This is a genomic window from Halomonas sp. H10-59, from assembly GCF_040070555.1.
GTDB lineage: Bacteria > Pseudomonadota > Gammaproteobacteria > Pseudomonadales > Halomonadaceae > Halomonas > Halomonas litopenaei.
On the sequence record NZ_CP098828.1, the window covers coordinates 2,398,153 to 2,513,495 of the forward strand.

General features: G+C 64.5%; 92 protein-coding genes and 4 tRNA genes (1 of these 96 running past the window's edge). 52 read left to right on the top strand and 44 right to left on the bottom strand.

What is annotated here, in order from left to right; translation table 11 throughout:
- Positions 1–154 precede the first annotated feature (154 nt).
- Both csiR and NFG57_RS10400 read left to right on the top strand, forming a co-directional pair.
- Entirely contained in the window at positions 155–841 is a 687-nt protein-coding gene (gene csiR, locus NFG57_RS10395) for a DNA-binding transcriptional regulator CsiR (protein ID WP_045993733.1), read from the top strand.
- A 287-nt stretch (positions 842–1,128) separates the two neighbouring features.
- Positions 1,129–1,341, top strand: a complete 213-nt coding sequence (locus NFG57_RS10400) for a ribbon-helix-helix protein, CopG family (protein ID WP_045993734.1) — start codon at positions 1,129–1,131, stop codon at positions 1,339–1,341.
- Positions 1,342–1,468: 127 nt separating this feature from the next.
- Here the strand turns inward: NFG57_RS10400 and NFG57_RS10405 are convergent, their stop codons facing one another.
- The 8 genes from NFG57_RS10405 to NFG57_RS10440 all read right to left on the bottom strand — a co-directional run bounded on the left by NFG57_RS10405 (position 1,469) and on the right by NFG57_RS10440 (position 11,416).
- Complete coding sequence (locus NFG57_RS10405; protein WP_348814263.1) at positions 1,469–3,373, bottom strand: protein kinase; 1,905 nt, start codon at positions 3,371–3,373, stop codon at positions 1,469–1,471.
- 64 nt (positions 3,374–3,437) lie between these two features.
- A complete protein-coding gene (locus tag NFG57_RS10410) occupies positions 3,438–5,117 on the bottom strand; it encodes a dihydrolipoyllysine-residue acetyltransferase (protein ID WP_348814264.1) in 1,680 nt (559 codons plus the stop codon).
- A 21-nt stretch (positions 5,118–5,138) separates the two neighbouring features.
- Positions 5,139–6,116 (bottom strand): transketolase C-terminal domain-containing protein, encoded by a 978-nt coding sequence (locus NFG57_RS10415; protein ID WP_045993737.1) that lies wholly within the window; start codon positions 6,114–6,116, stop codon positions 5,139–5,141.
- A gap of 1 nt (position 6,117) precedes the next feature.
- A complete protein-coding gene (locus NFG57_RS10420) occupies positions 6,118–7,326 on the bottom strand; it encodes a thiamine pyrophosphate-dependent dehydrogenase E1 component subunit alpha (RefSeq protein ID WP_045993738.1) in 1,209 nt (402 codons plus the stop codon).
- 343 nt (positions 7,327–7,669) lie between these two features.
- Entirely contained in the window at positions 7,670–8,404 is a 735-nt protein-coding gene (locus NFG57_RS10425) for an ABC transporter permease (protein WP_045993739.1), read from the bottom strand.
- Positions 8,397–9,341: an ABC transporter ATP-binding protein gene (locus NFG57_RS10430; protein ID WP_045993740.1), complete on the bottom strand. Its 945-nt coding sequence runs from the start codon at positions 9,339–9,341 to the stop codon at positions 8,397–8,399. The genes NFG57_RS10425 and NFG57_RS10430 overlap by 8 nt, the downstream gene beginning before the upstream one ends.
- Positions 9,338–10,492 (bottom strand): ABC transporter permease, encoded by a 1,155-nt coding sequence (locus NFG57_RS10435; protein WP_348816174.1) that lies wholly within the window; start codon positions 10,490–10,492, stop codon positions 9,338–9,340. The genes NFG57_RS10430 and NFG57_RS10435 overlap by 4 nt, the downstream gene beginning before the upstream one ends.
- A gap of 21 nt (positions 10,493–10,513) precedes the next feature.
- Complete coding sequence (locus NFG57_RS10440; protein WP_045993742.1) at positions 10,514–11,416, bottom strand: ABC transporter substrate-binding protein; 903 nt, start codon at positions 11,414–11,416, stop codon at positions 10,514–10,516.
- A gap of 87 nt (positions 11,417–11,503) precedes the next feature.
- On the opposite strand from NFG57_RS10440, the gene NFG57_RS10445 reads away from it, so the two are divergent.
- A complete protein-coding gene (locus tag NFG57_RS10445; RefSeq protein WP_348814265.1) occupies positions 11,504–12,643 on the top strand; it encodes a DUF1853 family protein in 1,140 nt (379 codons plus the stop codon).
- A 2-nt stretch (positions 12,644–12,645) separates the two neighbouring features.
- Here the strand turns inward: NFG57_RS10445 and cysS are convergent, their stop codons facing one another.
- Positions 12,646–14,031: a cysteine--tRNA ligase gene (cysS, locus tag NFG57_RS10450; RefSeq protein ID WP_108133375.1), complete on the bottom strand. Its 1,386-nt coding sequence runs from the start codon at positions 14,029–14,031 to the stop codon at positions 12,646–12,648.
- 1 nt (position 14,032) lies between these two features.
- A complete protein-coding gene (locus tag NFG57_RS10455) occupies positions 14,033–15,712 on the bottom strand; it encodes a glutamine--tRNA ligase/YqeY domain fusion protein (protein ID WP_045993745.1) in 1,680 nt (559 codons plus the stop codon).
- A gap of 172 nt (positions 15,713–15,884) precedes the next feature.
- Here NFG57_RS10455 and NFG57_RS10460 point away from each other — a divergent pair, with 172 nt between their 5' ends.
- Complete coding sequence (locus NFG57_RS10460; RefSeq protein WP_045993746.1) at positions 15,885–16,385, top strand: peptidylprolyl isomerase; 501 nt, start codon at positions 15,885–15,887, stop codon at positions 16,383–16,385.
- Between the two features lie 58 nt (positions 16,386–16,443).
- A complete protein-coding gene (locus NFG57_RS10465; RefSeq protein ID WP_311767537.1) occupies positions 16,444–17,226 on the top strand; it encodes a UDP-2,3-diacylglucosamine diphosphatase in 783 nt (260 codons plus the stop codon).
- 62 nt (positions 17,227–17,288) lie between these two features.
- Here NFG57_RS10465 and NFG57_RS10470 read toward each other — a convergent pair whose 3' ends face one another.
- The 11 genes from NFG57_RS10470 to NFG57_RS10520 form a co-directional block, all read right to left on the bottom strand.
- Complete coding sequence (locus NFG57_RS10470) at positions 17,289–18,350, bottom strand: GTP-binding protein (protein ID WP_348814266.1); 1,062 nt, start codon at positions 18,348–18,350, stop codon at positions 17,289–17,291.
- A gap of 320 nt (positions 18,351–18,670) precedes the next feature.
- Complete coding sequence (locus NFG57_RS10475) at positions 18,671–20,491, bottom strand: SurA N-terminal domain-containing protein (protein WP_348814267.1); 1,821 nt, start codon at positions 20,489–20,491, stop codon at positions 18,671–18,673.
- A gap of 193 nt (positions 20,492–20,684) precedes the next feature.
- Positions 20,685–20,957 (bottom strand): nucleoid-associated protein HU-beta, encoded by a 273-nt coding sequence (gene hupB, locus NFG57_RS10480; RefSeq protein ID WP_045993749.1) that lies wholly within the window; start codon positions 20,955–20,957, stop codon positions 20,685–20,687.
- A gap of 177 nt (positions 20,958–21,134) precedes the next feature.
- Positions 21,135–23,543 (bottom strand): endopeptidase La, encoded by a 2,409-nt coding sequence (lon, locus tag NFG57_RS10485; RefSeq protein ID WP_045993750.1) that lies wholly within the window; start codon positions 23,541–23,543, stop codon positions 21,135–21,137.
- A 163-nt stretch (positions 23,544–23,706) separates the two neighbouring features.
- Positions 23,707–24,996: an ATP-dependent Clp protease ATP-binding subunit ClpX gene (gene clpX / locus NFG57_RS10490; protein WP_045993751.1), complete on the bottom strand. Its 1,290-nt coding sequence runs from the start codon at positions 24,994–24,996 to the stop codon at positions 23,707–23,709.
- A gap of 75 nt (positions 24,997–25,071) precedes the next feature.
- Positions 25,072–25,692 (bottom strand): ATP-dependent Clp endopeptidase proteolytic subunit ClpP, encoded by a 621-nt coding sequence (gene clpP, locus NFG57_RS10495; protein WP_045993752.1) that lies wholly within the window; start codon positions 25,690–25,692, stop codon positions 25,072–25,074.
- 73 nt (positions 25,693–25,765) lie between these two features.
- Positions 25,766–27,106 (bottom strand): trigger factor, encoded by a 1,341-nt coding sequence (tig, locus tag NFG57_RS10500; protein ID WP_045993753.1) that lies wholly within the window; start codon positions 27,104–27,106, stop codon positions 25,766–25,768.
- 286 nt (positions 27,107–27,392) lie between these two features.
- Positions 27,393–27,467, bottom strand: a tRNA-His gene (locus NFG57_RS10505).
- 58 nt (positions 27,468–27,525) lie between these two features.
- Positions 27,526–27,600: transfer RNA gene (locus NFG57_RS10510), tRNA-His, on the bottom strand.
- Between the two features lie 67 nt (positions 27,601–27,667).
- Positions 27,668–27,744: transfer RNA gene (locus tag NFG57_RS10515), tRNA-Arg, on the bottom strand.
- 69 nt (positions 27,745–27,813) lie between these two features.
- Positions 27,814–27,890 (bottom strand) — tRNA-Pro (locus NFG57_RS10520).
- Positions 27,891–28,093: 203 nt separating this feature from the next.
- Between NFG57_RS10520 and folD the strand changes: the two genes are divergently transcribed.
- The 3 genes from folD to mtnN all read left to right on the top strand — a co-directional run bounded on the left by folD (position 28,094) and on the right by mtnN (position 30,289).
- Entirely contained in the window at positions 28,094–28,972 is an 879-nt protein-coding gene (gene folD / locus NFG57_RS10525; RefSeq protein ID WP_045993754.1) for a bifunctional methylenetetrahydrofolate dehydrogenase/methenyltetrahydrofolate cyclohydrolase FolD, read from the top strand.
- Positions 28,973–29,055: 83 nt separating this feature from the next.
- A complete protein-coding gene (locus NFG57_RS10530; RefSeq protein WP_108133369.1) occupies positions 29,056–29,523 on the top strand; it encodes an S-ribosylhomocysteine lyase in 468 nt (155 codons plus the stop codon).
- 28 nt (positions 29,524–29,551) lie between these two features.
- The gene (gene mtnN, locus NFG57_RS10535) at positions 29,552–30,289 is read left to right on the top strand and encodes a 5'-methylthioadenosine/S-adenosylhomocysteine nucleosidase (protein WP_045993756.1); all 738 of its coding nucleotides are present in this window, start codon (positions 29,552–29,554) and stop codon (positions 30,287–30,289) included.
- Positions 30,290–30,365: 76 nt separating this feature from the next.
- On the opposite strand, the gene NFG57_RS10540 is transcribed toward mtnN, so the two are convergent.
- From NFG57_RS10540 to NFG57_RS10565, 6 genes are all read right to left on the bottom strand, one after another.
- The gene (locus tag NFG57_RS10540) at positions 30,366–31,373 is read right to left on the bottom strand and encodes a DUF5801 repeats-in-toxin domain-containing protein (RefSeq protein WP_348814268.1); all 1,008 of its coding nucleotides are present in this window, start codon (positions 31,371–31,373) and stop codon (positions 30,366–30,368) included.
- 301 nt (positions 31,374–31,674) lie between these two features.
- Entirely contained in the window at positions 31,675–36,888 is a 5,214-nt protein-coding gene (locus NFG57_RS10545) for a retention module-containing protein (RefSeq protein WP_348814269.1), read from the bottom strand.
- A gap of 349 nt (positions 36,889–37,237) precedes the next feature.
- The gene (locus NFG57_RS10550) at positions 37,238–37,837 is read right to left on the bottom strand and encodes a response regulator transcription factor (protein ID WP_045993759.1); all 600 of its coding nucleotides are present in this window, start codon (positions 37,835–37,837) and stop codon (positions 37,238–37,240) included.
- A complete protein-coding gene (locus tag NFG57_RS10555; RefSeq protein ID WP_045993760.1) occupies positions 37,837–39,255 on the bottom strand; it encodes an HlyD family type I secretion periplasmic adaptor subunit in 1,419 nt (472 codons plus the stop codon). The genes NFG57_RS10550 and NFG57_RS10555 overlap by 1 nt, the downstream gene beginning before the upstream one ends.
- Positions 39,255–41,360, bottom strand: coding sequence for a type I secretion system permease/ATPase (locus NFG57_RS10560; RefSeq protein ID WP_108133366.1), 2,106 nt, complete (start codon positions 41,358–41,360; stop codon positions 39,255–39,257). Before NFG57_RS10560 ends, NFG57_RS10555 begins: the two co-directional genes overlap by 1 nt.
- A 271-nt stretch (positions 41,361–41,631) precedes the next feature.
- Positions 41,632–43,575, bottom strand: a complete 1,944-nt coding sequence (locus NFG57_RS10565; RefSeq protein ID WP_231498687.1) for a TolC family outer membrane protein — start codon at positions 43,573–43,575, stop codon at positions 41,632–41,634.
- 398 nt (positions 43,576–43,973) lie between these two features.
- Between NFG57_RS10565 and NFG57_RS10570 the strand changes: the two genes are divergently transcribed.
- The 11 genes from NFG57_RS10570 (at position 43,974) to NFG57_RS10620 (ending at position 54,615) form a co-directional block, all read left to right on the top strand.
- On the top strand, positions 43,974–44,255 hold the full coding sequence (locus NFG57_RS10570) for a hypothetical protein (protein WP_045994775.1): 282 nt from the start codon (positions 43,974–43,976) through the stop codon (positions 44,253–44,255).
- Positions 44,256–44,387: 132 nt separating this feature from the next.
- Complete coding sequence (gene thiI, locus NFG57_RS10575) at positions 44,388–45,875, top strand: tRNA uracil 4-sulfurtransferase ThiI (protein WP_348814270.1); 1,488 nt, start codon at positions 44,388–44,390, stop codon at positions 45,873–45,875.
- A 120-nt stretch (positions 45,876–45,995) separates the two neighbouring features.
- The gene (gene metG / locus NFG57_RS10580) at positions 45,996–48,038 is read left to right on the top strand and encodes a methionine--tRNA ligase (protein WP_045994777.1); all 2,043 of its coding nucleotides are present in this window, start codon (positions 45,996–45,998) and stop codon (positions 48,036–48,038) included.
- Between the two features lie 63 nt (positions 48,039–48,101).
- Positions 48,102–48,692 carry an electron transport complex subunit RsxA gene (gene rsxA / locus NFG57_RS10585; RefSeq protein ID WP_045994778.1) on the top strand — a complete coding sequence of 197 codons (591 nt, stop codon included), beginning with the start codon at positions 48,102–48,104 and terminating at the stop codon, positions 48,690–48,692.
- The gene (gene rsxB, locus NFG57_RS10590) at positions 48,689–49,255 is read left to right on the top strand and encodes an electron transport complex subunit RsxB (RefSeq protein WP_213227946.1); all 567 of its coding nucleotides are present in this window, start codon (positions 48,689–48,691) and stop codon (positions 49,253–49,255) included. The genes rsxA and rsxB overlap by 4 nt, the downstream gene beginning before the upstream one ends.
- Positions 49,242–50,996: an electron transport complex subunit RsxC gene (rsxC, locus tag NFG57_RS10595; RefSeq protein WP_348814271.1), complete on the top strand. Its 1,755-nt coding sequence runs from the start codon at positions 49,242–49,244 to the stop codon at positions 50,994–50,996. The genes rsxB and rsxC overlap by 14 nt, the downstream gene beginning before the upstream one ends.
- Entirely contained in the window at positions 50,993–52,027 is a 1,035-nt protein-coding gene (locus NFG57_RS10600) for an RnfABCDGE type electron transport complex subunit D (RefSeq protein WP_348814272.1), read from the top strand. The genes rsxC and NFG57_RS10600 overlap by 4 nt, the downstream gene beginning before the upstream one ends.
- A 118-nt stretch (positions 52,028–52,145) precedes the next feature.
- Positions 52,146–52,688, top strand: a complete 543-nt coding sequence (locus tag NFG57_RS10605) for an RnfABCDGE type electron transport complex subunit G (RefSeq protein ID WP_348814273.1) — start codon at positions 52,146–52,148, stop codon at positions 52,686–52,688.
- Complete coding sequence (locus NFG57_RS10610) at positions 52,685–53,392, top strand: electron transport complex subunit E (protein WP_348814274.1); 708 nt, start codon at positions 52,685–52,687, stop codon at positions 53,390–53,392. Before NFG57_RS10605 ends, NFG57_RS10610 begins: the two co-directional genes overlap by 4 nt.
- A 62-nt stretch (positions 53,393–53,454) precedes the next feature.
- The gene (nth, locus tag NFG57_RS10615; protein ID WP_124804801.1) at positions 53,455–54,090 is read left to right on the top strand and encodes an endonuclease III; all 636 of its coding nucleotides are present in this window, start codon (positions 53,455–53,457) and stop codon (positions 54,088–54,090) included.
- 231 nt (positions 54,091–54,321) lie between these two features.
- On the top strand, positions 54,322–54,615 hold the full coding sequence (locus NFG57_RS10620) for a hypothetical protein (RefSeq protein WP_045994784.1): 294 nt from the start codon (positions 54,322–54,324) through the stop codon (positions 54,613–54,615).
- Between the two features lie 177 nt (positions 54,616–54,792).
- Here NFG57_RS10620 and NFG57_RS10625 read toward each other — a convergent pair whose 3' ends face one another.
- The 6 genes from NFG57_RS10625 to NFG57_RS10650 all read right to left on the bottom strand — a co-directional run bounded on the left by NFG57_RS10625 (position 54,793) and on the right by NFG57_RS10650 (position 60,162).
- Entirely contained in the window at positions 54,793–54,987 is a 195-nt protein-coding gene (locus NFG57_RS10625; RefSeq protein WP_045994785.1) for a hypothetical protein, read from the bottom strand.
- Between the two features lie 38 nt (positions 54,988–55,025).
- Positions 55,026–56,234: a YeeE/YedE family protein gene (locus tag NFG57_RS10630; protein ID WP_222516755.1), complete on the bottom strand. Its 1,209-nt coding sequence runs from the start codon at positions 56,232–56,234 to the stop codon at positions 55,026–55,028.
- A gap of 210 nt (positions 56,235–56,444) precedes the next feature.
- On the bottom strand, positions 56,445–57,410 hold the full coding sequence (locus tag NFG57_RS10635; protein WP_348814275.1) for a sulfurtransferase: 966 nt from the start codon (positions 57,408–57,410) through the stop codon (positions 56,445–56,447).
- 327 nt (positions 57,411–57,737) lie between these two features.
- Positions 57,738–58,412, bottom strand: a complete 675-nt coding sequence (locus NFG57_RS10640; RefSeq protein ID WP_348814276.1) for a glutathione S-transferase — start codon at positions 58,410–58,412, stop codon at positions 57,738–57,740.
- Between the two features lie 194 nt (positions 58,413–58,606).
- A complete protein-coding gene (locus NFG57_RS10645; RefSeq protein ID WP_045994789.1) occupies positions 58,607–58,909 on the bottom strand; it encodes an HlyU family transcriptional regulator in 303 nt (100 codons plus the stop codon).
- 35 nt (positions 58,910–58,944) lie between these two features.
- The gene (locus tag NFG57_RS10650) at positions 58,945–60,162 is read right to left on the bottom strand and encodes an argininosuccinate synthase (protein WP_045994790.1); all 1,218 of its coding nucleotides are present in this window, start codon (positions 60,160–60,162) and stop codon (positions 58,945–58,947) included.
- Between the two features lie 207 nt (positions 60,163–60,369).
- On the opposite strand from NFG57_RS10650, the gene rnt reads away from it, so the two are divergent.
- Complete coding sequence (rnt, locus tag NFG57_RS10655; RefSeq protein WP_045994791.1) at positions 60,370–61,035, top strand: ribonuclease T; 666 nt, start codon at positions 60,370–60,372, stop codon at positions 61,033–61,035.
- A 172-nt stretch (positions 61,036–61,207) separates the two neighbouring features.
- Here rnt and grxD read toward each other — a convergent pair whose 3' ends face one another.
- The gene (gene grxD, locus NFG57_RS10660; RefSeq protein ID WP_045994792.1) at positions 61,208–61,558 is read right to left on the bottom strand and encodes a Grx4 family monothiol glutaredoxin; all 351 of its coding nucleotides are present in this window, start codon (positions 61,556–61,558) and stop codon (positions 61,208–61,210) included.
- A 237-nt stretch (positions 61,559–61,795) separates the two neighbouring features.
- Here grxD and argF point away from each other — a divergent pair, with 237 nt between their 5' ends.
- Positions 61,796–62,716 (top strand): ornithine carbamoyltransferase, encoded by a 921-nt coding sequence (gene argF, locus NFG57_RS10665; RefSeq protein WP_045994793.1) that lies wholly within the window; start codon positions 61,796–61,798, stop codon positions 62,714–62,716.
- Between the two features lie 84 nt (positions 62,717–62,800).
- Entirely contained in the window at positions 62,801–63,103 is a 303-nt protein-coding gene (locus NFG57_RS10670) for a hypothetical protein (RefSeq protein ID WP_348814277.1), read from the top strand.
- A gap of 325 nt (positions 63,104–63,428) precedes the next feature.
- Here NFG57_RS10670 and NFG57_RS10675 read toward each other — a convergent pair whose 3' ends face one another.
- Complete coding sequence (locus NFG57_RS10675) at positions 63,429–64,004, bottom strand: carboxymuconolactone decarboxylase family protein (protein WP_348814278.1); 576 nt, start codon at positions 64,002–64,004, stop codon at positions 63,429–63,431.
- 234 nt (positions 64,005–64,238) lie between these two features.
- On the opposite strand from NFG57_RS10675, the gene NFG57_RS10680 reads away from it, so the two are divergent.
- The 5 genes from NFG57_RS10680 to NFG57_RS10700 all read left to right on the top strand — a co-directional run bounded on the left by NFG57_RS10680 (position 64,239) and on the right by NFG57_RS10700 (position 68,942).
- Positions 64,239–65,159 carry a 3-keto-5-aminohexanoate cleavage protein gene (locus NFG57_RS10680; RefSeq protein WP_108133355.1) on the top strand — a complete coding sequence of 307 codons (921 nt, stop codon included), beginning with the start codon at positions 64,239–64,241 and terminating at the stop codon, positions 65,157–65,159.
- Entirely contained in the window at positions 65,156–66,109 is a 954-nt protein-coding gene (locus tag NFG57_RS10685; protein WP_213227967.1) for an L-carnitine dehydrogenase, read from the top strand. Before NFG57_RS10680 ends, NFG57_RS10685 begins: the two co-directional genes overlap by 4 nt.
- Entirely contained in the window at positions 66,109–66,561 is a 453-nt protein-coding gene (locus tag NFG57_RS10690) for a thioesterase family protein (protein WP_348814279.1), read from the top strand. Before NFG57_RS10685 ends, NFG57_RS10690 begins: the two co-directional genes overlap by 1 nt.
- Positions 66,562–66,601: 40 nt before the next feature.
- On the top strand, positions 66,602–67,420 hold the full coding sequence (locus NFG57_RS10695) for an alpha/beta hydrolase fold domain-containing protein (protein WP_348814280.1): 819 nt from the start codon (positions 66,602–66,604) through the stop codon (positions 67,418–67,420).
- A 130-nt stretch (positions 67,421–67,550) separates the two neighbouring features.
- Positions 67,551–68,942, top strand: coding sequence for a BCCT family transporter (locus tag NFG57_RS10700; RefSeq protein ID WP_348814281.1), 1,392 nt, complete (start codon positions 67,551–67,553; stop codon positions 68,940–68,942).
- A gap of 168 nt (positions 68,943–69,110) precedes the next feature.
- Here NFG57_RS10700 and NFG57_RS10705 read toward each other — a convergent pair whose 3' ends face one another.
- Positions 69,111–70,493, bottom strand: a complete 1,383-nt coding sequence (locus NFG57_RS10705) for a hypothetical protein (protein ID WP_348814282.1) — start codon at positions 70,491–70,493, stop codon at positions 69,111–69,113.
- Between the two features lie 218 nt (positions 70,494–70,711).
- Here NFG57_RS10705 and NFG57_RS10710 point away from each other — a divergent pair, with 218 nt between their 5' ends.
- On the top strand, positions 70,712–71,386 hold the full coding sequence (locus NFG57_RS10710) for a Fe2+-dependent dioxygenase (RefSeq protein ID WP_124804812.1): 675 nt from the start codon (positions 70,712–70,714) through the stop codon (positions 71,384–71,386).
- 12 nt (positions 71,387–71,398) lie between these two features.
- Here NFG57_RS10710 and NFG57_RS10715 read toward each other — a convergent pair whose 3' ends face one another.
- Complete coding sequence (locus NFG57_RS10715) at positions 71,399–72,394, bottom strand: GlxA family transcriptional regulator (RefSeq protein ID WP_045994548.1); 996 nt, start codon at positions 72,392–72,394, stop codon at positions 71,399–71,401.
- Between the two features lie 275 nt (positions 72,395–72,669).
- Between NFG57_RS10715 and NFG57_RS10720 the strand changes: the two genes are divergently transcribed.
- Together NFG57_RS10720 and NFG57_RS10725 are read left to right on the top strand one after the other, a co-directional pair.
- Positions 72,670–73,629, top strand: coding sequence for a GlxA family transcriptional regulator (locus tag NFG57_RS10720; RefSeq protein ID WP_348814283.1), 960 nt, complete (start codon positions 72,670–72,672; stop codon positions 73,627–73,629).
- Positions 73,630–73,959: 330 nt separating this feature from the next.
- Positions 73,960–75,228 carry a TauD/TfdA family dioxygenase gene (locus NFG57_RS10725; protein WP_348814284.1) on the top strand — a complete coding sequence of 423 codons (1,269 nt, stop codon included), beginning with the start codon at positions 73,960–73,962 and terminating at the stop codon, positions 75,226–75,228.
- Positions 75,229–75,248: 20 nt separating this feature from the next.
- On the opposite strand, the gene NFG57_RS10730 is transcribed toward NFG57_RS10725, so the two are convergent.
- A complete protein-coding gene (locus tag NFG57_RS10730) occupies positions 75,249–76,430 on the bottom strand; it encodes a GlxA family transcriptional regulator (RefSeq protein WP_348814285.1) in 1,182 nt (393 codons plus the stop codon).
- Between the two features lie 163 nt (positions 76,431–76,593).
- Here NFG57_RS10730 and NFG57_RS10735 point away from each other — a divergent pair, with 163 nt between their 5' ends.
- From NFG57_RS10735 to NFG57_RS10820, 18 genes are all read left to right on the top strand, one after another.
- Positions 76,594–77,775 (top strand): TauD/TfdA family dioxygenase, encoded by a 1,182-nt coding sequence (locus tag NFG57_RS10735; RefSeq protein ID WP_348814286.1) that lies wholly within the window; start codon positions 76,594–76,596, stop codon positions 77,773–77,775.
- 17 nt (positions 77,776–77,792) lie between these two features.
- Positions 77,793–78,416 carry an HD domain-containing protein gene (locus tag NFG57_RS10740; protein WP_181248663.1) on the top strand — a complete coding sequence of 208 codons (624 nt, stop codon included), beginning with the start codon at positions 77,793–77,795 and terminating at the stop codon, positions 78,414–78,416.
- On the top strand, positions 78,413–80,119 hold the full coding sequence (locus NFG57_RS10745; protein ID WP_348814287.1) for a 5-guanidino-2-oxopentanoate decarboxylase: 1,707 nt from the start codon (positions 78,413–78,415) through the stop codon (positions 80,117–80,119). Before NFG57_RS10740 ends, NFG57_RS10745 begins: the two co-directional genes overlap by 4 nt.
- A gap of 133 nt (positions 80,120–80,252) precedes the next feature.
- Positions 80,253–81,164 (top strand): ABC transporter substrate-binding protein, encoded by a 912-nt coding sequence (locus NFG57_RS10750; RefSeq protein WP_231498688.1) that lies wholly within the window; start codon positions 80,253–80,255, stop codon positions 81,162–81,164.
- Positions 81,161–81,916, top strand: a complete 756-nt coding sequence (locus tag NFG57_RS10755; protein WP_348814288.1) for a class II aldolase/adducin family protein — start codon at positions 81,161–81,163, stop codon at positions 81,914–81,916. Before NFG57_RS10750 ends, NFG57_RS10755 begins: the two co-directional genes overlap by 4 nt.
- Positions 81,913–83,097: a pyridoxal phosphate-dependent aminotransferase gene (locus NFG57_RS10760; protein ID WP_348814289.1), complete on the top strand. Its 1,185-nt coding sequence runs from the start codon at positions 81,913–81,915 to the stop codon at positions 83,095–83,097. The genes NFG57_RS10755 and NFG57_RS10760 overlap by 4 nt, the downstream gene beginning before the upstream one ends.
- Positions 83,098–83,104: 7 nt before the next feature.
- Positions 83,105–83,917 (top strand): amino acid ABC transporter ATP-binding protein, encoded by an 813-nt coding sequence (locus tag NFG57_RS10765; RefSeq protein ID WP_108133341.1) that lies wholly within the window; start codon positions 83,105–83,107, stop codon positions 83,915–83,917.
- 30 nt (positions 83,918–83,947) lie between these two features.
- On the top strand, positions 83,948–84,790 hold the full coding sequence (locus tag NFG57_RS10770) for a transporter substrate-binding domain-containing protein (protein WP_348814290.1): 843 nt from the start codon (positions 83,948–83,950) through the stop codon (positions 84,788–84,790).
- A gap of 139 nt (positions 84,791–84,929) precedes the next feature.
- Complete coding sequence (locus NFG57_RS10775; RefSeq protein ID WP_213227994.1) at positions 84,930–85,643, top strand: ABC transporter permease subunit; 714 nt, start codon at positions 84,930–84,932, stop codon at positions 85,641–85,643.
- A gap of 283 nt (positions 85,644–85,926) precedes the next feature.
- Positions 85,927–86,667 (top strand): ABC transporter permease subunit, encoded by a 741-nt coding sequence (locus NFG57_RS10780; protein WP_222516739.1) that lies wholly within the window; start codon positions 85,927–85,929, stop codon positions 86,665–86,667.
- 461 nt (positions 86,668–87,128) lie between these two features.
- Positions 87,129–93,821, top strand: a complete 6,693-nt coding sequence (locus tag NFG57_RS10785; protein ID WP_348814291.1) for a VCBS domain-containing protein — start codon at positions 87,129–87,131, stop codon at positions 93,819–93,821.
- Positions 93,822–93,980: 159 nt separating this feature from the next.
- A complete protein-coding gene (locus NFG57_RS10790; protein ID WP_348814292.1) occupies positions 93,981–94,595 on the top strand; it encodes a hypothetical protein in 615 nt (204 codons plus the stop codon).
- A 23-nt stretch (positions 94,596–94,618) separates the two neighbouring features.
- A complete protein-coding gene (locus tag NFG57_RS10795; RefSeq protein ID WP_108133337.1) occupies positions 94,619–96,214 on the top strand; it encodes a TolC family protein in 1,596 nt (531 codons plus the stop codon).
- Entirely contained in the window at positions 96,204–97,028 is an 825-nt protein-coding gene (locus NFG57_RS10800; protein ID WP_348814293.1) for an efflux RND transporter periplasmic adaptor subunit, read from the top strand. The genes NFG57_RS10795 and NFG57_RS10800 overlap by 11 nt, the downstream gene beginning before the upstream one ends.
- Positions 97,025–98,455 (top strand): HlyD family efflux transporter periplasmic adaptor subunit, encoded by a 1,431-nt coding sequence (locus NFG57_RS10805; protein WP_348814294.1) that lies wholly within the window; start codon positions 97,025–97,027, stop codon positions 98,453–98,455. Before NFG57_RS10800 ends, NFG57_RS10805 begins: the two co-directional genes overlap by 4 nt.
- Before the next feature lie 2 nt (positions 98,456–98,457).
- A complete protein-coding gene (locus NFG57_RS10810) occupies positions 98,458–100,683 on the top strand; it encodes an HlyD family efflux transporter periplasmic adaptor subunit (RefSeq protein ID WP_348814295.1) in 2,226 nt (741 codons plus the stop codon).
- 181 nt (positions 100,684–100,864) lie between these two features.
- Positions 100,865–101,629 carry an FCD domain-containing protein gene (locus NFG57_RS10815; protein WP_045994538.1) on the top strand — a complete coding sequence of 255 codons (765 nt, stop codon included), beginning with the start codon at positions 100,865–100,867 and terminating at the stop codon, positions 101,627–101,629.
- Positions 101,630–101,734: 105 nt separating this feature from the next.
- Complete coding sequence (locus NFG57_RS10820) at positions 101,735–102,364, top strand: CDP-alcohol phosphatidyltransferase family protein (RefSeq protein WP_348814296.1); 630 nt, start codon at positions 101,735–101,737, stop codon at positions 102,362–102,364.
- 103 nt (positions 102,365–102,467) lie between these two features.
- Here the strand turns inward: NFG57_RS10820 and NFG57_RS10825 are convergent, their stop codons facing one another.
- Entirely contained in the window at positions 102,468–103,892 is a 1,425-nt protein-coding gene (locus tag NFG57_RS10825) for a sugar porter family MFS transporter (RefSeq protein ID WP_045994536.1), read from the bottom strand.
- Between the two features lie 45 nt (positions 103,893–103,937).
- Positions 103,938–104,711 (bottom strand): SDR family oxidoreductase, encoded by a 774-nt coding sequence (locus NFG57_RS10830; protein ID WP_045994535.1) that lies wholly within the window; start codon positions 104,709–104,711, stop codon positions 103,938–103,940.
- A 710-nt stretch (positions 104,712–105,421) separates the two neighbouring features.
- Between NFG57_RS10830 and NFG57_RS10835 the strand changes: the two genes are divergently transcribed.
- Positions 105,422–106,648, top strand: a complete 1,227-nt coding sequence (locus tag NFG57_RS10835) for an ROK family transcriptional regulator (RefSeq protein ID WP_348814297.1) — start codon at positions 105,422–105,424, stop codon at positions 106,646–106,648.
- Between the two features lie 83 nt (positions 106,649–106,731).
- Here the strand turns inward: NFG57_RS10835 and NFG57_RS10840 are convergent, their stop codons facing one another.
- The 4 genes from NFG57_RS10840 to NFG57_RS10855 form a co-directional block, all read right to left on the bottom strand.
- Complete coding sequence (locus NFG57_RS10840; protein WP_348814298.1) at positions 106,732–107,679, bottom strand: Gfo/Idh/MocA family oxidoreductase; 948 nt, start codon at positions 107,677–107,679, stop codon at positions 106,732–106,734.
- 261 nt (positions 107,680–107,940) lie between these two features.
- On the bottom strand, positions 107,941–108,870 hold the full coding sequence (locus NFG57_RS10845) for a LysR substrate-binding domain-containing protein (protein ID WP_287165580.1): 930 nt from the start codon (positions 108,868–108,870) through the stop codon (positions 107,941–107,943).
- Positions 108,871–109,380: 510 nt separating this feature from the next.
- A complete protein-coding gene (locus NFG57_RS10850; RefSeq protein WP_348814299.1) occupies positions 109,381–111,183 on the bottom strand; it encodes an IlvD/Edd family dehydratase in 1,803 nt (600 codons plus the stop codon).
- Between the two features lie 72 nt (positions 111,184–111,255).
- Entirely contained in the window at positions 111,256–113,067 is a 1,812-nt protein-coding gene (locus NFG57_RS10855; protein WP_253029530.1) for an IlvD/Edd family dehydratase, read from the bottom strand.
- 241 nt (positions 113,068–113,308) lie between these two features.
- Here NFG57_RS10855 and NFG57_RS10860 point away from each other — a divergent pair, with 241 nt between their 5' ends.
- The 3 genes from NFG57_RS10860 to NFG57_RS10870 form a co-directional block, all read left to right on the top strand.
- The gene (locus NFG57_RS10860) at positions 113,309–114,343 is read left to right on the top strand and encodes a TRAP transporter substrate-binding protein (protein ID WP_108133327.1); all 1,035 of its coding nucleotides are present in this window, start codon (positions 113,309–113,311) and stop codon (positions 114,341–114,343) included.
- Positions 114,344–114,493: 150 nt separating this feature from the next.
- Positions 114,494–115,165, top strand: a complete 672-nt coding sequence (locus tag NFG57_RS10865; protein ID WP_348814300.1) for a TRAP transporter small permease subunit — start codon at positions 114,494–114,496, stop codon at positions 115,163–115,165.
- A protein-coding gene (locus tag NFG57_RS10870) for a TRAP transporter large permease subunit (RefSeq protein ID WP_124804832.1) crosses the window boundary here: on the top strand, positions 115,165–115,343 show its beginning. Its footprint extends 1,126 nt past the window's final position; the window shows 179 of its 1,305 coding nt (coding positions 1–179); the start codon lies at positions 115,165–115,167; its stop codon lies beyond the right edge, outside the window. The genes NFG57_RS10865 and NFG57_RS10870 overlap by 1 nt, the downstream gene beginning before the upstream one ends.

Sequence of the window (115,343 nt, forward strand, 5' to 3'; positions counted from 1 at the left end):
GTCGAAGGGTCGGCCTCGAGCCATCGGTGCCGTAGATAGGAAAGCCGCACCTGCTGCCATCGACACAACTGGGTGCCGACCGATGCCTTAGGAGAATATCGACATTGTCGGCATTGCGGTAAGATGGCCCGGTGATACATGGACGGGCCACGAGATGGAAGACTCACCCAAGCAGAACCTCGCCATCAGCGCTTACCGCTGGCTCAAGCAGGACATCATTCGTGGCGTCTTCGCCCCGGGCGAAAAGCTGTTGATGGCAAGGCTGAAAGAACGCTACGACCTGGGCGTGGGGCCGCTGCGCGAAGCCCTGTCCCAGCTGGTTGCCGATCGCCTGGTGGTTGCCATCAGTCAACGTGGTTATCGGGTGGCCCCCATGTCGCTGGCGGAGCTCGAGGATCTGTACGATGCCCGCGCCCAGCTCGAGGGGCTGATGCTGGAGTTGGCCATCCAACGCGGTGACGATCGCTGGGAAGCCGATATCATCGCTACCGCGCACACCCTGGCCAAGGTCGAAAGCGTCAGCTCCTCCGAGGAGCTGCTCGATATCTGGGACAGTCGCCACAAGGCCTACCACAGTGCCATCGTGGCCGGTTGCAACTCGCCTCACCTGATGCAGGTGCGCGAGACCCTGTTCGACCAGGTCGAGCGCTACCGCCACCTGTGGCTTCGCGAGACGGTGTTTTCCAGCGAGGCCCTGGCGGTCAAGCGTGACGAACATGCGGCACTGACCGAGGCGGTATTGAGTCGGGACGCCGGCAAGGCCCGGCGCATGATGCGTGACCATCTGATGACGCCGGTACCGATCATCACCGAAGTGATGGCCCGGCGCGGCCTGGATTGAGTCACCATGACGGCGCGTACGCTTGAGCAAGGCAGTGGGCCTGCGCTCACCTGCGCTCAAAGAAGGGCCACACTCCCGCCTCGGCGCGCAGTGAGCTACTCCCCAAGGGAGAGCGACAGCGCCAGACGGATAGCTGCACACTTGGAAGAGCACCGTGCCTGGTCCTGAACCTCGATGGGCGCGGGCACCGTCTGGACAGGGCCCGGGATTGTCACCGGACTGTCACCCGTAACACCTAGACTTTTCATAAATCTGATAGCCGTACGCGTTGCCACCGGAGGAATACCATGCCCCATCTACTCAGATTCTCGCGGGACCTGGAGGCACGCCTGGATTTCCTGGCCGAAAAGACCGGCCTGTCGAAGGCTGCACTGATCGAACGTCTGGTCAGCGAAGGCGCCGAGGTCCTCGAAGCCGAGCTGGCCCACGAGGGCGCCGGCAGCCAGCGTGCGGAGCGCTCCATCGATCAACTGCTGCGCGAAAGCGGGCTCGGCGCCTGACGACTCGCCTGAAAAGTGCCTGCGCTCGGTAATACGGCGTTAAATGCTCATTTACACCCCGTAAACTGCGCTTTCTCACCGATTTTTGCCTTGTCTAACCTTCGCTCGTCGACTTTTCGGACAAAGCCTAGCGCTGCGCCTGGTGCAGACCTTCTCGCAGCGCTTCTGGCTCCCCCCCGGCCGGCTGCTCGGACATCGCTCTTGCCAGCGCCGCTCTGGGGTCGCGAGGATAGTAGCGTTCCGGCTGACGTGCCACGTGGGGAAAGAACCGCGTGTCCTTGTAGGGCATCTTCATGAAGCCTGAGATACCCAGACCCTCGATCAGCTTCACCGCATCGACGATGTCCTCGAGACAGTCATGGAATTCCTGCTCCCTTGAAGGGTCGAGCAGCCGATAGTGGTGGTGAATCTTGAGATGCGACGGCAGCACCTCGAAGATGATCATGCCGGTGTGGTGGATATCATTGAGCGCCTGCAACGAGGTGATGATCGCCTCCGGCAGTACCAGCAATTCCTCAGGGTCGGGACCGTCCTCGAAATAGCTGTGCAGACGTGAGCGATCCTCCAGTTCCGGTACCGCGCTGACCTCATAGGACAGTTTCAGCGACGGATCGACCACGAAGGGGTGATCCGGACTGGTCCGTTCCAAGTGCAGGGTATCGCGGGCATTGAACAGGCAGCTCTTGAAGATGCCCCGCCGATGGATCGCCCGCGCCAGGGTCACCATGTTGTTGACCGCCGCCACGAAGGCTCGCTTGAGCCCTGCGTCGTGCAGATTCAATGACGAGTCGATATAGACGCCATCGGCCTCCCAGCGCACCGCCAGTCCTCCGACCACCGGGTACTTGCCCAGCCGGCTGACGGCGGCCAGAAAGGCCTTTTCGGTCTCCCCCATGCCCTGCATGAAGTTGCGATAGTAGCGGTCCAGCTGAACATCGTTGACGTCATTGAGCGTCTCCTCCACGCCCTCTTCCCTCAGAAAAGCCTTGCGCGAGCTGTACACCACGGTATCGATCTCGCGACTCAGCGCACGGCTCCACACCGGCACCTGCGCCACTTCCTGGGGCCGCGGCAGATCGAGCATCACCAACCGTCCCAGGCGCGGCATTTCGGTAATGAAGTGGTCGCCGGCCCTCAACCGCACCTCGGGGTCGGGATCGAGCATCCCGTCCAGGGTCCTGGCAAACTCCATCGGCAAACCCAGCGAGGTGGCGGGAATGGCGCGATGTCCAAAACGGCAGGACTGCGCCGAGGCCAGCGCGTAGAGGGTCCCGGCGACACCCTGCTCGTCGAAGCGCGGTGATGACAGCGCGCCCCCAAGCTGGTCCTCGCCGATGAAATAGACGTCCCCGAGCCTGGCATTGGTCTGCTGCAGATTGTCGGACATCAGCTCCATCACGTTGGCGCTGACGAACTGCAGCCGTGCGTCAAGCTGTGCAAATACCGACGACCCCCAGTCGATCAGCGCCACCGTTTCGTCGCGGGCGTCAAACACCAGATTCGACGGTTTGATGTCACCATGGACCACCGGCTTTCTCGGGGCGCCGGCGGGGGTGGTTTCACGCCTCAGCTCACGCAGGATATCGGCCAGTTGGGTGGCGATACGCACCACCAGCCGTGGTGACAGCCGACCCTGACGCAGCGATACCTCTTCCAGATTGAGCCCCGGAGCCCGCTCCATCACCAGAATCGCCTGGTGGCGCACCCGCTGATAGGCGACCAGCGCCGGCACACGGGGATGCACCACCTGCTCGAGCATGAAGGCCTCTTCCTCGAGGCGATCCTGCAGGTGCTGCGGCAACGTGACCCGGCTGAACTTGAAGACGTGATGGCGCTGGTCGGGACTGACCCCGGCAAACACGAAACCGTAGGCGCCCTTGCCGACCAGCTCGATGCGCCGATAGCCCAGCTGCTCGAGCTGGGTACGACACAGCGCGACCCACTCCTTGAGCTTGCGCGCGTCGTCCTGGCTGAGCAGGTAGATCGACTGATCTTCCGGGATGTAGAACTGCTGCAACGGGGCCTGGGGCATGGCGGTATCCTCCACCGATACACGATGCCACGGCGGCGCCTCGGGCGCACGCCGTCACAACCGTTCAGGACAGGTGAAGCAGCATGCTTTCAGGGTCCTCGAGATAGCCTTTCCAGGCATTGCAGAAACGCGCGATGGTGCCGCCATCCAGCAAGCGATGATCACCGGCCCAGGTCACCGTCATGATGCCCCGACGCACGACCTGCCCTGCCTCGTCGAAGCGTGGCAGCCACTGGGTCTTGCCGATGGCCACGATCGCCGACTCGGGGATATTGATGATGGGGGCGGCATAGGTCCCGCCGAGGGCACCGATGTTGGAGATACTGATCGTGCCTCCCTTGAGGTCGCTGGCAGCCACCCGCCCCTCGCGCGCGGCCTCGGTCAGGCGCTGCACCTCGGCGGCGATCTCAAGCAGGCTCAGGCGCTCACAGCCCTTGATATTGGGCACCATCAGGCCGGCCTTGCCGTCCACCGCCATGCCCACGTTGCAGTGGGGCGGATAGTGGATTTCGGTGGCCTCGTCATTGAGACGCGCATTGACCAGGGGATGTTCGTCGATCGCCAGCGCCAGCGCCTTGATGAAAAACGGCATCAGGGTGAGCTTGACGTCCCTGGCTTCGGCCTGGGGCTTGAGCCGGCCGCGCAGGGCCAGCAGGTCGGTGACGTCGATCTCTTCACCGTACTGGAAGTGCGGCACGCTGCTGGCCGCCGCCACCATCTGGCGCGCCATGGCCGCCCGGACCCCGCGCAGCGGTTCCACTCGCACCTCTCCCTCGTCGCGGGCTGTTCCATCGGTGCCGGCGAGAGAGCCCGTCCCTGCTGACTCGGCCCCGGAATCGGCCGCGGAGACGGCACCGCTGTGTCGAGCGCCATCGAGAAAGCTCAGCACGTCTTCCTTCAACACGCGGCCCTGGCGACCGCTGCCGGGAATGTCCTCGAGTCGCAGCTGGTGTTCTCGGATCAGTCGGCGTACCGCCGGGCTCGCCGGGATGCGCCCGTAGGGGCCCTTGCCCCCCTCGGACGCAGCCTTGTGCACGGGAGAGTCACTCTTTGGGGTCGGGGTCGGGGTAGGGGGCGACGCCTCCTCGACCGCCAGCGTTTCACCAGCGGCGGCGGCACCCGCCACCTGATAGGCAAACAGCGGCGCATGGACCTTGGCCATCTCGCCCTTGGCCACATACAGCTCGGCGACGACCCCATCTTCCGGCGCAGTGATCTCGACCATGGCCTTGTCGGTCATGACATCGACCAGCCGCTGGTCTTCGCTGATCTCGTCACCCTGGGCCACGTGCCATTCGACGATCTCGCACTCGACGATGCCCTCACCGATATCGGGCAGAATAAAGTCCACCCGTCGCCCCGCACCGCCCTTTTCGCTGGAGCTCGACGGCGGTTCTACTGGCTCTGCCGGCTCCTGGACAGGCGCCTCTGCGGCGCTCTCCGCCTGCACCGGTGTGTTGTCTTCGCTTTCTGCCTGGGCCTCTCCGCCCTGCCCATCGCCGCCCTGATGCTCGCCACGATAGGCAAACAAGGGCGCATGGACTCGCGCCATTTCACCCTTCGCCACGTGCAGCCTGGTAACGACGCCGGCTTCCGGGGCGGTGATTTCCACCAGCGCCTTGTCCGTCATCACCTCGACCACAGGCTGGTCTTCGGCGATGGTATCACCCTCGGCAATCTTCCATTCCATCACCTCACACTCGACGATGCCCTCGCCGATGTCAGGCAGCTTGAACTCTGTCATGTCTTGGCTCCCGGCGCCGTCTCAGTAGTGGAGTGAGGTCTTGATGGCCTCGTAGATCTTCAGATGGTCGGGCAGATACTCCTTCTCCAGCGTCAGCGGAAAAGGTGTATCGATGCCGGTCACCCGTTGGATCGGCGACTCCAGGTAAAGAAAGCAGCGCTCCTGAATGGCAGCGGCGATTTCTCCGGCGAAGCCCCCTGTGCGGGGCGCCTCGTGGGTGATGACCAGGCGGCCTGTCTTCAGCACCGACTCGGCGACGGTATCCTCGTCCCAGGGCAGGATGCTGCGCAGATCGATCACTTCGCAGGACACCCCGTCCTTTTCTGCCATCTCCACCGCCCGATCGATCACCTCCATCTGAGCCCCCCAGCCCAGCAGCGTGATATCGGCTCCTTCCTTGGTCACCTCGGCTTCTCCCAGCGGCAGCTGGTAATCCTCTTCCGGGACCTCGCCGGTGGAGGCGCGATAGAGGCGCTTCGGCTCGAAGAACAGCACGGGATCTGGGTCACGAATGGCGGCCAGCAACAGGCCCTTGGCCTCGTAGGGATTGCGCGGCACCACGATCTTGAGACCCGGGGTGTGGGCGAAATAGGCCTCGGGCGACTGGGAGTGATAGAGGCCACCGGAGATACCACCGCCGTAGGGCGCGCGGATGGTCAACCCGCCGACGTTGAACAGATCGCCGGAGCGGTAGCGAAACTTGGCGGTCTCGTTGACGATCTGGTCGAAGGCCGGAAAGATGTAGTCGGCGAACTGGATCTCCGCCACCGGCACCGATCCTTGTGCCGCCAGCCCATTGGCGAAGCCGATGATGCCCTGCTCCACCAATGGCGTGTTGAAGCAGCGCGCCTTGCCGTACTTTTCCTGAAGGTGACTGGTCGCACGGAAGACGCCACCGAAGCCCCCGACGTCCTCACCGAAGCACAGCACCTTGTCGTCTTCGGCCATGGCGATGTCCAGCGCCTGGTTGATGGCCTGCAGCATATTGATGGTCGGCATCTCAGTCCCCTCCCTGGTCGGCATCGCGATGGCTCAACGCCGGGTCCAGCGACCTGGCCCCACGCGGATAGGCCTCCGGGTAGCGACGAACATGCTGCTTGAGAGCATCGAGCTGATGCTGCAGCGCAGGCGTCACGTCGGCATAGACGTCGGTGACCATGGTATCGATCGCCGGAGGTGGGCGCTTTTCGGCCCGTTTCATGGTTTCCAGCACCTCGCGACGCAGTTCGTCCTGCAACGCCTTTTCCTCGTCTTCGCTCCACCAGCCCTGGGCCTCGAGCCACAGCTGCATGCGCCGGATCGGGTCCTTGGCCCGCCAGGCGTCCTCTTCCTTGCGCGAACGATAGCCCGAGGGGTCATCGGAAGAGCTGTGGGCCGCCAGACGGTAGGTCATGGCCTCGATCAGTACGGGCTTGTTCTCCTCCACCGCCAGACGCCGCGCCTTTTCGGTGGCCCGGTAGACCGCCAGCACGTCGTTGCCGTCCACGCGGATCACGTGCATGCGATATCCCAGCGCCCTGGGCGCCACGCCATCCGCGGCGAACTGCTCCACCGACGGCGTGGAAATGGCATAGCCATTGTTGCGACAGAAGAAGATCACCGGCGCTTCGTGTACCGCCGCCATGTTGAGCGCCGCATGGAAGTCACCCTCGGAGGCAGCGCCCTCGCCAAAGTAGACGATGGTGCAGAGGCCCTCTCCCGCCAGCTTCTGGCCATAGGCATAGCCCGTGGCCTGGGGAATCTGTGTCGCCAGCGGCGATGAAATGGTCATGTAGTGCAGCTTGCGCGACCCGTAGTGGATCGGCATCTGCCGGCCCTTGCCGTAATCCAGTTCATTGCCAAACAGCTGGTTCATGAACTCGTCGAAGCTGAAGCCGCGATAGGCCAAGGCGCCCTGCTCTCGGTACTGAGCCATGATCATGTCGGCGTCATCCAGGGCGGCGGCGCTGCCGATGACCGCCGCTTCCTCGCCGGTGCACTGCATGTAGAAGCTCAGGCGTCCCTGACGCTGCGCCGCCATCATGCGCTCGTCCAGCACCCGGGTGGCCACCATGGCGTGGTAGATTCTCAGCGCCTTGTCGCGCTCGAGATCCGGCCCTTCGGCGCCGTCATGGAGGGTGCCGTCCTGGGATAGCACCGCATAGGTGGGAATGCTGTATTCGTCGCCGGACAGAAAGTCCGGGCGGTGGGTCTGTGCGGTCGTCGTCATCGTGCTGTTCCTTTGCCCCTTTTGAGGGCAGTGTTGTCTTTATTCCCGCCCCTTGCCAGGGGATTGCCCGTGGCGGGACCAACGCACTGACTTGACGTTAACGTAAACTGAGACGCCTGCCTAGCCGCGACTTTGGTCGAAAATTCGTCTCGAATTGCCTCGATGGACCGCTTTGCGGCGAGCACCATGGGACGCCCGAACCGGGCCACCGTGACGGGGAGACTGGCTGGTGAGAGACGCAGGCCACCACGAAGCCCCCCTCTCTGCACGGGGGCTTCGCGGATACGGAGATCAGGAAAGGGAAAGCGGACCAGGTCTCGGTGTTCGGACCCGGACGACGCCATCAGGCCCGGCGAGCAGGAGCCAGGCGCGCGAACACGCTGTCCACCGTCAGCGCCAGCAGTGCAATCAGCACTGCGCCCTGGACGATGTAGGCGGTGTTGCCATTGACGATACCGGAGATGATCGGGTCCCCAAGGTTGCTTGAACCAACGGTAGCACCCAGGGCGGCGGTGGCGATGTTGATCGTCACCGAGGTGCGAATACCGGCCAGGATCACCGGTGCCGCCAGCGGCAATTCCACCTGGCGCAGGATCTGGCCACTGGTCATGCCCATGCCACGGGCGGCCTCCCGCACCGAGGGATCGATACCCTCGATCCCGGCGAGAGTGTTACGCACGATGGGCAGCAGACCATAGAGCAGCAATGCCACCACGATGGGCAGGGTGCCGAAACCCAGCACCGGCACCGCCAGCGCCAGTACCGCCACCGGAGGAAACGTCTGTCCCAGCGATGCCACCTGGGCGACCAGCGGCAAAAAATCGCGTCCTCCCGGACGGGTGACGGCGATGGCGCCGCCCACCCCGATCAAGGTAGCCAGCACGGCGGCAACGCTGACCACCAGCAGATGGCGTCCCAACAACACCAGAAAGTCCACCCGCGAGAAGATCACGTCACGGCTATCGGGCTCGACCCAGCGAAACAGCGCTTCCAGCTGCCCCATCAACAGACAGCCCGCCAGCAGCAACAGCCCCCAGATGACAGGAACCCGCCAGCGGCTGGCCCAGTGCTCAGTCATGGCCCCGGGCTCCCACCAGCCGACGAAAGCTCAGTTCGCCGATCGGAATATCATCGTCATCGACCACCGCCAGGCGCTCGACCCGGCGCCATAGCATCACCGATAGCGCCTCCCTGAGCGAGGCGCCCTGGTCGATCCGCTCGCGCGCCACGCCACCGGTGCCCAGAGGCATCATGCGCTCGCTGACCGGCAGCAGCGCTGCCTCCTTGAGGCCGCGATCCTCGCCCCCCAGCAACGAGGCGACGAAATCGTTGGCGGGGTCTCTCAGCACGCTCAATGGATGCCCCTGCTGCATGATCTGCCCTTCGTGCATCACCACCAGCCGGTCAGCCAGGGTCAGGGCCTCGTCCATGTCGTGGGTCACGAATACGATGGTCTTGCCCAGCCGCGCCTGAAGATCACGCAGCTCCAGTTGCAGGCTCTCGCGGGTGATCGGGTCCAGGGCGCCAAACGGCTCGTCCATCAGGAGGATATCCGGGTCCGCCGCCAGGGCGCGGGCGACCCCGACCCGCTGCGCCTGCCCCCCGGACAACTGGTCGGGGTACTTGCCGGCAAATTCGTCCATCGACAGCCCCAGCAAGGCCATCAACTCCTCGACCCGTGCGTCGATCCTGGCCTTTGGCCACTTGAGCAGTCGCGGCACCAGGCCGATGTTGCGCGCCACGGTCCAGTGGGGGAACAGACCGGTGCTCTGGATGGCGTAGCCGATCCGGCGCCTCAGCGTCTCTTCCCTGAAGCTGCGAATGGGCTGCTGGTCGATATGGATCTCGCCATCGCTGTGTTCGATCAGCCGGTTGATCATCCTCAGGGTGGTGGACTTGCCGCAGCCGGAGGTCCCCACCAGGCAGCAGAACTCCCCGCTCTCCACCTTCAGCGAAATGCTGTCCACCGCAGTGGTCGACCCGAAACGCTTGCTGATATTGATCAATTCGATCATGCGGCCTCTCCTCTCCCCAGTCGCCTCGACAGGTTGCCGAGTACCGCATCGGCGAGTATTGCCATCACCAGAATGGGCAAGGCCCCCAACAGCACCAGATCCATGGCGGCCTGACCCAGCCCTTGAAAGATGAAACGCCCGAGCCCACCGGCGCCGATCAGGGCCGCCACCGCGGTCAGGCCAATGGCCTGCACCGTGGTGATGCGCACCCCTTCCAGCAGTACCGGCACCGCCAGTGGCAGGCGCACCTGAAAGAAGATTTGCAACCGACTCATGCCCATGCCGCGCGCCGCCTCGATCACACCGGGGGAAACGCCCTCCAGGGCAACAAAGGTGTTTCTGACCATCGGCAACAGGCTGTAGGCCACCAGGGCCAGTAGCGCCGGCGCCCAACCGATGCCGCTGATGCCGAGCGAATCGACCCAGGGGTAGCGATTGGCAAGCCAGGCCAGCGGTCCGAGCAACAAGCCGAACAAGGCCAGACTGGGGATCGTCTGCAGGAAATTGAGTACCGCGAAGGCGCCCCGTTGCGCTTCGGGATAGCGCCGCATCAGCAGCGCGATGCCGGCGCCGAGGACCAGACTGACGCCGACGGTGGTAGTGACCAGCAGCAGGTGCTCGCCGATGGCCAGCCAGAAGTCATCGGCACGGCCCTGGTACTCCTGCCACAACGCCAGACGATTCAGCCCCAGCGGCAGGCAGACGGCGAGCAGCGCCAGCGGAGTCAGCATCAAGAGCCAGGACACCCCGGTCGACAGCCGCTGTCGAGTCCGCAGGTCCAAAAGCGCCAACATCAGCACAAACAGCGCACACCAGATGCCTGAACCGATCCCGAGCCGCGCCTGGGGCAGCTCAGGATCGATAAGCTGGTGCACCGCCAACACCAGCCACAGCGGCAGGCCTGCCAGCGCCAGCAGCACCAGCCCAAGCGAGCGCCAGCCGGGGCCAGCGCTACGCGCCGACAATGCCGCAAGGCCCATGGGCAGGCTGGCCAGCAGCGCCATGGCGGGCCCGGCCACCTCCCAGGCGTAGAGAGCCTCGCCGGGCACAATACGATTCGGTGCGACGCTGACCACAGGCAAGGCCCACCAGGCACCGAGCCCCACCAGCATCAGAGTCAGCAATACCGTATTGCCGCGCTCACCGTTCACTGCACTCAAGAGACCGATGGCTCAGTCCTCGAGAGTCGACAGGTAGTCGGCGGCCACCTTCGCCGGGTCCAGACCGTTCACCGCCACGTCACCGTTGAGACGCTGCAGGGTCTCCAGATCCAGCGACTGGAACACCGGCGCCAGAGCCTCTTCGATCTCGGGGTGAGCCTCGAGCACCTCCTTGCGCACGACGGGAGCCGGCTGATAGACCGGCTGAACACCCTTGGTGTCGGTCATCACGGTGAGGTCCAGCGCCTGCAGGCCACCATCGGTGCCGTAGGTCATCGCAGAATTCACGCCGCTGGTCTGCTGGGCCGCGGCGCGCATGGTCGCGGCGGTGTTGCCCCCGGAGAGTACCAGCAGGTCATCATCGTCCAGAGAGAAGCCGTAAGCCTCCTCGAACGCCGGCAAGGCAAAGGCGGACTCGACGAAATCGGTACTGGCCGCGAGCTTGTATTCGCCCCCCTGGTTGATGAAGTCAGCCATGTCTTCCAGGGTCTCGAGCCCGTTGTCACGGGCGACGTCTCCGCGCACGCTGATGGCGTAGGTATTATTGGCCGAGGCCGGCTCGAGCCATACCAGCCCCTGCTCGGCGTCCTTGCTCTTCACCGTTTCATAGGCCTTGTCCGCGTCATGCCACACCGGGCTGTCGGTCATGTCGTGGAAGAAGGCACCGTTGCCGGTGTATTCCGGATAGATATCGATCTCGCCGTTGATCAAGGCCTCGCGCACGATGCTGGTGCCGCCAAGCTGAAGCCGGTCCTCGACCTCGAGCCCTGCCGCTTCCAGGCGCTGCAGGATCATCTGACCCAGCACAGAGCCCTCGGTATCGATCTTGGAGGACACCACCAGCGGGTCCTGTGCTTGAACCTGCCCCGCCAGGGCAGAGGCGACCATCACGGCTAACACCAGGGGACGTTTCATATATCTCACCCAATTCCTTGTGTGTGTATGCTGAGTATAAGGAGGCAAGGCCAAGCCTGCTGAACGTTTCACCAACGTGAGTCCATCATGACCTCATGCCAAGGCGCAACCACCGCCGTCCAGCTCGGCGCAGTACCCAACCATCCCATGGTGCGTGATCTGGCATGGCTGATGACGGCTCCCGACCTGATCGACACCGACTGGCCCGGGCGTCCGAGTCTGACCCAGCTCGGGCTGGGCGAGCCGGAGCACCGACACGCCTATCTGGCGGCCATCGACGCCGACCCGAGCACACTGGAGGCGATGGTGGGGCGCACCGCCACCACCCGGCTTGGACAATATCACGAGTTTCTTTGGCAATTTTTGCTCTCTACGGCACCGGCTACCGAGTTGCTGGCTCACAATGTGCCTATTCGAGAAGAAAAGCGGACCCTGGGCGAACTGGACCTGCTCTACCGCAACGCCGATGGGCGCCTTCAACACCTGGAAGTGGCGATCAAGTTCTTTCTCGGCCTCCCCTGCGGTCCGGGGGACTCGGGCGATACCTGTCGCTGGATAGGCCCCGGGGGGCTGGACAGCCTGGCGCTGAAGGTCAGCCATCTGTTGCATCATCAACTGCCCCTGCTGCAGAGCCAGCGCGCCCGAGAGCTTTTGCGTCTGGGCCTGAATGGCGGCCCCGCCAACACGATCAAAGGAGCTCCCCTGGCGTCACTGCAACACGGAATCGAGGCCCACCTGGCGATGCCCGGGGTGTTGTTTCAACCCTGGCACTGTCCCATGGCGCTACCCCGCGGCGTGCCGGATTCGGCGCTACAGGGGCTCTGGTGTCACTGGCGCGACTGGTCGGCCCTGTGCCGACAGTTCGAGAACATGCGCTTCGGTACCTGCCTGGCGAAACCCCATTGGCTGGCCCCGCCACAACCGCGACACTGGAGCAGCCGTGACGACCTGACGCGCGCGCTGGCGGCACATTTTGCCACCTATGCGACACCGGTACAGGTGATGCTGACCGAGGACCCCCTGCGCTTCGAGCGAGAGGCACTGGACCCGCCGCTGGATGGCTCATGGGTCCTTGGCCAGGATGCCGATGAGCCTGCCACCCCGCACACGAAAAATGCGCCACCCGCGGCATGCGGACGGCGCATCTTCGTGGTCGGCGACGACTGGCCCCGACAGGTCCCCCTGCCGCCCCGCGCGGTGCACAAGCGACAGGCGACTAAGGGCTGAGCTCAGCCCTTGTCGACCACCCAGGTGGTACCTTCGCGGGAGTCCTTGAGCACGATCCCCAGGGCGGCGAGCTCGTCGCGGATGCGGTCCGCTTCGGCGAACTGCCTGGCCTTCTTGGCCTCCGCCCGCGCCGCGATACGCGCATTGATCTCGTCTTCGGACAGCGCTACCGAACCACCCTTGAGGAAGGCGGCCGGCTCCTGGGTCAACAAGCCCAGGATACCGCCCAGACGCTTGAGCTCGAGCGCCAGGGCAGGAACGTCATCGCTGCCTTCCTTGCGCGCACGATTGAGCTCGCGTACCAGTTCGAACAGCACCGACAGGGCCTCCGGCGTGTTGAAGTCGTCGTCCATGGCGGCGCTGAAGCGGGCGGCGTAGTCGCCCGGCCCCACTTCGATTTCCGCCGGCAGCGCGACACCGTCAAGCGCGGTATAGAAGCGCTCGAGTGACTTGCGTGCCTCGCCAAGCGCTTCAGGGGCGTAGTTGATGGCACTGCGATAGTGGCTTGCCACCAGCAGATACCGGACCACCTCTGGATCGTGGTGCTCCAGCACCTCGCGAATGGTGAAGAAGTTGCCCAGTGACTTCGACATCTTTTCGCTGTCGACCCGCACCGCTCCGGCGTGCATCCAGGTATTGACGTAGCGCTCGCCTGTGGCCGCCTCGCTCTGGGCGATCTCGTTCTCGTGGTGCGGGAAGGTCAGGTCCGGACCTCCACCGTGGATGTCGAAGGTGTTGCCCAGGCAGCAGGTGGACATTGCCGAACATTCGATATGCCAACCCGGACGCCCCTCGCCCCAGGGAGAGGCCCAGCTGGCCTCACCCGGCTTGGCACCCTTCCACAGCACGAAGTCCAGCGGATCTTCCTTGTGCTCGTCGACCTCGACGCGGGCGCCGGAGCGCATATCGTCGAGGTTACGATTATTGAGCTTGCCGTAGCCTTCGAACTTGCGCACGCGATAGTAGACATCGCCGTTACCCGGCGCGTAGGCAAAGCCCTTGTCGATCAGCACCTCGATCATGGCGATGATCTCGGCCACGTGACCGGTGGCCCTGGGCTCCTGGTCCGGACGCTGGACAAACAGTCGACCTTCATCCTCGTGCATGGCGTCGATCATGCGCTCGGTCAGTTCACCGATGCTCTCGCCGTTCTCTTCGGCGCGACGCAGGATCTTGTCGTCGATATCGGTGATGTTGCGCACGTAGGTGACGTCATAGCCACGATGGCGCAGATAGCGGCTGATGACATCGAAGGCGACCATGACCCGGGCATGTCCCAGGTGGCAGAAGTCATACACCGTCATGCCACAGACGTACATGCGTACCTTGCCCGGCTCGATGGGCGTGAACTCTTCCTTGGTGCGGCTCAGCGTGTTGTAGATCTGCATGTCAGCCCTTCTTCTGCATCTTGGCCCAGGTGTCCTTGAGACCGACCGTGCGATTGAACACCAGGTGATCGGGGCGGCTGGCGTAGCGGTCGGCACAGAAGTAGCCGACGCGCTCGAACTGATAGCGATCCTCGTTGCCGGCATCAGCCAGGCTCGGCTCGCCGACACCCTGGACGGTCACCAGCGACTCGGGGTTCAGGTGCTCGAGGAAATCGGCGTCCTTGTCCTTGTCCGGCTGCTCGACCAGGAACAGATTGTCGTAGAGCCGCACCTCGATCGGCACCCCGTGGCTGGCACTGACCCAGTGGATGACCCCTTTCACCTTGCGCCCTTCCGGGTTCTTGCCCAGGGTGTCGAAGTCCACACTGCAACGCAGCTCCTGGATCTCGCCCGCCTCGTCCTTGACCACCTCGTCGCAACGGATCACGTAGCTGTTGCGAAGGCGAACTTCCTTGCCCGGGGCCAGACGGAAGAACTTCTTCGGCGGCTCTTCCATGAAATCGTCGCGGTCGATCCACAGCTCTCGGGTAAAGGGGATACGGCGTACCGGCATGTCGTCACGGGCCGGGTGTCCCGCCACCTCGTAGACCTCTTCGTGGTCGGCGTCGACATTGGTCAACACCACCTTGAGTGGCTTCAGCACGCACATGGCACGAGGCGCATTGTCCTCGAGGTCGGAGCGGATGGCATGGGTCAACATGGCAATGTCCACCAGACCGCCGTCGGCCCGGGTCACACCGATCATCTCGCAGAACTTGCGAATCGACGCCGGTGTATAACCGCGCCGACGCATCCCGGAGATGGTAGGCATGCGCGGATCATCCCAGCCATCGACGATGCCGTTGTCGACCAGCAGCTTGAGCTTGCGCTTGGAGGTCAGGGTATAGTTCAGATTCAGGCGCGCAAACTCGATCTGCCGGGGCTTGGCCGGCACCGGCAGCTGCTCGAGAAACCATTCGTAGAGCGGCCTGTGGTCCTCGAACTCCAGGGTGCAGACCGAGTGGGTAATCCCTTCGATGGCGTCAGACTGCCCGTGGGTGAAGTCGTAGGACGGATAGATCTTCCACTTGTCGCCGGTCTGGTGGTGGCTGGCATGCCGAATGCGATACAGGATCGGGTCGCGCAGGTTGATGTTGGGCGAGGCCATGTCGATCTTCGCGCGCAGCACCTTTTCGCCTTCGGCAAATTCCCCCTGGCGCATGCGCTCGAGCAGATCGAGGTTCTCCTCTGCGCTGCGGTCGCGGTAGGGACTGGGGCGACCGGCTTCGGTCAGGGTACCGCGGTATTCGCGAATCTCGTCCGGAGACAGATCATCGACATAGGCCTTGCCTTCCTTCACCAGATGCTGCGCCCAAGCGTAGAGCTGGTCGAAGTAGTCGGAGGCGAAACGAATGTCGCCCGCCCACTGGAAGCCCAGCCAGTGCACGTCTTCCTTGATGGCGTCGATGTAGGCCTGCTCTTCCTTGGCGGGATTGGTGTCATCGAAGCGAAGATGGCAGTCACCACCGAACTGCTCCGCGAGTCCGAAGTTGAGACAGATCGACTTGGCGTGCCCGATGTGCAAGAAGCCATTCGGCTCGGGGGGGAATCGCGTCACGATCTTCTGTGACCGTCCGGCCTCGATTTCCTCGCGAATCTGATTGCGAATGAAATTCGGCGCGTTGCTGGTCTCGGTGGTCATGTTGATGAATCAACCTCTGGTGAAGTAAGGGCTTTGAAGGGCACAGATCCGCCCCCGGCTTCGCGCTGCGAAGCAAAACGGCTATTATAGCGTCACGCCAGGGCCCGGCGCCAAGCCGGGCCGAGAACGAGAAAGGCGCCAAGAGGCGCTGTAAACGCTACAGGACCACTCCATGATCATTCTGCAGACCAATTTTGGCGACATCTCGATCGAACTCAACCATGAAGAGGCGCCAAAGACCGCGGCCAACTTCGAGCAGTACGTCCGCGATGGCTTCTACGATGGCACCCTTTTCCATCGCGTGATCGACGGCTTCATGGTCCAGGGCGGCGGCTTCGACAGCAACTTCGAGCAGAAGCCCACGCGTGACCCCATCGAGAACGAAGCGGACAATGGCCTCAAGAACGCCACCGGCACCCTGGCCATGGCGCGGACCCAGGACCCTCACTCCGCCACCGCCCAGTTCTTCATCAATGTGGCCGACAACGACTTCCTCAATCATACCGGCAAGAACATGCAGGGCTGGGGCTACTGTGTCTTCGGTCGTGTGGTCGACGGCATGGACGTGGTCAACCGGATCAAGGACGTGGCCACCACCCGACGCGGCATGCACGCCGACGTCCCTGCCGAGGACGTGATCATCCAGCGCGCCTACGTCAAGGACGACGCCTGATCCTCCTGCCTTTCCACCGAGCACGCCCGCGCTGCGGGCGTGCTGCGTTCAGGAGACCATGAACACCATGACCACTCTGTTGATCGCTGACCTGCACCTGCATCCCGAGGCGCCGCAGATCACCCAGGGATTCTTCGACTACCTCGAGCGCAACACCGCCGAAGGCACCGATCTTTACCTGATCGGTGACATCTTCGACGCCTGGATCGGCGACGACCTGATGGATCTCGGCGCCGCGGATCCGTCTGGCCACGCGGCTCTGGCCTGCCAGGTGGCCGAACGCCTCAAGGCTGCCAGCGACGCCGGCATGCGACTTTTCCTGATGCACGGCAACCGCGACTTCCTGCTGGGCGAAAGCTTCGCCCAGCGGGCCGGCGCCACCCTGCTCGACGAACCACAACGACTTGACCTTGGCGGTGAGCCTACCCTGGTGATGCACGGTGACAGCCTGTGCACCAGCGACGAAGCCTACATGGCGTTTCGCGCCAAGGCCCGTGACCCGCAGTGGCAGGCAGGAGTCCTTGCCATGCCGATCCCGGAACGTCTGGCCTTGGCAAGCCAGTTGCGTCAGCAGTCCGGCGAGGCCAACAGCACCAAGGCCGCTGACATCATGGACGTCACCCCCGAGGAAGTCGTCGACGTGATGCAGGCCCACGAGGTTCGCAGGCTGATTCACGGTCATACCCATCGTCCCGCCGTGCATGACTTGAGCCTTGCCGGTCCTCAGGGCGATCCCGTGTCGGCGCAACGTATCGTGGTCGGCGACTGGACCCGCGATCAGGGCTGGGAGGTGCGCATCGAAGACGGCGAGGCCCCATCACTCAACCGCTTTTCCTTCTGACGCAGCCTTTATCGACGCCCTGCCCGCCCCGGGCCTTCGGGCATCGATGACACGCCGGACGCTCAGGCGTCCGGCCCCGCCTCACCCGACGGCCGACGTCGACACTGCTCGAGCGCCCGCTCCAGGCCATCGATATCGAGTTCCATATCCTCAGGCCAGATCATCTCGAGCCGCGAATCCTTGCGCCAGGACGCCTGAGCCTCGTTGCCGGGAACGGACGGAAGCGGGAAGGTACGCCAGCCCCGGCCGGTTCGCATGACCCCTTTCACCCGCACGCCAGATGGCAGTTGCTTCCACCACTGCTCCAGCGCTGCGAGATCGAAACACTCCTCGCGGTGCCAATGCCAGCTGGCGGAGCGATAGCCCAGGCCGTGACCGTTCTGTCTTGCTGCTCCACCGGCGATGGGCGCCGGGGCCTCCGACGTACTAGGCGGAGAGTCGAATGCTTCGGCATGCAGCGAAGGCCGACGCAGCAGCAGACTCTGAGCATCGCGACGAGCGTTCTGACGGCATCGCGCCGGGGAGTCGAGCAGATGGCTGATCGGCAACCCTTTCGCGCCGCTTGGCACCATCCAGGATGGTGCCAAGCCACTCTCCTGGCGCCATCGCTCGACCCCTTGGCGATGCTCGTCCTCGAGCAGGTCCTGCATGGACAGCACCCATCCATCGGCCACTGCCAGCTGATCGATAAAGGTGGAGTGGTTAGTGACTCTGGGATCATCGAGACGGCGTGCATCGAACACAGTGATGACCTGGCGGAGATCCAGCACCTGGGCAAGATCGCCGCCCCCCAGCACCTCCAGCAGGCCGGCCGGGTGGCCGAGCCCGGAGGGCTCGATCAGCAGTCGATCTGGCCGTTCGCGGCGCAGCAACTGCACCAGCACCGAGCGGAAGACCGTCGCCACCTGACAGCAGAGACACCCTCCTGGCACCCCCTGCACGGTGACGTCGTCGCGCTCCCCGACTATCGCTTGGTCGATGCCCACCTGACCAAATTCATTGATCAGGATTGCCCACCGCTCACCAACGGGTTTGCGATCGATCCAATGGCGGATCAACTGGCTCTTGCCGCTGCCGAGAAATCCGGTGATGACATGGGTGGGGATGCTGGCCAGTGGTTGCATGACGGTTCTTGGCTCCGGCTAGAAGATTGGCAGCAGATAACGACCAACAAGATAACGGTATAAATATAAACAGCCTATGCCGAGGCCTTGTGCGACGCTATACCCTGAACGCCGTATGCGCTCCACCAGAACGTAAGATAACGGTATAAAAAGAACCATCGAGCAGGTACGCAATACCCGAAACATCGCTCCAACAATCGTTCCAACAGGACTTCACAGGCCGGCGCCAACGAAAAGGAGCGCCAGATGGCGCTCCTTTTCGACAGCGGGGGGACCGCGACACGCGTACGGCCCGTCTCCGCGCTGGCTAGACGAGTTGGCTAGTAACGCTCGATCTCGCCGGTATCGCGTAGATGGGTCAACAGGCCATCCAGCACCGCCTGGGCACGCAGCCGCTCGGCCATGCTGGCGACAAACTGCTCCATCTGCTGGTTACCCTCACCCTGGCCAATGCTCTCCAGGGCAATAAGACTGACATCGGCGCCATCGACCGCCCGGCCGTAAACCACCTGGCCCTCTTCAGGATGCGGCAGCTTGAACGCGGTGGTCAGCACTGCATCGGGTACGCTGGGCGCGTCCTGACGGCTGATGCTGTCGACACGCTGCCAATCGATGTCCAGAGACTGGCCACCCTGCAGCTGCGACACTCGCTCTTCAGCAAGCTCGATCAAGGCGTCGCGGGTCTTGGCTTGACGCACCGCCGCTTCGACCTGGTCCTTCACCTGCTCCAGCGGGAGCGTCGCCGCGTCGCGGTGATCGAGCACCCGCAGCACCAGACGCCGTGAACCATCCAGCTCGATGACCTCGCTGTTGAAGCCCTCTCCAAGCACCTCATCGCTGAAGGCCTGATCCATCACGCCAGGTTCGGCCAGTACGCCTTCAGCGCCTTCACGACCGACCCAATCACTGGTCTGACGCTCGAGTCCAAGGTCGTCAGCCACACTCTGAAGATCGTCGGCAGCGAAGCTCTCGTCGATCAACTGCTGGGCCTTGTCATTGAAGGCGTCACGCACCTGTGCCTGAGCAAGCTGATCACGCAGACGGTCACGCTCGGAGGCAAAGTCCGCACGATCGATCTCGGTCACCTTGATCAGGTGCAGTCCGTTGTCGGTCTCGACCGCCTCGGAGACCTGGCCCTCGTCGAGGGCAAAGGCGGCCTCTTCAAAGGCCTCGCCGAAGATACCCCGGGTGATCACCCCAAGATCGCCACCATCGTCGCTGGTGGATGTGTCATCGGAGAACTCGGCCGCCAGATCGTCGAACGCGTCGCCATCGGCCAGTCGCGCCTTGATGGCTTCGATACGGGCCTCGGCCTCGTCTCTGCTGCGCTCGTCGCCGAAGGTCACCATGATATGTGATATCTGACGATCGGCGTTCTCCGCCTGGGCTTCCCAGGCTTCGCGCAGGTCCTCCTCGCTCACCTCGATATCGGCGGCCATGGCCTCCTGATCGAGCACGATGTAACCGAGCTTGACCTGCTCCGGCCGCAGGAATTCCTGCTGATGCTCGTTGTAGTAGGCTGTCATTTCCGCCTGAGACACCTCGACAGGCGCCTCGAGGTCCGCCTCGGTCAGCCGGTGGTAGCGGAAACTACGCGTCTGGCGCTGCAACTCGGCAAGCCGCTCGCGTTCACCTGGCAAGGTGAAGTCGCTGGCGATCAGGCCTTGCTGAATGTGCCCGCGCATGACGTCACGACTGAGCTGCTCGCGGAAGGACAATGGCGTATAGCCGACACTTGATAGACGGCTGCGGAAGAGCTCCTGGTCGAACTGGCCATCGGCATTCTGAAACTCCGGGCGACTGACGATCAACTGGTCGAGTTGATTGTCCGAAACCGCTAGTCCGCCGTTCTTGGCGTAGTCGATCATCAAGCGGTCACTGATCAAGCCTTCGAGCACTTCGCCGCGCAGCGCGCGCTCCTGGTCGGCCGGCACCTGGTTGGAGCGCATGGCGCGCTGGACATTCAGTTCGACCTGCTGGCGATTGATGGGCTCACCATTGACCGTGGCGACCTCATCGCCGGATTGTCCGAATAGACCAATCAACGACTCCACGCCAAACAGTGCCATGGTGACGATCACGGCACCAATGATGATCTTTGCGATCCAGCTCTGGGATCGGTCGCGAATACTCTGCAGCATGCATGCCTCTGCGAAAGGATGGGGATTCGTCGCGCACCAGTATACGCACCCGAGGGCCTGGCGCGACCTCCCCCAAACTCATGAAAAAGGCGCACCGCGATAGCGATGCGCCCTTGGCGAGTCCGGCGTAGGCGGTGGCCGCCAGACTCGTGTCAACGTGACGATGCTCGACGTGCCGCCGAGACCACGCGTCTTAGTTGACGGAATCCTTCAGAGCCTTGCCGGCCTTGAAGCTCGGCACCTTGGCGGCACTGATTTCGATCGGCTGACCGGTCTGCGGGTTGCGGCCGGTACGTGCAGCGCGCTCCTTGACGGAGAAGGTACCAAAGCCAACCAGTGAAACGCTGTCGCCCTGCTTCAGGCTCTCGGTCACGGATTCCACCATAGCATCCAGCGCGCGAGAAGCGGCGGCCTTCGGAATATCGGCAGACGCGGCAATGGCATCAATCAGCTCGGACTTGTTCACACTTCACCCCTTGACTATTACAGAAAAAAATTCGAAACGGCGATACTTCTTGCCGACAGGCTCGATCGCAGCATGGCGATAATTTATAGCAATGCTGCAAAAGACCTGTCAAGCAACCTTCCTTGCCAATCCGCATGAACTCGGCATTCTACACCCAAGATCATGGAAAAAACGTCACTAGTGTGTGCTGACCATTGAGTGTGTCGCAGACGACTCTGTCGACAGTGAATCGTCGGTTTTTTGATCCACCTTTTGTGACAGAGCGAGCTCGAGCACTTCATCAATCCAGCGAACCGGATGGATCGTCAGAGCATCCTTGATATTTTCAGGGACCTCCTTGAGATCGCGACGGTTCTCCTCGGGTATTAGCACCGTCTTTATACCACCGCGCCTGGCCGCCAGCAATTTCTCCTTGAGCCCACCGATCGGCATGACTTCGCCTCTCAGGTTGACTTCACCGGTCATCGCAACGTCGCAACGCACAGGACGGTTGCAGAAAGCCGAGACCATGGCGGTCACCATGGCGATACCCGCGCTGGGGCCGTCCTTGGGGGTGGCTCCCTCCGGCACGTGGATATGCAGGTCTTCCTTCTCGAACCGCTCGGGATCGATCCCCAGCGCCTCGGCGCGGGCCCGCACCACCGTCTGGGCGGCACTCACCGACTCCTTCATGACGTCACCCAGTGAACCGGTCTTGTTGAGACGCCCCTTGCCAGGCGTCACCACCGACTCGATATTGAGCAACTCACCTCCCACCGAGGTCCAGGCGAGTCCGGTCACACGACCGACCTGGTCCTGCTGGTCGGCCAGACCGTAGCTGTAACGCCGCACGCCAGCGTAGGCTTCGATATCCTCGGCCGCCAGCGTCTGTGAGCCCAGGGCACCTTCCTTGCCTTCCTTCTCGAGCCGCTCACGCAACACCTTGCGACTGACCTTGGCGATCTGCCGCTCGAGCTCGCGAACGCCAGCTTCGCGGGTGTAGTAGCGAATCAGCTCCAGCAGCGCATCCTCACCAAAGCTCAGCTCATCTTCCTTGAAGCCGTTGGCGGCCAGCTGCTTGGGCACCAGATAGCGCGTGGCAATGGCCAGCTTCTCATCCTCGGTGTACCCCGGGAGGCGTATCACCTCCATGCGGTCCAGCAGCGGCCCCGGAATATTCATCGAGTTGGCGGTACAGATGAACAGGGTTTCCGACAGATCGTAGTCCAGCTCCAGGTAGTGGTCACTGAAGGTATTGTTCTGTTCGGGGTCCAGCACCTCAAGCAGCGCAGACGCAGGATCTCCACGATGATCCATGCCGACCTTGTCGACCTCGTCAAGCAGGAACAACGGGTTCTTCACCCCCGCCTTGGCCATGCGCTGGATCGGCTTTCCGGGCAGAGAGCCGATATAGGTCCGGCGATGCCCACGGATTTCCGATTCATCACGCACGCCGCCGAGGGCCAGACGCACATACTTGCGATTGGTCGCCCGGGCGATGGACTTGCCCAGCGAGGTCTTGCCGACGCCGGGAGGCCCCACCAGACACAGCACCGGCCCCTTGAGCTTCTTGACCCGCTTGTGCACGGCCAGATACTCGAGGATGCGTTCCTTGACCTCATCCAGTCCATAGTGGTCCTCGTCGAGCACCTTCTGGGCATTGATCAGATCGTGCTTGACCCGGGTACGTTTCTTCCACGGTACCGACACCAGCCAGTCGAGGTAAGAGCGCACCACCGTCGCCTCCGCCGAGGACGGTGACATCATGCGCAACTTGCCGAGCTCCTGGTTGGCCTTGTCGGCGGCCTCCTTGGGCATCCCGGAGTCCTTGATGGCCTGCTCGTACTTGTCGGCCTCGTTTGGCGCGTTCTCGAGCTCGCCCATCTCCTTCTGGATGGCCTTCATCTGCTCGTTGAGGTAGTACTCGCGCTGGGACTTCTCCATCTGGTCCTTGACCCTGGAGCGAATGCGCTTCTCTACCTGCAGCAGGTCGATCTCGGCTTCGATCAGCGCCATCAGGTGCTCGATACGATCGCGGACGCGATCCATCTCGAGCAATTCCTGCTTGTCGCCGATCTTCAGCGACAGATGGGCGCAGATCGTATCCACCAGGCGGCTGGGATCCTCGATCCCGGACAGCGAATTCAGTACCTCGTTGGGCACCTTCTTCGACATCTTGACGTACTGCTCGAACTGGTTGAGCAGCACCCGCACCAACGACTCCTGCTCACGCTCGCTCAGGGGCTCGCTGGAACGCAGTATCACCTGGGCCGTGGAGTAACCCTCTTCGGCTACCGAGATCTCACCGATATCGGCGCGAGACTCGCCCTCGATCAGCACCTTGACGGTACCGTCCGGGAGTTTCAGCAGCTGCATGATCTCGGCTACCGTGCCGATGGCGAACAGATCTTCGTCATCGGGATCATCCTTGCTCGCCTCACGCTGGGCGACCAGCAAGACCCGCTTGTCATCCGCCATGGCGGCTTCCAGCGCTTGAATCGACTTCTCTCTGCCGACAAACAAGGGGATGACCATCTGCGGGTATACCACCACGTCACGCAGTGGCAAAAGGGGCAGACTCATAGTCTGTTCGGCGTTCTGCTGCATCGCAGACGTTCCTCAAACTTAGCGGGTGAAACCTAAGGGGATGGGGGCAGCCCCGAGGCATTGCAAGGGGAAACGCCTAGCCGAATCGCCATCGAAGGCTCCGGCAGACAAAGGGGCCGCGTCTGCGGCCCCTTTTGACGGCGTCGCGGGAAGCGCTGACGGACTAGCCGTCGGTGCCGTCCACGCGAGTGTCTTCCTCAGCGTCGCTGGCCTGGCTGTAGATCAGCAGGGGATCACTCTCCCCACCGATGACAGAGGCGTCGATAACCACCTTGCTGACGCCCTCGAGAGAGGGAATCTCGTACATGGTGTCGAGCAGCACCGACTCGAGAATCGAACGTAGGCCACGGGCGCCGGTCTTGCGCGCCATTGCCTTGTGGGCCACCGCGCGCAGGGCATCCTCGCGGAAGTCCAGCTCGACGCCTTCCATGTCGAACAACCGAGCGTACTGCTTGACCAGCGAGTTCTTCGGCTCGGTAAGAATCTGAATCAGTGCGTCTTCGGTCAGCTCGGTCAAGGTTGCGATGACCGGCAGACGTCCGACGAACTCGGGAATCAGGCCGAACTTGACCAGATCCTCGGGTTCCACGTCCAGCAGCAGATCGCCGACACCCTTGGTCTCATCCTTGCTCTTGACCTCGGCATTGAAGCCAATGCCACCGGTCTCGGCACGATCCCGGATAACCTTGTCGAGGCCGGCGAAGGCACCGCCGACGATAAACAGGATATTGCCGGTATCGACCTGCAGAAACTCCTGCTGCGGATGCTTGCGACCACCTTGCGGAGGCACCGAGGCCGTGGTGCCCTCGATCAGCTTCAACAGCGCCTGCTGCACGCCCTCGCCAGAAACATCCCGGGTGATCGACGGATTGTCCGACTTGCGCGAGATCTTGTCGATCTCGTCGATGTAGACAATGCCACGCTCGGCCTTGTCCACGTCGTAGTCGCACTTCTGCAGCAGCTTCTGGATGATGTTCTCGACATCCTCGCCGACGTAGCCCGCTTCGGTCAGCGTGGTGGCATCGGCGATGGTGAAGGGAACATTGAGCAACCGCGCCAGGGTCTCCGCCAGCAGAGTCTTGCCGCTACCGGTGGGCCCGATCAGCAGGATGTTCGACTTGCCGAGCTCGACCTCATCCTTGCCACTGTGACGCAGACGCTTGTAGTGGTTGTACACGGCCACCGACAGCACCGTCTTGGCGCGGTCCTGACCGATCACGTAGTCGTCGAGGGTGTGTCGAATTTCGCGCGGAACGGGCAGACGCTCCTCGTCGCTCTCGGCATCGGCATCGAGAACTTCTTCGCGAATGATGTCGTTGCAGAGATCGACACACTCATCGCAGATATAAACGGACGGACCGGCGATCAGCTTGCGTACTTCGTTCTGGTTCTTGCCACAGAACGAACAATACAGAAGCTTGCCGTTGTCGTCCTTGCCTTTGCCGTCGGCCATTCGCGTACCTCTCTGGCAGCGGTGGCCCCAGGGGCCACCGGTAATCACGTAGTCATCGCGCGAGCTATCACGCTATCAGGATGCCGGGCGCTTATCCAGCACTGCGTCGATCAGGCCATACTCCGCGGCCTGGGCGCCGTTCATGAAGTTGTCGCGATCGGTATCCTTGGCGATGGTCTCGATATCCTGGCCGGTGTGGTGCGCCAGGATCTGGTTCAGTCGCTCGCGGATGCCCAAAATTTCACGGGTGTGAATCTCGATGTCCGAGGCCTGCCCCTGATAGCCACCCAGCGGCTGGTGGATCATCATCCGCGAGTTGGGCAGGCAATAGCGCTTGCCAGCGGCACCACCGGCCAGCAGCAGGGCTCCCATGCTCGCCGCCTGACCGATACAGACGGTCGAGACGTCAGGCTTGATGAACTGCATGGTGTCGTAGATGGACATCCCCGCCGTCACCGAACCGCCGGGCGAATTGATGTAAAGGTGGATGTCCTTGTCCGGGTTCTCGGACTCCAGGAACAACAGCTGGGCGACCAGCAGGTTGGCCATATAGTCTTCGACCGGCCCCACCAGGAAGATCACCCGCTCCTTCAACAGCCGGGAGTAGATGTCGTAGGCACGCTCGCCGCGGGCGCTCTGCTCGACCACCATGGGCACAAGGCCGCCGGCAGCGTTGATATCGAACTCGGTGTTCATGAGGAGATGTCCTTGTTTCCTTGCGTGACAAAACGACGAAGCCGGCCCGACGGGGCCGGCCAGGAGAGGCGCCTCAAGCGTCCTCGCCTTCCTCCGCCTCGTCGCCCGGCTGCTGCTGCGCGGCAGCCAGGGCCTGCTGGTAGGACATTTCCACGTCCTTCACATTGGCCTGATCGAGCAAAGCGTCGACGGCCTTTTCTTCCAGCAGTGCAGACTTGACCTGGGTCTTCATCTGCTCGTTGCCCATATAGTACTCGACGACCTGCTCGGGCTCCTGATACTGCTGTGCAAGCTCCTCGACCTTTGCCTTGATCTCGTCGTCGGAAGCATCCAGCTCGTTGACCTTGATCACCTCAGCCAGCAGCAGACCGACCTGCACGCGGCTCTTGGCCTGTTCGGTAAACAGCTCGTTGGGCAACTGGCTGACGTCGAAGTCCTCGCCCAGACCAAACTGCTGCGCCGCCTGGCGCTTGAGGCCATCGACCTCCTGCTGGACCAGCGACTCGGGAACGGGGATCTCGTTGGCCTGCTTGAGGGCCTCGAGCACCTGCTGCTTGACGCGATTCTCGACCGCCTGGTCAGCCTCACGGCTCATGTTCTTCTTGACCTCGGCGCGGAACGCCTCGACGTCACCACCTTCGACACCGAATTTCTCGATGAATTCCGCATCGACTTCCGGCAGCGCCTGGCCCTTGACCGCGTTGACCTTGACCTTGAAGGTCGCTTCCTGGCCGGCCAGCTGCTCTGCCTGGTAGTCCTCGGGGAAGGTCACGCTGATGACCTTGTCCTCACCCGCCTTGGCACCTTCGAGCTGATCCTCGAAGCCGGGGATGAAGCTGCCGGAACCCAGCACCAGATCGTGGCTCTCGGCGCTGCCGCCTTCAAACGGCTCGTCACCCAGGAAGCCCTGGAAGTCGATATTGACCTGATCGCCCTGCTCTGCAGCACGCTCAACCTCTTCCCAGGCAGCGTTCTGCTTGCGCAGCGTCTCGATCATCTCGTCGACGTCGGCATCGGTCACTTCAACCACCGGACGCTCGACCTCGGCGCCTTCAATGGTCGCCAGCTCGAACTCAGGATAGACCTCGAGGGTGGCAGTGAACTCCAGGTCCTTGCCGGTCTCGTTGACGGTGGCTTCGATCTGCGGGTAGCCGGCCGGATTGAGCTTCTCATCGGTAATGGCGCGAACATAGCGCTCACGCATGACCTCGCCCACCACCTCGTTGCGCACATCAGCACCATAGCGCTGGCGGATGACCGACATCGGCACCTTGCCCTTGCGGAAACCGTCGAGACGAACGTTCTTGGCGGCATCCTTGAGACGGGCGGCGACGGCCTCGTCGATCTCGGCGGCCGGCACCTGGACGTTGATGCGGCGTTCGATCTGGGAGGTCGTATCGACGGAAACTTGCATGAATAATCCTCTACCGACTGGGGGCGTACTGAAAAATTGAAAACGTCAAAGGGGAGATTCTAAGAATCCCGCCGGGCACTGGCAAGCGCCAACGCCCACAACATGGGGCCTGGCATGTCTTTTACAAGGGGCTATCGGAAAATTCGTGGCCACCGAATGACGACACGACCGCCGCCGAGGGCGAAACACAGGCACGACAAAACGCCGGACAAGCAACTTTGCCTGCCAGCTTCAGATTCGACAACGACTTGTTCAAGAAAGAAACTCGGGGAAGGAATCAGGTTGATGGGGTGGATGATGGGGATCGAACCCACGACCACCGGAGCCACAATCCGGGGCTCTACCACTGAGCTACATCCACCACAACCTGTCAGCTACCGAACCCACGTTCGGGCTTGACCACACTTGCATCGCCTGAATGGGGTGGATGATGGGGATCGAACCCACGACCACCGGAGCCACAATCCGGGGCTCTACCACTGAGCTACATCCACCATATCAGGACAATACCGCTACAACCTTTGCCCGAGCCTGTCAAAAGCAGCTACCAGCAAACTTCACTGGCGCGCCCAGCAGGACTCGAACCTGCAACCTACGGCTTAGAAGGCCGTTGCTCTATCCGGTTGAGCTATAGGCGCATTCTACAGAACCGAACTCTTCACCACAACCCGCTTTTCGAGAAAAACTTCTTCTCCAACAAGCTGTTGTGGTCGGGGTGGAGGGATTCGAACCCCCGACATCCTGCTCCCAAAGCAGGCGCGCTACCAGACTGCGCTACACCCCGCCGGCCAGCCGCTCGGCCATGCAAACCGCCGAAGCAGTCTCTGCAAGCGCTGCGTATTCTACGGAACTTTCCCGCCAAGTCAACAGGCTACCGAGACATTCCTGTTGTCATTCGGGCTCAAGCTTTGCCTGGATGGCGGAGCGTGCGAAAATCCGTGGCCGCCAATTTCATCCAGCACACCCACTTCTGACCGAGGGAACCCCATGACCGCCCAGCTCATCGATGGCAAGTCCATTGCCGCCACAGTACGCCAGCAGGTCGCCCGTCAGGTACAGGCGCGGATCGATGCCGGAGAACGCATCCCGGGGCTTGCTGTGGTGCTGGTCGGTGAAGACCCCGCCTCCCACGTCTATGTACGCAACAAGCATCGCGCCTGCGAGCAGGCGGGTATTTCATCTGTTCAACACGCCCTGCCCGCTTCCACATCACAGGCAGAGCTCGAAGCCCTGGTCGACCAGCTCAACGCCGACGCATCCATCGATGGCATTCTGGTTCAACTTCCGCTGCCCGACCACCTGGACGCTCGCCCTATCCTCGAGCGCATCCTGCCAAGCAAGGACGTGGACGGCTTCCATCCCTACAACCTGGGACGGCTGGCCCAACGTCTGCCGCTGCTGCGCCCCTGCACCCCCAAGGGCGTGATGACGCTGCTGCATCACTCGGGTCTGGCGGTGCGAGGCCTCGACGCCACGGTGGTCGGTGCCTCCAATATCGTGGGACGGCCGATGGCACTGGAATTGATGCTGGCGGGCTGCACGACCACCGTCTGTCACCGCTTTACCCGTGACCTCGAGGCCCAGGTACGCAAGGCGGAACTGCTGGTGGTTGCGGTCGGAAAACCAGGACTGGTGAAAGGCGAATGGGTACGTGACGGCGCGATCGTCATCGATGTGGGCATCAATCGACAGGAAGATGGGCGCCTGGTGGGCGACGTCGACTTCGACGAGGCCGCCCGACGTGCAGGTCACATCACACCGGTCCCGGGTGGCGTTGGCCCGATGACGGTAGCCAGCCTGCTGGAAAACACCTTGATGGCCGCAGACATTCATGACGGCCAGCATCGCGAAACTCCCGACGGCTGAACCTGCACTTGCGACATCCATGCGTGATGGACTCAATTGACGTAGCATCGCGCCCATCCAACACAGGATCACGGAGACACTCCATGAGCGACAAGAAGATGAATGTCGAGAGCTTCAACCTCGACCACACCAAGGTTCGCGCCCCCTATGTGCGTCTGGCAGATATCAAGACCGGCGCCAACGGCGATCGCATCCACAAGTATGACTTGCGGATTTGCCAGCCCAACAAGGAGCACATGGAGATGCCTGCCCTGCACTCCCTGGAGCACCTGATGGCCGAGCTGTCGCGCAACCACTCGGACAAGGTTGTCGATATCAGCCCCATGGGCTGCCAGACCGGCTTTTATATCGCCATGATCAACCACGACGACTACGACGACGTGCTGGCACTGATCGAGGGTACGCTCAACGACGTGCTGTCAGCGACCGAAGTTCCTGCCTGCAACGAAATGCAGTGTGGCTGGGCCGCATCCCACAGCCTGGAAGGCGCCCAGGAGCTGGCAAAAGGCCTGCTGGCCAAGCGTGACGAGTGGCACCAGGTCTTCGCCTGAGCCGAAGCTCCACCTCAAGAGGAATCGCATGAAACGCATTGGCATCATCGGAGCCATGGCGCAGGAAGTCGCCCAACTGGCGGCCCAGCTGGAAGACGTCAGGACCCGCACCCACGTCGGCTCCACCTTCTACATCGGCCGCCTGCATGGGGTCGAGGTCGTACTGCTGCAATCCGGGATCGGCAAGGTCAACGCCGCCATCGGGGCGACGCTGCTGCTGGACAACTACCAGCCCGAGGCGATCATCAACACGGGTTCCGCAGGCGGGTTCGGCGAAGGACTGTCGATCGGCGACGTGGTGGTGTCCAGCGAGGTGCGCCACCACGATGTCGACGCGGTGGTATTCGGCTACGAACATGGCCAGGTGCCCAATATGCCGGCGGCCTATCTCCCGGATGAACGCCTGGTTCGGGTGGCACGGGACTGCGTCGAAGGCATGGCTGAGGTCAAGGTGGTCGAGGGCCTGATCGCGACCGGCGACGTCTTCATGGCGTGCCCCGATCTTGTCTCGCGCACCCGCAACCGCTTTCCCACCATGCTGGCGGCAGAAATGGAGGCGGCCGCGATTGCCCAGACCTGCCACCTCTACGGTTGCCCCTTCGTGGTGATTCGCGCCTTGTCCGATATCGCCGGGCAAGGTGACAACCACCTGTCCTTCGAGGAATTCCTCGAGCAGGCGGCGGATCACTCCAGCCGTATGGTGACGGCAATGGTGCAACGACTGGCGTCACCGCAACCTGCCGTTGACCGACAGCAGCCGGCCTGACAACTCTGTCTCGCCAGAAAGCACTGCCGTCATCCTGACAGCACGCCCGGCTACAGCCGGGCGTGCTGCCACTCGCTCAACCGATATCCGGCTGTGAACTCTCCAGCAGCCTGACCAGAAAGTCGTCACTGCTTCCGTCCATGGACACCCCCGTTAGCGTCACCTGAACATCCGCATTGCTGCCGTCCTGCAAGAGCCCTCCATCGAGCTTCACGTGGACCACGGTGTCTTCGCCATCTGCGATGGCCAGGACCTTTTCACCACCTTCCAGATCACCAATGTCTTCGAGCAACTCTCTTAGATCCAGCATATTGCCCAAGACATCGACCGCAGTGGCGTAGGAGCTGTCAGCGCTGGACGCAGGCTCTCCCAGACTCCAGGCCAGCTCATCCTCTTCCGCCAACAGCGGTAGCGCGGCTGCTCGGCTTGACCCTGCCATCGCGGCCCCGAAGCCCTCCGGATCGATGCCGGTGATGGTTGGCGTATCGTCATTGATCACCACCTCAAGCGTCCCGCTCACTGTCGAGCCATCCTTGTCGGTAGTGGCGTAGCCCAACTCGAGCGACAGATCGCTTTCCTGGCCGCCCTTCGGGTGGTCGACATCCTTGCTCAGGTAGACCACCACATCACCGGCCTCGGCATCCACCAGACTAATGGTCAGGACCCGCTCGCCATCAGCATCATTGCCCATCACGGTGTAGCCGTCTGAACTCACCACAAACTCGACTGGAGAGTCTCGGCTGGTCAACTCAGGCAGCCCGTCGAGGTCCCAGCGGAAAGCACCCTGCACGGCAGCACCATCAGCCCCAGAGTCGAACCCGAGGTTGGCGCTCGCGCTGTCGTTACAGCCGGTGTTCACCACCTCGGTTCCCGGGGCGTCGCCGGGACCGCCGGCGATACCTTTGGGCAGGCTGTGCTCGTCGAGCAGGCCCTTTCCCCCATCTATTCGAGCCACTCCCGTCGGCCCTGTTACCAGAACACTCCCCTCTTCAAGGCGATCTCCCGCCAAGGCCACCTTCAGATTTCCTTCGGCGTCTTTTATCCAGACGCCTCCTGAAGCGGCGACGATTACGGCATCTTCCATGACACTTTACCTGTCCCTAATGTGATTTCATCCATACAACACTAAAAATGACAGGCAAGGGAGCACACGCACCGTACTAAAGAACAATCCTCGCACAAACGAAGGAAGAAATAGCGAAGCTGCAAAGCAAAACATGACAAGGCGTCAGCAGCTGGATGATGTCTCCTTTCCCGGCATCGCTAAGACCACCACAGTCATCACTGGCTGCTTCTGAAGGAAAGTCCTGCTGTTGATACTCGAATGTGAACTGACGCATACAAAAAGGGCCTGGCATCGCCAGGCCCTTTTGCAAAACGCATCGTCACTCGACGATCAATTGTCCATCATCAAGCATCTGCTGCAGCACCTGTTCACCACTTCCGGCCACACCGAGGCCGCCCAGTTCGATGGTCAGGTCAGCGTTGTTCCCGGACGCGTCAATCCCGCCATCGGTCTTGATCTTCAGGAGAATATCCTCGCCTTCGTCGACAGCCACCAGATAGCTGGACAGGTCCGACGCAGCGCCATCGATCAACAGACCGCTCAGATCGAGCTTGTCAGCTTGATCGGTGGTTCCGAGAGTGAAGTCCTCGATACGATCAACAGAAGGGACCTCGGCGTCTGCGGCATCCCATACAAATTGATCACTATCCAGGCCTCCCCACAGAACATCATCTCCTTTACCGCCCACCAGAACATCCTGCCCTGCGCCGCCTATCAGGACATCATCGCCCTGTTCACCATATAGCTCATCGATACCACCGTCCTGGCGCTCCAGGTTCATCAGTGAATCTACGTTGGCCAGAACATACGCCTTGACCTCATCAGTCGTTGGCGCGGTGCCATTGCCAAAATCGGGAGACCACTTCAGAAACTCATAGAGGCCTTCATAACCTAGACCATTGTGCTCTCCCGATGAAAACTCCTCCCCGGAATCGCCGTTAACCCATTCGAGATCATCGGAGTTGACCGTGTCTCCGAATACAAGATCATCCCCCGCCCCGGCAAATACCTGGTCACTCCCCAAGGGTTCTAGATCCGAGGTACTTGACCCCGTATCAAGAGCAAGATTCAGATCTTCCTCGGTGTTGACCACGTTGATCTCACCGGCGGATCCGGTATAGGTATTGCCGTCTTCCAACGCAGTCTCGACGTCACTCGCCAGGATGTCGGTATTGTCAAAATGGCGGATGTAATCAACCAGACTATCTTCCCCTATGCCGATCCCGTGGACCGAATCGGCCACTTCGAGCAGTGCTTCGAAGGACGCCACCGATTCCTCCACCGCCGCAAGAGAACCGGGCTCCAGCGGATCCGGGATCACCAGCTTGCCATCCTCGTCCAGCCAGATTGTCGGTAGCCCGTCGGTGACAAAGACCGCCGTTGACTCGAAGCTGTTGATATCCGACATGCGGGTGAAGAAGTCCGTACTGGCAACGAAGCCTGCATCGAAATTGGTGGATCCCTTGGCTTCCATACCGAGGATATAGGCCCTGGCCGCAGCCAGGTCAGCACTACTGAAGTCTTCGAACACGACAGGATTTCGCGCTACGCCGTCGAAATCGATCAGTTGAAGATTCAAGGTACCTTCGAAGTCTGCCAGGGTCTCGAGCTGTCGCAGCATTGCTGCCTTCAGCAGCTCGAGGCGGGTATAGTTGCCCGATCCATCCGGCCTGGGCGTATCGACTTCTGCATTCATGCTGACCGACGAGTCGAGAATAAAGGAGAGGTTATAGTTGCCTGCTGGGTCGATGATGATCGTTGCCCCACCCTTGTCCGCGATGACGACATCGTCGCCCCCACCCGTGGTGATAGTATTGTTGGCATTGTTGCTCACAACGAGCTCACCCGGGCCTGACAGGATCAAGGAAAGCTCACCGGACGCCTTGTCACCGTCGCCATCGGCAGCCTCGAGGGGCAGCGGCACCGATGCGTCTCCTGGCGCAGCCCCACGGACGATGTCGACGCTGCCAAGCCCAAAGGGTTCACCGTTCCCGCCTTCGATGATGATGGCCTGGATGCCCTCGGCGCTGTTGATGACAAACGACCAGCCATCCTGCAAGCCTTCAACCTTGAGATCCCCATCGATGACATCGATCTGAACCTCCGACGTCACATCCACGCCCCGTTGATCGAGAATGCGCAGGTCCCCGGCCGACAGCGGCAGAGGCTCATCTTCCCCCTGCTGTGACGAGTAGGCCCGGGCACTGAGCAGCAGGGTGGCTCGCGCGTTGTCAGCGCCAGCCATCGAGATACTCTGGCGAAACTCGCCGACGCGCACATGTGAGTCCCAGGACACCACACCGCCGGTTTCCTCGGCCCCCGCGACCATATCGACACGCAGCTGGTCTCCTTCATCAATCTGTCCCGCCCCGACGATGAGTGATCCGTCGGCAATCGCAACGCCGGCCACCGCGGAGAACACCAGCTGCGAATCAAGACCGCCCTCGGAGACATCCAGCACACCCTGGGTCGCGCTCTGCGAAATGGCGGTCGCCACGATGTCACCATCAAGCCGAGTGAAAACAGACAGCTCACCTTCCCCGACAACGAGACGGGCCTGATTGCTTGATTCATCCAGCACCACGCTGAAGCCTACCTGTCCGGTGGCTGTCACCGCCTCCAGCTCGACCCCATTGTCGGCCAGCCTCCAGGACAGTGGTCCGCCATCCAACATGATGGTGTTGCCATTGACGTCTTCCACCGGCGCCCCATCCAGCGCACCGTCGAAGCGGATCGGGGCCCCTTGCCCATCCGCACCATACCCGCCCGGAAGTGCCAGTTCTCCAGTGCTGCCATTTTCAAGCAGTAAAGCTTCCGAGACGATGCCCTCCGGCGCATCATCATCGATGCGAATGTCGAGCTGGCCGGATGCCTCGCTACCGTCAACATCGGCGACGGTGTAACCGACCGACATGGCCAGATCGTCCTCGGTGGAATTTTCCGGATGGTCGAGCGGACGCAGCAGGCTCACCTCGAAGGCACCGCTGGCAAGGTCTGTCAGGGTGATGCGCAGCGCCTCTTCGCCCGCTGCCGTGGCCGCAACCAGGCTCAGGCCATCATCCGACACGGCAAAATTCAGCACCTCACCGCGCGAGCTCAACGCCGGCAGACCCACCTGCGACCAGGCGAAGGCGCCGCTGACTGCCGGGCCGTCGTCGCCGAAGTCGTAGCCGAGCGCACCGGTGATGACCGTGGCCTCGCCCGCGACATCGCCATCACCGCCGGGGATACCGCCATCCAGGCCGTCCTCATCGAGCACCACCTCGGCAGGCGCCGCATCCGGATCACCGCCATCCGTTGGGGTGGTGGGCCCCGATGCGTCCAGGATCTCGCCACTGATATCCAGTTCGACGACGTCACCGTCACCATCGGTCACGCGAAGCACGACATCGACGTTCTGCGGCGTACTGTTGTCGAGCCCGCTGGCTGCTGTAAAGGACCAGCTACCGTCACCTCCCAGGGTCAGGTCGCCCTGCGCCAGGGTCAACGTGGTCTGCTCGTCACTGCCAGGCAGACTGGAAAAGCTCAGGGGCGCCCCATTGATCAGTACGTCGATGACGGAGAATCCATCCGCGCCGGGGCTCAGAGACCAGTTGCCTTCGACGGTGGCGCCCTCGGCCACCTGGATAACGCCTGAGCTGGCGTTGGCGTCGATCAGGGTGTTCCCCGTGGTCACCGACGCCACCGGGGTATCATCATCGATGCGAACGTCGAGCTGGCCGGATGCCTCGCTACCGTCAATATCGGCGACGGTGTAGCCGACCGACATGGCCAGTTCGTCCTCGGTGGAATTTTCCGGATGGTCGAGCGGACGCAGCAGGCTCACCTCGAAGGCACCGCTGGCGAGGTCTGTCAGGGTGATGCGCAGCGCGTCTTCGCCCGCTGCCGTGGCCGCCACCAGGCTCAGGCCATCATCCGACACGGCGAAATTCAGCACCTCACCGCGGGAGCTCAACGCCGGCAGACCCACCTGCGACCAGGCAAAGGCGCCGCTGACTGCCGGCCCGTCATCGCCGAAGTCGTAGCCGAGCGCACCGGTGATGACCGTGGCCTCGCCCGCGACATCGCCATCACCGCCGGGGATACCGCCATCCAGGCCGTCCTCATCGAGCACTACCTCGGCAGGCGCCGCATCCGGATCACCGCCATCCGTGGGTGTGGTCGGGACTGTTGCGTCGAAGATCTCGATACGCTGGTGAGCATCGGCTTGATCACCGTCTCCGTCGGTCTGTACCAGACTGAACTCCACCGACGGTGATGCTCTCTGATCGAGTCCGACGGCAGCGGTGAATGACCAACTTCCATCAGCCTCCACGATCAACCGTCCTTCCTCGAGCACGATCTCCTGTCCCAGCGCAAAGGACTCATCGATGCCAGCGACCGACACAACGAGACTGGCCACACCATCGGCACCATCGACGGCGCTCCAGCTCCCCTCGATGGTACTGCCTTCCCCCACCTCGGCGGGACCGCCCAGCTCGATGCCAGGAACATCATCGAGAATCAGCACATCCAGGCTGGCAGTGCGGCCGTCACCATCGACATCCGTCACCGTCACTTCGATCTGCTCCAGGAAGCCGCCATCGGTGGCCCCCTGCGTCTCGTCATTGTCGACGGTATTGGTCAGCTCAAAGTGGTAAAGAACGGTCCCGCCAGTGGCGTCACCCTGAAAACCATCAAGCCAGAGGATGCCATGGGGCGTATCGAGGGACCTGGGAGTCCCCTCCAGGGCCTGAAGGTCCGCCAGCGTCAAGGAGAGCGTCCCTCCCAACGTCAGCGCGCCGAGACCATCGGGAGTGTCGAAGTTGAAACTGCTGGACTGCGCCAAGGCGTCCGCCGATGGACGACTACCCTGGGCTAGCGCAGACTCTCGAACCACGAGCTCGGCGCCTTCCAGCCCCCCCGGAAGATCACCGGCGTCTGGGTCTATACCGGAGCCGTCTGGACCACCTTCCAAGCCGCCTAGGCTGACATCGTTGTCTTCTTCCTCTTCGCCACCCTCCTCGCCAGGGTTATCGCCATCGACGATATCTCCCAGGAATAGTCGGGGTTCCTGTCCATCGGCCGAGTCCAGGCCGTACTCGAAGGCGAGTGGAGAAACCTGCTCGAGAATACGCAAAAGACGGACGAAAGAATGCCCATTGTCGTTGCCGGGGCCAGCCCCAGGACCCGCGTCAGGATCGTCGAAGACATCGAAGAGGTCCCGGCCCGATTCCAGCACCTCGAACACCTCTTCCAACTGCTCGTCCTGCAGCAGCGAAGCCTGAATCAACTCGGCCGGGACAGTCTGCGCAAGAAGCAACTCATCTGAGGGAAACGATTGGGCGTCGCCCTGGCCCAGCGGCATTTCCATTGTCTCGCCGGATTCAAGCACCAGCGGTAGCTGTCCGGAACTTGACGAAACAACCACTCGCCCGTCATCTCCGGCGACAAGTCGCTGGCCTGGCTGCAGCACATCGCCGGGCCTGGCCACCCGCTGTTCGCCTGCCTGGTCGACAATCCACACACTTCCTGCGGTAGCAATGATATTCATGGGTTTAGCCCCGTGCTTTCTGCTTATTGGGTTTCCACAGAAAATAGGGGCGGCCCCGTGCGGGCGATACTGTCTAGTAGGTCAAGTGAGAGAGTTCTCCATCGGAACAACCCACAAATGCACAATTAAGAAGTGTTTATTGCAAAATATAAAGATAATCTCTTACTTCAACCAACGACTTTCCCAGACCGAAAAGTAACGGCACTATTCCAGGGCTCTATTTCCGGAGTAAGGTGCAGAGACCGAGACGCCAGCACTTGACGACATCAGATCAACCGTTCTACCACAGAAAAAGGGGGCAAAAAGCCCCCTTTAAACTGTCGCGCGGTAATGACCACTTCTTTCGCCGTCAACGATCCCTGGAGAGGCGCAGGATCAACTGCATCCGATCCTTGACCCCCAACTTGCGGAAGACGGCCCCGAGATGGGCCTTGACGGTTCGCTCGGTAATACCGAGCTCTCGCGCCACCAGCTTGTTGCTTTGGCCCTCCGCCACAGCCAGCGCAACATCCTTCTCGCGCTCGGTCAAACCTTCCAGCAAGTCGTGGTGCACAGCAGGCGCCCCACCCATGGCCTTGAAGACACCGCCCACCAGGCTGTCCATCAACTCGGGCCAAAGCCAGATGCCCCGGTGCCTCACCACGACATCGACCTGACGCAGCACTTCGGGGGTAGAAAGCGCGTGGACATAGCCCCTGGCGCCAGCGGTGAAGGCTTCATACGCTTCTGCGGAATGCGGGTTGAAGGATAGCACCGACACCAGCACTCCCTTGCTGGCCAAACGCGTGCACAGTCCCGTCCAGTCGCCGCCTTCAACCACTACCCAGGCGAGATCGCCCTTGACGGCATGATCGATGACACTGTGAGGAGCGACCACTTCCAGTTCACTGAAGGCATCATTCCAGCGCGGTACCTCGCTACTTCCTTGGTAGACCAGGTATCGAGTCATCACCGCTCTCCCATCGCGTTACCCCAGGCGCGCAGTACCGGCTTCAGCAGGAACTGCATCACCGTTCGCTTGCCGGTCAGGATATCCACCTGAGCGGTCATGCCCGGGATGACATCCACCGCTTCGGCTTCAGCGCTGTCTTCGGTTCGCACTCGAACCCGATAGTAGGTGTTTCCCTCTTCATCGGTGGTAGTGTCCGCGCTGATGTGCTCCAGCTGGGCATCCAACCCGCCATAGATGGAAAAGTCATAGGCCGTCAGCTTGATGGTCGCAGGCAGGCCCGGGCGTAGAAACGCGATGTCCTGCGGCGCGATCTTGGCCTCGACCACCAGGGCGTCGTCGGTCGGGACGATATCGACCACCTCCTGACCGGGCTGAGCCACCCCGCCGATCGTATTGATCGCCAGACGCTGAACGACACCATCGACCGGCGAACGTATCTCGGAGAGGCGCACCCTGTCCTGAAGCCCCTCGCTGGACTCGTCCAGGGCCGACAGTTCACCCAGGGTCGCCGACAGCTCCTGACGCCACTCATTGCGCGCCTTCGCATCGACCTCGCGAAGCTCACCCAGCGCCTCCTGAATCGCCGACTCCAGCCGCGACACCTGAGCCGTCGCTTGATTGCGCTCACCACTCGCCCTGGAGACCTCACGCTGCAAGCGCAGCACTTCAACCTCTGAGACCGCCCCGCTGGACAGCAGAGGGCGCGTCATGTTGAGTTCCTGACTGGCAAGATTCAGCTCGCGACTGGCTGCGTTGCGACGCGCAGTCGCCTCGTTGAGCTCCGCCCGGCGCTGTGCCAGTCGCTCCTGCAGTATCTGCTTCTGCTCATCCAGCGTTTCCAGACTACTGTGGTATAGCTCGCGCTCACGGGAGACGATATTGGGCGCCTGCTCAATCAATGCCTCCGACGGAGAGAAGTCCGACCCGGTAGCCAGCGCCCTCAGTCGCTCGGCCTTGGCTTGCAGGGTTTCCGCCTTCGCCCGGTTCTCGTTGAAGTTCGAGAGAAAACGCGTCGGGTCGATGCGCATCAGCAGATCGCCGGTGGAAACAAAATCACCTTCGCTGACGCGAATCTCCTGAACCACGCCTCCATCGAAGCTTTGCACCCGCTGAAGCTGGCTGGAGGGTATGACCCTGCCGCTACCGCGTGTCACCTCATCGATCGGCGCAAAGCAGGCCCAGACGATCACGCAGATGATCGCTACGACAACCATGTACAGCATCAGCCTGGCGCGCAGAGGATCCTGCTGCATTCGCGCCCAGTCTGCGTCGCTCGCCCAATCTCTGTTGAGATGGGATGCGCTGACGCGACGCGCAAACAACCGGTCGATAAAGGGGCGAAAGACTTTGCCACCTTTGCGTGATACGCGACCGACGCCTTCGAATCCCTTCTGTTCGGCACTCTTGCTGGACATCAGCTGGCCCTCCCGATCTGGCCTTTGCGCAGCGCATCCATGACGCTGTCACGCTCACCATCTGCGACCACCTTGCCAGAGTCGATGACCACGATACGATCCACCAGCGACAACAGTGACGTGCGGTGCGTCACCACCACCATCGTCTTGCCCCCAGCGTAATCCTTGAGGTTGCGCTTGAAGGCCTCCTCGCTGGCGTGGTCCATGGCGCTGGTCGGCTCATCCAGCAACAAGATCGCCGGATCGTGCACGATGGCACGCGCGATCGCTACCGCCTGCTTCTGACCACCCGAAAGCATCTGTCCGCCTTCGCCTACCTGCAGCTCGACGCCCTGAGGGTGTGTGCTGACGAGTCCATCGAGCCCACTGATACGGATGGCCTTGAGCAGCAGATCATCATCCACCCCTTCGCTGCCGGCACCGGCGATGATGTTGTCCTTCAATGAGCCGTAAAACAGACGCACGTCCTGAGGCACATAGCCGATATGTCGCCTCAACTGCAGGGGGTCAAACTGACGAATGTCCACATCGTCGATCAGTACCGCCCCCGACGTCGGCTGGTACAGACCGAGCAATAACTTCTGCAACGTGGTCTTGCCACAGCCGACTCGTCCCAGCAGCGCCACCTTCTGGCCTGGTGCTATCGACAGAGAGACGTCGCGAAGGCTGTCATTCTCGGCCTGGGGGTAGCGGAAGGTAACCTTGTCGAACTTCACCAGTCCCTTGACGGCGGGACGATCGATGTAACTCTTTTCCTCACGTTCCACCGGCATTTCCATCACTCTATCCAACGACTCCAGGGCCGTGGCAGATTGATGATACTGAGCCAGCAGTGCGGCGGCCTGGCTGACCGGTGCCAGCGCACGAGACGAGAGCATATAGGCAGCGATCAGCCCACCCTGGGAAAGATTGCCGTCGATGATCAGATAGACGCCGATAAGAATGACGCAGATACCGACGGTATTCTGGGTCCACTGGGCGATACTGGTGACCGAGGTTCCGAGGAACTTCAACTGAGCCCCGGTGCGCGAGAGAAAGGCGCTGGCCTGCTCCCATTGCCCCTGAACTCGGCTCTCGCCCCGCAGCGTCTTGACCGTCTCGAGCTGGGAGACCGATTCCACCAGAGTAGCGTTACGTTGCGCCCCTACCTTCAGGGTAGTCTCCGACAAGTCGTGCAGCTTTCCCTGGGCACCGAGGGCGTAGAGCAAGATAAACAGCACGCCAACCACGATAGGAATGACCAGTGCAGGTCCTATCAGGCCAATGATGGCGATGAACATCAGAACGAACGGCAGGTCCACCATGGCGATCACGGTGGCGGAGCCGATAAAGCTCCGAACCGACTCGAAGGATTGCAGCATCGAGACAAAGGAACCGGTCGAGGCAGGCTTGGCCTCCATCCGCATCCCCATGACGCGAGACATGATACGCGACGAGAGCTTGACGTCAGCTCGACTGGCCGCAAGATCGACAAAGCTCGAACGCATCAACCTGAGCGTCAAGTCGAATGCCAGTACGATCAGGGCACCGATGGACAACACCCACAGCGTCTCGGTGGCGTGATTGGGCACCACGCGGTCATAGACATTGAGAACGAACAGGGGCATCGCCAGCGCGAAGATGTTGATGGCGACAGAGCCCAGTATCACGTCACGGTAAAGGCGTCTGTTTTCCTTGATCACGCTCCAGAACCAATGCCCAGAACGCTTCTCGTTGACATCCTTCGACCGGGCGTCGAAACGGAACCGCGGCCGCGTATAGATCGCCGTCCCGCTGTAACGTTCGTGAAGCTCGTCCAGCGAGATTTCTACCGACGCCTGCCCCAATTCGGGGTAAATCACCTGAGCGGTACGCGCCTTGACATCGATATCGAGCAATGCGCAGGCGCGCCCCGGCTCCAGCAACAGCACGACAGGAAATAGCGCAGGGTTCAACTGAACGAGGCGACTCTTGACGAGTCGCGCCGTCAGCCCGGCACGTTCCGACGCCCGGGGAAATATCCCTGGCGTCAGTGCGCCATCTTCCAACGGCAGGCCCGCTGTCAGGGAATCCGCACTGACATCATGCTCGTGGTAGTGAGCAATCGACAGCAGCACTTCCAGCAACTCATCCTTGACTGGGCCTCTGTCTTCGTCCTGCTCCTGCGCTTCAGGTGTTGTAAATTCTGCTTCATCCGCAACTCGTGAATCGTCCACGTAAACCTCTCTGTCGGCCGATGGCTGTACCAGAACGCCCTTTCCGTGCGACCCGGCCTATCATCCCTGCTGTCGTCACGGCTTCCTTTGCGGCGATGCAAGGACCAGAACGTGGCAGTTGCATCCATATTCCGGGAAATGGCGTCCCCGAGAAGCGAGGACGCGATCATCCACTGAGCTTCTAGCCCTCCAGGCCGCGACCCTGTTCCCCTCGCGCCCAGGCAAGGGACACACTGTCATCACCGGCGGAACCAGGCAATGCCCCCATGTCCAGATTCTCGCCACTGCGTTCAAGTGTGATCTCCACTCGACGGTTCTGGCGACGACCTTCGACGGTGTCGTTGGACTGAACAGGCCGATGCGAGCCATAGCCCCGGGTTTCAATCAGCGAAGCACTGACGCCCTGGCTGACCAGGTACTGGCCCACCGCTGCCGCTCGATTACGCGACAGTGGATCATTGATGGCATCGGTACCCGAGATGTCCGCATGGCCAGCGATGAATACCCGGACCAGGTCGTTACGGCCACGGATACGGTCGGCCAACGCACTCAGTTCCTGCTTGGCGCTCGCGCTCAGCACGTAGCTGTTGATCTCGAACAGAGCGTCCGCAGGCATGACGACGTCCGGAGCCCGTGTGGAGCCGGTGAGCTCCTCGATGCTGTAGGACCGCGGACCTACCGCCGGACAGACGATATCCGGCGTGATCGACACACCGTTGCTGTCCAGCTCGGCGAGGCTCGGCAGTCCATCCTTGCGCACCTCCAGCACCTCCAGCAGGCTACCGGTGGCACGCAGGGTGCGCGCATCTGCCAGAGCGACGTCATACTGCGCGTTCACATAGGCACGACTCGCCTCGAAATACTCGTTCTCGATGTCCAGCAGGTCGAGCAGCGAACGCTGACCGATATCGAACTGCTGCTTGTAGGCTCCGCGTACGCGATCGGTCGTCTGACGGTGCTCGTTCAGGTATTCCAACTGGTCGCGCAGACGACGGGTGTCGTTGTAGGCGATGGTGGTGGTCTGACGAATGTCGACGCATGCCTTGTCACGCAGATTGACCGCCTGCTCGACGCGATCACTGGCGGCGCGGAACGACGCCAGGTCGCTGCCGCCGCGATACAGATTGAGGCTACCCACCAGTTCGATGCTGTGACGGTCTTCATGATCATTGTCGGAAATGAAGTCGCCGTCGGTGTCACTGCCCTTGTAGGTACCACTGCGGCCCACCAGGTCAAGCCTGGGATGGAAGGGCGACTTGGTGCCTTCACGCTCGGCGCGGGCGGCCTCGATGTTCTCGATGGCGGCATGGAAGTCCGGGTTACCCTCGTAGGCTAGCTGCAACGCCTGGGCGACGTCAGCGGGTAGCTGCTCGGCGAAGGTCGGCGCAGGCGCCAGAGCTTCCGGCGGCAATTCCCCCACCAGACGCTGGAAGCGGGCAGAGACATCGTGCAGGTTGGACGCTTCGGTGATCAGGTTCGATTCGGCCAGCGCCAGACGACCGCTGATCTGCTCCAGGTCGACGCGACGACCGGCACCTGACAGAGCGCGGGCCTCGATCTGCTGGTAGACCTCCAGGTGCTTCTGATAGTTGTCCTGGGCCAGGCCCACCAGGCGACGGTAACGCTGAACATCAAGATAGGCATTAGTTGCGTCCAACGCCGCGTCCTGACTCGCCCCCAGCAGCTCGTAGTAGCGTACCAGTTCTGCCCGGCTTAGACGCTCGACCTCACTGGCGGTGGCGAAGCCGTCATAGATCATCTGGTTCAGCGTCACCTCGACATAGTCGGTGTCGTAGCTGCCCTGTTGATCATTCTGACGATCCTCGAGGCCGACGCCTGCATTGACGTCAATCTGAGGCAGATAGCCCCCAAAGGCCACCCGCTCATCGTGGCCCGCCGCCTGGAAGCCATTCCAGGCCGCTAGCACCTCAGGATTGGTATTGATGGTCTGCTCCACGACGTCACGCAGGGTCGCCGCACCGGGCGATGTCGTGCCAGGCGGCAACGTCTGCGCGTCCTGGGCCATGACTCCTGACCCCATCAGCATTGACGTAGAGGCCAATGCGATGGCACTGACCAGCGGCCGCACCATGGAAGAGCGAGGTTCTCGGCGGATCGTTTTCATTCGTGTTCCCTTAATTATCAATGGCCGCAGCCAGTACAGTTGAATCTAGTACCAACGAACTAGCCCAACAACCCCGGATTCTGCAGGACCAGCCGTGCTGCTTCGGCGCTACCATTCTCATCATCCCCGGGATGGGCGAGCAGTTTCCCTGTAGCGCCGATTGTCGAGCGCTTCCCCAACGCTGCTAACATCCCATCCAGCCACAACTACTGTTACAACTACAATCCTCTCACATTCGAACACATTCAGTAACATCTCGTCATTCAATGTCATCATGGTCAGGCAAGGCACCACTTGACAGAATCCACAACATCGCCCTACAGCAAACCTGTCCCGTAGCAGTCCACAAACATGCTATCGTAATCCCTTGGATCAAGCGCCTAGCCAAGGAGTCACCGATGGCCTCATCCGAAATTCAAAAAACCCGTGTCATCAATGAATTGACCGGCTTTATCAAAAAGTTGCTGCAGGACCCCAAGGTCCTGGAGACCTCTCTCGAGATCGCCCGCCGGCACCTGGAAAGTGGCAGCGACAGTGGCGTCATGGCCGACATTGCCAACGAAATCTCGGACACCACCAGCATTCATATCCCTGACAGCGCCGAGGAGCACTCCGAAGCCGACCGGCTCTTCCTGGAGCTTCTCAAAGAGGTCGTACAGGAAGAAAAAGCGCTGTACTGACGCATTTTTTCGTCTTTTTTTCCTGCCCCCCGCCGATCGCCCCCCTGCCGTCGGCGGAATCTCGAAGATCTCCATCAAACTTGATCTGGATCAAGGTTACTATTCTTACATCGTAGTTTCGGCGTTCACACCATGGAATATCGTCTTTCCCTTTCTGCCGACATCGCCACCAAGTCCGCCTCGGTGAGACGCCACATGGGTCGCTGCCTGGCCACCAATCTGCGCAATGCACTCAGGCGCCAGGAGCCCAAGACCAAGGTCGTTGCCCAATGGGACCATCTGGTCGTAAGACTTCCGCGGGAGCTTTCTCGCGGCGATCGTCTGGCACTGGAAGCGAGCATGACCCGGATACCGGGCGTTCAGCGCGCGGCCAGGACACGTAACAGGCCGCTTGGGGACTGGCAGAACACCATCGAACAACTGGCGTGCGAACGGGCATCGGACATCGAAGGCAAGCGCTTCAAGGTCAAGGTCAAGCGCAAGGGACATCACGACTTCGGTTCGGTGGAGGTAGAGCGTGCGTTGGGCGCAGCGCTGCTCGCCCATGCTGCTGATGCCAGGGTCGACCTGAGCACCCCGGAGGTAGTGGTGCCACTGCGGATCGATGGCGACACCTTGATCGAGGAAGTCGACCTTGGGCCGGGCCTCGGTGGCTTTCCACTAGGCACCCAGGGAGAGGCACTGGTACTGATGTCCGGGGGTTATGACTCTCCGGTGGCGGCCTATCGGATGCTCAGGCGCGGCATCAAGTGTCAGTTTGTCCTCTTTCGTTTTGGCGGACAGGAGCAGGAAGGCGCGGTCAAGGCGCTGACCCGAGACCTGTGGCAACGATACAGTGCCTCCCATAAGGCCAACTTCATCACCGTTCCCTTCGAGGAAGTGGTCGAGACCTTGCGTCGCGAGATACCTGATGGCCTGGTGTCGCTGGTGCTCAAGCGTTTGATGATCGAGGCCGCCGCAAGAGTCGCGCAACGCGCGCGCATCGCCGCCCTGGTGACAGGAGAGGCTATCGCCCAGGTATCGAGCCAGACATTGACCAATCTCGGCCTGATCGACCGCGCCAGCCACCTGCCGGTGTTGCGACCGCTGCTGACCGATGACAAGCAGACCATCATCGATGAGGCCCACCGGATCGCTACCGCTGAGGCGTCGAGCCGAATGCCCGAGTACTGCGGCGGGATGTCCAGCCGCCCCAGGGTCAAGGCGTCGCTGAAGGAACTTCAGGCGGCAGAGGCCAGGCTACCGGCCGACCTGCTGGATCGCGCCCTGGCCAGCGCCACTCGCCAGCCTGTCGATGCGCCAGTATCCAAAGGCGTCAGCGCACCCTCCCAGGAGCCCCTGGCAGAAGTCTCCTTTGGAGGCCTCCACGACTTCGCCCGAACGGCGACCCGGGTCATCGATGTGCGGCCCCCGGACGACGTCGAGCGCCGTCCGCTTGGGCCACTCGCCTGCCCCGTCGATCATATTCCCTTCTATGAACTGGCGACCCGCAGCGATGCGCTGGATCCCGACACCCGCTATCTCCTCTTTTGTGACCAGGGTGTCATGAGCCGCCTACAGGCGCTGCACCTCAAGGACCGAGGCCTTGAGCATGTCGGCCTGCTGGTGGCGTCCTCCTGACAATGCACCGTCTGCGCAACGGCTTTTTCATGGCTGCGCCCAAGCACGATAGCGGATGCACACGACCTCGATCCTAGCTACAATCGTCGCCTGATTTTCAACGGGATATCACGTCACACCATGTCCATCACCGCACCCGACAAGCGCCAGATTCTCGTCACCAGCGCCTTGCCCTACGCCAACGGCGCCATTCACCTGGGCCACCTGCTGGAGTACATCCAGACGGATATCTGGGTGCGGTTCCAGAAGAGTCGCGGCCACCAGTGCCACTACGTCTGCGCCGATGACGCCCACGGCACCGCGATCATGCTGCGTGCCGAGCAGGAGGGCATCACCTCCGAGGCGCTGATCGACCGCGTATCCCGCGAACACCAGCAGGACTTCGCCCGTTTCGGCGTGGCCTTCGACAACTACCACTCGACCCACTCCGAGGAAAACCGCCACTTCAGCGAGCTTATCTATAAGCGCCTGCGCGACAAGGGGCACATCGCCACCCGTGACATCGAGCAGATGTACGATCCGGTCAAGGGTCTGTTCCTGGCCGATCGTTTCATCAAGGGCACCTGTCCCAAGTGCCACACCGCGGATCAGTACGGCGATAACTGCGAGGCCTGCGGCGCCACCTATACCCCTGCCGAGTTGATCGATCCGGTATCGGCTATTTCCGGCGCCACCCCGGAAGTCCGCAGCTCCACCCACTACTTCTTCAAGCTGCCTGACTTCGCCGACTTCCTCAGTGCCTGGATCAAGGACGACCATGTCCAGCCGCAGATCCGCAACAAGCTGATGGAATGGTTCGAGTCCGGATTCAACGAGTGGGACATCAGCCGCGACGCGCCCTACTTCGGCTTCGAGATTCCTGACGCGCCGGGCAAGTACTTCTATGTCTGGCTGGACGCTCCGATCGGCTACCTGGCGAGCTTCAAGAACCTGTGCGAGCGTGAGGGGCTGGACTTCGACAGCTACTGGGAGCGCGATTCAAAGGCCGAGGTCTACCATTTCATCGGCAAGGACATCGTCTACTTCCACGCCCTGTTCTGGCCGGCGATGCTGCACGGGGCCGAGATGCGCACCCCCACCGCAGTCAACTGCCACGGCTTCGTCACGGTCAACGGCGCCAAGATGTCCAAGTCACGCGGCACCTTCATCAAGGCCGCGACCTACGCCGAGCATCTCAATCCCGAGTACCTGCGCTACTACTTCGCCGCCAAGCTCACCTCCCGGGTCGATGACCTCGACCTGAACCTCGAGGACTTCGCGCTCAGGGTCAATGCCGACCTGGTGGGCAAGGTGGTCAACATCGCCAGCCGCTGCGCCGGTTTCGTCAAGAAGCTCGGAGGTGGGCAGCTGTCGACTCACTGCGCCGAGCCGGACATGCTGGCACGCTTCATCGCCGCCGGTGACGAGATCGCCGACTACTATGAACAGCGGGAGTTCGGCCGCGCCATGCGCAAGGTCATGGAGCTGGCCGACGAGGCCAACAGCTACATCGCCGACCAGGCGCCCTGGGTACTGGCCAAGGAGGCAGGCCGCGAGCAGGAAGTGCTCGACATCTGCTCCATGGGAATCAACCTGTTCCGTCAGCTGATGGTCTACCTGGCCCCGGTGGTACCGGCCATGGCCGAACAGGCCAGACTGTTCATGAATCTCGACACCCTCGACTGGAACAGCCGCGAGACCTGGCTGGGCGATCACCCCGTCAACAAGTTCAAGCCGCTGATGACCCGGGTCGAGAACGATCGTATCGATGCCATGATCGAAGCATCGAAGGAGGATCTGGTGGAAGAACAGAAGCTCAAGGAAACGCCCAAGGGACCGCTGGCCGAGACGCCGATCGCCGACGAGATCAGCTTCGACGACTTCGCCAAGGTGGACCTGCGTATCGCCCGCATCGCCAAGGCGGAATACGTCGAAGGGGCCGACAAGCTGCTCAAGCTGTCGCTGGATCTCGGCGGCGAAAGCCGCCAGGTCTTCGCCGGCATCCGTCGCGCCTATTCGCCGGAGGCTCTCGAAGGCAAGCTGACCGTCATGGTGGCCAACCTGGCACCGCGCAAGATGCGCTTTGGTGTTTCCGAAGGCATGGTGCTGGCGGCTGGCAACGACGACGGCATCTATCTGCTCGAACCCCACAGTGGCGCAGAACCCGGCCAGCGGGTCAGCTAAGGGGTTCCATCAAGCCCATGCGCCGGCGGGGCCCTGCCCGCCGGCCGTTACCTCGTGCATTCCATGACCGACGTTCTTCTCGTCCTCGTCAGTACCGCCCTGGTCAACAACTTCGTGCTGGTGCAGTTTCTCGGGTTATGCCCTTTCCTGGGGGTGTCCTCGAAGCTGGAATCGGCGCTGGGCATGTCCCTTGCCACCACCTTCGTACTGACCCTGTCATCGGCGGCCAGTCACCTGCTGCACCGTTATCTGCTGGTGCCGCTGGATCTTGAGTACCTGCGCACCATCGCCTTTATCGTGGTGATCGCCGTGGTAGTCCAGGCCACCGAGGTCATGGTGCGCCACCTGAGCCCCCTGCTGCATCGGGTGCTCGGCATCTTCCTGCCGCTGATTACCACCAACTGCGCGGTGCTGGGCGTGGCGCTGTTGAGCCTGGGTCGCGACGGCGGCTTCTTCGATGCGCTGCTGTACGGATTCAGCGCCGCTCTGGGCTTCTCGCTGGTGTTGATCCTGCTGGCGGCCATGCGCGAACGCCTGGCGGGCGCCGATGTACCGCGCCCGTTTCGCGGTGCGGCCATCGCCATGATCACCGCCAGCCTGATGTCGCTGGCCTTCATGGGCTTCACCGGACTTGCCACCGGGGGCTCTCCATGAGCCTGACGAGTCTTGTCGGCGTGGTCCTGATGGTCGCACTGATCGGTGTCTGCGGCGGACTGCTGGGCTGGCTGAACCGTCGCTTCAAGGACGGCGAGGATGGCCTGGTGGAGCAGATCGACGCCCTTTTGCCCCAGACCCAATGTGGCCAGTGTGGCTATCCCGGCTGTCGGCCCTACGCCGAAGCCGTCGAGCAGGGAGAGGCCATCAATCGCTGTCCACCGGGCGGCGAGGCAACCATCCTTGAGTTGGCCGAACTGCTTGGTCGGGAACCCCTGGCGCTCGACGGCGACGCCGACGATACCCCCCGGGTGGCCTTTATTCGGGAAGATGAATGCATCGGCTGCACCAAGTGCATCCAGGCCTGCCCGGTAGACGCCATCCTCGGCGCCTCGAAGATGATGCACACGGTCATCGCACACGAATGCACCGGCTGCGATCTGTGTATCGCCCCCTGCCCGGTGGACTGCATCGACATGCTGCCAAGAGAGCCACAACCCCGCTGGACCGCCGGCATCATCGCCAGCGACCGCACCACGGAGACGCTTCATGGCAGTGCTTGAGCGACTCTGGCGATCACTGGCGGCGGGTAGCCGGCCCGCCGGCGGCGTGCTGCCCCCTACCCGCAAGTCGCAGACCCGTGACCTGGGCATACGCACGCCGCCGCTACCGGCCAGGGTGACGTTGTTGCTGGAAGATGGCCGCGACCAGCCCTGGCGAGAGGTCCAGCCTATCGTCAAGCCAGGCCAGTACGTGCGTGCCGGCGAGCCAGTGGCACGCGCCGTCGGCCACCTGGCGCTGCCGGTGCACGCCAGCATCTCGGGCCACGTCAGCGCACTGGTCCCTGGCCACGAAGCGGACTCCGGCGGACAACACCCACCCGCTGTGGTGATCGAGTCAGACGGCTCTTCACAGCACCACTGGCTGCCGCCGCTCGACTGGCAAGGCGCGGCCCCCGGCGAGATCATCCAACGAATTGCCGACGCCGGCATCGCCGGCATGGGCGGCGGCGGATTTCCGGCCCATCTCAAGGTCCGCGCGGCACGCCAGGCGGGCGTCGATACCCTGGTGGTCAACGCCGCCGAATGTGAACCCTACCTGAGCGCCGATGACCAGACACTGCGCCAGCACACCGACCAGGTGCTATCCGGTGCAGCGATGGTGGCCCATGCCACCGGGGCCGCCTCTATTGTCATCGGCATCGAAGACGACAAGCCCGAGGCGGCCAGCGCCGTGCGTGCCCGGCTAGGCGAGCTGCCCTGCCCGGCACGACTCGAGGTGATCCCCATCCGCTACCCCAGCGGCGGCGAGCGCCAGCTGATCGAGCGCCTGCTGGGCCGCCGTCTCGCCTCTGACCAGCTGCCGGTTGACGCCGGCGTGCTGTGTCACAATCCCGGGACCCTGGCGGCCATCCACGACGCGGTGGCGCTCGGCAAGCCGATGATCGAGCGCACCCTGACCCTGGCGGGCCGAGCGCTGGCACGCCCCGGCAATGTCACCGCGCGCCTGGGCACCGCCATCGAACACCTGCTGCAGGACGCCGGCCTCGATCGCGCCAGATTGTCGCGGGTGATCGAAGGCGGTCCGATGATGGGCCAGGCGATCAGTTCGCTTGACCAACCCATCACCCAGACCACCAACGGCCTGATCGCCGCTGACGCGGCTGAACTGCCGACGCCGCCCCCCGCACGCCCCTGCATCCGTTGCGGCGACTGCCAGCCGGCCTGCCCGGCGGGCCTTGCCCCTCAGCAACTGTGGTGGCACGCCCAGGCAGGCGAAGACCACAAGGCCGAGGCCAACGGCCTGTTCGACTGCATCGAGTGCGGCGCCTGCGACTACGTCTGCCCCAGCCACCTGCCGCTGGCCAACGGCTTCGGCGAGGCCAAGCAGCGCCTGCGCACCGCGCGCGCCGAGAGCGCCCGGGCCGACCAGGCCCGCCACCGCTTCGAGGCACGCCAGGCCCGCGAGCAGCGCGAGGCGGCCGAGCGTGAAGCACGTCGCCAGGCCCGTCGTCAGGCCGCCACCCGGCGCGGCCAGGAGCGTGACGCAAGCAGCGCCAAGGATAGCTCAGCCGACACCAAGGGAACCGCCAGCGTCGCGGACGTGCGTGGCCTGCGCATCGCCCAGGCAGCCGCCAAGGCCGCGGCACGCAAGGCTGAGAAGGCGCTGGAGCGCGCCGCCCAGCAGCAGCAATCGGCGGATGTCCTCGCCGACCTCGAGACTCAACTGGATACCGCCAGACAGCACCTCGCCGCCGCCGATGCTCGGCTCAAGGCCGCCCGTCAGGAGGAAACCCGGCCATGAGCCACCTTCACCGCCACACCAGCGCAGACAGCGCTCGTCGTGGACACGACAGCGCTACCTTGATGCGTCGGGTGACGCTGGCCTGCCTGCCCGGACTCATCACCCAGAGCTGGTTCTTCGGCCTTGGCGTCGTCACCAACGTCATCACCGCAGCGGCCTGCTGTGTGCTGATCGAGGCGATGATGCTGGTGGCGCGTCGGCGGCCCGTCTCGCCGACCATCGCTGATGGCAGCGCCCTGTTGACCGGGGTGCTACTGGGTGCGGCGCTGCCGACGGGCACCAGCCTGTGGCTGATCCTGATCGGCTCGCTTGCCGCCGTGGCGGTGGCCAAGCACCTTTACGGCGGGCTCGGCCAAAACCTGTTCAACCCCGCCATGGTGGGCTACGCCCTGCTGCTGGTGTCCTTCCCCACCCAGATGAGCCTGTGGCCCGCACCCTCGGGGCTATTCGGCCCCGACGCCGTCGAGCCCTCGACCTGGCTGGCACGCTGGCTGGGCCAGCACCCAGCAGCCGCACTGGATGCGCTGAGCGGTGCCACACCGCTGGACGCCTACCGCCATCGCGCCGCAGACGCCAGCCTCGCCGAGCTAGTGGCACCAGCGGCGCTGGAGGCCTGGCGCAACGTCGCCCTGGCCTGGCTGGCCGGAGGTCTTTACCTGCTCTACCGCCGGCTGATCGACTGGCGCCTGCCGCTGTCCATGCTCGCCTCCATGGCCTTGCTCGCCTGGCTGTTCGATCAACTGTCGGCCAGCGGCGGAGTCGGCTTCCACCTGCTCGGGGGCGCGGCCATGTTCGGCGCCTTCTTTATCGTCACCGACCCGGTCAGTGCCGCCAGCGGTCGTCGTGCACGCCTGGCTTATGGTGCCGGCATCGGCGCCCTGACGATGATCATCCGTGCCTACGGCGGCTACCCTGACGCCGTGGCCTTCGCCGTGCTGCTGATGAACCTGGCCGCCCCCCTGCTCGACCAGCTGGTGCCCGACCGGTCATCGAATGCTCGAGCCACCCGGAGGCACAACGATGACGGTTAGCCAGCGACACCGCCCTGGTCAAGAACGCTGATGGACGACCGCCTCACTTGGAAAGCACTGATAGACTGCGCTGATGAATAGCCCTGATAGCAACACGTCGGCTCCGCGAACACTGGCCGTGAAACTTGCCCTGTTCGCCCTGGTGACCCTGGGTGCGGTCAGCCTGACCCAGGCGCTCAGCGAGGGGCGTATCGAGGCCAATCGCCAGGCCCACCAGGACGCCCTACTGCAAAGCCTGGCGCCTCAGGGCACCGCCAGGCTGGTGCCGGCGCCGGCCGGTGACCAAGGCTGGCAGGCGCTGGACGAAAGCGGCACGCTGCTCGCCACCCTGCAACCCTCTTCAGCGCTCGGCTACGCAGGCCCCGTCGAGGTGCTGGTGGCACTGACACCGCAGCGGCGTGTCACGGCAGTGCGCGTCGTCGATCACCGCGAGACGCCGGGGCTTGGCGACGCCATCGAGCGCCGCAAGGGCCCCTGGATCGATCAGTTCGAAGGCCTCGCGCGCCACCAGCTGGACCTGGCCCCGCAGGGCGCCATCGAAGCCCTGACCGGTGCCACCATCACCTCTCACGCCGTCATCCAGGCGGTGAACGAAGCGATGATGACTGCCGGGTCGCCGCGTGATACGCCAGACGCCAGTAACCAGGAGCACAGCCCATGACCCGCAGCGACGCTCGCGACATCGCCATCAAGGGGCTGTGGAGCAACAATCCCGCCCTGGTCCAGTTGCTCGGCCTGTGTCCGCTACTGGCCGTCACCGGCAGTGTGGTCAATGGCCTGGGGCTCGGGATCGCCACCCTGGGGGTGATGCTCGGCGCCAGCGCCTCGGCCTCGGCGCTGCGCCACCAGGTACGCCCAGAGGTACGCCTGCCGGCCTTCGTGTTGATCATTGCTGCCTTCGTGACCTGCGTCGAACTGTCCATGGCGGCGCTGACCTACGAGCTCTACCAGGTGCTCGGCATCTTCCTGCCGCTGATCGTCACCAATTGCGCCATCCTGGCTCGGGTCGAGGCCTTTGCCTCCCGCCAACCGCTCAAGCCGGCGCTGTTCGACGCCCTGATGAACGGCGTCGGCTTCTCTCTGGTGCTGGTGTTGATCGGGGGTATCCGCGAACTGCTGGGGCAAGGCACCCTGTTCGCCGGCATGGACCTGCTGCTGGGCGACGCAGCCGGTGACTGGACACTGCACCTGCCGGGTGATGGCGGCATGCTGTTTCTGGTGCTGCCCCCGGGGGCCTTTCTGGTCACCGGGCTGCTGATCGCCGCGAAGAACGCCATCGACGACGCCGTGAAGCGCCGCCGCCCGGCGCCGACCCGGACGCCCAGGGACGAACGCCGGGTGCGGGTTACCGGAGTCGTGCGCTGAAGATCCGCCCGGCCTGGCCCGCTGTCGATTCAGCCCCTGGCTTGCCAACCAAAGAGACGAGCATGAACGCTGCCAAACGCCACGAGATCTTTACCCGCCTGCGGGCCCACAATCCCGAGCCGACCACCGAGCTCAACTGGAGCACACCGTTTGAGCTCTTGGCCGCGGTACTGCTGTCGGCGCAGGCCACCGACGTCGGCGTCAACAAGGCCACCGCTCGCCTGTTCCCGGTGGCCAACACACCCCAGGCGATCATCGATATCGGGATCGACGCGCTCAAGGAACACATCAAGACCATCGGCCTTTTCAACACCAAGGCCGAAAACCTGATGAAGACCTGCCATCTGCTGATCGAGCGCCATGATGGCGAGGTACCGGCCACCCGTCCGGCGCTGGAGGCCCTGCCCGGGGTCGGACGCAAGACCGCCAACGTGATCCTCAACACCGCCTTCGGCCAGCCCACCATCGCCGTGGACACCCACATCTTCCGGGTCTCCAACCGCACCGGCATCGCCAAGGGCAAGAACGTGGTGGAGGTCGAGGAACGGCTGGTGCGCCACGTCCCCCGCGAATTTCGCCAGGACGCCCACCACTGGTTGATCCTCCATGGTCGCTATACCTGCGTGGCACGCAAGCCACGTTGCGGCAGCTGTGTCATCGAGGATCTGTGCGAGTTCAAGGACAAGACCGACATCTAGACCTTGCATGGGCCGCGACTGCACCCAGCGACGGTTTTCGCCCGTCCTGGCCCCCAGCACCACAGACAAAAGCGCTCACCGACGAAAGCGCCCATCACCAAGGATGCGTGCCGGAAGCCGGAAGCCGAAAGCCGAAAGCCGAAAGCCAGGCGAATTACGCCAAAGTTCAAGCGCAGCCGGCGGCCAGACGCGTTAGCCTGAGGGCCCAAGTCTCAACATGAGCGGTTAACGATGCAGGAAGTGCTACAGCAACTCTGGATTCCGCTGGCCATGGCCGTGAGCTTTGGCGCCTTCACCGGCTCGCTGTTCCGGCTAAGTGGCCGCCCGGGCTCCGAGCGGCCACTGATGTTCCCGGTGCTTGGCCTGCTCGGCGGCCTGACCGCCTTCATGATCCACCAGGTGCTGGTGTGGACGGTGGGCGCGCCGACCTGGCTGTTACCGATCCTGGTGGTGCTCCAGGTCTGGCTGTGGCTCGGGCCGCTGGGGCCGAAGATCCCCCGCCGCGAACAGGACCCACGAGAATGATCGCCTCCCCGTCAGACTGACGACCACAAGAGGCGCCCCTGCCATGGCAGGGGCGCCTCTTTGTTGGCAAATACTGTCTGACGAACAGTGCCTGGACGGTAGAACGTCACCGAGCGCAGGCATAATTCCAGGCTTTCTACGAAAAGTCGGCGAGCGCAGGCACTTTTCATGCAAGCCCTATTGGCGAGTGGACGGGCACGGCGCCCCACAGGGCGCACAGGCGCTGGCGTCACGCTGGTTCAGCGAGGTCCGAGCGTGGCCGTCGCCCATGTTGAAGGCAAAGGTGGGACTGGCCAGGTGGTCAGCCATGATCAATACCAGAATCGCCAGCAACAGACCGATGACGCGGCTTCGATGATAGGCGGCTTTCATGGGAATCACCTTGAACAATGGATCAGTGGGTCGGTCGATCAGTTGGGCAGCCGGAACCAGGGGCGCAGGCGAATCCCCACCAGCGAACCGACGAAGGCGCAGGCGAACCACACCCAGGCGTGCAGGCTGCCCGAGGCCAGTCCCGAAAACAGCGCGCCGATATTGCAGCCGAAGCCCAGGCGGGCACCGTAGCCCAGCAGCAGGCCGCCGATGATCGCCGCCAGGAACTGACGTCCCTCGATGGGCTTGCGACTGGCTTCATTGAAGCGATTGGCCAGACCCGCCGCCAGCATGGCACCCAGCAGCAGACCGAAGTTCATCACCGAGGTGATGTTCACCAGCACCGAATCGGCCAGCGCCATGGCCGGGTAGTCCCAGGTCCAGAACTCGAACTGACTCATGTCCACGCCGATGGCCTGCAACGCCTTGGCGCCCCAAAGATTGAAGGCGAAGGTGATGCCCCAGGGCGCCCCGCCGATGGCCAGGGTCAGGGTGTTGCCGATCGCCAGCACCAGGATCGCCCAGACGAAGGGCCAGCGTCCCTGCACCAGGGTGCGCAGCACCCCGCCTTCGGCAGGTGCCAGGCGCAGCTCGGAACGTTCCAGCGAACCGTGGGCGCGGCGTTCCACGCGATTGACCCACAGCATAACCAGCGCCAGTCCCGCCCACTGTACCGCGATGGCGCCGATGACACCGACACTGTCGATCAGGCTGATCGGATCCAGGCTCGGCAGGTCGAGCCACCACGGCAGGTGGATCGAACCGACCACCGCACCGATGATGAAGAACGCAAGTGTCACCAGCATGCGCAGGTTGCCGGCGCCGACGGTAAACAGCGTGCCTGAGCCACAGCCTCCACCCAACTGCATGCCCAGGCCGAATACGAAGGAGCCCACCACCAGCGAGGTGCCGATGGGCGCCACCGCCCCCACCATGCCGGGCTCACCGCTGCCGAGCAGCGGAATCATCAGCGCAGAGGTCAGTGCAAACAGGATCAACTGGGCACGCATGCCGGCGCCGCGACGCTTGGTGACCAGATTGCGCCAGCCGGCGGTAAAGCCAAAGGCCCCATGGTAGAGCGCCATCCCCAGCGCGATACCGACGCCGAACAGCGCCACCAGGAAAGGAGCGGTCTCGAGCCACACCAGCCCGCCCAGGATCAGCATCCCGGCCAGGGCCACGCCGACGACGAAACGATCGACAGGAAGGCGGCCCTGGACGGGGGCCGCAGCGGAAGTCTGTGTCATGGTAGTGATCTACTCGTGATGAGAGGGCCACGCCGGCGACCCGGGGTCGGCGGCGTGGCGATAGCGTCAAACCCTGCCATCCAGCAACAGGTCCGGCACGGACGCAGAAGCGAGGCAACGATAACGTAGCAAAGGCGCAGCAATTGCGCGAAATCGACGCTTTAACAAGGCGCCAACCGGAGCCTCAGGGCAGCCGGAGCCTCAGGGCGATCAGTCGTCACCAAGGCCCAGGGCGTCGAGCACCTTGCCCAGTCCCTGCTTGGCCACCGCCAACGGGCGTGACTCGTCCTGGGTCCACTCGGCCATGGAGCCGTCATACAGGGCCACATTGTCGAAGCCGGCGATTTCGCTGAGCACGAACCAGTCGGTGGCGGCCCAGTGGCCGGTGTTGCAGAAGGCCACGGTCTTGGCGCTGGCGTCCAGCTCGGCCGCCTGTATCCGCGAGGTCACCTGGGCGGTGTCGAGACGCCAGGCGCCGCCATCGTTGGCCAGCAGGCTCTGGTGAGGCAGGTTCAAGGCACCCGGGATGGTGCCAGGGGCCGCCGCCGCCGGAGACTGATTGTCCCCCTTGAAGTAATCCTCGGGGCGAGCGTCGACCAGCTGTCCCTGGGACTCCCGTGCGGCCTCAACCTCTTCGGTGGTGGCCAGCAGCGACTCGTCCAGTTCGCCCTCGAAGCGCACCGGGTCGGGATATTCGACGGGGCCACTGACGACCTCCAGCCCCTGTTCCTTCCAGCCCGCAAAGCCACCGTCGAGGATCGCCACCTGGTCATGGCTGAGTACCTTGAAGGTCCAGTAGACCCGCGCCGCGCTGCCGAAGTCGGTGGCGCCCGTGCCCGCCGGCACCAGCACCACGGTATCGTCGTTGTCGATACCGAGCCCACCGATCAGCCGCTGTAGACTCGACACCGGCGGCATCACCCCGGTGACGCCGTCACGGCTCTCGCGCCAGCCGTCTTCGGTATAGCTCGAGTACAGGCTGCCCGGAATATGGGCGTCTTCGAAGCTCGAGCGATCGCCGCCATTGTCGATGCTGGAGCGAATGTCCAGCACCACCAGATTGTCGTTGTCCAGATGCTCGCTCAGCCAGGCGGGGCTGACCAGCGGATCGACCTCAAGCGCCTGGGCGGAGCCTGCCACCAGCAAGACACCGGCAAATGTCAGGGACCTCAGCATGATCTTGACCTCCTAGGTGGGTGTTGACGCCCATTATCCCGCTCGGAGCAGCAAACTCAATATGCTTTAAATGAATAATAATTTTCATGCTCATAACTTGCCGACATGAATATTCGCTCCAGCGAATGCCGAGCAACGCAGCAGGCGCAATGCCTTGTCAGGCAAGGCGCTTGGTAGCATACCCCTCGTGCACGCTCCTCGTGCACGCCCCTACTGTCACGCTCCTCATGCAAGGTCCTTCCCAGACGGTGCTTGCCATAAGGTCCTTCGGCCATTCCCACAGGATCCTTTCTGCCAGATGATGCGCGAGCGGCCTTCCGCACCAGGTTACAGTGACAGTTCGCCTCCCCGTTCGACGGCGCGGGCATAGCCGGGCCGTTGGCGACAGCGCTCGACAAAGGCGCCAAGCTGCGGGTGGTCGCCCAGCTGGCCACGACCTTCCAGCGCCAGCAGCGGGAAGCTCATCTGTATGTCGGCGGCACTGAAGCGCTCGCCCGCGAACCATTCTCGCCCTTCCAGGCTATGCTCCCAGAAGTCCATCAGACGGCGGATCTCCGGCCCCAGATACTGCTTGCGCACGCCCTCGGCAAAGAGCCGGCCCAGGGGCCGCATCAGCGCCGGCACCGGCGGTTTGCCGAGTCGGCTGAACACCAGATTCATGACCAGTGGCGGCATGGCCGAGGCCTCGGCGTGGTGCATCCAGAACACGAAGTCGGTGGTATCGGCGCTTGACGGCTCCGGCCACAGTCGATGCTCGGTATCGAAACGCCTGAGCAGGTAGTCGATGATGGCGCCGCTCTCAGCCACCACGCGGCTACCTGCGTCTTCATCGGTGATCACCGGGGACTTGCCCAGCGGGTGCACCTGCTTGAGTGCGGCGGGTGCCAGCATGGTCTTCGGATCTCTGGCGTACTGGCGGATCTCATAGTCCACGCCCAGCTCTTCCAGCAGCCAGACGATACGCAGCGAACGCGAATTTTCCAGATGGTGCACGACGATCATGGAGCTCTCCTTGGAACGAGTCATGCCTTGAGGCGGGTCTTTCCCTGAGACAGGCAATGGCCTGAGGTGTGGCTCTCCCCGACATGGGCCGGGGCGTGTTAGATGGGCTGACGGGCGCGGCGACGACCTGCCTGAAACAACCGCCCCACAGACACAAACGGCGCCCCGGAGGGCGCCGTTGTCGCGGTGAGCAATCAGCGCGGTTCGAACATCTCGTCGCCGACTTCATCGATGTAGCGTTCGGCCTTCTGACGCATCAGGGCGTCACAGGCTTCGCGTCCCGGCACCAGGTCAGAACGCTCGAACCGATGCTCCAGGGTCTCGCCGCCCTCGATGGGCTTGCGGATGACACCGCTGACGCGGAACTGACCGCCCTGCTCCTCGGGTTGCGAGATGATCAGGTAACCACGGTACTCGACCGCTTCGGCCTCGGGCGCGGCGCGGGACGACGACTTGCCGTCCCCCTTGAACAGCGCTCCGAACAGTTGCTTCAGCATGGGAACTCCTTTGGCCTGTCGCGCGACGTTACCACTCAGTCCTGACGACGACCCTTGCCGGCAGCGATGCGCAGACGCAGGGCGTTGAGCTTGATGAAGCCTTCGGCGTCCTTCTGATCGTAGGCGCCCTGGTCATCCTCGAAGGTGGCGATGGACTCGTCGAACAGCGACTCGTCGGAGCGGCGACCGGCGACGATGGCGTTGCCCTTGTAGAGCTTCATGCGCACCACACCGGAGACGTTCTTCTGGGTCTCGTCGATGGCCGCCTGCAGCATGCGGCGCTCGGGGCTCCACCAGTAGCCGTTGTAGATCACCTCGGCGTACTTCGGCATCAGCTCGTCTTTCAGGTGGGCCTCTTCGCGGTCGAGTGTCAGCGACTCGATGGCGCGGTGAGCACGCAGCATGATGGTGCCCCCGGGCGTTTCGTAGCAGCCGCGGGACTTCATGCCGACGTAGCGGTTCTCGACGATGTCGAGACGGCCGATACCATTGTCGCCACCCAGCTTGTTGAGCTTCTCGAGCACCTCGTGGGGCTTCATCGGCTCGCCGTCGATGGCCACGATGTCACCCTTGTCGAAGGTCAGCTCGACGTAGGTCGGGGTATCCGGGGCGGCCTCCGGCGACACGCTCCAGCGCCACATGTCTTCCTCGGCCTCGGCCCAGGGATCCTCGAGGATGCCGCCCTCGTAGGAGATATGCAGCAGGTTGGCGTCCATGGAGTACGGCGACTTCTTCTTCTTGCTGAAGTCCACCGGAATATCGTGCTGCTGGCAGTAGGCCATCAGCTTCTCGCGGGAGTTGAGGTCCCACTCGCGCCACGGGGCGATCACCTTGACGCCGGGCTTGAGCGCATAGCCGCCAAGCTCGAAACGCACCTGATCGTTGCCCTTGCCGGTGGCGCCGTGAGAAATCGCGTCGGCACCGGTCTGGTTGGCGATCTCGATCAGGCGGCGGGCGATCAGCGGACGGGCGATGGAGGTGCCCAGCAGGTACTCGCCCTCGTAGATGGTGTTGGCGCGGAACATCGGATACACGTAGTCGCGCACGAATTCTTCGCGCAGGTCCTCGATGTAGATTTCCTTGACGCCCAGGGCCTCGGCCTTGGCACGGGCAGGCTCGACTTCCTCGCCCTGACCGATGTCAGCGGTGAAGGTCACCACCTCGCAGTCGTACGTTTCCTGCAACCACTTGACGATGACGGATGTGTCCAGTCCGCCGGAATAGGCGAGCACGACCTTCTTTACATCGGACATGCTAGGGGCTCCTTCTTGTAACCAACCATGGTGTGACCAACGCATTCGCGGCGCGAATAACGCCCGAAGAGCGCCGATTATAGCGTGCATCTGGGGTGCCGAATACCGGCCACGGGACGCCGCTGCCCCAAACTGCTAGACTTTCGCCGTTTCGGCCTGCCAACAGCAGGCCCCCTGACCCCACACGGCCCGACTAAGGAGAGGTGCATGAGCGAGCTGATCGCCCGCGAACTCATGGCGCAACGTTTTCGCAGTTTTCTGCCGGTGGTGGTGGATATCGAGACCGGCGGCTTCAACCCGGAATCCGACGCCCTGCTGGAGATCGCCGCCGTCACCCTGACCATGGACCCGGAAGGCAACCTGTTGCCCGACGCCACCTTCGCCTACCACATCGAACCCTTTGCCGGTGCCAATGTGGAGCAGGCAGCGCTGGATTTCACCGGCATCCGCCTCGATGACCCGCTGCGCAAGCAGGTGGCGGTCAGCGAGTCCGAGGCGCTTGGCGAGATATTTCGACCGGTGCGCAAGGCGATCAAGGCCCACGGCTGTACCAGAGCCATCCTGGTGGGCCATAACGCCGCCTTCGACCACGGCTTTCTCAACGCCGCGGTCAATCGCTGCGAGATCAAGCGCAATCCCTTCCACCCCTTCTCGAGCTTCGACACCGCCTCACTTGCCGGTCTGGTCTACGGCCAGACCGTGCTCGCCCGAGCCTGTCGCGCCGCCGGTATCGAGTTCGACAACAACGCCGCGCACTCGGCCCGCTACGACACCGAGCGCACCGCCGAGCTGTTCTGCGCCATGGTCAATCGCTACAAGGACCTGGGAGGATGGCGGCTGGCCCAGCAGGAACAGGGCATGGAAGAGGATTGATCCCCTTCGGTCGCTAAAGTCTCAAGACGATAAAGGCCCCGATGGTCGATGACCATCGGGGCCTTTATCGTAGGTGCGAAGCTTTCGCGGCAGCCGGTCGACGTGGTCCCGCCGGACACCGCCTTATGGAAAGGCGTTGGCCTGGCGGGCGCACGGCCACCAACAGCGCTCTTTAGTCGGCAGCGCCTTCCTCGTTCTGGCGGGCACGCTCGGCGGCCTGCTTGACCAGCGGCTCGAGTTCGCCGTTGTTGTGCATCTCGACGACGATGTCGCAGCCGCCGACCAGCTCGCCTTCCACCCACAGCTGCGGGAACGTCGGCCAGTTGGCCACCTTGGGCAGCTCCGCGCGGATGTCGGGGTTGTCCAGCACGTTGACGAAGGCAAAGCGCTCGCCACAGGCCATCAGCGCCTGCACGGTCTGGGCGGAGAAGCCGCACTGCGGCAGCTGCGGAGACCCCTTCATGTAGATCAGGATGGGATTTTCGCTGATCTGGCGCTGAATATTCTCGACGGTGGTACTCATCACGGCTCCTCGTTGAAACGGGCTTGGCTTGCTCGCCCTTGCTAAGTGACGCAGACCGGGACAATGGGGGCATCCCGCCCCATTTTCAATGCGGCCCCGGCGGACTACCTCGCAGGAGGCAATACCCGATGGCCACACTCGGCCTTTGCATGGCCGCATTGTACGGCCCGGCGGCGCGTTGCGCATCCCCTCGGGGCTGGCTAGGATGGTCGTTTTTTACCTCGTTGGAGAGATGCCATGGCCACCCGCCACTTCCTGACCCTACTGGACCTGAGCCAGGATGAACTGCGCTACCTCATCCAGCGCGCCATCACCATCAAGAACGGCCTCAAGGCCCACGGCCCGACCTACACGCCGTTCACCAACCGCACCCTGGCGATGATCTTCGAGAAATCCTCGACCCGTACCCGGGTGTCCTTCGAGACCGCCATGGCGCAGTTTGGCGGGCACGCCCTGTTTCTGTCACCGCGCGACACCCAACTGGGGCGCGGCGAGCCCATCGGTGACACCGCACGGGTGCTCTCGGAGATGGTCGATGCGGTGATGATCCGGACCTTTTCCCACCAGGGTCTCGAGGAATTCGCCGCCGCCAGTGACGTGCCGGTGATCAACGCCCTGACCGACGACTACCATCCGTGCCAGCTGCTAGCCGATGTCATGACCTGGACCGAGCTGCGCGGCAGCGTCAAGGGCCGCACCGCGGTGTGGATCGGCGACGGCAACAACATGTGCCACTCCTGGATCAACGCCGCGCGCCAGTTCGACTTCAAGCTGCGTATCTGCTGCCCCGAGGGCTACGACCCCCGCGAGGATATCCTGGCCGCCGCCGGTGATCGGGTAGTGATCGAGCGCGACCCGATGACCGCCGTGGCCGGCGCCGACCTCGTCACCACCGACGTCTGGGCCTCCATGGGCCAGGAGGAAGAGCAGGCTCGTCGCGAGGCGGACTTTGCCGGCTTCCAGGTCACCGAAGCGATGCTCGACGCCGCCGCCAAGGACGTGCTGTTCCTGCATTGCCTGCCGGCCCACCGCGGTGAGGAGATCAGCGAGACCCTGCTCGACGATCCCCGCGCGGTCGTCTGGCAGGAAGCCGGCAACCGCCTGCACGCCCAGAAGGCGCTGCTGGAGTTCTTGATGCTGGGTCAGGTCAACGGCTGAGATCCTGGTCGACGTACTTATAGACTTTGGTCTAATTCGACGATTGTCGTATACTGGTCCCATCTTCTTATTCGGGATGGGACCATGGCCCTCACCGCTGATCACAACGACACCGCCCAGCGCATCGACCTCACCGCCTTCATCGAGGACCTCTACCGCGATGGCGAGGTGCTGGAGGCGATCACCCAGCCCAGTCGCGGACTCAGCGCCGAGCGGCTCGATTCCCTGACCCGCTCACGGTCCCAGGCCTCGCGTCTGCGCCGCCTATTGCGCCAGGCGCTGGTGGCCCACAACAGCCAGGGGCGGCTGGTGCTTACCACCACCGGACGTAAACTGGCCTTTGATCTCTATGGTGTCGGCGCCGCCGACCTTCACGCCAGCGCCTGAGGTCTAAAGCGAGCGACCGACGGTGCTGTCTGGGTGTCGCCAGTCATCAACAGCCAGGCGATAAATAGACAGGCGATAAATAGCCAGGCGGTCTCCTGACACCGGCCAGATATGCCAAGGGCGCCCAGCGGGCGCCCTTGGTGCTTCTGCTATCGATTGTTGCCACTATTCGTTTTTACCAGTAGCGGCTCTTGCCAATATCCGTTGTTACCCTTGGCCTTTTCCAGCGGCGGTCGTTGTTACCTACGGCCTATGCAAACAGCAGTCTGCCGCTTGGCTGCCCGCCACTGCGTCGCCGGTGAAGGCCCCCTAAAGGCCCTCTCGATCAGGCCGCCGCGTCGGTACCTGCAGCCCCCTTCGTCCAGGCGTGGCGCTTGAAGGCGTCGTCGATGGGCGTGTCCGCCAGGTGATTCACGTAGTTCGACAGAATCTTCTGGCTCACCCCCAGCACGATATCCAGCAGCTGCTGCCGGCTGAAACCCGCCTCGAGGAAGTGCTCCACCACGGCCGGATCCGGACGTCCGCGATCACGCACGATGGCAAGCGTGGTCTGGCGCAGCAGCTCCAGACGATCATCTTCCAGCGGCTGCTGATCGCGCAGCGCCTGGGTGATGGCGGGGTCCACCTTCATCATGCCGGCCACCGCCGTGTGCACGGCCACACAGTACTCGCAATCATGCTCGACGTTGATCGCCTGCCAAACCACCGTCTTCTCGGCGGCATCGAAACTCGAGGCGAGAAACAGCTCATGCAGTCGCTGGTAGGCCTCCAGCACGCCCGGCGCTTCGGCCATCACGCTGTACAGGGCCGGGATCATGCCCATCTCCTTCTGCGCCTTCTCGAGCAGGGGGCGGCTTTTTTCGGGGGCGCTGGACAGATCGTGCTGAGTAAAGTCGGTCATGGGTCTCTATTCCAATACAGAGGTGAAGGGATACGTCGATGAACGTGCTACTTGGTGGCGCTCGTTGCCGAATCCTTTCCTCGCACTCTCCCTACCCTCCTCATCACGCCTGTTCGGGCACAGATTGGCAGCGACACCAAGGATGTCGCATGACGTCAACAAAACGACGGTTAGTGCCAAGTGACAGGCCGTCATCTTCGCCACACTGCGCCCATTCACGACGAGGAGAGCATCATGAACCGCAACGTCATTCTCACCTGCGCCGTGACCGGCGCCGGCGACACCACCGCCAAGAGCGACAAGGTACCGGTCACCCCCGAGCAGATCGCCAACGACTGCATCGAGGCCGCCAAGGCCGGCGCCAGCATCGCCCACATCCACGTGCGCGACCCCGAGACCGGTGGCGTCAGCCACTCGCTGGATCACTTCCGCGAGGTGATGGAGCGGGTGCGCGAGGCCGACACCGACATCGTCATGAACATCACCGCCGGCGGTGGCGGGGACTGGATTCCGGACAGCCAGGATCCGACCCGTGGCGGCCCCGGCACCGACATCCAGACCCCGGCCCAGCGCCATGAGCCGGTGGGCGAGCTGCTGCCTGAGCTGTGCACCCTGGACTGCGGCAGCCTCAACTTTGGCGACATGATCTACGTCAACTCCGCCGACTGGCTGCGTGAACACGCCCGCCTGGTGCAGGCCGCCGGGGTCAAGCCGGAGCTCGAGTGCTTCGACCTGGGCCATGTATGGTTCGCCCGCCAGCTCCAGGCGGAAGGCCTGATCGACGGTGACCCGCTCTACCAGCTGTGCCTGGGCATCCCCTGGGGCGCCGAGGCCGACACCGAGACCATGCTGGCCATGCGCAACAAGCTGCCGACCAACGCCAACTGGGCGGCCTTCGGCATCGGTCGCCACCAGATGCCCATGGCCGCCCAGGCGGTACTGCTCGGCGGCCACGCCCGCGTCGGCCTCGAGGACAACCTCTACCTGGAAAAGGGAGTACTGGCCTCCAACGCCCAGCTGGTCGAGAAAGCCGGTCGGATGATCAACCACCTTGGCGCCAACGTGATGACCCCGGCCGAAACCCGCAAGTTCCTCAAGCTGCGCGACCCGTCCACCGGTCAGATCGCCGGCGACAGCGCTGGAGGTGATGCATGAAACAGCTATCCGTCATCGGTACCGGCGTCATCGGCAACGGCTGGATCGCTCGAGCCCTGGCCAACGGCTGGCGTGTTGCCGCCTTTGACCCCGACCCCAAGGCCGAGGCACGCACCCGTGCCTTCGTCGACAATGCCTGGCCGTCACTGGAAAAACGCGGCCTGGCCGAGGGCGCAAGCCCCGACAACCTGCGCTTTGCGACCTCGCTGGAAGCCGCAGTGGACGGCGCCGACCTGATCCAGGAAAACGTGCCCGAGCGCCTCGAGCTCAAGCGCAGCATCCTGGCCCAGATCGACGCCGCGGCGCCGCCTGAGGTGCTGATCGGCTCCTCGACCTCGGGCTTCAAGCCCAGCGACCTGCAACAGGGCTGTCAGCACGCGCCCGGCCGGGTCATCGTCGCCCACCCCTTCAACCCGGTGTATCTGCTGCCGCTGGTCGAGCTGGTCGGCGGCGAGGCCACCCAGGCCGAGCACACCGAGCGTGCCCAGGCGCTGTACCAGGCACTCGACATGCGCCCGCTGGTGGTGCGTCGCGAGATCGAAGGGCATATCGCCGATCGCCTGATGGAGGCGCTGTGGCGGGAGTCCCTGCACCTGGTCAACGACGGTGTCGCCACCACCGAAGAGATCGACGCCGCCGTGGTCTACGGCTGCGGCCTGCGCTGGTCACTGATGGGCACCTTCCTGACCTTCCATCTGGCCGGCGGCGATCAGGGCATGCGCCACATGCTGGAACAGTTCGGCCCCGCCCTGAAGCTGCCCTGGACCAAGCTCGAGGCCCCGGAGCTGACCGACGAGCTGATCGATCGGGTGGTCGAGGGCTGCGAGCACCAGGCCGCGGGTCGCAGCGTGTCCGAGCTGGATCGCCGTCGTGACGACTTTCTGGTCGAGCTGCTCGGGCTGGTCCAGAAGTACTGGCCGGAGGCGGAAGGCCTCGAGGGGCGCATCTGATGGCGCTGCTCGACACCGACGTCAAGCCTGACTGGGTCGACTACAACGGCCATATGAACGACGCCGTGTACGCCAGGGTGTTTTCCCTGGCGGTCGACACCCTGATGGAGCGCATCGGCCTCGATGAGGCCGGGCGCCACCGGCACGGCTACACCCTCTACACCCTGGAGACCCATCTGCGCTACCTGCGCGAGGCCCACCAGGGGCAGCCACTTCAGGTCGAGGTCGCGCTGGTCGATCGTGACGCCAAGCGCCTGCATCTGTGGTTCGAGCTGTACAGCGGCGAACAGCTGCTGGCCACCAGCGAACAGATGTTGATGGGCATCGACCTCGACAGCGGTCGACCGGGACCTTTCCCCGAGGCGGTGGACACCGCCATCGCTGCGCTGCCGGTCATCTCATCGCCCGCTCCCGAGGGACTCGGGCGGCGTATCGGCATCGTCCGACGCTGACGGCGCCATCAGCGCAGATTCGGCCAGGGAACACCAGACCATGACCATCGATGACTTCGCCGAACGTTTCCAGGCCGGGCTCGACGCCATGGCGACGATGCCGATGAACCAGGCGAGGCGCCACTACGACGAGCTCTGCGCCAGCTTCGCCGGCCCCGTACCGGCCACGATCGCCGTCACCGACGAGGTCATCGACGGCGTCGGCGTGCGCCGCTATCGGCCGCACCTCGGCGCCGAAGGCGTGGTGCTCTACGCCCACGGTGGCGGCTTCACCATCGGTTCGGTAGAGAGCCACCAGGGTGTCGCCGCCGGTCTTGCCCAGGCCCTCGGGCGAGAGGTCGTCAGCCTGAACTACCGGCTGTTGCCTGAGGCGTGCTATCTCGCGCTGCTCAACGACGTCGAGGTGGTCCGTCGGCGGCTTGCGCCGGTTGCCCTGGTCGGCGACAGCGCCGGTGCCCGGCTGGTGCTGGACGCCGCCAAGCGTGCTGCCGACGACAGCCCCCTGGGCCTGGTCTACCCGCTGCTCGGCACGCCAAGCGACACAAGCCTCGGACCGGACGCGCCGCTGCTCAGCCGGCAGGACGTGTTGGCGGCCTGGTCGTTGATCGCCGAACAGGCTCGCCGAATCGGTGACGAGCTGCCCGCCAGCCGCGCCATCGAGTGCCTCGCCGTGGAGCACGACCCGCTGACGCGCCCTCTGCTGGCAACACTGGATGAATGGCGCCGCTGCCACCACCAGATCGGTGTGCATATGGCCGAGGGCATGTTGCACGGCGCCCTGCACGCGCGCTCGTCACTGCCTGCCATGGAGGCTGCCTGGCGAGCATTCTGCCGTGCGCTTGCCGCACATCTTGACTAGAGTCTTTTCTCTAAATTCCTTGTTTTTCAAGTCCTTGAATCAAATATCCAGCGCATTTTCGTCACCTTCATCCTACCCAACCGAGGACACCGCCGACCGCCCGCCCCTCCAAAACGATAACGAGACGCCAATGAACCAGAACATCACCACTTCGGTCGCCACCGTGGCCACCGTCATCGCCCTGATCTCCTTCGCTGCCATTGCCCCAGGCCCTTTCCAGACGCTGCTTGACGCCATCAAGGTCAACGTCATCGGCAACTTCGGTTTCATCTTCACCTACCCCGCCTTCGCCGCCTCCATCGTCTTTACCGTGCTGATGTTCACCCCCCTGGGCAGGCTCAGGTTCGGCCAGGGAGATCCCGAATTCTCCACCCTGGCCTGGCTCGGCATGCTGTTCGCCACCGGCATGGGCATCGGCCTGGTGACCTGGGGCGTGCTGGAACCGCGCTACCACGTCGATGCCGGCCACAGCACCGACCAGGCCCTGCTGTACGCCTTCAACCACTGGGGCCTGCTGGCCTGGGCCGGCTATCTGGCGATCGGCGTGATCTTCGCTCACGCCATGTACAACCTGAACATCGACAAGCCCGCCGAGACGCTGCTTGGTGGCGGCTTTCTCAGCAAGCTCAACCTGGTCAGCCTGGTGGTGTCTACCGTCATCGGCCTGTCGCTGACCTTCTCCTACGCCACCGATCCGCTCAAACAGAGCCTCGAGCAGTTCTTCGGCATCGACGCCAGCCCCACCCTGATCATCCTGGTGCTGTCGCTGTTCGCGATCGCCTCCAGCGCCTCGGGTCTCCAGCGTGGCATCAAGTGGCTGAGCAACTACAACACGCTGTTCGCCCTGTTTCTGATGGTCAGCGTCTTCGTACTGACCTCACCGCTGGACATCCTCGGCACCTTCACCCGACTGTTGCCGGAATACCTGGTGAAGTACCCGGCGATGGCGACCGATATCGGCCTCGGCGATCCCGAGCACAAGGCCTGGCTGGCGGACTGGCTGTACGCCTTCGAGGCCGCCTGGTACGGCTGGTTTGTGTTCACCGGCGTATTCATCGCGCGTATCTCAAAGGGCCGCACCCTGCGCCAGCTGGTACTGGGGGTGATGCTGGTGCCGAGTCTGTTCTCCTGCCTGTGGTTTACCACCTTCGGCCTCGGCGGACTCGAGACCGGCTCCGAGGACGTCTTCGCCCTGATGGCGACCCTCGACAACCATGGCGTGCTGTCGGCCGTCCTCGCGCTCAACATCCTGCTGTTCTTCGTCACCAGCGCCGACTCGGCGGGACTGGTCTGCGAGATGCTGACGGTGCACCGCTCACGGGCCTTTTGGATCGTTGCCATGGCCGCCCTGGCGGTGGTGATCAACTGGCTGGAAGGCGACATCTTCAAGGTCATTCTGACCCTGATCTCGGTCGCCGCCGTGCCTGTCGCCTTCGGTATCTTCGCCCTGGTCGCCGCCTTCCTGGTGCGTATCCGAGGCAGGCACGATGATCTGAGCGACAGGCAGGGCCAGGACTCCTGAGCCGCATTGCCGAGTGCCACCCCAACGACCAACGCAGACAGGGCCTGTAAACAGGCCCTGTCTGCGTCATGACCAGGTGTGGTTGGCGGACTTACGTCCAGGGGCCAGCGTCGGCAGACGCCGGCCCCTTCACGCTAGCTCTGGGATGCTAGCTCAAGGGCAGTTCCATCAGAACTTGCCCAATTCGGCCTCCAGCGGGAACATCGCCGCCGACAGCTCGCCTACCGTCATCACCGGAGACTCCGGCGCCTTGGCCGTCGGCCAGGCCTCGAGCAGCCCGTCGTAGCCCTCGACCAGGGCATCGTAGGCACCCGCCTGACGGAACATGTCGGCGTGGCGCTCCAGCGACTCCCGGGCGGTCAGCACAAAGCCACGACCGTCCTGATACTCGACCACGTTCTTGAACTCGCCGTCATCCACGGCTTCTTCGTACTCGTGCAGCGCGGTCTTCAACAGCGCCAGCTGGACCTTGGCCTGAAAGCCCGCATCCTGCTCGAGGCCATCGTCGACGTCGGCCATGGCCGAGAGGATGGTCTCGCGAAGCGATGCGTAATCCTGTTCGACCTCGCTCCAGTCACCGCCCTGCTGCACCTTGCCGGAGAAGGCTTCCAGCTCAGTATCGAAAGCGTCGATGCCACGGCTTTCCAGCGCAGGCGCGATGCCCGGGTACACCTCATGGTAGGGATGGCCAAAGTGGGGATAGGACGCGGTCTTGGCACCCTCGGTGTAGAGCTCCTTGGCGACCTCAAGGTGGCCGAGCATCAGCGCAAGCTCAGTGGTGTAGACGCCAGGGTTGGCCGCGTCGACGTGGCCACCTTCGCCACCTTCGCCACCTTCGCCGCCTTCACCGCCTTCACCGCCTTCACCGCCTTCGCCACCTTCACCGCCTTCGCCACCTTCACCGCCTTCGCCACCTTCACCGCCTTCGCCACCTTCACCGCCTTCGCCGCCTTCGCCGCCTTCGCCACCGGAAGACGCCGTCAGATAGGCAAAGACCGCATAGGGATCGCTGGCGAGGGAGGCACTTTCACCGCCTTCACCGCCGTGGCCGTGCTCGCCACCTTCACCACCTTCGCCGCCATGGCCCTTCTCGCCACCTTCGCCGCCTTCACCGCCGTGGCCGTGCTCGCCACCTTCACCGCCGTGGCCGTGCTCGCCACCTTCACCGCCGTGGCCGTGCTCGCCACCTTCACCGCCGTGGCCGGATTCACCACCTTCGCCACCTTCACCGCCTTCGCCGCCGTGGCCCTTCTCGCCACCTTCGCCACCTTCACCGCCTTCACCGCCGTGGCCGGCTTCACCACCTTCACCGCCTTCGCCGCCTTCACCACCGTGGCCCTTCTCGCCACCTTCACCACCGTGGCCGGCTTCACCACCTTCGCCACCTTCGCCACCTTCGCCACCTTCACCGCCGTGGCTCTGTTCGTAGGCAGCGTCGTCCTTGTGCATATCGTCGCCATCGCCGTGATGGTCGGCCCAGGCGGCGCTGGATCCGAGCAGTATGCTGGCGCCAACGCCAATCCACAGCTTGGTACGAGTCTCTTGCGTCATGGGGTGCTCCTTCCTTCTACGTCTACTTGGGGCCAAGTTCTTGTTCAGGGCTCGCGCTCGATGGAACCAGGATCCACTTGCCGCAAACCCATGTCCGATCTGGCAATGTCTGCGCCAGTCAAACCATCAGGTGCCTGCCCACTAGACTGGCGTGTCACGAAGTGTAATGCAAACGATTAACAGTCGGGTATACTGACGGCCATTTGCGGGAGCCTCCGATGATTCTGTGTATCGACAAGGTGCTGACCGACGACCAGCTCCAGCGTATTCGCCAGACACTGGACGCCAGCGACTTTCGTGACGGACGGGAGACCGCCGGCTGGCATGCGCGCACGGTCAAGCGCAACCAGCAGGCGAGCAGCCAGGAGCCCGCCATCGCCGCCCTGCGTGACGAGGTCATGCAGACCCTGTCCGCACACACCCTGTTCCAGATCGCCGCGCGCCCGCGCCGAATGAAGCCGGTCATGTTCAGTCGCTACCAGCAAGGCATGACCTACGGCAATCACGTCGACGACGCGGTGATGCCCACCCCCCAGGGGCCGATGCGCACCGACCTGTCCTTCACCATCTTCCTTGGGGATCCGGACAGCTACGAGGGCGGAGAGCTGGTCACCGAGACCACCCAGGGCGAACAGCGCTTCAAGCTGCCGGCGGGTTCGATGATCCTGTACCCGTCCTCGACGCTGCATCGCGTCGACCCGGTCACCCAGGGGCAGCGACTGGCCGCGGTGGGCTGGCTGCAGAGCCAGGTACGCCAGCCTGAACAGCGCGAAGTGCTGTTCGACCTCGACACCACTCGCCGCCAGATCTTCGAGCGCGACGGCAAGACCGCCGAGTTCGACAGCATCTCCAAGAGCCTGGCCAATCTGCTGCGGATGTGGGCCGAGATCTGACCTGAGGCCCGGTCAGCCGTGGTGTCGAAAGGCCTGCGGCGCCGTTCCGAACGCCCTGCGGAAGGCGCGACTGAAACTCGACGCCGAGCCAAATCCACAGCTGAGCCCGATCGCCAGCACATCGAGGTCGGTATCCTTGAGCAATTGGGCGGCACGTTTGAGGCGCAGCGACAGGTAGTAGGCGCTGGGAGAGGTGCCCAGCACATCGGCAAACAAGCGCTGTAGTTGGCGACTCGACACGCGGCTGCGGCGTGCGATCTCGGCTAACGGCAGGGGCGTTTCCAGGTGCGACTCCATCAGCGCTACCGCATCGACCAGCCGCGGCTGGTGGGTGCCAAGACGCCTGACCAGGCTCATTCGCTGCTGGTCGGTGCGCGAGCGCAGGCGGTCGTGAATCAATTGTTCGGACACGTCCACCGCCAGCGCCATACCGTGGCGACGGGCGATCATCTCCAGGGTCATATCCATGGCCGCCGCGCCGCCGGCACAGAAGAAGCGCCGCTCCTCCAGCAGGAACAGCTCGTCGCAGGTGCGAATCGAGGGATAGCGTTCGTTGAAGGTGGGCAGCGTCTCCCAGTGCAGGGTCACCGTATGCCCCCTGAGCAAGCCGGCCTCCGCCAGCACCACCGCGCCGGTGTCCAGCGCGCCGATGCAGCAGCCACCCTGGTCGAGCCGGTTGAGCCAGGCGCTGAGCCCGTGGCCGATCCACAATTCCGGATCGAAGCCGCTGCATACCGCCAGCCACGGCAGATTGCGGACGTCTTCCATGGGGTGGTCCACCAGCAGGGTCATGCCGTTGCTGGCGGTCACCGGCCCTCCGCCCAGCCCGATCAGCGTCCAGTCATAAAGAGCGCGACCGGCGATGCGGTTGGCGATGCGCAGCGGCTCCACCGCCGAGAAAAACGCCATCATCGAGAACTGCGGCAGCAGCAGAAAACCCAGCCGCTGTTCGGCCTGCTCGATTTCACCGGCGCTCGCCTCCAGGCGTTGACCACTGAGCTCTACCATCGCTGTCCGCCTCCTTACCGACGCCCGTGACTGCGGCGCAGCATAGCATGAGGATATCGACGATAACGTCCAAAGGCTGAAGAGTGGGGCTGCGCCTCCTGACTGGCCGTATCTCGCCTGCGCCCTGAGTTGAGGGCAGCGTACGAGGGTGGCACCCTTGCAGCGCGGTGCGGACCGGGCCGATCCTGAATCCGCTGTCGCTGGTGCGCCGATACCCGAACCACCGATCCTGGCGCGGCCAGCGCCGTCCTGCCCCCGCCATCCATGAGGCCACCATGCGTCTGACCTACCAGGGCCCTGTCCCGGAACCCATCGGCTTTCTGCTGCTGCCGCGTTTCTCCATGGTGGCGCTGTTCTCGGCCATCGACCCCTTGCGAATCGCCAACCGTCTGGCCGGACAGCCGCTGTTTCGCTGGCACCTGATCAGCCGCGACGGCGAGCCGGTCACCGCCAGCAACGGCATTCCCCTGAGCGTCGAGCATGACCTGGACAATGCCCCCTGGCTCCCTAGTCTGGCGGTGTGCACAAGCTTCGAGCCGATGGCCGCGGTGGACCAGCCGCTCAGGGACTGGCTGGCGCAGCGCCGGGCCCAGGGCGCCTGTCTGGGCGCGCTGGACACCGGTGTCTTCTGCCTGGCCGACGCCGGACTGATCGAGGACACCGTGACCCTGCACTGGGAAAGCCTGCCCGAGTTTCGCCGTCGCCATCCCGACATCGAAGCGGTGGAGTCGCTCTACGAGGTCGGCCCGGTCGGCTTCTACGGTGCCGGCGCCAGCGCCTCCATTGACCTTGCGCTGGACACCATCCGCCGCCGCCACGGCGATGCCCTGACCCGGCGGGTCAAGCAGCAACTGGTGCACGACCATCGTCGCCTGCCGGCCAGCCGCCAACGTGACGCCAGCGAATTCGAGCGGCTGCCCGAACGCCTGACCAGGGTCATTGGCCTGATGGACAGCCACCTGGAGTCCCCCTTGGCCATCGCCGAACTGGCCGCCCAGATCGGCCTGTCGGAGCGCCAGCTCGAGCGTGACTGTCAGCATCACCTGGCCCGAACCCCGAGCCGGCTGTATCTGGAGCGCCGCCTGGCGCTGGCCCACCATCTGGTGACCAGCACTCGTCACGGCGTCATGGACATCGCCCTGGCCAGCGGCTTCGCCTCCGCCTCCAGCTTCACCCGCGCCTTTCGTCAGCACCACGGCGCCAGTCCCCGGGAGCTAAGACGACGGCTCCTTTGACACGGGCCTACCATCTTCGAGCTTCACCCGCGCCTTTCGCCCGCACTCATCAACAACACGGCGCCAGCCCTCGCGAGCTAAGACGACGCCTCCTTTAAACACGGGCCCACCATCTGTCGCCCTGTTCGCCCTGGCCAGTTCGCATACCTGGCGTACCCGACATGTCGGCTTCTGCACGAAAGCTGTCGATTTCTGCACGATGATGGCGCCGCCCGCCAGGCAAGCTGATCACCACTGAGGCGCCAGCCGGCGCCGCCATCCATGACGCACAGTGCGGGCGCTGCCATCCATGACGCACCACGCGCCCGTCCCAGCTTCGACGGAGTCCCGATGAACCAGCCACAGCACACCAGCGAACACCAGCAGTCCGCGTCGGTCGATCTACCGCGCACCCCGGACTATGACGCCTGGCCGATCGAGGTGCCCATCGCAAGCGTAGCCTCGACGCCAAGGGTGCTGACCGTGAACTGGCAGGACGGCCGTGTCAGCCGCTATCACAGCGTCTGGCTGCGCGAAAACGCCGCCGACGACAGCACCATCAATCCGGCGACAAGGGAGCGCATCCTCGATCTGTCGAGCCTGGACGCCTGGCCGGAAATTGCCCAAGCGACGCTGGACGCCAGCGGCGCCGTCGAACTGCTGATGACGCCGGAACAGCGCAGCCTGCGCTTTCACCCCGGCTGGCTGAGAGCCCACGACTACGACAACACCGAAGATCCGCTGGCGCCGCTGGTACCGGTCGAGACCTGGCTCGGCGGCCAGGACAAGGAACCGGTCACCCTGGACGCCGGCGGCTGGACCACGACCCAGACCGACAGCCCCGAAGAAGAGACGATCCTGGCGCCGGCGCTCGACGCGCTGCTGCGCCATGGCCTCGTGCGGTTGCGCGGCCTGCCCACCGAGCCCGGCACCCTGGAGAACATCGCCGAGCGCTTCGGGCCGTTGCGGGCCACCAACTTCGGCACCCTGTTCAACGTTCGCGCCAAGCCGGACCCGGACTCCAACGCCTACACCTCGATTGCCCTGCCGCCCCACGTGGACCTGCCGACCCGCGAGTACCATCCCGGTCTTCAGTTCCTGCACTGTCTCGAGAACAGCGTGGCCGGCGGCCAGGCGGTAATGCTCGATGGTTTCGCGGTGGCCGAGGCCCTGCGCGAGGAAGACCCCGAGGCCTTCGCTACCCTGACTCGCGTCCACTGGCGCTACGCCAATACCGCGAAGACCACCGACTACGTCTGGCACTCGCCGATGATCGTGCTCGATGAACAGCAGCAACTGCTCGAGGTGCGCATCGCCGACTTCCTGCGCGGCCCGCTGATGACTAATTTCGACCAGGTCGAGGAGGCCTACCGGGCACTGATGGCGCTCCAGCAGCGCCTGCGCGAGCCCCGCTTCGCCCTGCGCTTCACCTACGCCCCCGGCGACCTGGTGATCTTCGACAATCGCCGCCTGTTGCACGCTCGTGACGCCTTTGAAGGCGACTCCGGCCACCGCTGGCTGCAGGGCTGCTACCTCGAGCGCGATGAGGTGCGCTCGCGCTATCGCATCGTCCAGCGCCGTCGCCGCGAGCGGGAACTGGCCGAGGCCGGACAGGCCTAGCGGCGAGGCAAGGCCACCGGCTAGCCTTCCGCCGACGCCGGTGGCCGCAGCCCACGCCGGGCGGTCACGCTCGGCGCCTCGCCAAAGCGCTTGCGGTAGGCCCTGGAGAAGTGCGCCAGGTGGCTGAAGCCCACCGCCACCGCAGCCTCGGTCACCGCAATGCGACTGTCGGCCAGAATGCGCTGGGCCTGGTCCAGCCGCATGTTCAGATAGCACTGCTTGGGCGTCTCGCCGAACTCCTGCACGAATAGCCGGGTCAACTGGCGCTGGGACAGGCCCGCCAGACGACAGACGTCGGGAATCGGCAGCGCCTGGGCGAGATTGGCCTCCATTACCGCCAGTGCGCGCAGCACCCCACGCGGCAGCTCCCTGGGCGAAGCCCGATCCGCTACCCAGCCGGTGCTGGCCCCAGCCCTCCCTGCTGCTTGCTGCGATGTTGCGGCTCCCCTCGCCTCCGCTGGCCGCGAATGCACGATCTGTCGCCCCACCGCCTCGGCCAGCGAAGGACCATAAAGGGTCACGATCCACTCGAGCATCATGTCGATGCTGGCGGCGCCGCCGGAGCCGGTGAGACGTCCGCCTTCCCAGACGTAGCTGTCCGCTCGCACTTCCAGCTCAGGGAACTCCTCGCGAAAGGCCGGCACGCTTTCCCAGTGCAGCGCCACCGGATAGCCCTCCAGTACGCCCGCCCTGGCCAGGATAAAGGGGGCGGTGTCCACCCCCCCAAGCCAGACGCCATGGGCCGCCAGTCGCTTGAGCAGCGCCAGATCCTCGGCACCGATACAGGCTTCCGGCTCATAGGACGACACCACCATCAGACGCCCCTTCGACGCCAGCCCCTGGTACCAGTCGGCCTCGGTAACCTCCGATAGACGTCCATCGACATCGATGCGTACGCCATTGCTGGCCGTCACCGCCTCGCCATCGGCGGACAGCAGGCGCCAGGCAAACAGATCCCGACCAAAACGGTTGGCCACCCGGAGCGGCTCTAGCAGGCAGAACAGCGTCAGCATCGAAAACTTGGGCACCAGCCACACGTCCAGGGTGTGTTCGGCCTGGTCGGGCGACAACAGCGGCGGCGAGTCCGGACGCGGATAGGGATGGCTGTCGGGCCAGCGGGCCTCGCTGTCTGCCTGGCGGTTGGCGTGGCTGTTGGCGTGGCTGTCTATGTCACTGTGCAAGTGGTGTTCAACGTCCGACATGGGGCGAATTTCATCAAGGCTATGGCGAATTTGATCAAATTGTATCCCAAATAGCACAGTAACCTGTAGCCCAGACAGCGACGCCAGGTGTCGAACCGCCCTTCCTCGACCTGGTGAGCCTCCTACAATGCCAGACCGATCGAATCCGGAGAGAGCCTCGACGATGACCCAGCAGACGCCCCCGCAACTGACCGATGACGGCCGCCAACTGGCGCTGACCCTTGGTGAAGGGCATCACCGTCTTGATGCCTTGTGGCTGCGCGAACGCTTGCCCGATGCCGAAACCCTGGACCCCCAGACCGGGCAGCGTCTGATCGAGGCCGCCGAACTACCGCTGGATCTGATCCTCACCCAGGCAGACGTCCAGGATGAGCGGCTGGTCGTGGCCTTCTCCGATGGCCATCGAGGCAGCATCACGATCGACGAGCTCGTGGATGCCGTGCGCTGCCAGCGCTCGGACGACAACGCCTCACGGGTGTACTGGGACTCGACGCTCGCCACACCCCCGCAGGCCAGCTTCAAGCAAGCACTGGAAAGCGATCCGGCGCTGCTCGATCTGCTCGACCAGCTACATCGCTTCGGTTTCGTGCGCGTCACGGACGTACCGGTCAGCGAAGACGGCATGCAGCCGTTGATCGACCGTATCGGCCCGCTGCGCCGGACCAACTGGGGCGGCATCGCCGACGTCAAGTCGGTGGCCAACGCCTACGACCTGACCATGACCCAGCGTGGCCTCGAGCCCCACACCGACAACCCCTATCGCGATCCGATCCCCGGTTACATCTGGCTGCACTGTCTGACCAACGCCGCCGATGGTGGCGACAGCACCCTGGTGGACGGCTTCGAGGCCGCTCGACGCCTGCGTCAGCAGGATCCCGACGCCTTCGCCTGCCTGACCGAAGTGACCCCGCGCTTTCGCTACCACGACGAGACCACCCGTCTGGAGAGCGAAGGTCCGCTGATCGAGCTAGACGCCCGGGGCGAGGTGACGCGGGTACGCTACTCCAACCGCACCGAGCGTATCGACCTGATGGACAGCGCCCTGCTGCGCCGCTACTACGCCGCCCGCAAGGCCTTCTACCAACTGATTCGCTCGTCCGAGCTCACCCTCGAACTCAAGCTGTCCCCTGGCGAGATGCTGATCATGGACAACTACCGCCTGCTGCACGGGCGTACCGCCTTTCAGCTCGAAGGCGGCGTACGCCACCTGCGCCAGGGCTACGTGGACCGTGACAGCACCGCCAGTCGACGCCTGTTGCTGAAGGATCGGCTCAAGCCCGCACACGACTCGGAAGCCGGTACCGCCGACAACCTCGCACGAACCACCCAGGGGGCCAGCGTATGAGCACCAGCGATCTCGCACTGACCCAGGCCCGCTTCGCGCGCTTTGACCAGAGCACCGCCGAAGAGTGGCGCCTGATCGACCGCCACTTTCGTGCCTACCAGAGCGACGCCTGCCGTCGTGTGCTCGCCCACCTCGAGCGACTCAAGGGCGACACCCACGGCTATCCGGTGGACCGCTACGAGCACTGTCTGCAGACCGCCACCCGCGCGCTGCGTGACGGCGCCGATGAAGAGACCGTGGTCTGTGCCCTGCTCCACGACATCGGCGACGACCTGGCCCCGGCCAATCACGCCGAGATCGCCGCCGCCATCCTCGAGCCTTTCGTCGACCCGCTCAATGTCTGGATGATCCGTCACCACGAGCTGTTTCAGGGCTACCACTACCGCCACTTCTTCGGCCAGGATCGCCACGCCCGTGAGGCCTATCGCGACCACCCGGCCTACGCCCGCACGGTGCGCTTCTGCGACGACTGGGACCAGACCAGCTTCGACCCCGACTACGACACCCTGCCACTGGACGCCTTCCTGCCGATGATCGAAAACGTCATGGGCCGCGAACCCTTCGGTGGCCTGCCGAGCGTGGTGGAGGACAGCGACTCGAGCCCCGAGCCCCAGGCGAATGCCCAGGAGGCCTCCCGATGACTACCTGCGCCCAGCGCCTGATCGAGCTGCTCGAGGCCCAGGGAATCGACACCGTCTTCGGCATTCCCGGCGTGCACACCGTCGAGCTGTACCGGGGCCTTGAGCATTCGCGACTTCGCCACGTCACGCCACGCCACGAACAGGGCGCCGGTTTCATGGCCGACGGCTACGCCCGGGCCAGCGGGCGACCCGCCGCCTGCTTTATCATCACGGGCCCGGGCATGACCAATATCGCCACCGCCATGGGCCAGGCGCTGGCCGATTCGGTGCCGATGCTGGTGATTTCCAGCGTCAATACCGTGTCGACGCTTGGGCGCGGCCAGGGCCGTCTCCACGAGATGCCCCATCAGGGCCAGACCCTGGCCGGGGTGGCGCGCTTCAGCCATACCCTGCTCGATCCCGAGGCGCTGCCCGAAGTGCTGGCCCGCGCCTTCGCCGTGTTCCAGGGCGCACGCCCGGGGCCGGTGCATATCGAGATCCCCATCGATCTGTTCGCCGCCCCGGTCAAGGCACCGATGCCTTCTGTGATGCGCGTCTTTCCCCCGGCGCCAGCGCCCCAGGCCCTCGCGGCCGCCAGCCGACTGCTGGGCGAGGCTCAGCGCCCGCTGGTACTGGTGGGAGGTGGCGCCTGCGCCGCCGCCACCAGCGTCACCGCCCTGGTCGAACACCTGGACGCCCCCACCCTGACCACCATCAATGCCCGCGGGCTGCTCGGTGCCGACCATCCGCTGGACCTGGGCGCCACCGCCAGCCTGCCGGCGACACGCCGACTGGCCCGGCAGGCCGACGTCATCCTGGCCCTTGGCACCGAACTCGGCGAGACCGACTACGACCTGGTGTTCGACGACGGTTTCAAGCTCGAGGGCAGCCTGATCCGGGTCGATCTGGACGCCGAGCAGCTGGCGCGCAGTCACATCGCCGACCTGGCCCTGGTGGCCGATATCGGGCTGACCGCCGAGGCCCTGCTGGTCGCACTGGAGCGCGGCGAAAATGAAGGCCGGCCGCAACGAGAGGTCGGTCGCGAGCGCTGCGAGCGGGTGCGCCACGAGCTGGCCCTCGCCGATGACCCGGAGCTCGCGCGCTATCGGCCGCTGTTTGCCACCCTCGACGAGGTACTGCCCGAGGCGATCATCGTCGGCGATTCCACCGGCCCGGTGTACGCCGGCAACGTGGTGGCCAGACGCCCGGCGCCACGTCGCTGGTTCAACGCCGCCACCGGCTTCGGCACCCTGGGCTACGGCCTGCCTGCGGCCCTGGGCGCGGGGCTGGCACGACCGGATCTGCCGGTGGTGGCGCTGGTCGGCGACGGCGGCCTGCAGTTCGTGCTGGGAGAGCTTGCCACCGCCCGGGATATCGCCATGGAGGCCGACCGCGCTCGTGCCGAGCATGGGGCAATCGACCGTGATTCGAGCGATGCGGCCTGCGCCGACACCGCCCTGGCAAGGCCCTTGGCGATCCTGATCTGGAACAACGACGGCTACGACGAGATACGCCGTTACATGAGCGCCGACGGTGTGGCTCACGTGGGGGTCGATCTGGCTCCCCCGGACTTCGCCGCCCTCGCCCAGGCCTTCGACTGCCGCTATCGTCAGGCCGCCAGCGCCGACGACCTGGCGTCGGCGCTTTCAAGCCTGAATGATGCCGGTTCACCGCTGATCGTCGAGATCGACGCCCTGGCCTGGTGTCGCCAGCTCGAACACTGAGGCAGGACGCCGGCACCGAGCGGATCGACGGCGTCCCGACCATGCATCACTTATGCATCAGTTATGCATCCATAAAATAACGAAGGAGTTCCCCGTGACTCGATGTTTCTCGCACAAGCCCCGTTCCATCGCCCTGGCAGCCGCGCTCGGCCTTGCCGCCGCCTCCGCCCAGGCCGCTGACCGCGACGATGAGCTGAGCCTGGTCGTCCCGCCCTGGCCCGGGGTCACCGTCAAGAGCGAGATCCTGGCGCAGCTCGTCGCGCCCCTGGGCTACCAGGTCGAACGCCAGGAGCTCAGCTCCACGGTGGGCTACAAGACCCTGACCACCGGCGACAGCGACGCCTTTCTGGCCGGCTGGCTGCCGGCCCAGCAGGAAAGCTACGACGCCGCCATGGCGGCGGACGCCATCGTCGATCTAGGCAACAACGTGACCGGCGCGCGCATGGGATTCGCCGTGCCCGGCTACGTGGCCGAGGCCGGTATCACCGACGCTTCCCAGTTGGGCGAGGCGCAGAACGCCGAGCGTTTCGAGCACACCTTCTACTCGATCGAAAGCGGCTCCACCGTGACCGACTTCATCCACGCCGCCATCGACAGCGACACCCACGGGCTCGGTGACTGGGAGGTCATGTCCTCCTCGACCCCCGGCATGCTCAGCGAAGTCAAGGCGGCGGTGAACGAACAGCGCTGGATCGTCTTCTACGGCTGGACGCCCCACTGGATGATCCCCGAGTACGACGTGCACATTCTCGACGACAGCGAAGGCGTGTTCGGCCCCGACAACGGCCGCAGCGACGTCAAGACCATCGTCGCCAGCGAGTTCGCCGAGGCCAATCCCAACCTGACCCGACTGCTCGACCAGTTCGTGTTCAGCGCGCATGAGCAGAGCGAGTTCATCAAGGCCTTCAGCCTCGAGGAGCGTGACCTCGATGAGGTCGCCCGAGAGTGGCTCGAGCAGCATCCCGACAAGCGCGCTGCCTTCCTCGAAGGCGTCACCACCCGCGACGGCGATGACGCCCTGGCCGCCCTGGAGGCGAGCCTGTGAGCGAAGACAGCCGCCAGCAGCACATCCGCCGCGACCTGGCCGCCGCCTACCGGCTGATGGCCATGGATGGCATGGATGACGGCATCTCGACCCATATCTCGGCACGAGTCGCCCCGGGGCGCTTCCTGCTCAATGCCTTCGGTCTGCGCTTCGAGGAGATCACCGCCGACTCTCTGGTGACTGTCGACGAGCACGGCCAGGTGCTCGACGATCCCACCGGCCTCGGCATCAACCCGGCCGGCTTCACCATCCACAGCGCCATCCACGCGGCGCGACCCGACGCCCACTGTGTACTGCACTCCCACAGCGTCGCCGGGGTCGCCGTGTCCTGCCTCGAGCAGGGCCTCGCGCCGCTGAACCAGTGGGCGATGCAGTTCTATCGGCGCATCGGCTATCACGACTACGAGGGCATCGCCCTCGACCTGGACGAGCGCGAACGGCTGGTACGTGACCTCGGCGAGCACATGAGCATGATCCTGCGCCAGCATGGCCTGCTGGTGGTCGGCAAAAGCGTCGGCGACGCCTTTCTGCGCATGCGCGACCTGGAGCGCTCCTGCCAGGCCCAGCTCGCGGCCCAGGCCACCGGGGCGGCGCTGGTCAGCGCCAGTCCTGAGCTTTGCGAAAAGGTCGCCCGCCAGTACGACGACTGGGCCGCGAGCCCCCAGGGCACCGAGCTTGCCTGGCGGGCGGAACTGCGCCGCCTCGGCATCGACGCTCCCGCCGCTTCCGACAACAAGGACCCTTCACCATGAAAGTCTCCGCCCTGACCCAACGCATCGCCGGCGAAGGCGCCGCCGCCTGGGACATCCATGTGCGTGCGCTGAAGCGCCAGGCCAGCGGTGAAGACATCACCGTACTGTCGGTGGGCGATCCCGACTTCACCACCCCCGCCCCGATCATCGAGGCGGCCAAGCAAAGCCTCGACCGCGGCGCGACCCACTATGCCGACGTCCAGGGCAAGGGTGAGCTGCGCGAAGCCATCAGCCGCCACTATCGTCGCCATCAGGGTGTCGAGGTGTCCCCCGAGCGACTGATCGTGATGGCCGGCGCCCAGTGCGGGCTCTACGCCACCGCCCAGTGCCTGCTCGACCCTGGTGACGAGGTGATCGTGCCGGAGCCGAGCTACGTCACCTACGAGGCGGTGATCCAGTCGACCGGTGCACGACTGGCCCGAGTGCCGCTGCGGCCAGAGGCCGGCTTCCGACTCGACGTGGCCGATATCGCCGCCGCGATCAACGACAACACCCGGGCGATCCTGCTCAACAGCCCCCACAACCCCACCGGACAGTCGATGACACGGCAGCAGTGGGAGCAGATCGCCGAGCTGTGTCACCGCCATGACCTCTGGCTGATCTCCGACGAGGTCTACGCCGAGCTGATCTTCGAGGGCGAGCACCACAGCCCGCTGGCGCTGCCCGACATGGCCAATCGCAGCGTGGTGATCTCGAGCCTGTCCAAGTCCCACGCCATGACCGGCTGGCGGCTGGGCTGGGTGGTCGCGCCCGAGGCGCTGATCGAGCACCTGGACAATCTGGCGCTGTGCATGCTGTACGGCTGCCCGGACTTTATCCAGGACGCGGCGATCACCGCGCTCGACAGCGACCTCCCCGAGCTTGCCACCATGCACGCCGCCTACCGCGAGCGCCGCGACAGCGTCTGCCGCGCCCTCGATGGCGCCGACTCGGTCAAGGCGATCTGCCCGGACGCCGGCATGTTCGTGATGGTCGACATCCGCGCCACTGGTCTGTCATCGGCCGAGTTCGCCGATGGCCTGCTCGACGAATGCGGCATCTCGGTGCTGTCCGGCGAGGCCTTCGGCCCCTCGGCGGCTGGCTTTGTGAGGCTGAGCCTGACCCAGCCCCCGGAGCGCCTGAGTCGCGCCGCAACACGACTTCGTGAATTTGCCGATGCCTGTCTTGTCACCAGCCCCTGAGTCGCCTATGCCACCATCCGTCACCACCAGCGACGACTTGAGCCCGACCTCCCCCGTGGTCGAGGCTCGTCACCTCGTCAAGCGCTACGGGGACACCAGCGTGCTGCGCGACGTCTCCCTGAGCGTCGCCGAAGGCACCGTGACCACCATCATCGGCGCCAGTGGCTCCGGCAAGAGCACCCTGCTGCGCTGCATGAACCTGCTGGAGCGGCCCCAGCAGGGCAGCCTGTCCATCGCCGATGAACGCATCCGCTTCACCGAGCAGGGTCCCCGCAGCAGTCATACCGACATGCCGCTCAGTCGCCATCAGCTGCAACGCCTGCGCGGCAAGGTCTCCATGGTATTCCAGCAGTTCAACCTCTGGCCGCACCTGACCGTGCTCGGCAACGTCAGCGAGGCCCCGGTGCGGGTCAAGGGAATCTCACGCAGGAAGGCCAACGCCCTGGCCGCCCACTATCTGGAGCGCGTCGGCATGGCCGAGCGCGCCGACGCCTACCCGGCGTTTCTCTCCGGTGGCCAGCAGCAGCGTGTGGCCATCGCCCGAGCGCTGGCCATGGAGCCCGAGATCCTGCTGTTCGATGAGCCTACCTCGGCGCTGGACCCGGAAAGGGTCAACGAGGTGCTGGGGGTCATCCGCGGCCTGGCCGACGAGGGGCGCACCATGCTGATGGTGACCCACGAGATGGCCTTCGCCCGGGAGGTATCCGACCAGATCGTGTTCCTCGACCGCGGCGTCGTCGGCGAAGCCGGCCCCCCCGAGCGCATCTTCGAACACAGCGACAACGAACGCTGCCGGCGCTTCATCGCCCCCGCAGCCTGAGTACCCGTCACACAACAACCAGGAGTTCCCATGACCGTATCCCATTCCCTGCGCCCGTCAGCCGACCTCGCTCGTCGCCTTGCCCTGGGCGTCGCGCTCGCCACGACCCTCGCTGCCGCCACCATCGGTAGCGCCCATGCCACCGACCAGGCAGCCAACCAGGACGCTGGCGAGCCCCTCAAGATCGGCATCTCCGCCGAACCCTATCCGCCCTTCACCTACACCTCCTCCGACGGTGACTGGACCGGTTTCGAGGTGGAACTGGCATCGGCCATCTGCGACCAGATGGGCCGTCAGTGCGAGATCACCCCGACCGGCTGGAGCGGTATCATCCCCTCGCTCAAGGCCGGACGCATCGACATGATCATGAACTCCATGTCGATCACCGAGAAGCGCCTGCGGGTCATCGACTTCAGCTCGCCCTACTACTTCACCCCCGGTGCCTACGTCGCCGCTCGCTCACTGGACATCGAGCCGCCCGAGGGCCTGGACGGCAAGGTGCTGGGGGTGCAGAGCGCCACCACCAACGCCACCTACGCCCGTCGCGCCCTGCGTGACAGCGGCGTCGACATCCGTCTGTACGACCAGGCCGAACAGGTCAATCGCGACCTGCTCTCCGGCCGCCTGGACCTGATCCTGGCCGACGAGATCGCCATGATCGAGCTGGTCGAACGCGATGAAGCCGCCGACTTCGAGATCAAGGCCACGGCGCCGCACCACGAGGCCTACGGTGAAGGCGTCGGCATCGGCCTGCGCCAGGAGGACGACGCCCTGACCGAGGACGTCAACGCCGCCATCGAGGCGGTCAATCAGCAGGGCATCTGCAGCGAGCTGTCCGAGCGCTACTTCGGCACCGACGTCTGCGTGGGCTAGGGCCTGTACGAAAAGTGTCTGCGCTCGTGTGAACGACGCTTCTGCCTGAGGCCGGGGCCTGGGCGAACGCCGGCAACAGCCGCCGGATGCGCACCAGGCCCCCTGCCATCGCGACTTTCACCCACGACGAGAATGCCCCATGAACAACGCTTCTCAGGAGGGGCTGGCCGACTGGGCCGGACCGATCCTCGACGGCGCCCTCACCACCCTGCAGATCGCCTGCCTGGCCTACGCCATCGGCGTGCTTCTTGGCTTTGTCGGTGCCGCCTGCCGGCTGTCTCGACACGCTTGGCTGCGCGGAATCGGCGGCGCTTATTCCACCGGCGTGCGTGCGGTGCCGGAGCTTCTGCTGATCATCCTGCTTTACTACGCCGGCTCCCAGGCCCTGACCGCTGTGACCAACGCCCTGGGCCTGCCCGGGCAGGTCGCCATCAACGGCTTCGTCACCGCCGTGGGGGTGCTGGCCTTCGTCCAGGGCGCCTACATGACAGAGGTGTTCCGCGGCGCCATCTCCGCCATCCCCAAGGGCCAGCTCGAGGCCGCCGACGCCTTCGGCTTTTCCCCCTGGGCACGCTTTCTCCACATCACCCTGCCGGCGATGCTGCCCAACGCCCTGCCAGGGATGTCGAACCTCTGGCTGATCCTGATCAAGGACACCGCCCTGATCAGCGTGATCGGCTACAGCGAACTGTTCTTCACCATCCAACAGGCCGCCGCCAGCACCCGTGCGCATTTTCTGTTCTACGCCGCCGCCGGTGTGCTCTATCTGATGATGACGCTGTCGTCCAACCTGGTCTTCGCGCTGATCGAGCGCCGGGTCAGGCGTGGACAGCCCCAGAGCCAGGAAACCTGATATGCGCTGGTGTCATTTCATTGCGCCCTTTGGTCGTTCACGGCGTGTCAAACGCGGCCAGCCCCACTCTCACCTCCAGCCCCGGGAGACCTGATATGCGCTGGTGTCATTTCATTGCGCCCTTTGGTCGTTCACGGCATGTCAAACGCGGCCAGCCCCACTCTCACCTCCAGCCCCGGGAGACCTGATATGCGCTGGTGTCATTTCATTGCGCCCTTTGGTCGTTCACGGCATGTCAAACGCGGCCAGCCCCACTCTCACCTCCAGCCCCGGGAGACCTGACATGGACTTCAGCTGGTTGAGCGACCCTTTCTATCAGGAATACCTCATCGAAGGCCTGATCAATACCCTGTGGCTGCTGCTGGTATCGGCCATCGCCGGCCTCACCCTGGCCGTCGGTATGGCCATGGCACGCATCAGGGGCCCCCGACCGCTGGCCTGGACGGCCACGGCGGTGACCTCGGTCATTCGCGGCACCCCATTGCTGGTGCAGCTTTTCTTCTTCTACTACGGGGTGGGTCGACTGCTGGAAGGCATCCCCGGCATCCAGGACAGCATCTTCTGGGGCTTGCTGCGCGACCCGTTCTTCTACGCCACCCTTACCTTCACCCTCTCGGTCGGCGCCTACAGCGGCGAGATCCTGCGCGGCGCCCTGCTCAGCGTACCGCCAGGCGAGCGCGAGGCCGGGCGGGCCTTCGGCCTCAACCCGTTCCAGGTATTCTGGCGTCTGTGGCTACCCCGCGCGGTACAGTTGTGTCTGCCCACCCTCACCGGCGAGATGATCCTGCTGCTGAAGTCGATCCCGCTGGTCTCGACCATCGCCATGATGGATCTGCTCCAGGCGGCCAACATCATTCGCGACGAGACCTTCCTGACCTACGAACCACTGCTGCTGATCGCCGCCGTCTATCTGCTGCTGACCATCGTGCTGACGCTATGCCTGCGTCAGGTCGAACACCACTTCCCGGGGGTACAACCGGTACGTCGCGCCTGGCGCCCCTTTGGACAACCACGTCGGGTGTAACGTCGCTTCGCCATCCGCACCGACATCGACGCCCATGTCGATGTGACCTTCCCGCCTTTCCCTGTGCCGGCCAATGTCGATCGACCGCCGGCACAGGGCGCTTTTTCCTCTTTTCCTCACGCGCCTGCTCGGCTCGCCCCCACCGGCATTCCTCTCCTGAATCGTCAGTGGTTCCACATCGTTTTCAGCGTTAACCCTCACGTTATTTGCTTCAGCGCGCATTCCTGGCGTTCGCCCTCCCCCAAAAAAGGGCCCTGCCAGCCCTCGAGTGAAGGGCTGGGGCCTTGGCGCCAGCCGCCTACCATAGCCTTGTCACTACCGTCCTGATCCGCGTAGCCACTCCTCCACTTTTTCGGCACAGAATGAGAATCAACGTCTATGTTTAGGGTATTGTGCAGATATGGCATTAAAAGCGTCATCTGCCATCGATACAGTGACAACAAGGAAAGGCAGGAGTCGGTATGAAGGGAACTCGTTCACGGCTGATCGCGCTGGAGCCACGCCTGCTGTTCGATGGCGCCATGGCGGCCACCCCCGACCCCGCCAGCGATGGCGACGGTGGGAAACCCAACCAGCACCAGCCGACAGACGGCGACGGCCAGGCACCGGCCACCCAGGCTGACAGCCCCGCTGGCGCCGGGGCTCCCGCTCGCCACCTGGTGGTGGTGGACGCCCGCCTCTCCGACGCCCAGCGCCAGACGATCCGCGAGGGGCTGGCCGACGACGCCGAACTGCTCGAGGTGGACGCCGACGAGAACGGTATCGAGGCCATCACCGCGGCCCTGGCCGGCATGGACCAGGTCGAGAGCGTGGAGATCTTCAGCCACGGCGCCTCAGGACAGTTTCAGCTCGGCGATACCCTGGTCGGCAACGACACTCTCACGAGCCTGACGGCGAGCCTCGGCCAGTGGCGCGAGGCACTGACGGCCGACGCCGACCTGCTGCTCTACGGCTGTCGCATCGGCGCCACCGACGCTGGGCTCGAACTGGTGGAAGGTCTCGCCAGCGCCACCGGCATGGACGTGGGCGCCTCCACCGATGATACCGGCCACAGTGGCCTGGGCGGCGACTGGGAGCTGGAGCGTCAACAGGGGCAACTGGCTGACGACCGTGGCGTGGCACTCGCCGCCCTCGCACCCTTGGATGGCCTGCTGGCCGACGCCGAGCCGACGGCGTCGCTCGGCGAATCCGCCACAGAGGTGCCGCTGGGTGAGGAATTTCAGTTCACCGTCAGCGTGTCCAATGCTTCCACCGCCCAGGAGGGCTACGCCCCCTTTGTCCAGTTGATCGTGCCCGCTACCGGCAAGGACGGCGCCGGCGCCGAGGTCGACGATGGCGTCATCATCACCTCGGCAAGCTACCTGGGAGGGCAACTCGACCTCTACCAGGTGACCTTCGACGCCAACGGCGAGGCGGTGCACCCACTGGCAAAGGACGCCAATGGCGACCCGATCACCGTGCTGGCCTCGGCCTATGGCGCCCAGGCCGGCGACACCCTGGTGGTGGCGGCATTGCCCTTCGCCAGCCTGACCAGCGACCAGCCAAGTATCGACGTCACCTTTACCGGCCAGCTCAGTGAGCTGGCTGACACCTCCCAGACCAACGGCAGCCCGGACCTGGTCATCCAGGCCATGGCCGGCTTCGAGCTCGGTAACGATGCCCTGTCCAACCCGGAGCAGGACCCCAGCCTGGTCGGCAGTGCGGTCGCCTTCACCATCACCCCCACGGTCATCGCGGTGGAGCAGAGCCTCGACATGAGCGAGGGCGACACCACCACCGGCGAGAACTACCCCCACAGCCTGGTCACCACGGTGCGACCGGCCGGCGCCACCGGCGACAACGACACCGGCAACAATACCTTTGTTCTGCGCGTCCGCCTGATCGCCACCAACACCCTCAACAACCAGCAAGGCACCGAACACGAACACAAGGCGGGCCTGACCTATCAGGACGTCGACGGCGACGAGATCAACGGCGCCACCGCCGTGGATCGCGACGTCAGTCAGCCCGGTACGGGTCCGACCACCACCCTGGTGGAACCCACGGTCAGCATCGAACAGGCGCTGACCACTCCCTCCGACCCGGGTCTCGGAGTCGACTCTGGTGACGCCATCGAGTACGCCGTCACCTTTTCGAACACCTCGGGGGTCGACGCCTTCGACCTGGGGCTGTCTGTCCAGCTACCTGCTGAACTCGACGGCGTCAGCCTTGAGGCGGTGAGTTTCAGCGATGCCAACGGGCCCGCCGTGGGTGACTTCGAGATCACCGGCAACGACACCGACGGCTATCTACTCAGCCTCAAGAGTGGATTCGATCTCGACCTGCGTACCGGCCATTCCATCACCCTGACCATCGGTGGCACCGTGGGCGCCACTGCCGCGGATCTGGCGAACCTCACCTCCGAGGCCCGGGTCGACTGGACCAGTCTCGATGACACCAGCTCCAGCAACGATTCCGAACGTACAGGGGCCAACGGGGAACTGGGGGATGGCTCCCTCAACGACTATCGGCAGATCGATATCCAGGCGATCCCGATCGCTCAGACACTGCAGGTGTCCCGCGTCGGCGGGCTGGACAGCACCGCAGCTGCAGACCCGACCGGCGACACCCGCGAAGACGTCGCGGTGGGTGAAATCATCCGCTACAGGGTGGTGGCGCTGCTGCCCGAAGGCACTACGGACAACTATCAACTGACGATTCAGGTCGATGAAGGTCTCACCATTCTCCCGGAGACGGCCAACCAGATCAGGATGGCCTTCATCGCCAACGATGACGGTCTGACAAGCAACCTTAACACCGGCGCCGGTTCCGTCGAGGGCAATGGCCAGTCCCCCGAGGCCGGGTACATCCAGAGCGACCTGAGCGGCAGACCGGAGGGTGTGCTCGACCCTGCCCGCTACACCATCAGCGGCGATGGACGCACCCTGACCATCGACCTGGGCACTATCACCAACACCAACAACGACCTCGACAAGGAAGGCATTTCGCTCGAGTTCAATGTGCGGGTCGACAACGTCTCGACCAACCAGGCAGGGACAGAGCTTGGCATGGTCGTGACCGAAAGCCGCGACGGCACCAGTTTCCAGAGCGAGGAAATCTACGAGCGAATCGTCGAGCCGTCCTTTACCGATATGACCAAGACGGTGGTGGACTTCGATCCCGCTCCGGATGACACCATCGGTACCGCCAGCGTCACCGTTGCCTTTACCCAGAACGGTGGCATGCCCGCCTACGAAGTGGTGCTGACCGACGCCTTTCCTCCCTCGGGCAGCGGTTATGTCATCGACAGTGTGGTCATCGATGGCCAGAGCTACACCCCCGCCGGCCTGCCCGCCGGAGTCACGGCCAGCGCCACCGCCAGTGGAATCGAGCTCACCTTTGCGCAACTCGACCCGGGCAGCGAGGTCAGCGTGTCCTATAGCGTCGAGGTACCCAACAACGCGCCGGTGGCGGCCGATGATGCCGAGGCCCGTCTTGCCTGGTCCAGCCTGCCCGACGACGGCAGCTTCGATGGCTTTGCTGGCAGTGATGTCGGCGACGACGGCACGCCATCGGGCGAGCGTACCGATACCGACGGCAGCGGCGGGCTCAACGACTATGTGCTCACCGCCGGGGCGAGTCTCGGGCTGATCGAAGGCACCCTGTGGAATGACACCCTCAGCGCCGACGCCAGCACCGCACCCGATGGCGATGGCCTGGCCGGCGTCAGTGTGACCCTGACCTGGGCAGGCAGCGATGATACCTTCGGTAACGCCGACGACGTCAGCTACACCACCGTCACCGACCCAAACGGCAACTACTCCTTCGGCGTGCTGCCCAAGGGCAGCTATCGCATCTCGGCCAGCGAAAGCCTCACCGACGCCGATGCCGGCGAGCTGAAGGCGCGTATCGACAGCGGACCCTCCGACGACGGCAGCCTATCGTTGATCACCGGCGCCGTAGACGGCGACACCACCTTCGACGCCGATATCGGCTATGTCGAACTCAACGACGCCCCGGTCCACACCTTGCCGGCCTCGCCGGTCTCCGGTGACGAAGACACCGACATTACCATCACCGGCATCTCGATCGCCGACCCCGACGCCCTGACGCCCGGCGCCCCAAGCGCCCCCGCCGCCCAGGACCTGACCACCACCCTGAGCGTCAACAACGGGACCCTGAGCGCCTCCGGGGACGGTGGCGCCACTGTCTCAGGCAACGGCACCAGCGAGTTGGTCCTCACCGGCAGCGTCGACGAGATCAACGCTGCCCTCGCCACCCTGACCTATACCGGCGTCGCCAACTTCAACGGTGACGATACCCTCACCATCGTCACCAGCGACAACGGCAACTTCGGCGATCACCCGGACAACGGCAACGGCATCCCCGGCGAGAAGATCGACGACGCCCTGACCGACCGCGATACACTGGCCATCGAGGTCATCGCGGTCAACGACGACCCTGTCGCCATCGACGACAGCGCCACCGCCGTGGAGGCCGGGGGGCGCTTCAATATCGGCGGCATCGACCCCAACGGTCTGGTCTTCGGCAACGACAAAGACCCCGACAAAGGTGACGCCGACCCCGACGTGCTGACGGTAGTCCGGGCGGGCACCACCGCGGGCTCACTGCAGGCGGTCAACAGCGACCCCGCCTCGCCCACCCGTATCCAGGGCAGCTACGGCACCCTGGTGATCTCCTCGAGCGGCTCGGCGGAGTACCAGCTCGACAACGACAACGCCGCCGTCGAGGCGCTGAGGCTGAGCGGCAATACGCTAGACGAGACCTTCGTCTATGAAATCGGCGATCGCGCGGGTGCCACCTCCCAGGCCACCATCACCATCACCATCGAAGGCGCCAACGACGCCCCGGTGGGCGTCGACGACAGCGGCGTGGCCATCGAGGCGGGCGGTATCGGCAATGCCACCGCCGGCCTGGACGCCACCGGCAATGTGCTGACCAACGATACCGACGTCGACCTCAACGGCGAGACCAAGGCGGTCACCGGTATCCGCACTGGCGATGAGCTCCTCGGCAGTTTCGATGAGGTCACCGGCGCCACCGACGTGATCGGCAGCTACGGCACCCTGACCATCAATCCGGATGGCAGCTATAACTACGTCATCGATAACAGCGACGAGGCCGTCGAAGCCCTGGCGGTGGGCGATACCCTGAGCGAGACCTTCAGCTACCTGGTGACCGACGCCGAGGGACTCGATGATATCGCGGTGCTGACCATCACCATCGAAGGCGCCCAGGACAACCCCGTCGCCACCAACAACACCACCAGCGCCCAGGCACCGTCCACCGACGGCGCCACGCCGGCGGTGGACGGCACCGGCAATCTGATCGCTGATGACGACGGCGATGACGTCGACGCCGACGTGGATACCATCGACCAGGGTGCACTCGCCGTCGGCGCCATTCGCCCCGGCAGCGAGACGGCCGGCGGCGCCATGACCAGCCTCGGTGGCGTCAGCGCCAGCGTTGATGGTCAGTACGGGCGCCTCACGGTAAACGCCGACGGCAGTTACCGCTACGTGGTCGACGGCGACAACGCCGCCGTACAGGCCCTGGCGGCAGGCGCCACCCTGAGCGAGACCTTCACCTATAGGCTGATCGACACCGCCGGCAATCCGGACCTGGCCGAGCTGGTCGTCACCGTCACCGGCGCCAACGATCCGCCAAGTCCGGTGGCCGACCAGGCCATCGCGGTGGAAGCCGGGGGTACCGCCAACGCCACCCCAGGTGACGACCCCAGTGGCAATGTCCTGACCAACGACGACGACGTGGATGGACAGGCACTGAGTGTCGATCAGGTCCGCTTCAACACCACCACGGTGGCCGCCGGCCAGCCGCTGGCCGGACGCTACGGCACCCTGACCCTGAACGCCGACGGCAGCTTTTCCTACGTGGTCGATAACAGCAATCCGACGGTGGAGGCCCTAAGAACCGCCAACGACACCCTCACCGAGGTCTTCGTCTACCGCAGCGTCGATCCCCTGGGTGCCAGCACCACGGCGCGTCTGACCGTGACCATCGAGGGACGCGACGATGCCCCGGTGGCCGCCGACAACGTCGCCCTGGCGGTGGCCGACAGCGATCAGGGCACCGGCCGTGATCCCAGCGGCAATGTGCTCGACAACGACAGTGATATCGACGCCGGTGACCAACTGGCCGTGAGTGGCGCCCGCCCCGGCACCGAGGCCGCAGGCGGGGCCCTGTCCACCCCCAGCGCCGGCACGATAACCCTGACAGGCCAGTACGGCACCCTGACGCTTGCCACCGACGGCAGCTACACCTACGCGGTCGACCAGACCAACGCCGAGATCCTCGGGCTTGGCCCGCTGGAGTTCCGCCGCGACGTCTTCACCTACGAGGCCCGTGATCTGGCGGGACTGGTGGACCTGGCCGAACTGACGGTGTTCGTGCGCGGCCAGAACCAGGCGCCGGCGCCCGGCGCCGACGATGGCCTGGCGGTGGAGGCCGGAGGCCGGGACAACGCCACGCCCGGGGCGGACGCCGTGGGTAACGTGCTCGACAACGACAGCGACGTCGATGGCGACATCAGCCTCGGCGTCAACCTGCTCGGCCCCAACCTGACGGTGACCGGCGTTCGCACCGGCGATGACCCAAGTGCCGGCACCGAAGGCACCCTCGGCAAGGCACTCAAGGGCCGCTACGGCAGCCTGGTGATGGAGGCCGACGGCAGCTACCGCTACCAGGTCGATGACGACAACCCGGAGGTCCAGGCGTTGCGTCAAAGCGGCCAGACCCTGGTCGACGTCTTCACCTATGCGCTGGAGGACCGCTGGGGCGGTCCCGCCAGTGCCAGCCTGACGATCACCATCGATGGGCGCAACGATACACCGACGGCCCGCGACGACAGCGGCGACGCCGTGGACATCGGCGGAGGCGCGAGCCGTCCCGACGCCACCGGCAACGTGCTGCCCAACGACACCGACGTCGACGCCGAGCGCTACGGCGAAACCCAGAGGGTCACCCTGGTGGCACAGGATGGCGTCAGCGCGGCGCCCGGCGAGCGCCTGGCGGGCCGCTACGGCATCCTGATCATCGAGGCGGACGGCAGCTACCGCTACTTTATCGACCGCACCAACAGCGAGGTACTGCGCGCCAGCGGCCTGGGTCCGCTGTTGCAGGAGGTCTTCGTCTAAACCCTGACCGACCAGGCCGGCGCCAGCGACACCGCCACCCTGACCCTGACCCTGGATATCGCCGCACCCTATATTCCGATCAGGGATGGCGCCGGCCCCCACTTCCTGCGCCCGGACGATGGGCGCCAGTCGCGCGCCACCCTCGGCGATATCGACCCGGTGGTCTATGTCACCCCGGAGGTCGAGCGCAACAGCCGCCAGGTCTTCGACTACCTGCGCCTGTCCCACGGCGCCCAGCCCTGGCTGGTCCGGCCGCTGGAGACGCAGATCCCGTCGCTGGCCAACGGCCTGGGTGAGGTGCCAGGCCAGTACGTGCTACGCGGCGTAGCCTTGAGTCGCCTGTACGCCGAGCAGGATCAATTGCTGATGCTGGGCCGCCACGGCCGCACCGACCTGACGGCGGATGGCCTGCTGGCCGATCCCTCCCTCTACGCTCCCACCCGCGAACAATTGCTGAACAACGCCACTGGTGCCGATGGCGAACCGACGATTCCGACGCGAAGCTCGACGCCGGGCGACGCTCAACCTGGCTCGGCCGAGGCGCCGAATCGCGATGCGACAGATGACGGCCGGCCTGAGCTGCCGCCGGGGGCCGAATGGATCGCCGATGGTGACCAGGACGATCGCCTCGCGCCAGCAGCGCTGGCCCAGGACGGCTGGCGCGGGCCAGATGAGACCTCCGGCGCCTCTCCCAGAGTCGCTGCAGGCTTTCGCGCACAACTGACGGCCATGGCCGGCTCCACCGCGCCGCTGCGAGGGGAGCACGACCTGTGAGATTCGAACGACAAGGACACCGCATGCATCGACTACCGCTCACCACGCTGGCGGTCACCGCCGGCCTGACCCTGAGTGCCTGCTCCAGCCTCGAGCCCCAGCCCTTCGACGCCACCGAGATCCGTCAGCGGGCGATCAGCGACCAGGCCCAGATGTATCGCCTGCAGGAGCCGCTCAATCAGCCGGTCACCTTCTACGAGGCCGCCGCCCGGGCACTCAAGTACAACCTCGACTATCGCCTGAAGCTGATGGAAAGCGCCCTGGCCTCGAACCTGCGTGACGTCTCGCGCCATGAACTGCTGCCACGCATCGTCGCCGAGGCCGGCTACAGCGATCGCAGCAACGACTCCGGCGGCACCTCCATCGGTATCGAGGACGGCGAGGAAAGCCTGCGTCCCTCCACCTCGGAGCAGCGCTACCGTTCCACCGCGGGCCTTGGCCTGTCCTGGAGCCTGCTCGACTTCGGCCTGGCCTACTACGAGAACCAGCAGAAGGCCGACCAGATGCTGATGGCCGAGGAACGTCGGCGCAAGGTCGCCCAGAACGTGCTGCGCGACGTACGCAACGCCTACTGGCGGGCGCTGGCCGCCCAACGCCTGATTCCTCGTCTCAATGTGCTGCTGGCGCGCACCGAGGTAGCGCTGGACGCCGCCCGTGAGGCCCAGCGCCAGGGACTGCTGCCACGCCAGGAGGTGCTGGCCTACCAGCGCGCCCTGCTCGACTCCACCACCCTGCTGACCGCGCGCCGCCAGGATCTGGAGCTGGCCAAGACCGAACTGGCCGCACTGATGTCGCTGCCCCCCGGTACCCGCCTGATCCTGGCCGACGAACCGGAACCGGATCTTCCCCCGGACGTCAGCGATATCGAGCGCCTGGAACAGCTGGCGCTGCAGCACCGCCCGGAGATCATGGAGGAGTGGTACCGCAAGCGGGTCAACCAGAACGACCTGGAAGCCGCCAAGCTCAGGCTGTGGCCCAACGTCACGGTCAGCGCGGGCATCGAGTACGACTCCAACGACTACCTGTACAACAACGACTGGACCGAGACCGGCGTCAATGTGTCCCTGAACCTGTTGAAGCTGTTGTCCTATCCCGATCTGAACGAAGCCCAGGACACCCAGGGTGACGCCGACGACCTGCGCCGTACCGCGCTGTCCATGGCGGTACTGACCCAGGTTCGGGTGGGCGCCCTGCGCTACCACCTGGCCCGCGAAGAGCTCGAGTACAGCGACGAGAGCCTCGAGGTGGACGAGGACCTGCTGGCCTACGCCAAGGCCGCGGCCTCCTCTTCCATCGGCTCGGAGCTTGAGGTGATTCGCGCCGAGAGCCGCTATCTGCTGTCCCAGTACCAGCGCGAGGCGGCCTACTCCCGCGCCCAGGCCGCCTGGGGCCGGTTGTTCAACTCGGTTGGCCTGGACGTGCTGCCCGAGACCGTCGCCCAGCACGATGTACAGACCCTGGCCGGCGAGATCGAGCGGATCATGACCACCCACGAGCGCCAGGGCATCATTGCGCCTCACCCGGGCCAGCCACCGGCGCCAGCCGGCGGGCCCACCCTGGAGCCGCGTCGCCCGCAGCCTGGGACGGGCGCCGATAAGGGGGGAACCGATGCCGTCTAGTCGTCTTCGTCCGCGCTCGGCCGGAATGCTCCTCGGTTTCGCACTGCCCCTGCTCGGGCTTTCGGCGCTGGCATCGGCCCAGCAATCGATCCAGCAGCCGATACAGGAGAACCGGGGCGAGCTAACCATGCGCGCCCTGCTGGCTCCGCAGCAGGAGGCGACCCTGTCGAGCCGCATGGAAGGTACCCTGGACGAGCTGGCCGTGTCGCTGGGTGCTACGGTGGCCGAGGGCGATGTGCTGGCCCGCTTCGACTGCCGAATCGAGCAGGCCCGGGTCAACGTGGCCAATACCGAACTCGGCGTGGCCCGGCTCAACAGCCAGGCCAAGGACCGCCTGCGCCGCCTGGACGCGGTGGGCGATCTCGAGGTGGCGCTGGCCCGGGCGGAGGTCGACAAGGCCCAGAGCGCCTTGAACCTAGCCGCCGTCCAGCGCGATCGCTGTACCTTGAAGGCGCCCTTCGCCGGGCGCATCGCCGCGGTTCACGTCAAGCCGTTCCAGACCATGGCCGCCGGTACGCCGATCGTCGATCTGGTCGGTGATGGCCCTCTCAAGGTCCGGCTCAATGCCCCCTCGGCGCACCTGGCCGAACTCGGTGAAGGCCAGGCGCTCAGTCTTGATGTCAGCGAGACCGGCAAGCGCTACGCCGCCACGCTCAGCGCGGTGAGTGCCCGCATCGATGCGGTAGCCCAGACCGTCGAGCTCGAGGCACGCCTCGACCAGGCCCACGACGAGCTGATGCCGGGCATGACCGGGCGTGCCACCCTGGTGGCCGAATCGCCCACCACAGAGGACAGCGACGAAGGCACGCCATGAGCGCCAGCGAACACCCACGCCCGGTGTCGCTGGCGTCGTTGAGCCTGGCCCTGCGAGATCGCGCGCTGGACGCCGACTCACGCACCACCCTGGCCTTCTCCATCGCCAACGACCCCTATCCGCTGCTGCGCTTTCGTCAGGCCCTGGTGCTGGAAGGCCGTGCCCGGGGCGCGGTCAGGCTTCGCTGTGTCTCGGGGCTGGCCACGCCCACCGAGCGCACCCCCTTCGTCAACTGGGTGGAAAGGCTCAGCGCCTGGCTGCTCGATCAACACGACATCGATGGCCCCAGGCTGCTGCTGCGCGATCAACTGGAACTCCCCGAGGACCTGGCCGAGGGCTGGGCCCAGTGGTGGCCAGAGGTGCTGTGGCTGGTGCCGCTGGGTCCCGGCGGCGCCGACGTCGACCGAAAGTCGTCCACCGACCATGCCTGGGCGCTGTTTCTGCTTGAGCAGCCACCGCCCCAGGCGCTGCGCCAGCAGCTCGGTGGCCTGGCCGCCACCTGGCGCTACTGCTGGCAGGCCCTGGCGCCCCGCCGCCGCTCCTGGCAGCTACCGCGTCGTCGGCTCGGCTGGCTGTTGCTGGTCGCGGTGATCGCCGCGATGTTCCTGCCGGTGCGCCAGTCGGCCCTGGCCCCGGCCGAGATCGTGTCGCTGGACAGCGCCGCCATCACCAGCCCGCTGGACGGTGTGGTGGCCGAGATGCTGGTGGAACCCAACTCACGCGTCGAGGCCGGCACCCCCCTGTTTCGCCTGGATCGTAGCGAACTCGAAGGCCGCGCCGAGGTACTCAGGCGTCAGCTCGAGGTGGCCAGCGCCGAGCTCGACGCCGCCGGCAACCTGGCCTTCGACGACCGCTCGCGGCTCGCCGACATAAGCCGCCTGAGGCGCCAGCAGGCACAGCGCCAGGCCGAACTGGAGGCACTGGAGGCCAGGCTCGAACGCACCCTGGTGACGGCTCCGACGGCGGGAGTCGCGGTCTACAGCGACCCCGACGACTGGGAAGGACGCCCCGTCGCCACCGGCGAGCGCATCCTGCGCCTGGCCGACCCCGATCAGCCGGCGGTGGAGATCCAGCTGGCCGCCGCCGACGCCATCACCCTGGCACCGGGGGCCGAGGTCAAGGTGTTCCTCAGCGCCCGGCCGCTGGAACCGATCGGCGCGCGCCTCACCCAGACCAGCTACGAAGCCTCGACCGACGCAGATGGCGTCGCCGCCTATCGCCTGCTGGCCGAGCTTGCGCCGACCGAGGTGAAAGACAGCGCCGGACAGAGCCTCGACCAGGGGACCGATACCCAGACCGACTCGACAGCGAACCAAGTACGCCTGGGGCTGCACGGCACCGCCAAGGTCTACGGCGAAGAGGTCAGTCTCGGCTACTACCTGCTGCGCCGGCCGCTGTCGGCCCTGCGCGCCTGGACGGGGTGGTAGCCATGGCCTCAGCGACACCCGCAAGCCATGGCCCGGGGGCTTCCCACGGCGCGGCTGCCTCACCCACGGAAGCCAACGCCAGCCCCTTTAGCGCGACGATGGCGCATCACACCGCCGGCGTCGATGAACGGGCGGATCGTCCGCCGCCGCCGCTGCGCGAGGACCTGGTGCTGGTGGATGCGGGTCGTGATCGCCATGGCGAGCCCCAATGGTCGATCCAGGACCCGGTGACCAATCGCTTCTACCGGATCGGCTGGCTCGAGTTCGAGTGTCTGGCGCGCTGGGGGGCGAGCCCCGCGCGGATTCGCGACGAGATCGCCGCCCAGACGCCGATGCAGCCGTCGCTCGAGCAGGTGCTGGAACTGGTCGACTTTCTCGAGCATCACCGTCTCTTGCGGGCCGGGCCCGACGCTACCGACCGATTGGCCCGCGAGGCCGCCACAGGCGCCGCCTGGCGCAAGCTGTCCTGGTGGCTGCATCACTATCTGTTCTTTCGCCTGCCGCTGGTGCGCCCGCAGCGCTTTCTTGGCGCCGTGGTGCGCGCCCTGCCCTGGCTGTTCAGCCGTGGCATGGTCACGGCGGTGCTGTTGCTCGGACTGCTCGGGCTGGTGCTGGTGGTGCGCCGCTGGGACCACTTTACCCACGCGGTGATGGACGCCTTCTCGATGTCGGGCATGCTCAGCTTCGCCTGTGCACTGGTGGTGGCCAAGGCCTGCCACGAACTCGGCCATGCCCTGGTGGCGACCCGGCTGGGGGTAAAGGTGGCGCATATGGGCGTCGCCTTTATCGTGCTGTGGCCGATGCTCTACACCGACACCGGCGAGAGCTGGAAACTCAACCGCAGCCGATCGCGGCTGGCGATCTCGTCGGCGGGCATGCTGGTGGAGCTTGGCCTGGCAGGCCTGGCGACCCTTGGCTGGGTGCTGACCGAGCCGGGCGCCGTCAATTCGGCACTTCTGTACCTGGCCACCACCAGCTGGGTGCTGAGCCTGGCGATCAACGCAAGTCCCTTCATGCGCTTCGACGGCTACTTCGTGCTGACCGATCTGCTCGACTTCCCCAACCTGCACGAGCGCGCCGGCGCCCAGGCCCGCGTGTGGCTGCGCCGGCGGCTACTGGGTCTCGACGAGGCCTGGCCGGAGCCCTTTCCCCGTCATCAGCGACGTTCGCTGGTGCTGTTCGCCTTCGCCACCTGGCTGTATCGACTGGTGCTGTTCCTCGGCATCGCCCTGGCCGTCTATCATCTGTTCTTCAAGGCGCTGGGCATCGTCCTGTTCGCCGTGGAAATTGCCTGGTTCATCCTGATGCCCGTCACCCGAGAACTGCAGCACTGGTGGTCCCATCGCCGCGCCGTCCCCGGGCGCTTTCGCCTGGCCTGGCTGTTGGCCCTCGGCACCCTGCTGTTGCTGGCCTGCCTGCCCCTGCAGACCCGCGTCAGCGGGCCTGGCGTGCTCCACGCCGAGCGCGAGCTGACCCTGTACTCGCCGTTTCCCGCACGCCTGGAGACCATCGCCGCCTCCGGGCGGGTCGAGCGAGAGGCGGCCCTGGTGCGGCTGAGCGAGCCGGATATCCGACGTCGCGAGCTGGCCCAGGAAAGCGAGCTCGACCTGCTGGAGGCCGAACTGGCGGGGCTGCTCGACGCCGACGATGGGCGTAATCGCGACAGCGCTACCCTGGCGCTACACCGCGTCAGCGAAAGCGGACGTCAGGCCGCCCGGCGGGAGCAGCAGCGACTGGTCATCAACGCCCCCTTCGCCGGCGAATGGCAGCGCTTCGATCGACAACAGACGCCGGGGCAATGGGTCGCGACCCGAGAGCCGCTGGGCGTACTGGTGGACCCCTCGACCTGGGTCATCGATGCCTACGTGCCTCAGGACGAGGTCCACCGCCTGAGTCCTGGCGCTCGGGTGCGCTTTCTGGTGGAAGGGCACACCCGACCACTGGCCGGACACGTCACCAGCATCGGTGCCACCCGCGCCGAGCACCTGAGTCACCCCCTGCTGGCGGCACGCCACGGCGGCCCGTTGTCCACCTACGAGGACCCGAAGGAGCGCGGCAAGTTGCGTCTTGAACGCGCGCTGATCGCGATCGAAGCCCGCCTGGACAGCCCCTGGACAGGCGGCAGGCAGGCCGCTGGCCAATTGCACATCGACGCCGAGCGTCAGAGCCTGGTCGGCCAGTTCACTACCTGGCTCGCTTCGGTGGTGATCCGCGAGAGCGGCTTCTGAGAAGACGGTTCCCTCTAGACTGCCTGCCCGCGAGCCCACCAGCGCTGCCGCTGTGCCCTATTGTCGCTATGCCCCGTTGTCGCTATGCCCCGTTGTCACTGTGCCGCGTTGTCACTAAGGCGCATTGTCACTATGTTGCACATTCGCTAGCATCGTCACTGCATTCGCCAGGAGCAAGTCAGTGGCCGTCCCATCTCGCAGCAACAGCAAACGCCCCAGCGTGGCCGACTACCTGGCCGAGGCCATCTTTGGCGGACACTATCGCCCCGGCGACTTCGTGCCCAAGGAGGTCGACCTGGCCGAACAGTTTGCACTGAACCGTTCGGCGGTCAGGAGCGACCTGCGCCAGCTGGTGGACGTGGGCATCATCGAACGCATTTCCGGCCACGGCTCCAAGGTGCGCGAGGTCGAGGCCTGGAACATCCTCGACCCGTCGGTCACCGACTGGATGACCCGCTACGCGGCTCCCAACCCCGAGATCCAGCGCGAGATCCTGAGCTTCCGCCTCGACGTCGAGCCCTACGTGGCGATGACCGCAGCCCGCCGCGCGACGGCCCGCGATCTGGTCGCCATCGAGGAGGCCTTCGAGGGCATGGAAAGCGCCATGAACGCCGCCGAGGGCGACGCCAAGCGCTTGCACAGCGATCACGACATCGCCTTCCATGTGGCCATCTTCAAGGCCACCCGCAATATCGTCTGGTCCCAGCTCTCGCATATCCTGCGCCCCTCGATCTACCTGCTGATCGAGACCTCCAACGAAAGCGCCAGCGACCCCGAGGACAGCCTCGAGCGTCACCGCGAGCTGATGGAGGCGATACGCACGCGGCGTCCCCAGGACGCCTTTCGCGCCGCCCAGGCGGTGCTGGCCGGTACCGCCGACGCCCTGGGCATCAAACCCGGCGACTCGGTGCTCGGCAGCGACCTGGAGTTGCCACCTACCGGCTGAGTCAAGGTCCTGTGGGAGCCGCCATGCTATGCTGGCGGCCTGGCGCAGCCCACGCACCCGCCAGCCCCGTCCCCCTCGCCTAGCCCGTCAAAAAGGACCTTTGACATGGCCTCCGTGTATGATTTCAAGCCTCGTTTTCAAGCCCTGCTGCGTCCCTTGGTGGGCCGCCTTCACCAGCGTGGCGTCAGCGCCAATCAGGTCACCCTATTGGCCGCCGTGCTGTCACTGCTGGTGGCGGCAGTGGTTGGCCTCAACGTGCAGACGCAGCTCTGGTTCGTACTGATCGCACTGTGGCTCCCCCTACGCATGGCGCTCAACGCCATCGACGGCATGCTCGCCCGTGAACACGGCCAGCAGACGGCCCTGGGCGGCTACCTCAACGAGCTGTGCGACGTGGTCTCGGACGCCGCCCTGTTCGTCCCCTTCTCGCTGCTGCCCGATACAGGCCCCGGCGCCGTCCTTATCGCCATGGTGCTGGCGATCATCGTCGAGTACGCCGGCGTCATGGGCCCCCTTGTCGGGGCGACCCGACGCTACGACGGCCCCATGGGCAAGAGCGATCGCGCCCTGGTCATCGGCATACTCGCCCTGGTGGTGGCGGTGGGCCTGGCGGCAGGCTGGTTTATCGCAGCGGTATTCTGGCTGATGGCGGTGCTGATGCTGGTCTCGCTGTACCATCGCGTCCAGCGTGGCATCGCCGAGGCCACTGGAGACGACAAGACCCCGGCGCCTTGATCTCGCCGGGGTCCCACCATCAGCAGGCGTGGCACCTAAGATGCAGGACGACAGCCCCGTTCACCATGGGCAACCCGCCTGCTGCCCAACCCGAACGCATGGGTTACTCGTAGGCCATCTGCTCAAGCTCCCGTCCACGGGTCTCCTTGACCCACTTCATCACGAACACCACCGAGCAGGCCGCGAAGAAGGCGTAGACACCGTAGGCCCCGGCAAGGCCGATTCCCGCCAGCATGATCGGGAAGGTCATGGTGATGGCGAAGTTGGCCAGCCACTGGAACAGCCCCGAGACCGCCAGTCCCGAACCGCGCACCTGGTTGGGGAACATCTCACCGAGCATCACCCACATCACCGGCCCCCAGGACACATTGAAGAACAGCACATAGGCGTTGGCCGCCAGCAGCGCCAGCACCCCCATGTCACCGGCCAAGGCCAGCTTTCCGTCGACCATGCTGGCGGTGGAGAAGGCGTAGGCCAACAGGCACAGGGTCAGCGCCATACCCACTGAACCTGCCCACAAGAGCGGCTTGCGACCGATGCGGTCGATCAGCGCGATGGCGATCAGACAGGCGCCGATCGACACCGCACCGCTGATCACGTTGATCAGCAGGGCATCACCCTCGGAGAAGCCCACCGCCTGCCACAGCACCGCACCGTAGTAGAACACCACGTTGATCCCGACCAGCTGCTGGAACACCGCCAGCCCGATACCGACCCAGACGATGCCGTGCACCTTGCCACTGGTGGCGTTGATCAGGTCCCTGAGGCTCGGCACATGGTCGGCGTTCAGCGACGCCTTGATCTCGGCGACCTTGGCCTGCCCCGCCTGCTCGCCGAGCAGGGTGACCAGCACCCGTGTCGCCTTGTCGTCGCGTCCGCGACTGATCAAGAAACGCGGGCTCTCCGGGATACCCAGCAGTGCCAGCAGAAAGATCGCCGCCGGCAGCATCTCGATCCAGAACATCCAGCGCCAGGCGTCGAAGCCGAACCACAGACTGGCGGTGGAGGCGCCGGCGATCTTGGCCAGCACATAGTTGCTGACGAAGGCGATAAACAGCCCCGAGATGATCGCCACCTGCTGGATCGTGGCCAGCCGTCCGCGCCGCTCGGCCGGCGCCACCTCGCTGATGTAGGCCGGCGTCATCACGCTGGCCGCGCCCACCGCCATGCCGCCGAGCACCCGGTAGATCACGAACTCCAGCGAGCCGGTCGCCACCCCGGAGCCCCAGGCGCTGACCAGAAAGAACACCGCCGACACGATCAGCAGCGCACGACGGCCGTAGCGATCGGCCAGGCGGCCGGCGAAGAAGGCACCGATGGCGCAGCCCAGCAGCATCGAGGCCACGTTGAAGCCGGTGCCGACGCTGTCGGAGTCGAAGGCCGTCTGCAGACCATCGACGGTGCCGTTGATCACGCCGCTGTCAAAGCCGAACAGAAAACCGCCGATGGCGGCGATACAGCAGATGGCGAACACATAGCGTTGTCGCTTTAGCGAGGCGGCGTCCGCCGGTGAGGATACGATAGGCATGCTGAACTCCTTGTTGTTGTGATATCGCGATGGAAAAAAGCTGGGTCACAGCCAGCCGGCGTCCACCCAGTGGTTGTGCGCGGTACAGCCGCTGGCCGCGTCGGAGGCGAGAAACACCACCATCGCCGCGACGTGATGAGGCTCGAGGCGCACCTTGAGCTTCTGTTCGGCGACGATCTGGGCCTCCTGTTCGGCGCTGTACCAGCGGGACTGGCGTGGAGTCTTGACGTTGCCGGGGATCACGCAGTTGACCCGGATGCCCTGTTCACCCAGTTCCTGGGCCAGCGCCCGGGTCAGCCCCTCGATACCGGCCTTGGCCGTCTCGTAGAGCGCCAGGCCTGCCTGGCCCAAGTGCCAGCTGATCGAACCGAGGTTGATCACCGCACCGCCGCCACGCCTGGCCATGCCCGGCGCCACCGCCTGGGTGGCGAACACCAGGTGGCGGAGGTTCACGGCGATGCGTTCGTCGAAATAGGCCGGGGTGATGTCCGCCAGACGATGGCGATCGTCATTGGCCGCGTTGTTGACCAGCACATCGACATCACCGATCGCGCTCAGCACCTCGTCGAGACGCGCTAGATCGGTCAGGTCACAGTGATGGAATTGCAGCCGATCGCGGCCGGCACCCTGCTCGGTCAGACGCGCTACCAGCGCCTGGGATGGCGCCTCGGCGAGGTCGAGAAAGTGCACTTCGGCGCCCTGCTCGACAAACGCCTCCACCAGCCCCTCTCCGATTCCCGAGCCGCCACCGGTGATGACCACCCGCCTGCCCACAAGGCCTGGATAAAGCGCCACCGGTCCTCTGTGTTCCTTCGTCATGTCAGCGTGACTCCCGTTGCTGTTGTAGGGGTTGTACCTAAGCCATCCAGGGCTTGCCTGGAAGCGCCTGCGCTCGTCGACGTATCGGCTTGGCCTGTTGGAGGCGGCTCGCGTCACCGCTTTCGCCTTTCGATCGGCGAAGTCTTTCGATTGGCGAAGCCTTTCGTCTGGCGAGATCCGTTCGTTCGACGAGAGATGTTTGTTATTTCTCTTTACTAATATTTCGTTAGTAATTTGTCCTAACTAAGTGCACAGTCTTGTCGAGTCGGACGCCTTGTGCCATTGCACTTATGTCGAACAGAAGCCTCCCAGCGGAAAGGTGCTTGATGGCGCCCGGTGCTCTTCTGAAATCCAGTGCTCTTCTGAAAAGCGGCACAGGCGTCGCACGGATTCACTCAGGATCCTTGTTCGGCCGATGTAGCCGGGAGATGCAGTCGGGCGCTGCAGTCGGGCGCTGCAGTCGGGCGCTACTGTACGGCGCTAGGCGCTGTCCGAAAAGTCGACGAGCGAAGGTTAGACAAGGCAAAAATCGGTGAGAAAGCGCAGTTTACGGGGTGTAAATGAGCATTTTGATCCGATTTTTAACGCCGTATTACCGAGCGCAGGCACTTTTCAGACAAGCCCTAAAGTCCGGCGCTGCGGCCCGTCGCCCGCCTTGATACACTCGACGCGACCTTCCCCATCCCTGACAGGGTCGGAGACTTTCGTTCATGACCGCCTCTTCCACCGCCGGCGACCTCGGTGCGCTCAAGTCACGCAACCGCGCCTCTCTGCTGGAGTGGCTGCGCCGCCAACCCGGGCTGACCCGTGCCGAGCTTGCCCAGCGCACCGCCCTGACCAAGGTAACCGTCGGCGCCGCCGTACAGACGCTGCTGGACCAGGGCTGGCTGGTCGAAGGCGATCTGCTGCGTGGGGGTAGCGGCCGCCCCGGACGGGCGCTGTCCCTCAATCCCGACAGCCATGCCATCCTGGGCATCGAGATCGGGGTCCATGGCCTGCACGTGCTGGCCATCAACTTTCATGGCCAGATCCTGGCCCAGCGACACCAGGCCGCGGTGCCGACCCGGCCAGACGATACCCTGGATCAGATCGTGCCCATGGTGCGCGAGCTTATCCGGACGGCGCTTTCACACAGGACACTGCTCGGTGTGGGACTGGCGGTGCCGGGGCCGACGTCGCCGGAGCAGTCGCGGCTTAGCCTGGCGCCCAACCTGGGCTGGCGAGACGTCCCGCTGCTCGAGATGCTCAGGCAGCGCCTGCCGGAACTCGACGATGATTCGAGACGATTCTGGTGCATGGACAACGAGGCCAAGGCAGCGGCCTTTGGCGAGCTCTATTGCAGCCCGTCCAGCGGCCAGGAGGCCGCGACGCCGTCGTCACTGTTGTACGTCAGCGCGGCTACCGGGATCGGCAGCGGGCTGGTAGTGCAAGGCACGCCGCCCCGGGTGATTCGCGGCGTGCATGGGCTGGCCGGCGAGATCGGCCACACACTCCTGGCGCCGGGGGGCAAGCCGTGTCACTGCGGCAACCACGGCTGCGCCGAGACCCTGGTCAGTGGCTGGGCCCTGCGTGACGCCCTGGGTATCGAGGCCGGCGCCTCCTTGAGCGAAGCCATCAAGCATCACCGCGACCCCGACCTGGTGGCCGAGACCCTCAACCAGGCAGGGGAAGCCCTGGGCCTGCTGCTGCTCAATCTCCACCTCACCCTGAATCCCGAGCGCATCGTCATCGGTGGCTCGCTGGTGAAGCTGGGCGCACCGCTGCTGGACCCGGCGCTTGCGTTCTTCACTCGTCATCAGAACCATCTGCTGCCACAGGCGCCGCCGATCCCGGTGCGCATCCTCGACGACAGCCTGGCGACCGCCGCCCGCGGCGCTGCCGCCCAGGTACTGTGCCAGCTGCTGGCTCGCCACGACGAATTCGCCACTGACGAATAACCCGCTGCTTCTGGCGGGTTCAGCTCACACCAAGTGAGCGACGACGTCGTGGGTCATCGAGAGATCGACGCGAAGTGTCGTGTTCACGCGCTGCCATCATCGTCGACGAAGGCCTCGGTGGTCTGGCGATGCCCCAGCATCAGGGCGTCGGCCACCTGCTGCAGCGGCGTGATGTCCATATCGCGCTGGCCAGCCTCGAGCAAGCTGTGGAAGTGCGCGTAGACGCCCTGGTATTCGCGCTCCGGCTCATCGATCAGCGTCTTTCCATCGACGATAAGACGGGCGCCCCCAGCCTCCAGGGTCAAGCTTCCCCCATCGGTGACGAAGGTCATCTCCCAGCACGGCGGATCCTCGTGGCGGAAGTCGAAGTCACCGCTCAGCAGGACGCCATCAGCGGTACGCCATTCAAGCGTCGCCGCGATGGGTGTCTGGGCGTTGGCGGGCACGACCAGATTGGCCCGCTTCAAGAAGAACGGATCGGGCAGCAGTGCGGTAACGATGGACAGGGCGTTGATGCCCGGATCGAACACCCCCATGCCGCCGGCTTCCCACAGCCAGGCCTGGCCTGGATGCCACACCCGCACGTCCTCGTGCCAGCGAATATCGACGCCCTCGACCCGGCGTCCAGCGAGCCAGTCAGCGGCCGCGGCGATGCCCGGGGCAAAGCGCGAGTGCCAGGCGGCGAACAGCGTAAGTCCCGCCTTTTCGGCCTGTGCCTTGAGGTCCTGCACCTCGGCCAGGGTGGCCCCCGGCGGCTTTTCCAACAGCACCGCCTTGCCACGGGCCAGCGCCTGACTGGCGAGCCTGTGGCGCAGATGGGCAGGGGTGCAGATCGCCACGGCGTCGATATCCGGCTCGGCGTCGAGCATCTCCTCGAGACTTGCGTAGGACGCCACGTCCTCCAGGCGCGAATGAGGGTCCGCCGACGCCACCAGCTCAAGACCTTCGGTGGCTCGGATGGCGTCCACATGCTGATCCCGGACGATCTTGCCGGCGCCGGCCACGCCCAGTCGAAACGGCTTCGCTTTCATCTGCTCCATCTCTCCCCTCTCATTCCACTTTTCCCCTCATCCATCTCTTCCATCTCCATCAGCGCCCCCGTCTTCTTTCCTGCCTCTCTTGGCTCTCTTTCCTCTCCCCCCTCTCTTGCCTTCCTCCCGTCGACGCACGCCACCGCCAGGCGGGGCGACGAAAGGCCGCCAGCTTATCGCAAGAACAAGGGCAAGAGCAGGTGCCAGGGCCAGGGTCCGGGTCCGGACCAGGCCAGACGGTCTGCCGCCGGACCAGGGATTTCAGCCACCCAGCAGGCCGGGGCGGTGGGCGCCGGAACTGGACCACTGCTTGAACGCGGAGGCCACTTCTTCGGCCAGGGCATCGACCGCAGCGGTTGCCCCTGGTGTTCGCAACAGCACCAGTTGATAGTGCCCCAGGGGCGGCAGCCCTTCGGGCTCTGCCAGGGTGACCAGTGGCGGCTCCACCAGGCTGCGAGGCAAGGCGGACACCGCCAGGTCGGCGTCGAGTATCGCCAGATGGCCGGCGCAGTTCTCGCTGACGTAGGCGATGCGATAGTCGACATTGGCCCCATCCAGCGCCGACAGGGCAAGCTTTCGCCAGGCACAGCCGGCGTTGGCCACCGCCAGCGGCAGCGGTCGCCGCTGGTGCGCCGCCCCTCCTCCGCGTCCGACCCATGCCAGCGCTTCCCGGTGGACCACCTCACCCCGGGCGCCAGCCAGGCCTTGCGTGCCGGCGGTGATCAGCGCCACGTCGACCTCACCGGCGCCCAGCCGCGCCACCAGATCCTCACTCGGCGCCACGGTCACGTCCACCTGGACCTCGGGAAAACACCGCGCAAACCGCGAAAGCACCCACGGCAGTACCCGGGTCCCGACATCGTCAGAGGTGCCCAGGCGAACGCCGCCCTGCAGCGGCGCCTGCAGAAACTGGGAGACCGTCTCGTGGTTGAGCTGCAACAGACGCCGGGCATAGCCCAAAAGCTTTTCGCCCTCGGGCGTCGGCACCACTCGCCGCGCATGGCGCAGCAGCAGCCGCTGTTCGAGCGTCGCCTCGAGGGTCTTGACCTGCATGCTCAGGGCAGAGGGTGTGCGATGCACCTGTCTTGCCGCACGGGAAAAGCTGCCATGTTCGACGATGGCAACGAAGTTGCGGACGATGTCGAGATCCAGCAGCGGCAACGGACGTGCGCTCAAATGGTCGCTGTGCATGTCACTACCATTTTCAATTTATCTGAAAATAAAGTGTAGAGACTTTCGCTGGAATGAACCACAGAGGGCGACCATGCTGGCAGATATCCCGATACCGATCGGTACAGGACGCAAGGAGGTGCGCCATGCGCTTCCTGCGAGCGCGAACAGCGACGACGTCTCACCGCCTGCCCGCGCGCCAACGATGCGAACTGGCCACCCCGTGCAGACGGTGGTTGAACCACACTCTGGAGGTAGACCATGCGCCCTTTTGATCCTCCCCTGCACCAGCATGATCGCAGACACAGACGTTCGACTCGGCTACCCGAGATCGTGCTGCCATGCTCTCCGCCGCTGGGCTTGATCTCGACCCTGGAGCGCTGGGTCAGGCGAGCCTTGCGCCGGCATGACGAACGAACCTGATCCGACTCCCTGCCAGTCAACTTGCCCGGGCACCCACCGACGAAACAGCCCGCCCCCGTCAACGACGGGGGCGGGCTGGCTGGCGGTGCACGGGTTGACGTGCGTCGTTCAGTGATTGTCCCTGGGCGGACTCTGGCGCGCCACGTCGCGGTAGGCGTCGGCGCCGCGCAGGGTCATGCCGCGATCCAGTGGTTCGATCAGGGTGCGCTGGATCTCCTGCCACGGCGTCTGGTGGGCCGGATAGGGATAGCCGCCCTGGGCGTCGAGACGCTGTCGACGCTGGGTGATTTCGTCATCGTCCACCAGCAGGCGGACCTCGCAGCGGCCCAGATCCACGCGTAGTCGATCGCCGGTCTGGACCAGCGCCAGCGGCCCGCCGGTGGCGGCTTCCGGCGAGGCGTTGAGGATCGAGGGCGATCCCGAGGTCCCCGACTGACGCCCGTCGCCCAGACACGGCAGCGACTCGATCCCCTGGCGAATCAGCGCCTCCGGCGGCTGCATGTTGACCACCTCGGCGCCGCCAGGATGGCCCACCGGTCCCGCCCCACGCATGATCAGGATGGTGCTGGCGTCGATGCCGAGTTCGGGATCGTCGATGCGGGCGTGGTAGTCCTCGGAGCCGTCGAACACCACCACCCGGCCCTCGAAGGCATCCGGGTCGTCCGGGTTCTCGAGAAACCGCCGACGAAAGTCCGGCGAGATCACGCTGGTCTTCATCAGCGCCGAGTCGAACAGGTTGCCCTTGAGGTTCAGGAAGCCGGCGTGTTCGACCAGCGGATTGTCGAAGCGTCGGATGACCTCCTCGTCCTGCGTCTCGCGGCCCGCGATGCTGTCGGCCAGGCGGCGGCCGTCGACGCCGGTGACGTCGCCGTGCAGCAGACCGCGCTCGAGCAGCTCGTGCTGTACCGCCGGCACCCCGCCGGCACGATGGAACTCCTCACCCAGGTAGGCACCGGCCGGCATCACGTTGGCCAGCAGCGGAATCCGGTGGCCCAGCCGCTGCCAGTCGTCGTTGTCGAGCGCAACGCCTGCATGGCGGGCGATGGCGTTGACGTGGATCGGCGCATTGGACGATCCCCCCAGCGCCGAACACACCACCACCGCGTTCTCGAACGCCTCGCGCGTCAGGATGTCGAGCGGGCGCAGGTCCTGCCATACCATCTCGACCGCGCGCTGGCCGGTGTCGTAGGCGACCATCGCGCGTTCCTTGTAGGGCCCGGGAATCATCGCCGACCCCGGCAGGCTCATGCCCAGCGCCTCGGCCATGGAATTCATGGTGGAGGCGGTGCCCATGGTGTTGCAGTGACCCACCGAAGGCGCCGAGTCGCTGGCCCGGGCAAGAAACTCGGCGTAGTCGAGGTCGCCGGCGGCCAGGCGCTTTCTCAGCTCCCAGATGATGGTGCCGGAGCCGACCCGCTCGTTGCCCCGCCAGCCGTTGAGCATGGGGCCGCCGGACAGCACGATGGCCGGAATGTTGACCGTCGCCGCCGCCATCAAACAGGCCGGGGTGGTCTTGTCACAGCCGGTGGTCAGCACCACGCCGTCCAGCGGGTAGCCGTGCAGCACTTCCACCAGGCCCAGGTAGGCCAGGTTGCGGTCCAGTGCTGCGGTGGGCCGGCGCACGTTCTCGTGGATCGGATGCAGGGGAAACTCGAAGGGCACCCCGCCGGCGGCGCGAATACCGTCCTTGACCCGCTTGACCAGCTCGATGTGGTGACGATTGCAGGGGGTCAGGTCGGAACCGGACTGGGCGATGCCGATGATCGGCTTGCCCGAGGTCAGCTCATCGAGGGTCACCCCGTAGTTGAGGTAGCGCTCGATGCACAGCGCAGTGGTACCCGGGTGGTCGGGGTTGTCGAACCACCAGCGGGAACGCAGCTGGTCGGGGGTAAGGCGGGGGCGCTGGGTCATGGTGTTCTCCTGCGGTTGCCGCCGGCATGCGAGCGGCAACGGTCTGCCATTGGGTGCGAAGGTCGGGAGCGCTCAGTGGGAGTGTCGCGGAACGTCCGCGCCACGACAGCCCACCAGAAAGTCGAAGTCGCAGCCTTCATCGGCCTGCAGCACGTGCTCGATGTAGAGCTGACGGTAGCCGCCGCTGGAGGCGATACGGCGCGACGCCTCGGTGGGATCGCTGGCGGACAGGCGCCGCTCGAGCTCGGCCTCGTCGACGTCCAGATGCAGACGCCCGTCGTAGGCATCCAGCTCGATCCAGTCGCCGTTCTCTACCGCCGCCAGGGGACCGCCGGCCGCCGCCTCCGGCGCCACATGCAGGACCACGGTGCCATAGGCGGTACCGCTCATGCGAGCGTCCGAGATCCGCACCATGTCGGTCACGCCCTGGGCCAGGAGCTTCGCCGGCAGGCCCATGTTGCCCACCTCGGCCATGCCGTGGTAGCCCTTGGGACCGCAGTGCTTCATCACCAGCACGCTGTCGGCATCGACCTCCAGATCCGGGTCATTGATCCGCGCCTTGTAGTCGTCGAAGTTCTCGAACACCACCGCGCGACCACGGTGACGCATCAGCTCGGGGCTCGCCGCCGAGGGCTTGAGCACCGCTCCCTTGGGCGCCAGGTTGCCGCGCAGCACGCACATGCCACCGTCGTCCACCAGCGGGTTGTCCAGCTCACGAATCACCTGATCGTTGTAGAGCGGCGCATCCTTGACGTTGTCCCACAGGGTCTGGCCGTTGACCGTCAGCGCCTCCTTGTGGGGCAGGCGGTCTGCCTCACCGAGGCGCCGCAGCACCGCCGGAAGCCCGCCGGCGTAGTAGAACTCCTCCATCAGAAAGCGCCCCGACGGCTGCAGGTCGACGATGGTCGGGGTGCCACGCCCTACCCGGTTCCAGTCATCGAGCTCGAGTTCGACGCCCATGCGTCCGGCGATCGCCTTGAGGTGGATCACCGCATTGGTCGAGCCACCGATGGCGGCGTTGGTGCGAATGGCGTTCTCGAAGGCCTCCCGGGTCAGCACCCGAGACAACCGCAGGTCCTCCTTGACCATGTCGACGATGCGATTGCCCGACAGGTGCGCCAGCACATAGCGGCGCGAGTCCACCGCAGGAATCGCCGCATTGTGGGGCAGCGACACCCCCAGCGATTCCGCCATGCAGGCCATGGTGGAGGCCGTGCCCATGGTGTTGCAGGTGCCGGCGGAGCGTGACATGCCGGCCTCTGCGGCCATGAAGTCGTGGATCGATATCTTGCCTGCCTTGACCTCCTCGGACAGCTGCCAGACCACGGTGCCGGAGCCGATATCCCGGCCCTTGTGCTTGCCGTTGAGCATCGGCCCGCCGGTGACCACGATGGCCGGGATGTCGCAGCTGGCCGCCCCCATCAACAGCGCCGGAGTGGTCTTGTCGCAGCCGGTCAGCAACACCACGCCGTCCAGCGGATTGCCGCGAATGGCCTCCTCCACGTCCATGCTCGCCAGGTTGCGGGTGAACATGGCGGTGGGACGCAGATTGGATTCGCCGTTGGAGAACACCGGGAACTCCACCGGGTAGCCGCCCGCCTCCAGCACCCCCTTCTTGACGTGCTCGGCCAGCTTGCGGAAGTGGGCGTTGCACGGTGTGAGCTCGGAGAAGGTGTTGCAGATACCGATGATCGGGCGGCCATCGAATTCGTGGTCAGGAATCCCCTGATTCTTCATCCAGCTGCGGTACATGAAGCCGTTCTTGTCCGCACTGCCGAACCACTCGGCGCTACGAAAGCGTGCCTTCTGGGGCACTTCGGTCGCCGCTTCGTCGCTTGCTGCCTCGACACCCACGCTTGGGGAATCCTGATCACTATCGGCCATTGCCTGGCTCCTTCAACTCTGTCACGGGGCGAGCGGCAACCGGTCTGCCTGCTGTCTCGGGCCAATCGCTGGCCTTTGACGTCATGGCGAATACCGACCCGCTCGTCGGGTCCTGGGCAAGCCTACGTCGCGGGCGCCACAAAGTACACACATACGAAAGTATATGTTGAACATACTCGCAACTCGGTCAAGACTTGCCGCCACACCAATAACGATCACGCTCTCATCAGGGAGATCGACCATGCGAGCTATCCCCAGGCTTTCCCGTCTTGCCGCCTCCATCGGTGCGGCATCCATCGCCATCACTGCTGCCGCCAGTGCCCAGGCCGCTGAATACGAGTGGACCTTCCAGGCCTCCGAGACCGCCGGCGAGCCGAGCTTCAAGATCAAGCAGGAGTGGGCCGAGCGCATCGAGACCATGACCGATGGCCGTGTGGCCATCGAGGTGTTGCCGATCAACTCGGTGGTAGGTCCCACCGAAACCCTGCAGGCGGTGAGTTCCGGCATCCTGCAGGGCCATATGACCGACCCCAGCTACTTCTCCGGCCAGAACCCGGCCTTCGGCATGCTCGGCAATCTGGTGGGCGCCTGGAACGACCCCTACGACTTCCTCGAGTTCATGAACAACGCCGGCGGCGAGGATCTCTACAACGAGCTGGTGGAGCCCTACGGCGCCCATCTGGTGGCGGCGGCGACCTTCCCGCTGGAGTCGATCCCGTCCACGGTGGCCATCGAGTCGCTGGAAGACTTCGAGGGACTCAAGATTCGTGCGCCCCAGGGCATGGTCTACAACATCTTCGAGCGCATCGGCGCCACGCCGGTCAACCTGCCCGGCTCCGAGGTCTACACCGGCCTTGAGAAGGGCGTGATCGACGCCGCCGACTCCACGGTGCTGTCGAACAACGACGCCCAGGGCCTCCACGCCTTTGCGCCCTACCCGCTGTACCCGGGCTTCCACTCCATGCCGATGATCGCGGTATCGGTGAACAAGGATATCTGGGACGGCCTGCCCGAAGACCTTCAGACCACCCTCGAGACCGCCTTCGACGCCATGGCCTACGACCTGATCGCCCGACTCAAGGCCCAGGACATCGAAGCGCTTGCCCGTCTCCAGGCGGACCCGGAGGTTCACCCGTTCGACCTGCCCGACGAAGAACGCAAGGCCTTCCGTCAGGCGGCTGAACAGGAATGGCAGGAGTGGGCCGGCAAGAACGAGATGACCCAGAAGGTCTACGACGCCGCCACCGGCTTCCTGACCGCCCGCGGCCAACTGTAAGCCTCGCCAGCCGTCCTGCCCCCGATGGGGGCCCTGCCCCCCGGTCCAGCCTGCTGACACCGGGGGGCAGATCCGTGACGACTTGCTGACCGCACCCGTGGTCGTGACCTTCAACCTGTTGACCAACGCCGCCAGCGGCCTGGAGCAACCATGACGCCTCCCTCCTCCCACAACACCCCCGCCGGATCGCCACATGACCGCGCCGGGCGGCCGCCCGATCCTTCACCCGAGCCTTCTCACGGCCCGAACCCCGACCCGTCGGCGGACAGGACGCCCGAGCGTGCCCCCGATGTGGTGCGCAGTCGGTTCGACCGTGGCGTGGTCCGGGTGGCCCAGTTCGCCGCCTGGCTGGTATTCATCGCCATGGCCATCAGCGTCTATGAGGTGATCATGCGCTACGGCTTCGGCGCGCCCACCTCCTGGGTCCACGAGACCGTGGTCATGCTGGTGGCGGTCAGCTTCTGTCTCGGCGGCCCGGCCGCGCTGGCCTCCAACCGCCATATCCGGGTCAAGGTGCTCTACGACGCCGTGGGCCCGAGGTTCCGGCTGTGGCTCGACCGCTTCAATGACCTGGTCACCTTCGGCTTCTGCCTGGGCATGACCTACGCCGCCTGGGTGATGTTCTACGGCGCCTCCCACAACCCCCTCGGCGAGTGGCAGCTGGAGCGCTCCGGTACCTCCTGGAACCCGCCGTTCCCGGCCCTGGTCAAGGGCATGATTCTCACCGCGGTGGCGATCATGTGCGTCCAGGCGCTGATTCACCTGATCCAGTCGATCAAGGGCAAGCCCGCCCCCGATGCACCCGAAGGAGGCGCTGACTGATGAGCATCGCAGACGGAACCCTGCTGCTGGTCGGCGCCATCTTCGCGCTGCTGGTCACCGGCCTGCCGCTGGCCTTTATTACCGGCCTGGTGGCGCTGGCCTTTACCTTCGGCTGGTTCGGCCCCAACGCCCTGCCGCTGGTGACCAGCCGGGTCTACGGCTTCGTCACCGAGTACTC

What these genes read in the sequence shown, in the direction of transcription:
- csiR (WP_045993733.1), top strand. Translation starts at nt 155, where the DNA reads ATGGAAGACTCACCCAAGCAGAACCTCGCCATCAGCGCTTACCGCTGG.
- NFG57_RS10400 (WP_045993734.1), top strand. Translation starts at nt 1,129, where the DNA reads ATGCCCCATCTACTCAGATTCTCGCGGGACCTGGAGGCACGCCTGGAT.
- NFG57_RS10405 (WP_348814263.1), bottom strand. Translation starts at nt 3,373, where the DNA reads ATGCCCCAGGCCCCGTTGCAGCAGTTCTACATCCCGGAAGATCAGTCG.
- NFG57_RS10410 (WP_348814264.1), bottom strand. Translation starts at nt 5,117, where the DNA reads ATGACAGAGTTCAAGCTGCCTGACATCGGCGAGGGCATCGTCGAGTGT.
- NFG57_RS10415 (WP_045993737.1), bottom strand. Translation starts at nt 6,116, where the DNA reads ATGCCGACCATCAATATGCTGCAGGCCATCAACCAGGCGCTGGACATC.
- NFG57_RS10420 (WP_045993738.1), bottom strand. Translation starts at nt 7,326, where the DNA reads ATGACGACGACCGCACAGACCCACCGCCCGGACTTTCTGTCCGGCGAC.
- NFG57_RS10425 (WP_045993739.1), bottom strand. Translation starts at nt 8,404, where the DNA reads ATGACTGAGCACTGGGCCAGCCGCTGGCGGGTTCCTGTCATCTGGGGG.
- NFG57_RS10430 (WP_045993740.1), bottom strand. Translation starts at nt 9,341, where the DNA reads ATGATCGAATTGATCAATATCAGCAAGCGTTTCGGGTCGACCACTGCG.
- NFG57_RS10440 (WP_045993742.1), bottom strand. Translation starts at nt 11,416, where the DNA reads ATGAAACGTCCCCTGGTGTTAGCCGTGATGGTCGCCTCTGCCCTGGCG.
- NFG57_RS10445 (WP_348814265.1), top strand. Translation starts at nt 11,504, where the DNA reads ATGACCTCATGCCAAGGCGCAACCACCGCCGTCCAGCTCGGCGCAGTA.
- cysS (WP_108133375.1), bottom strand. Translation starts at nt 14,031, where the DNA reads ATGCAGATCTACAACACGCTGAGCCGCACCAAGGAAGAGTTCACGCCC.
- NFG57_RS10455 (WP_045993745.1), bottom strand. Translation starts at nt 15,712, where the DNA reads ATGACCACCGAGACCAGCAACGCGCCGAATTTCATTCGCAATCAGATT.
- NFG57_RS10460 (WP_045993746.1), top strand. Translation starts at nt 15,885, where the DNA reads ATGATCATTCTGCAGACCAATTTTGGCGACATCTCGATCGAACTCAAC.
- NFG57_RS10465 (WP_311767537.1), top strand. Translation starts at nt 16,444, where the DNA reads ATGAACACCATGACCACTCTGTTGATCGCTGACCTGCACCTGCATCCC.
- NFG57_RS10470 (WP_348814266.1), bottom strand. Translation starts at nt 18,350, where the DNA reads ATGCAACCACTGGCCAGCATCCCCACCCATGTCATCACCGGATTTCTC.
- NFG57_RS10475 (WP_348814267.1), bottom strand. Translation starts at nt 20,491, where the DNA reads ATGCTGCAGAGTATTCGCGACCGATCCCAGAGCTGGATCGCAAAGATC.
- lon (WP_045993750.1), bottom strand. Translation starts at nt 23,543, where the DNA reads ATGCAGCAGAACGCCGAACAGACTATGAGTCTGCCCCTTTTGCCACTG.
- clpX (WP_045993751.1), bottom strand. Translation starts at nt 24,996, where the DNA reads ATGGCCGACGGCAAAGGCAAGGACGACAACGGCAAGCTTCTGTATTGT.
- clpP (WP_045993752.1), bottom strand. Translation starts at nt 25,692, where the DNA reads ATGAACACCGAGTTCGATATCAACGCTGCCGGCGGCCTTGTGCCCATG.
- tig (WP_045993753.1), bottom strand. Translation starts at nt 27,106, where the DNA reads ATGCAAGTTTCCGTCGATACGACCTCCCAGATCGAACGCCGCATCAAC.
- folD (WP_045993754.1), top strand. Translation starts at nt 28,094, where the DNA reads ATGACCGCCCAGCTCATCGATGGCAAGTCCATTGCCGCCACAGTACGC.
- NFG57_RS10530 (WP_108133369.1), top strand. Translation starts at nt 29,056, where the DNA reads ATGAGCGACAAGAAGATGAATGTCGAGAGCTTCAACCTCGACCACACC.
- mtnN (WP_045993756.1), top strand. Translation starts at nt 29,552, where the DNA reads ATGAAACGCATTGGCATCATCGGAGCCATGGCGCAGGAAGTCGCCCAA.
- NFG57_RS10540 (WP_348814268.1), bottom strand. Translation starts at nt 31,373, where the DNA reads ATGGAAGATGCCGTAATCGTCGCCGCTTCAGGAGGCGTCTGGATAAAA.
- NFG57_RS10545 (WP_348814269.1), bottom strand. Translation starts at nt 36,888, where the DNA reads ATGAATATCATTGCTACCGCAGGAAGTGTGTGGATTGTCGACCAGGCA.
- NFG57_RS10550 (WP_045993759.1), bottom strand. Translation starts at nt 37,837, where the DNA reads ATGACTCGATACCTGGTCTACCAAGGAAGTAGCGAGGTACCGCGCTGG.
- NFG57_RS10555 (WP_045993760.1), bottom strand. Translation starts at nt 39,255, where the DNA reads ATGTCCAGCAAGAGTGCCGAACAGAAGGGATTCGAAGGCGTCGGTCGC.
- NFG57_RS10565 (WP_231498687.1), bottom strand. Translation starts at nt 43,575, where the DNA reads ATGAAAACGATCCGCCGAGAACCTCGCTCTTCCATGGTGCGGCCGCTG.
- NFG57_RS10570 (WP_045994775.1), top strand. Translation starts at nt 43,974, where the DNA reads ATGGCCTCATCCGAAATTCAAAAAACCCGTGTCATCAATGAATTGACC.
- thiI (WP_348814270.1), top strand. Translation starts at nt 44,388, where the DNA reads ATGGAATATCGTCTTTCCCTTTCTGCCGACATCGCCACCAAGTCCGCC.
- metG (WP_045994777.1), top strand. Translation starts at nt 45,996, where the DNA reads ATGTCCATCACCGCACCCGACAAGCGCCAGATTCTCGTCACCAGCGCC.
- rsxA (WP_045994778.1), top strand. Translation starts at nt 48,102, where the DNA reads ATGACCGACGTTCTTCTCGTCCTCGTCAGTACCGCCCTGGTCAACAAC.
- rsxB (WP_213227946.1), top strand. Translation starts at nt 48,689, where the DNA reads ATGAGCCTGACGAGTCTTGTCGGCGTGGTCCTGATGGTCGCACTGATC.
- rsxC (WP_348814271.1), top strand. Translation starts at nt 49,242, where the DNA reads ATGGCAGTGCTTGAGCGACTCTGGCGATCACTGGCGGCGGGTAGCCGG.
- NFG57_RS10600 (WP_348814272.1), top strand. Translation starts at nt 50,993, where the DNA reads ATGAGCCACCTTCACCGCCACACCAGCGCAGACAGCGCTCGTCGTGGA.
- NFG57_RS10610 (WP_348814274.1), top strand. Translation starts at nt 52,685, where the DNA reads ATGACCCGCAGCGACGCTCGCGACATCGCCATCAAGGGGCTGTGGAGC.
- nth (WP_124804801.1), top strand. Translation starts at nt 53,455, where the DNA reads ATGAACGCTGCCAAACGCCACGAGATCTTTACCCGCCTGCGGGCCCAC.
- NFG57_RS10620 (WP_045994784.1), top strand. Translation starts at nt 54,322, where the DNA reads ATGCAGGAAGTGCTACAGCAACTCTGGATTCCGCTGGCCATGGCCGTG.
- NFG57_RS10625 (WP_045994785.1), bottom strand. Translation starts at nt 54,987, where the DNA reads ATGAAAGCCGCCTATCATCGAAGCCGCGTCATCGGTCTGTTGCTGGCG.
- NFG57_RS10630 (WP_222516755.1), bottom strand. Translation starts at nt 56,234, where the DNA reads ATGACACAGACTTCCGCTGCGGCCCCCGTCCAGGGCCGCCTTCCTGTC.
- NFG57_RS10635 (WP_348814275.1), bottom strand. Translation starts at nt 57,410, where the DNA reads ATGCTGAGGTCCCTGACATTTGCCGGTGTCTTGCTGGTGGCAGGCTCC.
- NFG57_RS10640 (WP_348814276.1), bottom strand. Translation starts at nt 58,412, where the DNA reads ATGATCGTCGTGCACCATCTGGAAAATTCGCGTTCGCTGCGTATCGTC.
- NFG57_RS10645 (WP_045994789.1), bottom strand. Translation starts at nt 58,909, where the DNA reads ATGCTGAAGCAACTGTTCGGAGCGCTGTTCAAGGGGGACGGCAAGTCG.
- NFG57_RS10650 (WP_045994790.1), bottom strand. Translation starts at nt 60,162, where the DNA reads ATGTCCGATGTAAAGAAGGTCGTGCTCGCCTATTCCGGCGGACTGGAC.
- rnt (WP_045994791.1), top strand. Translation starts at nt 60,370, where the DNA reads ATGAGCGAGCTGATCGCCCGCGAACTCATGGCGCAACGTTTTCGCAGT.
- grxD (WP_045994792.1), bottom strand. Translation starts at nt 61,558, where the DNA reads ATGAGTACCACCGTCGAGAATATTCAGCGCCAGATCAGCGAAAATCCC.
- argF (WP_045994793.1), top strand. Translation starts at nt 61,796, where the DNA reads ATGGCCACCCGCCACTTCCTGACCCTACTGGACCTGAGCCAGGATGAA.
- NFG57_RS10670 (WP_348814277.1), top strand. Translation starts at nt 62,801, where the DNA reads ATGGCCCTCACCGCTGATCACAACGACACCGCCCAGCGCATCGACCTC.
- NFG57_RS10675 (WP_348814278.1), bottom strand. Translation starts at nt 64,004, where the DNA reads ATGACCGACTTTACTCAGCACGATCTGTCCAGCGCCCCCGAAAAAAGC.
- NFG57_RS10680 (WP_108133355.1), top strand. Translation starts at nt 64,239, where the DNA reads ATGAACCGCAACGTCATTCTCACCTGCGCCGTGACCGGCGCCGGCGAC.
- NFG57_RS10685 (WP_213227967.1), top strand. Translation starts at nt 65,156, where the DNA reads ATGAAACAGCTATCCGTCATCGGTACCGGCGTCATCGGCAACGGCTGG.
- NFG57_RS10690 (WP_348814279.1), top strand. Translation starts at nt 66,109, where the DNA reads ATGGCGCTGCTCGACACCGACGTCAAGCCTGACTGGGTCGACTACAAC.
- NFG57_RS10695 (WP_348814280.1), top strand. Translation starts at nt 66,602, where the DNA reads ATGACCATCGATGACTTCGCCGAACGTTTCCAGGCCGGGCTCGACGCC.
- NFG57_RS10700 (WP_348814281.1), top strand. Translation starts at nt 67,551, where the DNA reads ATGAACCAGAACATCACCACTTCGGTCGCCACCGTGGCCACCGTCATC.
- NFG57_RS10705 (WP_348814282.1), bottom strand. Translation starts at nt 70,493, where the DNA reads ATGACGCAAGAGACTCGTACCAAGCTGTGGATTGGCGTTGGCGCCAGC.
- NFG57_RS10710 (WP_124804812.1), top strand. Translation starts at nt 70,712, where the DNA reads ATGATTCTGTGTATCGACAAGGTGCTGACCGACGACCAGCTCCAGCGT.
- NFG57_RS10715 (WP_045994548.1), bottom strand. Translation starts at nt 72,394, where the DNA reads ATGGTAGAGCTCAGTGGTCAACGCCTGGAGGCGAGCGCCGGTGAAATC.
- NFG57_RS10720 (WP_348814283.1), top strand. Translation starts at nt 72,670, where the DNA reads ATGCGTCTGACCTACCAGGGCCCTGTCCCGGAACCCATCGGCTTTCTG.
- NFG57_RS10725 (WP_348814284.1), top strand. Translation starts at nt 73,960, where the DNA reads ATGAACCAGCCACAGCACACCAGCGAACACCAGCAGTCCGCGTCGGTC.
- NFG57_RS10730 (WP_348814285.1), bottom strand. Translation starts at nt 76,430, where the DNA reads ATGTCGGACGTTGAACACCACTTGCACAGTGACATAGACAGCCACGCC.
- NFG57_RS10735 (WP_348814286.1), top strand. Translation starts at nt 76,594, where the DNA reads ATGACCCAGCAGACGCCCCCGCAACTGACCGATGACGGCCGCCAACTG.
- NFG57_RS10745 (WP_348814287.1), top strand. Translation starts at nt 78,413, where the DNA reads ATGACTACCTGCGCCCAGCGCCTGATCGAGCTGCTCGAGGCCCAGGGA.
- NFG57_RS10760 (WP_348814289.1), top strand. Translation starts at nt 81,913, where the DNA reads ATGAAAGTCTCCGCCCTGACCCAACGCATCGCCGGCGAAGGCGCCGCC.
- NFG57_RS10765 (WP_108133341.1), top strand. Translation starts at nt 83,105, where the DNA reads ATGCCACCATCCGTCACCACCAGCGACGACTTGAGCCCGACCTCCCCC.
- NFG57_RS10770 (WP_348814290.1), top strand. Translation starts at nt 83,948, where the DNA reads ATGACCGTATCCCATTCCCTGCGCCCGTCAGCCGACCTCGCTCGTCGC.
- NFG57_RS10775 (WP_213227994.1), top strand. Translation starts at nt 84,930, where the DNA reads ATGAACAACGCTTCTCAGGAGGGGCTGGCCGACTGGGCCGGACCGATC.
- NFG57_RS10780 (WP_222516739.1), top strand. Translation starts at nt 85,927, where the DNA reads ATGGACTTCAGCTGGTTGAGCGACCCTTTCTATCAGGAATACCTCATC.
- NFG57_RS10785 (WP_348814291.1), top strand. Translation starts at nt 87,129, where the DNA reads ATGAAGGGAACTCGTTCACGGCTGATCGCGCTGGAGCCACGCCTGCTG.
- NFG57_RS10795 (WP_108133337.1), top strand. Translation starts at nt 94,619, where the DNA reads ATGCATCGACTACCGCTCACCACGCTGGCGGTCACCGCCGGCCTGACC.
- NFG57_RS10800 (WP_348814293.1), top strand. Translation starts at nt 96,204, where the DNA reads ATGCCGTCTAGTCGTCTTCGTCCGCGCTCGGCCGGAATGCTCCTCGGT.
- NFG57_RS10805 (WP_348814294.1), top strand. Translation starts at nt 97,025, where the DNA reads ATGAGCGCCAGCGAACACCCACGCCCGGTGTCGCTGGCGTCGTTGAGC.
- NFG57_RS10810 (WP_348814295.1), top strand. Translation starts at nt 98,458, where the DNA reads ATGGCCTCAGCGACACCCGCAAGCCATGGCCCGGGGGCTTCCCACGGC.
- NFG57_RS10820 (WP_348814296.1), top strand. Translation starts at nt 101,735, where the DNA reads ATGGCCTCCGTGTATGATTTCAAGCCTCGTTTTCAAGCCCTGCTGCGT.
- NFG57_RS10825 (WP_045994536.1), bottom strand. Translation starts at nt 103,892, where the DNA reads ATGCCTATCGTATCCTCACCGGCGGACGCCGCCTCGCTAAAGCGACAA.
- NFG57_RS10830 (WP_045994535.1), bottom strand. Translation starts at nt 104,711, where the DNA reads ATGACGAAGGAACACAGAGGACCGGTGGCGCTTTATCCAGGCCTTGTG.
- NFG57_RS10835 (WP_348814297.1), top strand. Translation starts at nt 105,422, where the DNA reads ATGACCGCCTCTTCCACCGCCGGCGACCTCGGTGCGCTCAAGTCACGC.
- NFG57_RS10840 (WP_348814298.1), bottom strand. Translation starts at nt 107,679, where the DNA reads ATGAAAGCGAAGCCGTTTCGACTGGGCGTGGCCGGCGCCGGCAAGATC.
- NFG57_RS10845 (WP_287165580.1), bottom strand. Translation starts at nt 108,870, where the DNA reads ATGCACAGCGACCATTTGAGCGCACGTCCGTTGCCGCTGCTGGATCTC.
- NFG57_RS10850 (WP_348814299.1), bottom strand. Translation starts at nt 111,183, where the DNA reads ATGACCCAGCGCCCCCGCCTTACCCCCGACCAGCTGCGTTCCCGCTGG.
- NFG57_RS10855 (WP_253029530.1), bottom strand. Translation starts at nt 113,067, where the DNA reads ATGGCCGATAGTGATCAGGATTCCCCAAGCGTGGGTGTCGAGGCAGCA.
- NFG57_RS10860 (WP_108133327.1), top strand. Translation starts at nt 113,309, where the DNA reads ATGCGAGCTATCCCCAGGCTTTCCCGTCTTGCCGCCTCCATCGGTGCG.
- NFG57_RS10865 (WP_348814300.1), top strand. Translation starts at nt 114,494, where the DNA reads ATGACGCCTCCCTCCTCCCACAACACCCCCGCCGGATCGCCACATGAC.